Origin of the sequence: Celeribacter sp. HF31, assembly GCF_011806455.1 — a bacterium.
In the GTDB taxonomy this organism is placed as follows: domain Bacteria; phylum Pseudomonadota; class Alphaproteobacteria; order Rhodobacterales; family Rhodobacteraceae; genus Celeribacter.
The window spans coordinates 1-113,404 of sequence record NZ_JAATOT010000001.1; the positions used below are offsets into that span (position 1 = coordinate 1).

107 protein-coding genes and 1 riboswitch (1 of these 108 cut by a window edge) are annotated in these 113,404 nt (G+C 60.2%); of the genes, 62 read left to right on the plus strand and 45 right to left on the minus strand.

Going from position 1 to position 113,404, the window contains the following annotated elements; genetic code table 11:
- Positions 1 to 109: 109 nt before the first annotated feature.
- Positions 110 to 775 (minus strand): FCD domain-containing protein, encoded by a 666-nt coding sequence (locus HCZ23_RS00005; RefSeq protein ID WP_217703091.1) that lies wholly within the window; start codon positions 773 to 775, stop codon positions 110 to 112.
- Positions 776 to 1,057: 282 nt separating this feature from the next.
- Between HCZ23_RS00005 and HCZ23_RS00010 the strand changes: the two genes are divergently transcribed.
- The 13 genes from HCZ23_RS00010 to HCZ23_RS00070 all read left to right on the plus strand — a co-directional run bounded on the left by HCZ23_RS00010 (position 1,058) and on the right by HCZ23_RS00070 (position 17,464).
- Positions 1,058 to 2,065, plus strand: coding sequence for an ABC transporter permease (locus HCZ23_RS00010; RefSeq protein ID WP_167599653.1), 1,008 nt, complete (start codon positions 1,058 to 1,060; stop codon positions 2,063 to 2,065).
- 49 nt (positions 2,066 to 2,114) lie between these two features.
- Positions 2,115 to 3,134 carry a sugar ABC transporter substrate-binding protein gene (locus HCZ23_RS00015; protein WP_167599654.1) on the plus strand — a complete coding sequence of 340 codons (1,020 nt, stop codon included), beginning with the start codon at positions 2,115 to 2,117 and terminating at the stop codon, positions 3,132 to 3,134.
- Positions 3,135 to 3,220: 86 nt separating this feature from the next.
- On the plus strand, positions 3,221 to 5,341 hold the full coding sequence (locus HCZ23_RS00020) for an SMP-30/gluconolactonase/LRE family protein (RefSeq protein ID WP_167599655.1): 2,121 nt from the start codon (positions 3,221 to 3,223) through the stop codon (positions 5,339 to 5,341).
- Complete coding sequence (locus HCZ23_RS00025) at positions 5,338 to 6,432, plus strand: strictosidine synthase (RefSeq protein ID WP_167599656.1); 1,095 nt, start codon at positions 5,338 to 5,340, stop codon at positions 6,430 to 6,432. The genes HCZ23_RS00020 and HCZ23_RS00025 overlap by 4 nt, the downstream gene beginning before the upstream one ends.
- Positions 6,429 to 7,931, plus strand: coding sequence for a sugar ABC transporter ATP-binding protein (locus HCZ23_RS00030; protein ID WP_167599657.1), 1,503 nt, complete (start codon positions 6,429 to 6,431; stop codon positions 7,929 to 7,931). Before HCZ23_RS00025 ends, HCZ23_RS00030 begins: the two co-directional genes overlap by 4 nt.
- 202 nt (positions 7,932 to 8,133) lie before the next feature.
- Positions 8,134 to 9,573 (plus strand): tetratricopeptide repeat protein, encoded by a 1,440-nt coding sequence (locus HCZ23_RS00035; protein ID WP_167599658.1) that lies wholly within the window; start codon positions 8,134 to 8,136, stop codon positions 9,571 to 9,573.
- Between the two features lie 449 nt (positions 9,574 to 10,022).
- On the plus strand, positions 10,023 to 11,063 hold the full coding sequence (locus HCZ23_RS00040; protein ID WP_167599659.1) for a UDP-glucuronic acid decarboxylase family protein: 1,041 nt from the start codon (positions 10,023 to 10,025) through the stop codon (positions 11,061 to 11,063).
- Positions 11,063 to 12,094: a UDP-glucose 4-epimerase GalE gene (galE, locus tag HCZ23_RS00045; RefSeq protein WP_167599660.1), complete on the plus strand. Its 1,032-nt coding sequence runs from the start codon at positions 11,063 to 11,065 to the stop codon at positions 12,092 to 12,094. The genes HCZ23_RS00040 and galE overlap by 1 nt, the downstream gene beginning before the upstream one ends.
- Before the next feature lie 68 nt (positions 12,095 to 12,162).
- Positions 12,163 to 13,947, plus strand: coding sequence for a glycosyltransferase family 2 protein (locus HCZ23_RS00050; RefSeq protein WP_254869884.1), 1,785 nt, complete (start codon positions 12,163 to 12,165; stop codon positions 13,945 to 13,947).
- Positions 13,948 to 13,994: 47 nt separating this feature from the next.
- On the plus strand, positions 13,995 to 14,846 hold the full coding sequence (locus HCZ23_RS00055; RefSeq protein ID WP_167600267.1) for a glycoside hydrolase family 26 protein: 852 nt from the start codon (positions 13,995 to 13,997) through the stop codon (positions 14,844 to 14,846).
- A gap of 240 nt (positions 14,847 to 15,086) precedes the next feature.
- The gene (locus HCZ23_RS00060; protein WP_167599662.1) at positions 15,087 to 15,377 is read left to right on the plus strand and encodes a hypothetical protein; all 291 of its coding nucleotides are present in this window, start codon (positions 15,087 to 15,089) and stop codon (positions 15,375 to 15,377) included.
- Between the two features lie 230 nt (positions 15,378 to 15,607).
- On the plus strand, positions 15,608 to 15,964 hold the full coding sequence (locus HCZ23_RS00065; RefSeq protein ID WP_167599663.1) for a DUF3817 domain-containing protein: 357 nt from the start codon (positions 15,608 to 15,610) through the stop codon (positions 15,962 to 15,964).
- Between the two features lie 96 nt (positions 15,965 to 16,060).
- The gene (locus HCZ23_RS00070) at positions 16,061 to 17,464 is read left to right on the plus strand and encodes a dihydrolipoyl dehydrogenase (RefSeq protein WP_167599664.1); all 1,404 of its coding nucleotides are present in this window, start codon (positions 16,061 to 16,063) and stop codon (positions 17,462 to 17,464) included.
- 9 nt (positions 17,465 to 17,473) lie between these two features.
- On the opposite strand, the gene HCZ23_RS00075 is transcribed toward HCZ23_RS00070, so the two are convergent.
- From HCZ23_RS00075 to HCZ23_RS00120, 10 genes are all read right to left on the minus strand, one after another.
- Positions 17,474 to 18,307: a metal ABC transporter permease gene (locus tag HCZ23_RS00075; protein ID WP_167599665.1), complete on the minus strand. Its 834-nt coding sequence runs from the start codon at positions 18,305 to 18,307 to the stop codon at positions 17,474 to 17,476.
- Positions 18,304 to 19,161, minus strand: a complete 858-nt coding sequence (locus tag HCZ23_RS00080) for a metal ABC transporter permease (protein WP_167599666.1) — start codon at positions 19,159 to 19,161, stop codon at positions 18,304 to 18,306. The genes HCZ23_RS00075 and HCZ23_RS00080 overlap by 4 nt, the downstream gene beginning before the upstream one ends.
- Positions 19,158 to 20,057, minus strand: coding sequence for a manganese/iron ABC transporter ATP-binding protein (locus tag HCZ23_RS00085; RefSeq protein WP_167599667.1), 900 nt, complete (start codon positions 20,055 to 20,057; stop codon positions 19,158 to 19,160). The genes HCZ23_RS00080 and HCZ23_RS00085 overlap by 4 nt, the downstream gene beginning before the upstream one ends.
- Before the next feature lie 35 nt (positions 20,058 to 20,092).
- Positions 20,093 to 20,992 carry a metal ABC transporter substrate-binding protein gene (locus HCZ23_RS00090; RefSeq protein WP_167599668.1) on the minus strand — a complete coding sequence of 300 codons (900 nt, stop codon included), beginning with the start codon at positions 20,990 to 20,992 and terminating at the stop codon, positions 20,093 to 20,095.
- A 162-nt stretch (positions 20,993 to 21,154) separates the two neighbouring features.
- Positions 21,155 to 21,829: an adenosylcobinamide amidohydrolase gene (locus tag HCZ23_RS00095; RefSeq protein WP_167599669.1), complete on the minus strand. Its 675-nt coding sequence runs from the start codon at positions 21,827 to 21,829 to the stop codon at positions 21,155 to 21,157.
- Positions 21,823 to 22,569 (minus strand): ABC transporter ATP-binding protein, encoded by a 747-nt coding sequence (locus HCZ23_RS00100; RefSeq protein WP_167599670.1) that lies wholly within the window; start codon positions 22,567 to 22,569, stop codon positions 21,823 to 21,825. Before HCZ23_RS00100 ends, HCZ23_RS00095 begins: the two co-directional genes overlap by 7 nt.
- A complete protein-coding gene (locus HCZ23_RS00105) occupies positions 22,566 to 23,549 on the minus strand; it encodes an iron ABC transporter permease (protein ID WP_167599671.1) in 984 nt (327 codons plus the stop codon). The genes HCZ23_RS00100 and HCZ23_RS00105 overlap by 4 nt, the downstream gene beginning before the upstream one ends.
- On the minus strand, positions 23,546 to 24,361 hold the full coding sequence (locus tag HCZ23_RS00110; RefSeq protein WP_254869829.1) for an ABC transporter substrate-binding protein: 816 nt from the start codon (positions 24,359 to 24,361) through the stop codon (positions 23,546 to 23,548). Before HCZ23_RS00110 ends, HCZ23_RS00105 begins: the two co-directional genes overlap by 4 nt.
- 24 nt (positions 24,362 to 24,385) lie before the next feature.
- Positions 24,386 to 26,239 carry a TonB-dependent siderophore receptor gene (locus HCZ23_RS00115; protein ID WP_167599672.1) on the minus strand — a complete coding sequence of 618 codons (1,854 nt, stop codon included), beginning with the start codon at positions 26,237 to 26,239 and terminating at the stop codon, positions 24,386 to 24,388.
- Between the two features lie 126 nt (positions 26,240 to 26,365).
- Positions 26,366 to 26,575, minus strand: a riboswitch (cobalamin riboswitch).
- A gap of 74 nt (positions 26,576 to 26,649) precedes the next feature.
- The gene (locus HCZ23_RS00120; protein WP_254869830.1) at positions 26,650 to 29,010 is read right to left on the minus strand and encodes a Tex family protein; all 2,361 of its coding nucleotides are present in this window, start codon (positions 29,008 to 29,010) and stop codon (positions 26,650 to 26,652) included.
- Between the two features lie 126 nt (positions 29,011 to 29,136).
- Between HCZ23_RS00120 and HCZ23_RS00125 the strand changes: the two genes are divergently transcribed.
- The 6 genes from HCZ23_RS00125 (at position 29,137) to HCZ23_RS00150 (ending at position 35,987) form a co-directional block, all read left to right on the plus strand.
- Positions 29,137 to 30,024 (plus strand): LysR family transcriptional regulator, encoded by an 888-nt coding sequence (locus tag HCZ23_RS00125; RefSeq protein WP_167599673.1) that lies wholly within the window; start codon positions 29,137 to 29,139, stop codon positions 30,022 to 30,024.
- A 102-nt stretch (positions 30,025 to 30,126) separates the two neighbouring features.
- On the plus strand, positions 30,127 to 30,615 hold the full coding sequence (locus tag HCZ23_RS00130; protein ID WP_167599674.1) for a formate dehydrogenase subunit gamma: 489 nt from the start codon (positions 30,127 to 30,129) through the stop codon (positions 30,613 to 30,615).
- Positions 30,612 to 32,138 carry an NADH-quinone oxidoreductase subunit NuoF gene (locus HCZ23_RS00135; RefSeq protein WP_167599675.1) on the plus strand — a complete coding sequence of 509 codons (1,527 nt, stop codon included), beginning with the start codon at positions 30,612 to 30,614 and terminating at the stop codon, positions 32,136 to 32,138. The genes HCZ23_RS00130 and HCZ23_RS00135 overlap by 4 nt, the downstream gene beginning before the upstream one ends.
- A complete protein-coding gene (gene fdhF, locus HCZ23_RS00140) occupies positions 32,135 to 35,059 on the plus strand; it encodes a formate dehydrogenase subunit alpha (RefSeq protein ID WP_167599676.1) in 2,925 nt (974 codons plus the stop codon). Before HCZ23_RS00135 ends, fdhF begins: the two co-directional genes overlap by 4 nt.
- A complete protein-coding gene (fdhD, locus tag HCZ23_RS00145; protein WP_167599677.1) occupies positions 35,056 to 35,787 on the plus strand; it encodes a formate dehydrogenase accessory sulfurtransferase FdhD in 732 nt (243 codons plus the stop codon). Before fdhF ends, fdhD begins: the two co-directional genes overlap by 4 nt.
- A complete protein-coding gene (locus HCZ23_RS00150) occupies positions 35,784 to 35,987 on the plus strand; it encodes a formate dehydrogenase subunit delta (protein ID WP_167599678.1) in 204 nt (67 codons plus the stop codon). Before fdhD ends, HCZ23_RS00150 begins: the two co-directional genes overlap by 4 nt.
- Positions 35,988 to 36,045: 58 nt before the next feature.
- On the opposite strand, the gene HCZ23_RS00155 is transcribed toward HCZ23_RS00150, so the two are convergent.
- Positions 36,046 to 38,430 carry a DUF1989 domain-containing protein gene (locus HCZ23_RS00155; RefSeq protein WP_167599679.1) on the minus strand — a complete coding sequence of 795 codons (2,385 nt, stop codon included), beginning with the start codon at positions 38,428 to 38,430 and terminating at the stop codon, positions 36,046 to 36,048.
- Positions 38,431 to 38,601: 171 nt separating this feature from the next.
- The gene (locus HCZ23_RS00160) at positions 38,602 to 39,942 is read right to left on the minus strand and encodes an NAD(P)-binding domain-containing protein (RefSeq protein WP_167599680.1); all 1,341 of its coding nucleotides are present in this window, start codon (positions 39,940 to 39,942) and stop codon (positions 38,602 to 38,604) included.
- 181 nt (positions 39,943 to 40,123) lie between these two features.
- Between HCZ23_RS00160 and HCZ23_RS00165 the strand changes: the two genes are divergently transcribed.
- The 6 genes from HCZ23_RS00165 (at position 40,124) to glnT (ending at position 46,640) form a co-directional block, all read left to right on the plus strand.
- The gene (locus HCZ23_RS00165; RefSeq protein ID WP_167599681.1) at positions 40,124 to 41,410 is read left to right on the plus strand and encodes an ABC transporter substrate-binding protein; all 1,287 of its coding nucleotides are present in this window, start codon (positions 40,124 to 40,126) and stop codon (positions 41,408 to 41,410) included.
- A 51-nt stretch (positions 41,411 to 41,461) separates the two neighbouring features.
- Complete coding sequence (locus HCZ23_RS00170) at positions 41,462 to 42,103, plus strand: XRE family transcriptional regulator (protein ID WP_167599682.1); 642 nt, start codon at positions 41,462 to 41,464, stop codon at positions 42,101 to 42,103.
- A 239-nt stretch (positions 42,104 to 42,342) separates the two neighbouring features.
- Positions 42,343 to 43,233: a glutamine amidotransferase family protein gene (locus tag HCZ23_RS00175; RefSeq protein WP_167599683.1), complete on the plus strand. Its 891-nt coding sequence runs from the start codon at positions 42,343 to 42,345 to the stop codon at positions 43,231 to 43,233.
- A gap of 4 nt (positions 43,234 to 43,237) precedes the next feature.
- Positions 43,238 to 43,924 (plus strand): GXGXG domain-containing protein, encoded by a 687-nt coding sequence (locus HCZ23_RS00180; RefSeq protein WP_167599684.1) that lies wholly within the window; start codon positions 43,238 to 43,240, stop codon positions 43,922 to 43,924.
- A gap of 10 nt (positions 43,925 to 43,934) precedes the next feature.
- A complete protein-coding gene (locus tag HCZ23_RS00185; RefSeq protein WP_167599685.1) occupies positions 43,935 to 45,260 on the plus strand; it encodes an FMN-binding glutamate synthase family protein in 1,326 nt (441 codons plus the stop codon).
- A gap of 63 nt (positions 45,261 to 45,323) precedes the next feature.
- On the plus strand, positions 45,324 to 46,640 hold the full coding sequence (gene glnT, locus HCZ23_RS00190) for a type III glutamate--ammonia ligase (RefSeq protein WP_167599686.1): 1,317 nt from the start codon (positions 45,324 to 45,326) through the stop codon (positions 46,638 to 46,640).
- Between the two features lie 60 nt (positions 46,641 to 46,700).
- On the opposite strand, the gene HCZ23_RS00195 is transcribed toward glnT, so the two are convergent.
- Complete coding sequence (locus HCZ23_RS00195; protein WP_167599687.1) at positions 46,701 to 47,648, minus strand: GlxA family transcriptional regulator; 948 nt, start codon at positions 47,646 to 47,648, stop codon at positions 46,701 to 46,703.
- Positions 47,649 to 47,767: 119 nt separating this feature from the next.
- On the opposite strand from HCZ23_RS00195, the gene HCZ23_RS00200 reads away from it, so the two are divergent.
- The 14 genes from HCZ23_RS00200 to HCZ23_RS00265 all read left to right on the plus strand — a co-directional run bounded on the left by HCZ23_RS00200 (position 47,768) and on the right by HCZ23_RS00265 (position 61,933).
- Complete coding sequence (locus HCZ23_RS00200) at positions 47,768 to 49,018, plus strand: sarcosine oxidase subunit beta family protein (RefSeq protein WP_167599688.1); 1,251 nt, start codon at positions 47,768 to 47,770, stop codon at positions 49,016 to 49,018.
- 12 nt (positions 49,019 to 49,030) lie between these two features.
- Positions 49,031 to 49,309, plus strand: coding sequence for a sarcosine oxidase subunit delta (locus HCZ23_RS00205; RefSeq protein ID WP_167599689.1), 279 nt, complete (start codon positions 49,031 to 49,033; stop codon positions 49,307 to 49,309).
- Positions 49,306 to 52,266 (plus strand): sarcosine oxidase subunit alpha family protein, encoded by a 2,961-nt coding sequence (locus HCZ23_RS00210; protein ID WP_167599690.1) that lies wholly within the window; start codon positions 49,306 to 49,308, stop codon positions 52,264 to 52,266. The genes HCZ23_RS00205 and HCZ23_RS00210 overlap by 4 nt, the downstream gene beginning before the upstream one ends.
- Positions 52,259 to 52,828, plus strand: coding sequence for a sarcosine oxidase subunit gamma (locus HCZ23_RS00215; protein ID WP_368487262.1), 570 nt, complete (start codon positions 52,259 to 52,261; stop codon positions 52,826 to 52,828). Before HCZ23_RS00210 ends, HCZ23_RS00215 begins: the two co-directional genes overlap by 8 nt.
- Positions 52,829 to 52,842: 14 nt before the next feature.
- The gene (gene folD, locus HCZ23_RS00220; RefSeq protein ID WP_167599691.1) at positions 52,843 to 53,760 is read left to right on the plus strand and encodes a bifunctional methylenetetrahydrofolate dehydrogenase/methenyltetrahydrofolate cyclohydrolase FolD; all 918 of its coding nucleotides are present in this window, start codon (positions 52,843 to 52,845) and stop codon (positions 53,758 to 53,760) included.
- A 102-nt stretch (positions 53,761 to 53,862) separates the two neighbouring features.
- Positions 53,863 to 54,747 (plus strand): formyltetrahydrofolate deformylase, encoded by an 885-nt coding sequence (gene purU / locus HCZ23_RS00225; protein ID WP_167599692.1) that lies wholly within the window; start codon positions 53,863 to 53,865, stop codon positions 54,745 to 54,747.
- 227 nt (positions 54,748 to 54,974) lie between these two features.
- The gene (locus tag HCZ23_RS00230) at positions 54,975 to 55,682 is read left to right on the plus strand and encodes a FadR/GntR family transcriptional regulator (RefSeq protein ID WP_167599693.1); all 708 of its coding nucleotides are present in this window, start codon (positions 54,975 to 54,977) and stop codon (positions 55,680 to 55,682) included.
- 413 nt (positions 55,683 to 56,095) lie between these two features.
- Positions 56,096 to 57,475, plus strand: a complete 1,380-nt coding sequence (locus HCZ23_RS00235; RefSeq protein WP_167599694.1) for an ammonium transporter — start codon at positions 56,096 to 56,098, stop codon at positions 57,473 to 57,475.
- 27 nt (positions 57,476 to 57,502) lie between these two features.
- Positions 57,503 to 57,679 carry a hypothetical protein gene (locus HCZ23_RS00240; RefSeq protein WP_167599695.1) on the plus strand — a complete coding sequence of 59 codons (177 nt, stop codon included), beginning with the start codon at positions 57,503 to 57,505 and terminating at the stop codon, positions 57,677 to 57,679.
- A gap of 109 nt (positions 57,680 to 57,788) precedes the next feature.
- Positions 57,789 to 58,922 carry an aminomethyltransferase family protein gene (locus HCZ23_RS00245; protein WP_167599696.1) on the plus strand — a complete coding sequence of 378 codons (1,134 nt, stop codon included), beginning with the start codon at positions 57,789 to 57,791 and terminating at the stop codon, positions 58,920 to 58,922.
- An 80-nt stretch (positions 58,923 to 59,002) separates the two neighbouring features.
- Positions 59,003 to 59,596, plus strand: a complete 594-nt coding sequence (locus HCZ23_RS00250) for a dimethylamine monooxygenase subunit DmmA family protein (RefSeq protein WP_167599697.1) — start codon at positions 59,003 to 59,005, stop codon at positions 59,594 to 59,596.
- Positions 59,593 to 60,540, plus strand: a complete 948-nt coding sequence (locus HCZ23_RS00255) for a PDR/VanB family oxidoreductase (RefSeq protein ID WP_167599698.1) — start codon at positions 59,593 to 59,595, stop codon at positions 60,538 to 60,540. The genes HCZ23_RS00250 and HCZ23_RS00255 overlap by 4 nt, the downstream gene beginning before the upstream one ends.
- Before the next feature lie 12 nt (positions 60,541 to 60,552).
- Positions 60,553 to 61,593, plus strand: a complete 1,041-nt coding sequence (locus HCZ23_RS00260; protein WP_167599699.1) for a DUF3445 domain-containing protein — start codon at positions 60,553 to 60,555, stop codon at positions 61,591 to 61,593.
- A gap of 25 nt (positions 61,594 to 61,618) precedes the next feature.
- Complete coding sequence (locus tag HCZ23_RS00265; protein WP_167599700.1) at positions 61,619 to 61,933, plus strand: multidrug efflux SMR transporter; 315 nt, start codon at positions 61,619 to 61,621, stop codon at positions 61,931 to 61,933.
- Here the strand turns inward: HCZ23_RS00265 and HCZ23_RS00270 are convergent.
- From HCZ23_RS00270 to truA, 4 genes are all read right to left on the minus strand, one after another.
- Positions 61,930 to 62,583 carry a TetR/AcrR family transcriptional regulator gene (locus HCZ23_RS00270; protein WP_167599701.1) on the minus strand — a complete coding sequence of 218 codons (654 nt, stop codon included), beginning with the start codon at positions 62,581 to 62,583 and terminating at the stop codon, positions 61,930 to 61,932. The two genes, HCZ23_RS00265 and HCZ23_RS00270, sit on opposite strands and share 4 nt — an antisense overlap.
- Positions 62,584 to 62,708: 125 nt before the next feature.
- On the minus strand, positions 62,709 to 64,457 hold the full coding sequence (locus tag HCZ23_RS00275; RefSeq protein WP_167599702.1) for a sugar phosphorylase: 1,749 nt from the start codon (positions 64,455 to 64,457) through the stop codon (positions 62,709 to 62,711).
- A gap of 201 nt (positions 64,458 to 64,658) precedes the next feature.
- Entirely contained in the window at positions 64,659 to 64,808 is a 150-nt protein-coding gene (locus HCZ23_RS00280) for a hypothetical protein (RefSeq protein WP_167599703.1), read from the minus strand.
- Between the two features lie 111 nt (positions 64,809 to 64,919).
- Complete coding sequence (truA, locus tag HCZ23_RS00285; RefSeq protein ID WP_167599704.1) at positions 64,920 to 65,690, minus strand: tRNA pseudouridine(38-40) synthase TruA; 771 nt, start codon at positions 65,688 to 65,690, stop codon at positions 64,920 to 64,922.
- Positions 65,691 to 65,798: 108 nt separating this feature from the next.
- On the opposite strand from truA, the gene HCZ23_RS00290 reads away from it, so the two are divergent.
- Positions 65,799 to 67,202, plus strand: coding sequence for a YcjX family protein (locus tag HCZ23_RS00290; RefSeq protein ID WP_167600271.1), 1,404 nt, complete (start codon positions 65,799 to 65,801; stop codon positions 67,200 to 67,202).
- A complete protein-coding gene (locus tag HCZ23_RS00295; RefSeq protein ID WP_167599705.1) occupies positions 67,199 to 68,206 on the plus strand; it encodes a YcjF family protein in 1,008 nt (335 codons plus the stop codon). Before HCZ23_RS00290 ends, HCZ23_RS00295 begins: the two co-directional genes overlap by 4 nt.
- Positions 68,207 to 68,378: 172 nt before the next feature.
- Here HCZ23_RS00295 and HCZ23_RS00300 read toward each other — a convergent pair whose 3' ends face one another.
- Positions 68,379 to 68,798: a group III truncated hemoglobin gene (locus tag HCZ23_RS00300; RefSeq protein WP_167599706.1), complete on the minus strand. Its 420-nt coding sequence runs from the start codon at positions 68,796 to 68,798 to the stop codon at positions 68,379 to 68,381.
- Positions 68,749 to 69,051, minus strand: a complete 303-nt coding sequence (locus HCZ23_RS00305) for a hypothetical protein (protein WP_167599707.1) — start codon at positions 69,049 to 69,051, stop codon at positions 68,749 to 68,751. Before HCZ23_RS00305 ends, HCZ23_RS00300 begins: the two co-directional genes overlap by 50 nt.
- A gap of 39 nt (positions 69,052 to 69,090) precedes the next feature.
- Here HCZ23_RS00305 and HCZ23_RS00310 point away from each other — a divergent pair, with 39 nt between their 5' ends.
- Positions 69,091 to 69,270, plus strand: a complete 180-nt coding sequence (locus HCZ23_RS00310) for a hypothetical protein (RefSeq protein WP_167599708.1) — start codon at positions 69,091 to 69,093, stop codon at positions 69,268 to 69,270.
- A 337-nt stretch (positions 69,271 to 69,607) separates the two neighbouring features.
- On the plus strand, positions 69,608 to 72,565 hold the full coding sequence (ileS, locus tag HCZ23_RS00315) for an isoleucine--tRNA ligase (RefSeq protein WP_167599709.1): 2,958 nt from the start codon (positions 69,608 to 69,610) through the stop codon (positions 72,563 to 72,565).
- A gap of 52 nt (positions 72,566 to 72,617) precedes the next feature.
- Here the strand turns inward: ileS and HCZ23_RS00320 are convergent, their stop codons facing one another.
- From HCZ23_RS00320 to fsa, 6 genes are all read right to left on the minus strand, one after another.
- On the minus strand, positions 72,618 to 73,139 hold the full coding sequence (locus HCZ23_RS00320; RefSeq protein WP_167599710.1) for a hypothetical protein: 522 nt from the start codon (positions 73,137 to 73,139) through the stop codon (positions 72,618 to 72,620).
- Positions 73,140 to 73,283: 144 nt separating this feature from the next.
- On the minus strand, positions 73,284 to 73,469 hold the full coding sequence (locus HCZ23_RS00325) for a hypothetical protein (RefSeq protein WP_167599711.1): 186 nt from the start codon (positions 73,467 to 73,469) through the stop codon (positions 73,284 to 73,286).
- A gap of 78 nt (positions 73,470 to 73,547) precedes the next feature.
- A complete protein-coding gene (locus tag HCZ23_RS00330) occupies positions 73,548 to 74,480 on the minus strand; it encodes a tyrosine recombinase XerC (protein WP_167599712.1) in 933 nt (310 codons plus the stop codon).
- Positions 74,477 to 75,199 (minus strand): DUF484 family protein, encoded by a 723-nt coding sequence (locus HCZ23_RS00335; protein WP_167599713.1) that lies wholly within the window; start codon positions 75,197 to 75,199, stop codon positions 74,477 to 74,479. The genes HCZ23_RS00330 and HCZ23_RS00335 overlap by 4 nt, the downstream gene beginning before the upstream one ends.
- Before the next feature lie 73 nt (positions 75,200 to 75,272).
- Positions 75,273 to 77,066 (minus strand): glycosyltransferase family 2 protein, encoded by a 1,794-nt coding sequence (locus tag HCZ23_RS00340; protein ID WP_167599714.1) that lies wholly within the window; start codon positions 77,064 to 77,066, stop codon positions 75,273 to 75,275.
- Positions 77,067 to 77,229: 163 nt separating this feature from the next.
- Complete coding sequence (fsa, locus tag HCZ23_RS00345) at positions 77,230 to 77,883, minus strand: fructose-6-phosphate aldolase (protein WP_167599715.1); 654 nt, start codon at positions 77,881 to 77,883, stop codon at positions 77,230 to 77,232.
- 114 nt (positions 77,884 to 77,997) lie between these two features.
- On the opposite strand from fsa, the gene HCZ23_RS00350 reads away from it, so the two are divergent.
- Entirely contained in the window at positions 77,998 to 80,193 is a 2,196-nt protein-coding gene (locus tag HCZ23_RS00350) for a primosomal protein N' (RefSeq protein ID WP_167599716.1), read from the plus strand.
- A 9-nt stretch (positions 80,194 to 80,202) separates the two neighbouring features.
- On the opposite strand, the gene HCZ23_RS00355 is transcribed toward HCZ23_RS00350, so the two are convergent.
- The 4 genes from HCZ23_RS00355 to HCZ23_RS00370 all read right to left on the minus strand — a co-directional run bounded on the left by HCZ23_RS00355 (position 80,203) and on the right by HCZ23_RS00370 (position 82,828).
- Positions 80,203 to 80,679, minus strand: coding sequence for a GNAT family N-acetyltransferase (locus HCZ23_RS00355; RefSeq protein WP_167599717.1), 477 nt, complete (start codon positions 80,677 to 80,679; stop codon positions 80,203 to 80,205).
- On the minus strand, positions 80,672 to 81,040 hold the full coding sequence (locus HCZ23_RS00360) for a hypothetical protein (protein ID WP_167599718.1): 369 nt from the start codon (positions 81,038 to 81,040) through the stop codon (positions 80,672 to 80,674). The genes HCZ23_RS00355 and HCZ23_RS00360 overlap by 8 nt, the downstream gene beginning before the upstream one ends.
- A 69-nt stretch (positions 81,041 to 81,109) precedes the next feature.
- Positions 81,110 to 81,787, minus strand: coding sequence for a hypothetical protein (locus tag HCZ23_RS00365; protein ID WP_167599719.1), 678 nt, complete (start codon positions 81,785 to 81,787; stop codon positions 81,110 to 81,112).
- A gap of 120 nt (positions 81,788 to 81,907) precedes the next feature.
- A complete protein-coding gene (locus HCZ23_RS00370) occupies positions 81,908 to 82,828 on the minus strand; it encodes a manganese-dependent inorganic pyrophosphatase (RefSeq protein WP_167599720.1) in 921 nt (306 codons plus the stop codon).
- A gap of 106 nt (positions 82,829 to 82,934) precedes the next feature.
- On the opposite strand from HCZ23_RS00370, the gene HCZ23_RS00375 reads away from it, so the two are divergent.
- Positions 82,935 to 83,585, plus strand: a complete 651-nt coding sequence (locus HCZ23_RS00375; protein ID WP_175580854.1) for a DUF2161 domain-containing phosphodiesterase — start codon at positions 82,935 to 82,937, stop codon at positions 83,583 to 83,585.
- Here the strand turns inward: HCZ23_RS00375 and HCZ23_RS00380 are convergent.
- Complete coding sequence (locus tag HCZ23_RS00380) at positions 83,582 to 84,118, minus strand: HNH endonuclease (RefSeq protein ID WP_167599721.1); 537 nt, start codon at positions 84,116 to 84,118, stop codon at positions 83,582 to 83,584. The two genes, HCZ23_RS00375 and HCZ23_RS00380, sit on opposite strands and share 4 nt — an antisense overlap.
- A 228-nt stretch (positions 84,119 to 84,346) precedes the next feature.
- Here HCZ23_RS00380 and groES point away from each other — a divergent pair, with 228 nt between their 5' ends.
- From groES to HCZ23_RS00400, 4 genes are all read left to right on the plus strand, one after another.
- On the plus strand, positions 84,347 to 84,634 hold the full coding sequence (groES, locus tag HCZ23_RS00385; RefSeq protein ID WP_167599722.1) for a co-chaperone GroES: 288 nt from the start codon (positions 84,347 to 84,349) through the stop codon (positions 84,632 to 84,634).
- Positions 84,635 to 84,682: 48 nt separating this feature from the next.
- Positions 84,683 to 86,329 (plus strand): chaperonin GroEL, encoded by a 1,647-nt coding sequence (gene groL / locus HCZ23_RS00390; protein ID WP_167599723.1) that lies wholly within the window; start codon positions 84,683 to 84,685, stop codon positions 86,327 to 86,329.
- A 242-nt stretch (positions 86,330 to 86,571) separates the two neighbouring features.
- On the plus strand, positions 86,572 to 87,084 hold the full coding sequence (locus tag HCZ23_RS00395; RefSeq protein WP_167599724.1) for a GNAT family N-acetyltransferase: 513 nt from the start codon (positions 86,572 to 86,574) through the stop codon (positions 87,082 to 87,084).
- A gap of 320 nt (positions 87,085 to 87,404) precedes the next feature.
- A complete protein-coding gene (locus HCZ23_RS00400) occupies positions 87,405 to 87,821 on the plus strand; it encodes a GNAT family N-acetyltransferase (RefSeq protein WP_167599725.1) in 417 nt (138 codons plus the stop codon).
- A 5-nt stretch (positions 87,822 to 87,826) separates the two neighbouring features.
- Here the strand turns inward: HCZ23_RS00400 and HCZ23_RS00405 are convergent, their stop codons facing one another.
- The 3 genes from HCZ23_RS00405 to HCZ23_RS00415 all read right to left on the minus strand — a co-directional run bounded on the left by HCZ23_RS00405 (position 87,827) and on the right by HCZ23_RS00415 (position 89,807).
- Complete coding sequence (locus HCZ23_RS00405; protein WP_167599726.1) at positions 87,827 to 88,906, minus strand: 5-(carboxyamino)imidazole ribonucleotide synthase; 1,080 nt, start codon at positions 88,904 to 88,906, stop codon at positions 87,827 to 87,829.
- Between the two features lie 4 nt (positions 88,907 to 88,910).
- Positions 88,911 to 89,396, minus strand: coding sequence for a 5-(carboxyamino)imidazole ribonucleotide mutase (gene purE / locus HCZ23_RS00410; RefSeq protein ID WP_167599727.1), 486 nt, complete (start codon positions 89,394 to 89,396; stop codon positions 88,911 to 88,913).
- 192 nt (positions 89,397 to 89,588) lie between these two features.
- Positions 89,589 to 89,807: a YdcH family protein gene (locus tag HCZ23_RS00415; protein WP_167599728.1), complete on the minus strand. Its 219-nt coding sequence runs from the start codon at positions 89,805 to 89,807 to the stop codon at positions 89,589 to 89,591.
- Positions 89,808 to 90,041: 234 nt separating this feature from the next.
- Here HCZ23_RS00415 and HCZ23_RS00420 point away from each other — a divergent pair, with 234 nt between their 5' ends.
- From HCZ23_RS00420 to HCZ23_RS00430, 3 genes are all read left to right on the plus strand, one after another.
- Positions 90,042 to 90,455 carry an Hsp20 family protein gene (locus HCZ23_RS00420; protein WP_167599729.1) on the plus strand — a complete coding sequence of 138 codons (414 nt, stop codon included), beginning with the start codon at positions 90,042 to 90,044 and terminating at the stop codon, positions 90,453 to 90,455.
- Positions 90,456 to 90,458: 3 nt separating this feature from the next.
- On the plus strand, positions 90,459 to 90,698 hold the full coding sequence (locus HCZ23_RS00425) for a DUF1150 family protein (RefSeq protein WP_167599730.1): 240 nt from the start codon (positions 90,459 to 90,461) through the stop codon (positions 90,696 to 90,698).
- Between the two features lie 276 nt (positions 90,699 to 90,974).
- Positions 90,975 to 91,457: a cytochrome b/b6 domain-containing protein gene (locus tag HCZ23_RS00430; protein ID WP_167599731.1), complete on the plus strand. Its 483-nt coding sequence runs from the start codon at positions 90,975 to 90,977 to the stop codon at positions 91,455 to 91,457.
- Positions 91,458 to 91,532: 75 nt separating this feature from the next.
- Here HCZ23_RS00430 and HCZ23_RS00435 read toward each other — a convergent pair whose 3' ends face one another.
- Together HCZ23_RS00435 and trxB are read right to left on the minus strand one after the other, a co-directional pair.
- A complete protein-coding gene (locus HCZ23_RS00435) occupies positions 91,533 to 93,245 on the minus strand; it encodes a bifunctional sulfate adenylyltransferase/adenylylsulfate kinase (RefSeq protein WP_167599732.1) in 1,713 nt (570 codons plus the stop codon).
- 220 nt (positions 93,246 to 93,465) lie between these two features.
- Positions 93,466 to 94,410 carry a thioredoxin-disulfide reductase gene (trxB, locus tag HCZ23_RS00440; RefSeq protein ID WP_167599733.1) on the minus strand — a complete coding sequence of 315 codons (945 nt, stop codon included), beginning with the start codon at positions 94,408 to 94,410 and terminating at the stop codon, positions 93,466 to 93,468.
- A gap of 248 nt (positions 94,411 to 94,658) precedes the next feature.
- Here trxB and HCZ23_RS00445 point away from each other — a divergent pair, with 248 nt between their 5' ends.
- Entirely contained in the window at positions 94,659 to 95,159 is a 501-nt protein-coding gene (locus HCZ23_RS00445) for an Lrp/AsnC family transcriptional regulator (protein WP_167599734.1), read from the plus strand.
- 121 nt (positions 95,160 to 95,280) lie between these two features.
- On the opposite strand, the gene HCZ23_RS00450 is transcribed toward HCZ23_RS00445, so the two are convergent.
- The 5 genes from HCZ23_RS00450 to lgt form a co-directional block, all read right to left on the minus strand.
- Positions 95,281 to 96,159 (minus strand): Hint domain-containing protein, encoded by an 879-nt coding sequence (locus HCZ23_RS00450; RefSeq protein WP_167599735.1) that lies wholly within the window; start codon positions 96,157 to 96,159, stop codon positions 95,281 to 95,283.
- A 206-nt stretch (positions 96,160 to 96,365) separates the two neighbouring features.
- Positions 96,366 to 96,497, minus strand: a complete 132-nt coding sequence (locus HCZ23_RS18185; RefSeq protein ID WP_303048515.1) for a hypothetical protein — start codon at positions 96,495 to 96,497, stop codon at positions 96,366 to 96,368.
- A 323-nt stretch (positions 96,498 to 96,820) separates the two neighbouring features.
- Positions 96,821 to 97,579 (minus strand): peptidoglycan editing factor PgeF, encoded by a 759-nt coding sequence (gene pgeF, locus HCZ23_RS00455; RefSeq protein WP_167599736.1) that lies wholly within the window; start codon positions 97,577 to 97,579, stop codon positions 96,821 to 96,823.
- Positions 97,580 to 97,584: 5 nt separating this feature from the next.
- Positions 97,585 to 98,658 (minus strand): class I SAM-dependent methyltransferase, encoded by a 1,074-nt coding sequence (locus tag HCZ23_RS00460; RefSeq protein WP_167599737.1) that lies wholly within the window; start codon positions 98,656 to 98,658, stop codon positions 97,585 to 97,587.
- Entirely contained in the window at positions 98,655 to 99,536 is an 882-nt protein-coding gene (gene lgt, locus HCZ23_RS00465) for a prolipoprotein diacylglyceryl transferase (RefSeq protein ID WP_167599738.1), read from the minus strand. The genes HCZ23_RS00460 and lgt overlap by 4 nt, the downstream gene beginning before the upstream one ends.
- A 101-nt stretch (positions 99,537 to 99,637) precedes the next feature.
- Between lgt and HCZ23_RS00470 the strand changes: the two genes are divergently transcribed.
- From HCZ23_RS00470 to HCZ23_RS00485, 4 genes are all read left to right on the plus strand, one after another.
- Positions 99,638 to 99,886 carry an accessory factor UbiK family protein gene (locus HCZ23_RS00470; protein WP_167599739.1) on the plus strand — a complete coding sequence of 83 codons (249 nt, stop codon included), beginning with the start codon at positions 99,638 to 99,640 and terminating at the stop codon, positions 99,884 to 99,886.
- Between the two features lie 304 nt (positions 99,887 to 100,190).
- Positions 100,191 to 100,691, plus strand: a complete 501-nt coding sequence (locus HCZ23_RS00475) for a YbjN domain-containing protein (protein ID WP_167599740.1) — start codon at positions 100,191 to 100,193, stop codon at positions 100,689 to 100,691.
- Positions 100,692 to 100,800: 109 nt separating this feature from the next.
- Positions 100,801 to 101,604, plus strand: a complete 804-nt coding sequence (gene proC, locus HCZ23_RS00480) for a pyrroline-5-carboxylate reductase (RefSeq protein ID WP_167599741.1) — start codon at positions 100,801 to 100,803, stop codon at positions 101,602 to 101,604.
- Positions 101,601 to 101,954, plus strand: a complete 354-nt coding sequence (locus tag HCZ23_RS00485; protein ID WP_167599742.1) for a tRNA-binding protein — start codon at positions 101,601 to 101,603, stop codon at positions 101,952 to 101,954. Before proC ends, HCZ23_RS00485 begins: the two co-directional genes overlap by 4 nt.
- A 133-nt stretch (positions 101,955 to 102,087) precedes the next feature.
- Here HCZ23_RS00485 and HCZ23_RS00490 read toward each other — a convergent pair whose 3' ends face one another.
- On the minus strand, positions 102,088 to 102,687 hold the full coding sequence (locus HCZ23_RS00490) for a thymidine kinase (protein ID WP_167599743.1): 600 nt from the start codon (positions 102,685 to 102,687) through the stop codon (positions 102,088 to 102,090).
- Positions 102,688 to 103,060: 373 nt separating this feature from the next.
- On the opposite strand from HCZ23_RS00490, the gene HCZ23_RS00495 reads away from it, so the two are divergent.
- Positions 103,061 to 103,519, plus strand: coding sequence for a hypothetical protein (locus HCZ23_RS00495; RefSeq protein ID WP_167599744.1), 459 nt, complete (start codon positions 103,061 to 103,063; stop codon positions 103,517 to 103,519).
- A gap of 62 nt (positions 103,520 to 103,581) precedes the next feature.
- On the opposite strand, the gene HCZ23_RS00500 is transcribed toward HCZ23_RS00495, so the two are convergent.
- The gene (locus HCZ23_RS00500; RefSeq protein WP_167599745.1) at positions 103,582 to 104,886 is read right to left on the minus strand and encodes a DEAD/DEAH box helicase; all 1,305 of its coding nucleotides are present in this window, start codon (positions 104,884 to 104,886) and stop codon (positions 103,582 to 103,584) included.
- A 490-nt stretch (positions 104,887 to 105,376) separates the two neighbouring features.
- Between HCZ23_RS00500 and HCZ23_RS00505 the strand changes: the two genes are divergently transcribed.
- Together HCZ23_RS00505 and HCZ23_RS00510 are read left to right on the plus strand one after the other, a co-directional pair.
- A complete protein-coding gene (locus HCZ23_RS00505) occupies positions 105,377 to 105,568 on the plus strand; it encodes a hypothetical protein (RefSeq protein ID WP_167599746.1) in 192 nt (63 codons plus the stop codon).
- A gap of 72 nt (positions 105,569 to 105,640) precedes the next feature.
- The gene (locus HCZ23_RS00510) at positions 105,641 to 106,228 is read left to right on the plus strand and encodes a hypothetical protein (RefSeq protein ID WP_167599747.1); all 588 of its coding nucleotides are present in this window, start codon (positions 105,641 to 105,643) and stop codon (positions 106,226 to 106,228) included.
- 38 nt (positions 106,229 to 106,266) lie between these two features.
- Here the strand turns inward: HCZ23_RS00510 and carB are convergent, their stop codons facing one another.
- On the minus strand, positions 106,267 to 109,626 hold the full coding sequence (gene carB / locus HCZ23_RS00515; protein ID WP_167599748.1) for a carbamoyl-phosphate synthase large subunit: 3,360 nt from the start codon (positions 109,624 to 109,626) through the stop codon (positions 106,267 to 106,269).
- Between the two features lie 290 nt (positions 109,627 to 109,916).
- Between carB and HCZ23_RS00520 the strand changes: the two genes are divergently transcribed.
- Both HCZ23_RS00520 and aspS read left to right on the plus strand, forming a co-directional pair.
- Positions 109,917 to 111,005, plus strand: coding sequence for a phosphatase PAP2 family protein (locus HCZ23_RS00520; protein ID WP_217703092.1), 1,089 nt, complete (start codon positions 109,917 to 109,919; stop codon positions 111,003 to 111,005).
- Positions 111,006 to 111,133: 128 nt separating this feature from the next.
- Entirely contained in the window at positions 111,134 to 112,927 is a 1,794-nt protein-coding gene (gene aspS, locus HCZ23_RS00525; RefSeq protein WP_167599750.1) for an aspartate--tRNA ligase, read from the plus strand.
- 84 nt (positions 112,928 to 113,011) lie between these two features.
- On the opposite strand, the gene HCZ23_RS00530 is transcribed toward aspS, so the two are convergent.
- On the minus strand, positions 113,012 to 113,404 hold the 3' portion of the coding sequence (locus HCZ23_RS00530) for a response regulator (RefSeq protein WP_167599751.1). The gene runs 327 nt beyond the window's last position; 393 of the gene's 720 nt are visible here — the last part of the coding sequence; the start codon falls outside the window, past its right edge; it ends in the stop codon at positions 113,012 to 113,014.

The following is a 113,404-nucleotide window of genomic DNA, read 5'->3' on the forward strand; positions in this document are numbered from 1 at the left end:
GAAGAGCTGATGAACACGGTCTTCCCGCACCCGACGATGTCGGAAATGATGCATGAATCCGTGCTCGCCGCCTATGGTCGGGCGCTGCATATTTGAGGGGATGAGGGTGTCAGGCGTCTTGCATGTAAAGCGTCAGACGCTTGGCCGCGTTCTTGAGATGGGACGCCGCCGCCTCACGCGCGCGCTCGGCATCTCCGGCCTCGATGGCCGCGAAAATGGCGCGGTGTTCGTCCTGCACAAGCTCGGTCAGACCCTTGCGCGAGCTGTTGGTGCGGGCCTGTCGGATCAGGTGTCGGACGCGATTTTCCAGAAACGCGCCGAAAGAGATGAACAGGTGATTGCCGGTCGCCTTCAGAATTTCGGAGTGAAAGGCCATGTCCTGTTCGATGCCGTTTTCGCCGCGCGCGATGGCGGCGTCGATGGCGCTAAGAGCGTCGCCGATGGCGTCGAGATCCGCCGAGCTGCGCCGTTGCGCGGCCAATGCGGCGGCGGAGGCCTCATGGGCGAGGAGGAATTCGAAGACGCGTTCGATTTCTTCCTTGTCGTCCAATTCGGTGCGGGCAAGGCAGAACGAAGCTTCGGGCAATTCGTCGACCACGAAAATGCCGCGGCCTTGGTAGCTTTGGACGATGCCGTCCTGTTTGAGGGCAAAGATCGCTTCGCGGATCACCGCGCGGCTGACCCCGAAGGTTTCGCCCAAAACGGCCTCGGTCGGCAGGCGTTCGCCCGGTCGAAAGACATTCTGTTCAATCTCGCGGCGCAAAATATCGGCCACTTTGCTGGCGTAACTGCGCGGTGGGGAAAGCTTATGCTTTGGGCCAGAGGTTTGGCGGGCAGAATTTTGGGGTCCAGAAGATTTCTGGCCTGTCGGAGGAGGCATCGGACATCCGTTGGTTCGCTGCGGGTCTGTGCAATTTAGGGTGGAGCGACATCGGAAGGCAAGTTGGTTGTAAGTTTTTCAACTTATCAGCTTGTCAGACAAATTTGCGTTTTGTAACGTTACGTCATGCGAAGCCGCCATTGGGAGATTGGCAGCACGCATAAGGGAGGACATATCATGACTGAGACCGCCGCGCGCAAAGCGACGGGGCCCGCGTGGCCGCGCCTTGGGTTGACCCAGGAAACCATCGTATTTTTCATCGCCATTGCGTTCTTCGCCGTCTTCGCCGTGACGCTGCCGGGCTTTCTGGCCTCGGACAACCTGTTGTCTTTGCTGCAGAATGTCTCTGTCTTGGGTATTCTGGGCGTGGCGATGGGGATTGTCGTGATTGGGCGGGGGATCGACCTTGCCATGGTCGCCACAATGGCGATGTCCACCGCCTGGACGATTTCGCTGATGAACGCCGGTACAGATGCCGTGAGCGCCGTGCTTTTGGGGCTGGGTTTTGCCGCCGTGATCGGCATCGTCATGGGCATTCTGATCGCTTACGTGGAAATCCCGGCGATCTTTGCCACGCTCGCGATGTCGACGGTGATCTACGGCTTTGGCCGCCTCGCGCTTGTCGATCTCGATGTGATCTACGTGCCTGAAGACGCCGACTGGCTGCGCGCACTCTCCGGCTCTGTGGGCGGCGTGCCGCTTCCGGTGATCTGGTTCGGGCTTGTGGCGCTTTTGGCCTATGCCTTTCTGCGGTTCACCCGGCGTGGGCGCTACATCTACGCCATGGGCGACAACTATGAAGCCGCGCGCATCACCGGCATTCCGGCGCGTCCGATGACGGTGCTGCAATATCTGCTGTCCTCCGTGATTGCCTTTGGCGCCGGGATCATCACCGCGTCTCTTCTGGCGACCGTGAACATCCGCGTTGCGCAATCGACCATGGTCTATGACGTGATCCTTGTGGTCGTGCTGGGCGGGATTGGTCTGAGCGGGGGCAAGGGCGGCGTGCGCAATGTCATCGTCGGCACGGTTCTGATCGGCATTCTGCTCAACGGCATGACCATCATGGACCTGTCCTTCACGCTTCAGAATCTTGTGAAGGGGGCTGTGCTTTTGGTGGCGATCATCGTCGACAGTTTCGTGAACCCGCGCGACGAACAGACCGCGCAGCAAGGGGACATCTGACCAAACATCAAAGACTTAAATGACGCTCTAGGACACGAGGGAGGAACTCATGAAGGGCATTTTGAAAGGCGCGCTGATGGCGCTGACACTGGCGGGGGGAGCCGCACAGATCGCGCAGGCCGAACAATTCGACGACGGTCTCGCGCCGCACTATTACAACTCGCTCAAGGATAAGAAGGTGGTCTTCCTGCCGCTCGCCATGAGCTTTGATCTGCCGCAGGTCTGGGCCGAGGGCATGCAGACCCAGGCCGACCGTCTCGGTTATGAGCTGTCGATCCGCGATCCGAATTGGTCCAGCGATGTGGGCGCGCAGGCACTGACAACGCTGATCAGCGAAAAGCCCGATCTCATGGTCGTGCACAACCCCGACATGCAGGTCTATGCCCGCCTTCTGGCGCGTGCGCAAAAGGCCGGGATCAAGGTCATTCAAATCAACCTGAAATCGGTCGCCACCACGGACGCCTATGTCGGTGTGAATTGGTACGAGGTGGGCGAGCATCAGGCGACGATGGCGATCAACGCCTGTGCGCCCGAGGCGGGTGGCAGCGGCAAGATCGCGATCATGCAGGGCACGCCGACGAACCCCAACAACGCCATCACAATGAGCGCCATCGAGGACGTTCTGGCCAAGCACCCGGAGATCGAAGTGGTCTCCAGCCAGTCCGCCGACTGGGACGCGACCAAGGCGCATTCCGTCGCCTCGACGGTGATCAAACAGAACCCCGATCTCTGTGGCTATATCGGCCTGTGGGAGGTCATGGACGCCGGTGTCTCCGCCGCGATCCGCGAGGCGGACAAGGTGGGCGAGATCAAGTTGTTCACCAATGGCGGCGGTCAGAAACCGGCCTGTGACAGCCTCGCCAATGGCGCTTTCACCGGCTACGTCAGCTACGACGCCTTCGGTCAGGCCCGCGATCTCACCAATGCGATTGCGCAGGTCATGCAGTCCGATCTCGCACCGGGCGAGGCGCCCTATGCGCTCTACACCCCGATCCGCGATCTGACCAAAGACACGATGCGCGACGATTCCTGCTGGACCATGGACGACGTCGCCAAGGCGCCGTTCTAATCCACGACTTTCCACTCACATGACGTCTGACGTGCGGCCCTACGGGGCCGCGCAAGGGCGCACCTCATTTCGAGAGGGTTTCCGATATGTCCGTCTCCGACACCTATGCAAAGTGGCGTTATCGCTCCGTGCCGGATCACCTCCTGGGCGAGGTGCTGTCCAAGAACTGGATCGACAATGCGATCCCCTTTGCCTTCCTTTTGATTGTCGTGGCCCTCTTTGGCTCGCTGATCCCCGGCTTTCTCAGCCCCGCAGGCTTTTCCGATCTCGCCCGCCAGCTGGGCGAAGTGGCGCTGATTTCCATCGGGCTGGGGCTTGTGATGCTTGCCGGCGGGATTGATCTCAGCGTGGGCTCGACCTTTGCCATGGCGAATTTCGTCTCTCTGGCGCTGATCAATTCTCTCGGCTGGCCGGTCTGGGCCGTGGTGCCCGCCGTGCTCTGCGTCGGCGCCCTTATCGGTCTGATGAACGGCATCCTGATCGGCTATTTGCGCCTTCGCGCCTTTCTGACCACGCTCGCGACGCTGATCATCGTGCGCGCCATGGTCGATCTTTTGATCCTGAGCTATGCCCGCGAAGTGGCGATGAGCATGACCATGTCGGAGGCCTGGTTTTACCTCGGCGAAGGCTTCATCCTCGGCATTCCGGTCAACTTCCTGTTGCTGGTGGCGGTGGCCATTCTCGTCCACCTCGTGCTGTCACGCATGCGCTTTGGCTGGCACATCCTCGCCGTCGGCGGCTCGCGCCGTTCGGCTTACAATGCCGGGATTTCGGTGCGCCGCACGGTCTGTGCAACCTATGTGATCTCCGGCGTCATGGCCGCGATGGCGGGGATTTTCTACGCCGCCCGTCTGGGCAGCGTCGGGCCGGACACCGGCATCGGCCTCGAAGTCACCGTGCTGACCGCCTGCGTCTTGGGCGGGATCAGCCTCGGCGGCGGGCGCGGTTCGGTGTTCAAGGCCTTCATTGGCACCGTCATCGTGCTCATGGTCACCAACAGCCTCATCCGCCTCAACATGCCCTCCGGCTCGACGCCTCTGGTGCTTGGCATGCTTCTCTTGCTCGCCGTGGCCGTCGATATCCGCTGGGTCAAGAACCGACACAAACTTCTGTCGCGGGTCTATGTCTCGCCGACCTATTTCGACCTGCCCGAAGACCCCTCTGCCAATGTCGACGCCACCTCGTCTTATGCGCTCAACGACAAGTTCCGCGATGTGACGGCGATCGGTCTGGGCGATCTCGACGGGCCGGAAGATATGATCTTCGACTCGAACGACAACCTCTACACCGGCGGGCGTCAGGGCGACATCATGCGCTTCTTTGCCCCCGATTACACCCGTTCCGAGGTCTTCGTGCATTTGGGCGGCTTCCCCTTGGGCCTCGCGATGGACAAGGACGACAATCTGCACGCCTGTGTTGCGGGGATGGGCCTCTACATGGTCACGCCCGAGCGCGAGATCAAATGTCTCTCGGATGAGACCAACCGCAGCCTGTTCTCGATCATCGACGATTCACGCATCCGAATGGCCGACGATCTCGACATCGCCGCCGATGGCCGGGTCTATTTTTCCGAGGCCACCATTCGTTATGGCGTCAGCGACTGGGCTGTGGACGCTTTGGAGGCACGCGGCAACGGGCGCATTCTGGCCTATGATCCGAAAGACGGCTCGACCCGCACGGTGCTTTCGGGCCGCGTGTTCCCGAATGGCATCTGCATGGTCGATGATGGGGAATCTCTGTTGTTCGCCGAAACATGGGCCTGCCGCATCAGCCGGTTCTGGTTCGCGGGCCCCCGCAAAGGTCAGGTCGAACCGGTGATCGAAGACATTCCCGGCTACCCGGACAACATCAACCGCGCCTCTGACGGCACCTATTGGGTCGCGCTCGCGGGCATGCGCTCGCCGGCCTTCGACCTCAGCCTCAAAATGCCGGGCTTTCGCAAACGTATGGCGCAGCGTGTCGCCATGGACGAATGGCTCTACCCGAACCTCAACACCGGCTGCGTGCTCAAGATGACTTTGGACGGCACAGTGACGGAGTCGCTTTGGGACCTGAGCGGCGAGGCGCATCCACAGATCACCTCGATCCGCGAACATAAGGGCGCGCTCTATCTGGGCGGCATCAACAACAACCGGATCGGGCGTTATGAACTGCCCGAGGCGGACCAAACCTGGACCAGCCAGAACGAGTATTGGGGGCGCACATGATCACGGCATTCAAGCGCGTATTCGACCGGGTGACCGGCGCGGGCGAGGCGGCGGTGACCGTGCCGCCGATGGATGGGGCGTTCAAGGCCAACATGGCGCTGGAGAACGCGCCCGTGTGGGCGGAAATCCCGACCCCGGACAATCTCACGCTCTGGCGGGGCGCGGTGTATCTGTCGAGCGGGCCGGTTCTGTACCGCAGCGACACGGGAGGCCAGTTGACCGAAGTGGCCCGCTATGAGGCCGCGATCACGGCGCTGGCGGCGGGGGATACACTGGCCGTGGCCGTCGCAGGGCGGGGCGTGATGCTGCGCTCTGAGAGGGGCGAGACGGAACTGGTTTCTCCGCGTGCCTTCAGTGGCGCCGGATGCCTCACCGCGATGAGCTTTGCCAAAGACGGCACGCTTGTTCTGGCCAGCGGCTCGACGCGTCATACGCCCGAAGACTGGGCGCGCAACCTGATGGAACGCCGCATGGACGGCGCCGTCTGGGCGGTCAAACCCGGTGAGCCACCGCGCCGTTTGGCGGAAGGTCTCGCCTGGCCTTCCGGGCTGATGTGTCAAGAGGACAAGGGCCGCGTGATCGTGTCCGAGGCCTGGCGCAATCGCCTCATCGCGCTGCCGATGGTCGGCGGGGGGCCCGATGTGGTGCTCGACAACCTTCCGGCCTATCCGGGGCGTCTCATGCCGTCCGAGACTGGCGCTTACCTCTGTTGCTTTGCGCCGCGCAGCCAGCTGATTGAATTCGTGTTGCGCGAACCGGCCTATCGCACGCGGATGATGGCGGAGGTGCCGCCGCAATTCTGGGTCGCGCCCGCGCTGCGCTCCGGCGACAGCTACCGTGAACCGCTTCAGGGCGGGGCGGTCAAACAGTTGGGCATCCTGAAACCCTGGGCACCGACGCGCTCCTACGGGCTTTTGGTCGCGCTCGATCAAAGCTTTTTGCCGCGCCGCAGTTTCCACAGCCGCGCCGATGGCACCCGCCACGGCATCACCAGCGCCTGCGCCACGCCTGAGGGCCTGCGCGTCACCTCTTACGGCGGCGACGTGGTGTTGACCCTGCCGGATGAAGTCCAAAAAGGAGAGCAATCATGAGCGCCCCTTTGATTGAAATGCAGAATGTCTCGAAGGACTATCGGGGCGTCTTTGCCGTGCGCAATGTCGATTTCAACCTGCACGCCGGTGAAATCCACGCCCTTCTGGGCGAGAACGGCGCGGGCAAGTCGACCCTGACCAAAATGATCGCGGGGGTGACCCGACGCTCCGAGGGCGAGATCCTTTTGGACGGCACCTCGATCAACTTTGCGACCCCCGCCGAGGCCTTGGACAACGGCATCGCCATGGTGTTTCAGGAGACCAGCCTCGTGCCCTCGATGACCGTGGCGCAGAACCTTTACTTGGGCGAAGAGAAACTCTTCAACCGCCTGCGCGGGCTCTACATTGCTGCGCAGCAATTCCTGTCGTCTCTGAACTTCAACGTCGACCCTTGGGCCAATGTCTCGATGCTGGGCGCGGCGCAAAAGCAATTGGTCGAGATCGCCCGCGCGGTGCGCCTCAACGCCCGTGTCATCATCTTCGACGAACCCACCGCGACGCTCACGCCGGAGGAGAAACACTATTTCTTCTCGCTCATCGAACGGCTGCGCCAGCGCGGTGTGTCCATCGTTTTCATCAGCCACGCACTGGAGGAGGCTCTGGCGATTTCCGACCGGATCACCATCCTGCGTGACGGCGAATTGGTGGCCTCCGACACCACCGACACCTTTGATCGCGACAGCATCATTGGCCATATGGTCGGGCGCAGCCTCTCAGAAGAGCTGTTCTATCACAAACACTCCGAAGACGGCGCGCGGCAGCCTGGCAAAAAGGTGCTGAGCGTCGAGAACCTGTCGATGGGGTCCATGGTGCGCAACACCTCCTTCTCGCTGTACGAAGGGCAGGTGACGGGGCTTTTCGGGCTGATCGGTTCGGGGCGGACCGAGACGGCGAAGATCATCTCCGGCGTGCTCAAACGCAATTTCTTTCACGGTGGTGAGCTGCGCTATATGGGCAAATCCGTGCGCTATCGCCAGCCGCATAAGGCGGTGATGGATGGCATCGTCTACGTGACGGAGGACCGCAAGGCCGAAGGCTTTTTCGACCAGATGTCCATCGCCGAGAACATCTATATGGGCGACATCGTGACCAACCCGCCGCCCGCGGGCCTGACCACCGCAGGCGCGCAACAGAAGATCACGGAGGAATGGTCGAAGCTTTTGCAAATCCGGGCGATCAATCCGAATGCAAAGATCGTCGAACTGTCGGGGGGCAACCAGCAAAAGGTGGTGATCGCGAAATCCCTGACGCAAAAACCCAAGCTGGTGATCTTTGACGAGCCGACCCGGGGTGTGGATGTGGGCGCGATTGCGGAGATCCACAAGGTGATCCAGACCCTTGCCGACAGCGGCATCGCGGTTCTGGTGATCTCGTCCTACCTGCCGGAAATTCTGGTGATCTCTGACCGGATTCTCGTGAGCCGTCTGGGGCGCGTGGTCGAGGAATTCAGCCCCTCTGATGCCACAGAGGAAAAGATCATGTACGCGGCTGTGCACTGATCTTGCTCATCTAAGTATTTGAAATAAAAAGCCCCATCCCGCCGTTGATATGCGTCATTGCGGGATGGGGCAAAATGGTTAAACTTATTCTATGGGCCTTTGCCATGCGTGGCGGGGCGGTGACAGCATTGTCACGCAGGTCATGGACTGGCCCCGGGAGGGAAAAACCATGTCCATATATCACACAAAAACATCTGTAAAATTGCGCCATTCGCGCGATGAAAACATCTATCGTCGCGCATCGCGCGGCCAAACTTGGACCGCACGTGCGGCGCTTTTGCTGGGCGCCGGGCTGTGTGTGCTCGGGGCCGCCGCAGTGGCGCAGACGCCCGCGTCCTTTGATCTGGACGCGGCGCAGACCGCGCTTTGGTCAGAGCCCGACGCCGATCAAATCGCAACGTTGCAAGCCGATCTCGAGGCCGCAGCCGCCTCAGGCGATGTCGCCGCGCAGCATCTGTTGGGGCAACATCTGCTCAACGGTTGGGTCCTGCCTCAGGACGTGCCGCGTGGGCTGTCGCTGCTTGAAACGCTGGCTGAAACGGGCCATGTCGGCGCCTTGACCGATCTGGGTCAGGCCTATCTTTGGGGCACAGCTTTGCCCGCCGATCCGGATGTCGCCGTGCCCTACCTGGAACGCGCCGCAACGAATGGCGGCACGGAGGCACAGCGCATTCTTGGTGAGCAAATGATCGGCGGCTGGGTGCTTCCGCGTGATGTCACGCGCGGTCAGGCCTATCTCGATCAAGCCATCTCTGGCGGCGATGTCGAGGCACGGATCGCGCTCGGCAAACTCCAGCTTTACGGCATCGGGGTGCCCAAAGACGAGGCCGCAGCACTGGCGCAATTCGAAGCCGCCGCAGAGGCCGGTAACGGCCACGGATTGGCCGCCTATGGCGACGCTCTGATGTGGGAGTTCACCGACCCACCGCGCGCCGAGGCCCTGCTGCAACGTGCGGGCGAAATGGGCGCTTCTGAGGCTTGGGTCTCTCTGGCGCGGGGGGCGATGTATGGCTACCTGGGCGGCGGGTCCGTGTCGCGGGCGAAATTCGACGGCTATGCGGAAAAGGCGCTGAACGCGGGCGAGGAGGACGTCGCGGTGCTTGAGGCCACGCGCCAGATGTGGGGTATCAACATGCGCGCCAGCGGGCCCGAGACGATTGCGATCCTGCGAGAGGCCGCCGAGGGTGGCAATGCCGCTGCCGCGCGGTTCCTGATCGCGCTTTTGCGGGACGGCAACGGCTTGAACCTGCGCCGGGACCGCGCGGAGGCTGCGGCGGCGCTCGACCAGTTCGGCCCGCTTCTGTCCGACAAGGAGCAGGCGCAATATGCGTTGACGCTGCGCGCGGCGACTGCGCGCACGCCCAAGGCCTATGCGCCCGTGGCCGCCGATTACGCGGCGCATCCCGAGCTGCATTCCGGCTGGTTCGCGCAGGAGCTTTTGAAAGCCAATCCCAATGTCGCGGTTTATATCCTGCAAAAGCAATTCGCCGAAGAGGGCCTCTACCGGGGGGCGTTGGATGGCTTTGCGACGCGTCAGACATTGCGCGCGGTCTATAAGGCCTGCCTCGGGTTGGAGCACCCCGAACGCTGCAACGACAGCGTGATGCGGTCGGACATTATGGGCGCGCTTCTGGTGAACTGACGACGCATCGTCGGGTTCCGGACGGGATCAAGTGCCTGCTTCCCTAGATCGGGGGGGCCGGTGTCGGCTGTGGCTGTGCATGTCTCCAAACTATCGTCATTTGATTTTCAGTTTGCCCCTGCCAAGGCATCTTTGGGATCGGGTGCGTCAGCGTCTGTGACTGATTCTTGCGTGCCCACGGGATAAATCTTTTCAAAAATTTTAACCAAGATTCTCGCCGCAACATTGATAGCGCATGACAACCATTGGGATGAAAAGTGAAACATATACATCCTTAAGGTTGTGCATATCAAACGAGAACAACTTAGGGGAGCTAAAATGCCTTAAAAGTTGCTTTGTGTCATGGCGCGCTGATGTAAGTTAACGGATACTTAACCATCCAGCGACCCGTCGATGGACTATCCAAGTTGACCGGCTCGTGTCGCTGAGAGTGACAAGGAGGGAATACTATGGGGGGAACCAGAATATTCCGGCCGAATTTCGAAAAACTCGAAACAGGCGCGACGGCAAAAACGGTCGTCATCGCTGGCGGGGCTGGGTTCATTGGATCTAATTTAAGTCATCGTTTGATCGCAGAGGGCAACAGGGTCATCTGCATCGACAATATGGAAACGGGGCGCCACGAGAATATCGCAGGGCTTCTGACGCATCCGAATTTCGCCTTTTTCCTACATGACATCCTGGACCCGTTCCGCATCAAGGGGCCGGTCGACCGGATTTACAACATGGCGTGCCCGGGCTCGCCGCCGAAATACCAACGCGACCCGATCCACACCTTCAAGACCTCTGTGTTCGGTGGGCTGAACCTCTTGGAAGTGGCCGAGGAAAAAGGCGCGCGCATCCTGCAAAGCTCAACCTCCGAGGTCTACGGTGACCCCGATATTTCTCCCCAGACAGAGACCTATCGCGGCCTCGTCAATACGGTCGGTCCGCGGTCCTGTTACGACGAGGGCAAACGCGGCGTCGAAACCCTGTTTCACGAGATGCATGAACGGCGCGGTGTCGACACGCGGATCGCCCGGATTTTCAACACCTACGGTCCGCGCATGGACCCCGAAGACGGGCGCGTCGTGTCGAATTTCGTGATGCAGGCGCTGATGGGCAAGGACCTGACGGTCTATGGCAACGGCGGGCAAACGCGCTCGTTCTGCTACATCGACGACCTGTTGAACGGGCTCACGGCCTTGATGGAGGGCGACGATCCTTTGGGCACGATTTTCGCCCCGGTCAACCTGGGCAATCCCGGCGAATTCACCATTCTGGAACTGGCAGAAACGGTGTTGCTCATGACCGGATCCCAGTCCGATCTGGTCTACCGCGATCTGCCGATCGACGATCCGCACCAACGCTGCCCGGATATTTCGCGCGCCAAATCCATCCTGGATTGGGAGCCGAAAATCCCGCTGAAAGACGGGCTCATCCCGACCATCGCCTATTTCAAAGGAGAGATCTCGGGGCGTCAGACCTTTGCAGCACGGAGTGTGGCGTGATGACAGAGCTTAAGCCCTCGATCCTCGTGACGGGCGGCGCAGGCTACATCGGCAGCCACGCCTGCAAGGCGCTTGCCCAGGCGGGTTTTCGTCCCGTCGTCTACGACAACCTCTCGCGCGGCCATGCCGATGCGGTCAAATGGGGCCCGCTCGTTGTGGGCGAGCTTCATGACACCGCGCGTCTGCGCGAGACGCTCCGGCGCGAGAACATCCGGGCGGTGATCCATTTCGCGGCGCTGGCCTATGTGGGCGAGAGCACGCAAGAGCCGGGGCGCTATTACGACAACAACGTCGGCGGGATGATTTCCCTTCTGGCGGCGATGCGCGACGAGGGCGTCGACAAGATCGTCTTTTCCTCGAGTTGCGCCACCTATGGCACGCCCGAGGCGCAGCCGATCACCGAAGACATGCCGCAGGTGCCGATCAACCCCTACGGGCGCACCAAGCTGATCTGCGAATGGATGCTGCAAGATGAGGAACAGGCCACCCGCCTGCGCCACGTCGCGCTGCGCTATTTCAATGCGGCAGGCGCCGATCCCGATGGCGAGATCGGCGAGCGGCATGATCCGGAGACCCACCTGTTGCCACTGGCCTTGTTAGCAGCTCAAGGCGGCGGTGAGGGTGCAGTGGAGCTGTCGGTCATGGGGACGGATTATCCCACGCCCGATGGCACCTGCATTCGCGACTATATCCATGTCACCGATCTGGCCCGCGCGCATGTTCTGGCGTTGGGGCATCTCATGGACGGGGGCGAGAGCCTTGCGCTCAATCTCGGCACCGGCGAAGGCCAATCGGTGCGCGATGTGATCGCCTCGGTCGAACGTGTCACGGGGGCCAAGGTGGCCTATCACGACGCCCCGCGCCGGGCGGGCGATCCGCCGGAGCTGCGCGCCGATCCCTCGCGGGCCGAGGCGAAGATCGGTTTTCGCGCCGCTTACCGCGACCTCGACACGATCACCGCCCATGCCGCGCCCTGGTTCGGGTTCGCGGAGTTTGAGCGCGCGCCTTTGGGAGTGAAGGACACAGGCTGATGACACGCCGCAGAGCCCATCCCGCGACCCTGAAACGCCCGATGCTGGCGCCGATGCTGCGCGGGTGGATGGCCGTGAAATATTATCTGATCGCCGGTCTCTGGATCGTCGCGGCGGGGTGGTTCTGGGCCTGGTGGCTGCAACCGCATCACATGGTCGGACCTCTGCGCTATTGGGGGGTGACGGCGGCGATGGTCTGGATCTGGGGGATGCAGCTCTACTTTGTGCTGATCTTCCTTCAGGCCCGCAAATCGGTGGCGCCCGACCCGCAGCCGGGGCAATGGCGCGTCGCGATGATCACCACGAAAACCCCCTCGGAAAGCTTTGCCGTGGTGCGCGAGACGCTGGAGGCGATGCTGGCGCAGGATTGTCCGCATGACACCTGGCTTGCGGATGAGGACCCGGATGAGGAGACGCGGGCATGGTGCGCGGAGCACGGCGTGAAGCTGTCGACGCGCAAAGGCGTGGAGGCCTATCACCAAGCCACATGGCCGCGTCGCACCCGCTGCAAAGAGGGCAATCTGGCCTATTTCTATGACCATTGGGGCTATGAGGATTACGACATCGTCAGCCAGCTCGACTCGGATCACGTGCCACAGCCCGGCTATCTGCGCGAGATGCTGCGGCCCTTCGCGGATGAGGCGGTGGGCTATGTCTCCGCCCCCTCGATCTGTTCGGCCAATGCCGACCGAAGCTGGGCGGCGCGCACGCGGCTGTATTCCGAGGCGGCGTTCCATGGCGTGTTTCAGGCGGGCTATTCGTCCGTCTTGACCCCGATGTGCATCGGCTCGCATTACACCGTGCGCACCAAGGCGCTGCGCGAAGCGGGCGGATTAGGGCCGGAGCTGGCGGAGGATCATTCGACCACCATGCTGATCTCGTCGGCGGGTTGGCGGGGCGTGCACGCGCCCGATGCCATTGCGATCGGGCAGGGCCCGGAAACGCTCGCAGACCTCGTGACGCAAGAATTCCAGTGGTCACGCTCGCTTTTGTCGCTGCTCCTGCGCTACACGCCGCGTTACCTCAAGCCGATGCCCCTGCGGCTCAAGTTGCTTTTTTTGCTGTGCCAAACGTGGTATGTTTTCTTTGCGCTGTCGATGGCGCTTATGTACCTTGTGCCGATCCTGGCGGTGACGTTCGATCTGCGGATCGCGGATGTCACCTATCCGGCCTTCGTCGGCCATGCCTTGCCCGCCATCGCTGTGATGTTCGTCTTTGCCTTGGCGATGAAAGCCGACGGGTTTTTGCGCCCCTTTAAGGCCAAGGTCTTCGCCTGGGAAACCATGCTTTTCGTGATGCTGCAATGGCCCTGGGTGTTCTGGGGCTGTGCCATGGCGGTGCGGGACCGGGTGACCGGGAAATTCGTCGATTTCCGCATCACGCCCAAAGGCGAGACCCAGGGCGCGCCGCTGCCCTCGCGGGTGATTGCCGTCTATGCCGTGTTGGCCATGGGGGCCGCGATCCCGGTGATCACCGTTTCCGATGTCCATGCCGCGCGAGGGTTCTATCTTTTGTCGCTGGTCAATACGGCGGTGTACCTGATCTTGCTGGCCGTGGCATTTCGCTCGGAACTTAAACGCGCGCGCGGAGTCCGGGAACATATTCGAAAAATACTGGCGCGCGATGTCCCCGTGTTGAGCCTGATCATGGCACTTTTGGGCACAGGGACCATACTGAGGGCGGAGGACAGTGCGAATGCGCTGGCCATCGGCCTCGAGGCGGTGGGAGCCGTCAAGGTGGAATACGTGGTATCCGGCGCCGGCATGGGAGGTGACGGCGGCATCCGGGTCCGTTTCACACCGTTTTGGGGCGAGGGGTCTCCACGCTCCACAGTCAGGGAGGGAGAACGATGAGACATGAGTTCATCAAAACCGTGAAAGCAATCCTCTATGGAACCGCGATGGCGACGGCTTTGACCGTCTCCGCCAGCGCGCAATCGGTGCCACCGGGAGAGCTGCCCTTTGGTGTTTATGACCCCGACGGGGACTTCGCCGGGTTGCAGCCCGTGGTGATCGAACACCTGTTCCTGCCTTGGGAGGACGTGTTCCTCGAAACCCTCTATGACGCCGATGACTATGCACAGGAGCGCAACCGCGCGCTTTTGGTGACGCTCGAACCCTGGACCTGGTCGCGCAGTGAACGCAACACCGCGCGTTACCTGCAAAGCGGGATCGAGAGCGGGCGCTATGACCCCAATATGAAAGCGGTTTGTGACATCCTCGGCACGCTGAAAAGCCCGGTCACGCTGCGCTTTGCCCATGAGATGGACGATGACAACGGACAGTTCATCTGGGCGGGCTGGGAGCCGGAGACTTATATCTCAAGCTATCGTCACATGATTGACGTCTGCCGCGCCTCCGCGCCAAATATCTCGGTGATGTGGTCGCCTCTGGGGGACGAAGGGATGGAGGACTACTACCCTGGCGATGACTATGCTGACATCGTGGGCCTGTCGGTCTTTGGACTTCAGGCCTGGGATCAGGCGAAATACGGCGGGGATCGTGGCTTTGACGACATCTTTGGTCCGCGTTACGAACGCGCCACGCAATTTGGCAAACCGATTGCTGTCGCCGAGCTGGGCTATGTCGGCACGGCGGACTATGTCGAGATGTGGAAAGACAGCGTGCGTGTGGTGAAAGAGGACTATCCGCAATTGGTCGGTGTGGTCTATTTCAACTACCCCGAGGTCTACCCCTGGCCCGAGGGCTTTGGGACGCCGGATTGGCGGATGAAGAACCAGATCCTCGAGTAAGGACGATGGCGCAGGCTGTGTGAATTTTCGAGAGATCGCGTGAATTTGTGGCGTGCGGAGTGAATTTCCGCACGCCACTTTTGTGTTTGGGCCGCTCAAATGCCGTATTTTCGCCGATTTCTGGACACGGAAAAGTAAGACTTGACCTCTAGGCTGGTTTGACGTGACACCTATCGGAAACCTCGATCTCGGCGTGCGTCACAGGTTGCGTCGGGCATCATAAAAAAGGCAGAGCAGTCTATGACTATGACGTTCCTACGCAAGGTTCTTGTGTCCATTTCCATGGCTTCCGCATTGGTGAGTGTGTCCGGTCTTCATGCCGAAACCGCGCCGGAGGCCGCTCCCGTGGTCGCCCCGAAATCCGTGAAATCCGCCGCTGGCGTCGGCGCCGCGCGCTTTGACTGGCTGGCGAAACCCGCCTCGCCTGACGTTACTCCGGTGCGTGTTGCCCGCACCCGCATGTTGGGGAGCGGAAGCTGGGTGTGCTCGCCCGCGGGCTTCAATCGCAAATCGCGATGTGTTTCCCGCTGAGACCGCTTTCTCGCTGTCTTGAATGACCTTTCAAAGGTGCGCTCTCGCGCATCTTTCGGGCTTAATTCGTCTCTTGTGATGATCTTCTGTGCACGCAGCCAAGGACGTTTGGACTGCGTCAATCTGTTTGTGGGCGTGCGCGAGCGAACCTGTTAAGCCATGTCCGAATAACTGATGACTCGTTTTTATAGAGCGCTTTTAGAGACAGACTGCACAGAGATACATATTTTATGACCGATTTTCAAAACAGCCCCAATCTCCAATCTGAAAAGACCGTCACAGGCCGGAACCTTTTCGCCCTGTTTCGCGTGATCGCCGTGATCGAGGGCGTGACCACCTTGCTGTTGTTCCTTGTCGCCATGCCGATCAAATACGGCCTCGATGACGCCTCCTGGGTCAAGCTCATGGGGCCGCTGCACGGCTATGCCTTTCTGGTCTATATCGCGCTGATGCTTGTTGTGATGCGGGGGCCGTTTTGGCGGGCGCGCGACCTGACGCGGGCGGCTCTGGCCTCTCTCGTGCCCTTCGGCACCTTCCTCAACGACCCGCATCTCAAACGTCGCGGCCAAGACATCTACTCGGACTGAAACCCGTTTCGGGCGAGGCACCTTGTCCCCTATGCGATGGCGCCCAAGGTGTTATAACGCCTTAGGTTTACATATTCGCATAAGAGGGATGATACCATGACACGCAAGGTTGATGTGGCCATTCTCGGGGCAGGGAGCGCAGGGGTCACCGCGCTGTTCACCTTGCTCAGAGCCGGGAAATCCGTCGTTCTGATCAATTCAGGGCCGGAGGGCACCACCTGCGCGCGCGTAGGCTGCATGCCGTCGAAAGCGCTGATCGAAGTGGCTTCGCTCTACCACGCGAAAACCCGTCAGGCGGCGTTCGGGATTGAGGGCACCGAAGGACTCTCGGTCGATGGCCCCAAGGTCATGGCCCGTGTCCGGGCGATCCGGGATAAACTGGTCAACGGCTTCATCACTCGCACCCACAAACATCTCGACGAGACGCAATTCATCGACGGTCACGCCACGATCACCGGACCCAATACGGTCGCGGTGAACGGCGAAACCATCGAGACGGGCGCGATCATTATTGCCACCGGGTCCAGCCCCGTTCTGCCCGCGCCCTTCCGCGCCTTGGGCGACGCGCTTTGGACCACGGACACGTTCTTTGAACAGCCTGACCTGCCGACATCCGTGGCCATCGTGGGCCTCGGTGTGATCGGTTGCGAGATCGGTCAGGCGCTGGGCCGTCTGGGCGTTGAGGTGCATGGCTTTGACGCCGCAACTGTCATTGCCGGGATCAAGGATCCGGTGGTGGCCGAAGCCGCCGCAGAGGCGCTGGGACAGGATATGTCGCTCACTTTGGGCGCGAGTGTCGAGCCCAGCCTTGAGGCCGATGGCACCGTGACGATCAAGGCGGGCGACAAGACTGTGCGGGTCGAGCGTGTGCTGGCCAGCATCGGGCGGCGTCCGAATGTTGCGGGGCTGGGGCTTGAGACCTTGGGCGTGGAGCTGGATGACAAAGGCATGCCCGCCTACGATCCCGAGACGCTCCAGATCGGCGATTTGCCGGTCTATATGACGGGCGATGTGAACGCCGACCGGCCGCTTTTGCATGAGGCCAAGGACGAGGGCAAAATCGCCGCGCTGAACATCATCGCAGGCACGCGTAAACCTTTCCGCCGCCGCGTGCCTCTGGCCGTGGCCTTCACCAGCCCACAGATCGCCACTGTTGGGGCCGCCTTCGGCACGCTCGACCCGGAGCAGATCGCTGTCGGCACCGCCAAGGCGCAAGACAACGGTCGCTCGAAGGTCAAGGCAGAGACGGCAGGCCTGATCCGCGTCTATGCCGACAAAAGCTCGCTGAAACTTCTGGGCGCGACCTTGGCGATTGGCGATGGCGAACATATGGCGCATTGGCTGGCGCTGGCGATTGAACAGGGGCTGACGGTGGATGTCTGTCTTGAGAGCCCGTTCTACCACCCGGTGCTCGAAGAAACGCTGCAGGACGCCTTGATGAGTTGCCTGTCGAACAGCGGTCAGAAACTGCCGCATCCGCCGGGGCTGACGCCGGCCTGAGGATTGGTGTCAGGCGGTCCGCGCCTGACGTTTGACCTGACGCAGGCGGCGCAGGAAGGCCATGAGAAAGAGCGCGGTTTGCACCAAGACGATGGTCGGGGCGGGCGCGCTGTCGAGCCAGAAGCTGGCATAGACGCCGCCCAGCATCGCGGCAAGGTTGATCGCGATGGCGGTCAGAAGCATCGCTGAGAACCGCCGCACGAGCAGAAAGGCAATCGCACCGGGGGCGATCAAAAGCGCGACGGCGAGGATCAAGCCGGTGGCTGTGAGCGTCGCGACAATGCTCAGAGAAATCGCCGTCAACAACCCGTAGTGCAACAGCTGAACTGGCAGCCCCGAGGCGCGGGCCTGCGCCGGGTCGAAGGCATGGAGCATCAGGTCTTTCCACTTGAGCAACAGCCCTGCGGCGACCACGAGCGCGATGAGGCCAGCCGTCCAGAGATCCTCGGCGCCGACGCCCAGCATATTGCCGTAGAGGATGTGATCGAGATGCACATCCGAGGGTGTCGCGACATACATCACAATGCCGAGGCCAAACATGCCAGAGAACACGACGCCCATCACAGTGTCCTGTTTGACGCGGCTGTTCTGCGCCAGATAGCCGGTCGAGAGCGCCGTCACCATGCCCGCGGCAAAGGCACCGACGATCAGGGGCAGGCCGAGGATATAGGCCAGAACGACGCCCGGCAGGATCGCATGGCTGATCGCATCGCCCATAAGGGCCCAGCCTTTGAGCACCAGAAAGCACGACAACAGTGCGGTGGGGATCGCGACGAGGATCGAGATCAGAAAGGCGTTCTGCATGAAACCGAACTGGAAGGGCATGAGAAGCGCGTCGATCATTGAACGTGGTCCTCGAGCGCGGCGCGGGCCTTGGCCTTCGCGGCCAAAAGCCCGTGTTTCGGGGCAAAGAGGAAGGCCGCGAGGAAGATCAATGTTTGCAGGCAGACGATGACCCCGCCGGTCGCGCCGTCGAGGAAATAACTGATATAGGCGCCTGCGAAACTGGTGAGCGTGCCGATCAGAACCGAGGTCACGATGAGGCGGGGAAAACGGTCGCAAAGCAGGTATGCGGTTGCCCCCGGCGTCACCACCATGGCCACGACGAGAAAGGCCCCGACCGTTTGCATCGCGGCGACAACGGAGGCCGACAAGAGCACAAAGAACACGGCTTTCAACAGGCCGGGGCGAAGGCCGATGGAGCGTGCGTGGTTTTCATCGAAAAACACCACCATGAGGTCTTTCCACTTCGCCAATAGCACGGCGAGCGAGACACATCCGATGAGCGCCAATTGCAGCGTGTCCTCGGGCGTGATCGCCAGAATGTTGCCCATGGTGATCGTATCCACCGAGATGGCCATGGGATTGAGTGAGACCATGAACAACCCGAGGCCAAAGAAGGAGGTAAAGATCATCCCGATCACCACGTCGATCTTGAGGCCCGAGCGGTCCGAGAGAAACAGCATCGCGGCGGCGGCCAGCCCGCCCGACAGAAACGCGCCCAAGGCAAAGGGCAGGCCCAGCATGTAAGCGCCCGCCACGCCGGGGACGACGGAATGCGACAGCGCATCGCCAATCAGGGACCAGCCCTTGAGCATCAGATAGGCCGACAAAAAGGCGCAGACACCGCCGACCAAGGCCGACACCCACATCGCATTGGTCATATAGCCGTAGGTGAAGGGCTCAAGGAGGGTCATCTGTCTGACCCTTCGGAGGATTTGGCCTGCACCCGCGTCTGACTGCCGTAGCGCACCAGAGGGCGTTCGTCGTCCGACAGTATAGTCACACGCCGCGGATCGTCATCGTCATGCAGCTCGGCCCCGCTAAGGGTGAACTGCCGCAGCACACCGCCAAAGGCGCGCTCCAAATTCTCGCGGGTAAACGTCGTTTCCGTCGGCCCATAGCCCAGCACCGTGCCCTTGACCAAAACGGTGCGGTCGCAAAACTCCGGCACCGAACCGAGGTTGTGGGTCGACACCAACATCACCCGCCCCTCGTCACGCAGCTCGCGCAAAAGCGCGATGATTTGTTCCTCGGTTTTGACATCGACGCCGGTGAAAGGTTCGTCCAAGAGGATCACCTGACCCTCCTGCGCCAGGGCGCGGGCGAGGAACACGCGCTTCTTCTGTCCGCCGGACAGCTCGCCGATCTGGCGCTTACGAAAGTCCGACATATTGACCCGCGCGAGTGCCGCCTCCACCGCCGCGTGATCCGTCTTCGACGGACGGCGCAGGAAGCCCATGTGGCCATAACGCCCCATCATCACCACGTCCTCGACCAGCACCGGAAAGGACCAATCGACCTCCTCGGATTGCGGCACATAGGCGACGAGGTTTTGGCGCAGCGCCTCTTTGACGCTCAGGCCCAACAGCCGAATGTCGCCCTGCGCCACCGGGACAAAGCCCATGATCGCCTTGAACAGCGTCGATTTCCCCGCGCCATTGACGCCGACCAATGCGGTCACCGTGCCGCGCGGGATCTCGAACGTGGCCTGCCGCAGTGCGGTGTGGCCGTTGCGATAGGTCACCGTCACGTCGCGTACCGAAATCCCGTTTCCCGTCTCAACACTTTGAGCGGGGCTGCCGTTTTGCATCATTTTGCCTTTCTGCTCTCCGACGCAGCCTGCGCTCAGTTCGATCCGGCTGCAAGCCCATCCGCCACGGTCTGAGCCGTCACCCGCAACAAATCGAGGTAGCTCGGCACCGGGCCGCCCGGTTTCGACAGGCTGTCGACGTAAAGCTCGCCGCCATAGCGCGCGCCGGTCTCGCGGGCGACCTGTTTGGCGGGGGCGGTGTTGACCGTGCTCTCACAAAACACCACTGGGATGTTGTTCTCCTTCACGCCGTCAATCACCGCGCGCACCTGCTGCGGTGTGCCCATCTGATCGGCGTTCATTGGCCAGAGGTAAAGCTCTTTCATGCCGAAATCGCGCGCCAGATAGGAAAACGCCCCCTCGCAGGTCACCAGCCAGCGTTGATCCTCCGGCACCTCGGCCACGCGGGCGCGCAGAGGCTCCAAAGTGGCGCGCAGCTCGGTCTTATAGGCGGCTGCGTTCTCCGCATAAGTGGCGGCATGGTCGGGGTCCTGTGTGCTCAGGGCGGTCTCAATATTGTCAATATAGATCAGAGCATTATCCAATCCCATCCAAGCGTGGGGATTGGGTTTGCCCTCATAACTTCCGCCCGCAATCGAGATCGGGTCGATGCCGTCGCTGAGCGTCACGGAGGGCACATCCTTGAGATGCGACAGGAATTGTTCGAACCAGAGCTCAAGGTTCATGCCGTTCCACAGGATCAGGTCCGCGTCCTGCGCCCGCACGATGTCGCGGGGCGTCGGTTGGTAGCCGTGAATTTCCGCGCCGGGTTTGGTGATCGACACAACTTCGGCGGCGTCGCCCGCGACGTGGCTGGCCATGTCGGCCAAGACGGTGAAGGTGGTGACGACCTTCATCCGGTCTTCGGCCTGTGCGCTCGAGGCCAAGGCGAGCGCGGCGACGGAGCCGAACACGGATATTCTTTTGAGGCTCATGGTCTGTCCTTTGAGGGCTTTTTCCTGTTGTAGGCATGTAAGTGATAATCATTCGCAACTGTCAAACAGATATTGCGAACCATTCTCAACTAGAGGCCTCCAGTTGCGAATGCCCGAAATATAGGCTCAGAATTTGCTCAACACAGGCGCGGGGTCGAAGGCTTACCCGCCAAACACCTTGCGCATCATCTCTGGATTTTCGGCGACCCAGACGGCGGCGCCATGGGCCACAGTTGTGTAAACCACCGCGCCAATCGCCTCGCCCAAAGCCGTATGAAGCCCCGCATACTCCTGCGCCCCATCGGGGGCGGCCAGCGCCAGACAATCCGTGCCGGTGCCGGTCACGGGACCGTGGGGCAACCTGAGACCCGCCTCCATCACGGCGGCTGTGCGGGCCTGGGCTGCGATGGTAAGCGCTTCGATCTGCGCCGTCTCGGTGACCGCTTCGGAGAGCTGCACGGCGATGTTGATCGTGCCGAATTGCTCGACGCCCCAATCGCGGGGCGTGCGCGAGCCGATACGCTCGGCATTGCCCAAGCCCACGGTGGCAATCGCGGCGACGCGGGTGCCGTCGACCTCTGCCTCGGCGCGTTGAAATTTCGTCACGTTGCGCGAGGTCAGCATACCGACCGCCTCCGCGTGACCGGCCTTTGCCATCTCGGATGAAATCCAGTCGGAGACGCAAACTTCAGGCGGCAGATCGGCGTTTCTCAATTCGCGCCAGACGATGTGCTGTGCTGTGACGAACCCCGGTCGATAGGGCGCGAAACTCAACACCCGCATCGGAGCGCCGAGATCGGCGACGAGCCAAGGGCGGGTGAGGGTCGGGGTCAACATCGTCTCTCCCTCGCGACCTGCGACAGCGGGTGCAGCACCATGCCCTCGGGCGTCTCCGCAATGTGGCAGCGGATGGCAAAGACCTCGGCCAAAAGCGCTTCGGTCAACACGTCGCGCGGCGGGCCGTCGGCGACGATCCGACCTTCGGAAAGCACTACAATGCGGGTGCAATGCCGCGCAGCGAGACCCAGATCATGGAGCGAGACGACCACGCTGCGGCCTTCGCGCGCGAGGGCGGCAAAGGTCTCCATGCAGCCGATCTGATGCGCCGGATCGAGGCCCGCGGTGGGTTCATCGGCCAGCAACAAGGGCGTGTCCTGCGCCAGCGCGCGGGCGATCAACACGCGCGCCTGTTCGCCGCCCGACAGCCCCGTGGCCTTGCGGTCGGCGAAGTTCAACAGGTCCATCCGTTTCAAAGCCGCCAGCACTTCGGGCGCATCCTCGCATTCGTTTTGCGCCAGAGACACCAGATGCGCGACGCTGACCGGCCAGGCGATCTCGCGGGCTTGCGGCAACCAGGCGGCGGCTTTGGCGCGGGCGGCTGGGGACATCTTGGCCAATGTGCTGTCGCCCTCTGCTGCGATCAACCCGAGAGCTGCGCGCAAAAGCGTGGATTTGCCCGCGCCATTGGGGCCGATGAGGCCAATCATCTCGCCGGGTTCTACGGAAAGCGAGGCGTGATCGAGCGTCACGCGGGCCCCGCGCCGGACGGTGAGGTCTCGTGTCGTCAAAAGGCTCATGACCGCCCCCGCATCCGCCAGATCAGATGGAAAAACACCGGCGCGCCGACGAGCGCCATCAAGACGCCGAGTTTCAGGTCGCGCCCCGGCAGGATGAGCCGCACGGCGACATCTGCAGTCAGGACGAGAACGGCGCCGCCCAAAGCAGAGGCGAGCAAAAGCCGCGCCGGACGTGCGCCCACGAGAGGACGCAGAATATGCGGCACAACAAGGCCGACAAACCCCACGGCACCTGCGACTGCCGTGGCTGCGCCGACCGAGGCTGCGACACCGCCCACGAGGATCAGGCGCAGATGTCTGAGGTTGACACCCATGGAGGCGGCGGCCTCTTCGCCCAGTGTGAGCCGGTCGATGCCGCGCCCCGTGAGAGCCAATAGGACCCAGCCCACAGCCATGATCGGCAAGGCCATCCAGACATGCAGAAAGGAGCGATCCGCGAGCGAGCCCATCATCCAGAAAATGATTTCATTGGCCGCGAAGGGGTTGGGCGAAAGGTTGAGCACCAGCGCGGTGAGCGCCGAGGACAGGGCCGAGACGGCGATGCCCGCGAGGATCAAGGACAGCGTGCCGCCGGAGCCCGCGAGCAGGAGAATGAGCAGGACGCAGATCGCAGCGCCGACGAGGGCTGCAAGCGGCAGGGCGAGGGCGAAGAGCGCGGCAAATCCGCTTTGAAGCGCGATCACGGCGCCCAAGGCGGCGGAGGCGGAAATGCCGATGACGCTGGGTTCGGCGAGAGGGTTGCGCAGGTAGCCTTGCAGCGCGGCGCCCGAGAGGCCGAGGCTGACCCCCACCATCACGCCCAAAAGCGCACGCGGCAGGCGGATCTCGCGCATCACCATCGGCAGGGGACCTTCGCCGCCGCCAAAGAGGGCGCTGAGACTGTCGGAGATGGGCATATCGGCAACGCCCACGAGGAGTGAGGCGATGAAGAGCGCGACGAGGGCGAGGGTCAAAAGGACCAAAAGCCGGGGGTAGGTCATTGAGGCATCTCCAGCGTGTCCCGCTCGTCTCGCAGCCGCTCGATCGCGCCCAACACGGACGGCAGGCCGCAAATCCAGTCCTTGTCCTGCATCGGCATATGTCCGCCCGTTAGTTGGGTCAATGCGGGATGGGACAGGACTTCTTCGGCGCGGGCCGTTCCTGGGTAATCGGCGCCGAAAATCACCAGATCGGGGTCGGCCATGATCAGGGCTTCGAGCGGCACAAAGCCGCCCATCGGCAGGCCTAACTCGGAGGCCAGCGTGGTGAAGCCTGCGGTTTCGATGATCTCGCCCGAAAGGCTCTGCGCGCCGGTGCTATAGCCGTTGGCGGCATAGGTGGCGGCGGTGGGGCGGGGGCCTGTCGGGGGGGCGATCTCGGCGAGACGGCGGGTGAAATCGTCGGCCATGCTCTGGGCCACATCTTCGCGCCCCAAAGCTTCGCCCATTTTCACCATATTGGCGGCGACATCGTCCAAAGAGCGCGCGGGGGAGAATTCGACGACCTCGACGCCAAGGCGGCGCATCATCGACACGGTCGCCCGCGCGGTGAATTGGCCTGCGAGGACGAGATCGGGTTTCAAAAGGTAAATTTCTTCGGCCAGCCCGTTGTTGGTTGGATAGGCTTTCGCCGCGTCGACCATGACGGAAGCACGCGGGTCCTGCGCCATGGCGGTGATCGAGGACAGCTGACCGGGGGCTGCGATCATCATGGCGAGCTGATCGGTGCAGAGGTTGATCGAGACGACATGTTGAGGCGCGGTGGAGGTGTCCCCCGCCAAAGCCGCCGCCCCCGAGAAGAGGGCGGTGGCCAATGTTATGATCTCAGGAAAGCGCACTCAGAAGGATGCTTTGAGGCCGAGATAGGCGGACCGACCGGGCGTGTTGTAGCCACCCGCGGTCTCGTAATCCTCATCGGTGAGGTTTTCGATCCGCAAGGACAGCGCCGTCGCATCATTGAGCTGATAGGACAGCCCGGCGTTGACCAGCGTATAATCTCCGACTTTGTGATCGGCGGGGGCATAGGCGCTCGGCACGACATCGGCCACATGTTGCACGGTAAGCTGGGTGCTGATGCGATCGTTCAACAGGGCATCGACGCCGATGACCAGATCGTGCCGCGGGACGCGTTCGGCGCGGGCTCCAGCGGTTTTCGCATCGGTGTAGGTGTAATTGCCGAAAAGGGAAATGCGATCTGAGATGGCATATTGACCGGAAAGCTCGATACCCTTGGAGGTCGTGGTACCATTGACCTGATTGTAGGAGTAGGTTGCGAAGTCGTAGTCTATACGGTCCTCGATTTCTGTGTAGAACAAGGTTCCCTTGAGGAAGTTCGTGTCACTGAAACGGCGTTCGAGACCGACTTCGGCGCTTTGGCTGGTTTCCTCTTTCAGATCTTCCTTTCCGTAGGAGCTGTAGCGTTCATAGAGCGAGGGGGCGCGGAAACCGGTGCCGAGTACGGCGCGCAGGGTCCAGTCGGGCGCGACTTCCCAGGCGGCGGCGAGACGACCGGAGATGTGATCGCCGAAATCGGAGTGATCGTCATAGCGCAACGCCACGGAGAGATCGAGTGTGTCCATCGGCGCAAAGAGCCATTCGGCCTTGGCGGAGAAGGTGTCGTCCCCTCCCTTGGTTTCCGTGAGCGAGCCGCCGGCTTGCAGGTCGTTCAGGGTGAAGTCCTCTTCGGTGTATTCGAGACCGAAGGACAGGGTGGAGGCGGCGGACAGTTCGGCACTGCCAAGATAGTCGACGGAGCGCCGTTTGCCGGAGAAGTCCCGGGTGTAATAGACCGGGGCGAGCGGGTCGGAGCGGTCGATATCGAACAGGGAGACGCCGATTTCGTGCTGAACCATACCGGTGTCAAAACGGGTGTAGGCGCGCAGCCCCTTGCTGTCGTTGGTGGTGTAGCCGCTGGGGTCCGTTGCTGAGCGGTCAAAATCCGACTCGGAGGTCATGTAGAGACCGGTCAGGCCCACCGTCACGACATCGCTGAGATCTTGTTCCAGACCGAAGGTGAGGTTGGTGCCTTCGAACCCGTCCTTCTCGTCATTGCCCGGCCGGTTGGTGAACCCGTCGGTTTTCATATGCGACAAGTTGAAATAGAGCATGCCGTTGTCGCTTTCCATTTTGGTGGAAAGGCCCGCGGCATATGTGTTGTCGCTGCCTGCGGTAAGTTCGACGGTGGTGTTATAACCCGGAGCGACGGCATCGTCGGTGCGGATGTCGATGAGGCCCGCGACGGCCTCGGAGCCGTAAAGCGCCGATTGCGAGCCTTTGACCACCTCGATGGAGGAGATGCCGAACCCGGTCAGCCCGCCGAAGTCGTAGGCGATCTTGTTGCCGGTCATGTCGGTGACATCAATGCCGTTGATGCGCGTGGCAACATAGGCGGAGGGCAGGCCGCGGATGCGTAGCGAGGACGAAGCTCCGATACCGCCATTGCTAGAGTAGGAGAGGCCGGGCAGTCTGTCGAGCAGGGTGAGTGCCGGCACTGCTGCGTCCGCGATAGCTTCTGCATCCACCGTCTCCACCGTCGCGCCGGTTTCGCTTTTGGCGACGGGCGTCAGGCTTCCGGAGACGACGATTTCGTCCAGTGTGTAAATCTCGCCCGCGTCTTGGGCGAGGGCGGCGAGCGGTAGGGTAAATGCGGCAGAGGCCAGCAATGAAAAACGCAGGCTGGTAAGGGCGTGCATGGAGTATCCTCCTGAAAAGAAGCGCGAGGCTTCCCGTGATCCGTTTGGGCCTGTGGAGGAGATCTCCGCAGACAGTGAGGGTGTCACCGCTGCGGACAGCCGCTTCCGTGACGCACCCCGCGTCCGGGAAAGGGTGATCATCCAAGCAGGTCTCCTGGCTCACGGATCACAGCGGTCGCCAACCTTCCCGGGATCGTCCCAGTGGTGTTTTGGCGTCGCTCACCGTTCACAGTTGCGGGGGCAGCCACGGCTTTGATCCTTGGCACCTCTGCCCGATCATCCCGTGTTCCCTTTTCATCCGACGTCTCCGCCGGAACTTGAACGGGTGCAGAAAAGCGAAATGGCCGGAGATGTCAAGATTTTCCGGCCACTCCTTTGGTCGCATCACGTCGCGGAAGGCCGCGTTTCTGTCATGTTTTCTTCTTCATGGCATCCAGAAGCGCCGCGCCAAACGCGCCTTGGTTCTCGGAGGCGCGGGGTTTGGGGGTGTTGGTGCCACGGGGTTTGCCGCCGTATCCGCCCTTGCCGCCTGCATTCCCACGCGGCTGTTGCGCGTTGCGGTCCTGTTTTCCCCGCTCCTGTGTGGCGCCACCGTCCTTGCGCATCGACAACCCGATGCGTTTGCGCGGGATGTCCACTTCGGTGACACGCACCGAGACAATATCCCCGGCTTTCACCACCTCATGCGGGTCTTTGACAAAGCGATCTGCAAGCTGGCTGACATGCACCAACCCGTCCTGATGCACACCGATGTCCACAAAAGCGCCAAAGGCCGCGACATTGGTCACCGTGCCCTCAAGCCGCATGCCGGGTTTCAGATCCTTGATGTCCTCGACCCCGTCGGTAAATGTCGCGGTCTTGAACTCAGGACGCGGGTCACGGCCCGGCTTTTCCAACTCGGTGAAAATGTCGCGCACGGTCGGCAGGCCGAAGTCTCCGGTGACGAATTGCTCGGCTTTGAGGCCCTTAAGCGCCGTCGGATTGCCCATGATCTCGCGCATGTCACGGCCACAGGCTTTGACGATTTCACGCGCCACGTCATAGGCCTCGGGGTGCACGGAGGAGGCGTCGAGCGGCTCGTCGCCCTCTCGGATGCGCAAGAACCCCGCGCATTGTTCAAAGGCTTTCGGACCAAGACCGGACACTTTCATAAGCGCCTTGCGTGACGGGAATGCGCCATGAATGTCGCGATGGGTGACGATGCTCTGCGCCAGCGACGGGCCGAGGCCCGCGACCTGTGCGAGCAAAGGCGCGGAGGCCATGTTCAAATCCACACCCACGGCGTTCACCGCATCCTCAACCACCGCTTCGAGCGCCTGCGACAGGCGGCGTTGGTCGACGTCGTGCTGATACTGGCCGACGCCGATGCTTTCGGGCGTGATCTTCACCAGTTCCGCCAGAGGGTCCTGCAAGCGACGTGCAATCGACACCGCACCTCGCAAGGAGACGTCGAGATCGGGGAATTCCTGTGCCGCCAGTTCAGAGGCGGAATAGACCGAAGCACCCGCCTCGGATACGACAACCTTGGTCGGGGTTTTGACGCCCGGCGGCAGGAGTTTGAGCGTCTCGCCCACAAGTTTTTCGGTCTCGCGGCTGGCTGTGCCGTTGCCGATGGCGATGAGGCCGACGCCGTGGCGGGTCACCAAGTCGATGATCTTCGCCTCCGCCCCGCGCACGTCCATTTTCGGCTGGAACGGATAGAGCGTGGCGGTGTCCAACAGCTTGCCCGTGGCGTCCACCACGGCGGCTTTGACGCCTGTACGGATGCCCGGATCGAGGCCAAGCGTGGCTTTCGCGCCCGCAGGGGCTGCCAAGAGCAAGTCCTTGAGGTTGCGCGAAAACACGGTGATTGCATCCTCATGCGCGCGCTGGCGCAGCTCGCCCAACAGGTCGATATGCAGGGAAATCGCGAATTTCACCCGCCAGGCCCAACGGGCCACGGTGCGCAGCCATAGGTCTCCGGGCTGCTCTGTTGCGGTACCCAGATAAGAGGCGACCATGGCAATGGCGCGCGCCGCGCCTTCTTCCGGCTCAGGCGCGATGTCCATCGTGACAATCTCTTCCTTCGCCGCGCGCAGGATCGCCAGCGCCCGATGCGAAGCGATGTCAGACCATTTTTCGGAATGGTCGAAATAGTCGGAAAACTTCGCGCCCTCCTGTTCCTTGCCCGCGATGACCTTCGCGGTCACAAGCGCCTCGCGCCGCATGAAATCGCGCAGTTTACCCAAGAGCTCGGCGCTTTCCGACAGCTCTTCAGTGGCAATGTCGCGCGCACCGTTGAGGGCGTCTTTCACGGTCGGCACGGCCTCAGAGATGAAACCTTCGGCAAGCTTTTCAGGATCGGCGGAACGGTCGGCTTTGATCGCCTCAAGGAGTGGTTCCAACCCGTTCTCACGCGCGATCATCGCTTTGGTGCGGCGCTTCGGTTTGTAGGGCAGGTAGATGTCTTCGAGCGTCGATTTGCTCTCCGCGCCTGCGATGGCGCGTTTCAGATCGTCGGTCAGTTTGCCCTGATCCTCGATGGATTTGAGGATCGTCCCCCGCCGCGCTTCCAATTCGCGCAAATACGACAGGCGGTCGTTCAAGAGGCGCAACTGCGTGTCGTCGAGGCCCCCCGTCACCTCTTTGCGGTAGCGCGCGATGAAGGGCACGGTCGCGCCCTCGTCCAAAAGCCCGATGGCGGCGGTGACCTGCGCCGTGGAGGCGGCGATGTCGGTGGCGATGGTGCGCGAAATGCGCGCAGATGTTTGCGGATCGGTGGGCGTGCTCAAATCTGGTCCTCCTGTCGGGAGGTCAGTCTTAGCGGTCCTGAAACGTCGCGCCAAGAGGGGAGATGACCTCTCCGCAGTCGATATGATATGCCTATCGTAATGCATCGTCTCGATCAGGTTTTCGCCATGCTCAACAAGCTCGAAATGTTCATCGCTGTCGCCAAGGAGGGCCATTTCGGTCGTGCGGCACAGGCCCTCGGCATCACCCAGCCCAGCCTCTCGGCAGGGATCAAGCAGCTTGAGGATCAATTGGGGGTTCAGCTCATCTTTCGTGGCTCGCGCTTCGGCGGATTGACGCCGGAGGGGCAGCGGGCGCTGGTTTGGGCGCGCAAGATCGTTGCCGACAGCCGCCAGCTTCGCGATGAAATGCGGGCGACGCGGCATGGGCTTTCGGGCCAGCTGCGCCTTGCGGCGATCCCAACGGCGCTCACCTGGGCGGCGCGGATTTCGACGGTGTTCAGCGCGGCGCATCCCAATGTGAAACTGACCATTCTGTCGCGACCTTCGTCGCAAATCCTCACCATGCTGGACGATCTCGATGCCGATGCCGGGCTCACCTATCTCGACAACGAACCTCTGGGCCGGGTCAGCGCCGTGCCGCTTTATGAAGAGCGCTATATGGTGGTGAGTGCCGAGGGCGGCGTCTTTGCGGGGCGCAGTTCGGTGGACTGGAGCGATCTGGACGGGGTGCCGATGTGTCTCTTGTCGCCGGAGATGCAAAACCGGCGGATCATAGATCGCAACTTGGGCGCCTCTGGCGTGGTGCCGCAGGTGGGCGTCGAATCGAATTCCACCGTGGTGCTGATCGCCCATGTGCAGAGCGGCGGCTGGGTCACTGTGCTGCCCGAAGGCATCGCGCGGTTCCTGACGGAAGGCAAGCCTCTGGACCTCATTCCGCTCACCGGCGGTGAGGTCGGGCACCGTGTCGGCCTGATCGCGCCGCACCGCGATCCGAACACCCCGGTTCTGGCCGCTTTGCTGGCCGAAGCGGGGCGCGTGTCGGACCTCGTTTGATAGGTTTTGGCTATCGTTTGACGGTTTATCGATATTGATTTCGCGATGTATGCCGTGCTCTCATGGGGAAAATGTATACGGTCGTATCCGAAGAGGTCAGCCATGACGCCAGCCAGCTCCCCGCAAGATGACGGGGCTATTGCGGAGATCATCTCTGCCCACGCCCATCTCGAAGGTCCGCTTTTGCCCATGTTGCATGCGTTGCAGGAGGAGTTCGGAGTGATTCCCGAGGCGGCGCATGCGCCCCTTTGCAAGGCGCTGACGATCACACGCGCTGAACTGAAGGGCGTGATTTCCTTCTATCACGATTTCCGCGAAAAGCCCGCTGGCAAACATGTGCTGAAAATCTGCCGGGCGGAGGCCTGTCAGTCGATGGGTGGCACGGCTTTGGCGGAACGGCTTTTGGCGAAACTCGGCCTCGATTGGCATGGCACCACGCCGGACGGCAAAGTGACGGTGGAGCCGGTCTATTGTTTGGGCCTCTGCGCCTGCGCGCCAGCGGCGATGCTGGACGAAAAACTGATCGCGCGCGCCGATGATGCGCGTGTGGAAAAAGCGCTGTCGGCCAAGAACATTGGAGTTTCGGCATGAAGATTTACGTCCCCATGGACAGCGCCGCCAAGGCGCTCGGCGCCGATGAGGTGGCCGCAAAACTGACGCAAGAGATCGCCGCGCGTGGCCTCGAAGCGGAAATCGTGCGCAATGGCACCCGTGGCATGATCTGGCTGGAGCCTCTGGTCGAGATCGAAAAAGACGGTGAACGTCTGGCCTATGGCCCGATCTCCGAGGATGATGTCACCGCACTTCTCGACGGTCAGATCGACACACTGGGCAAGGTCGAGGACATTCCGTTCTTCGCCCGCCAGACCCGCCTGACCTTTGAGCGCTGTGGCGTGATCGATCCGCTGTCTTTGGCCGATTACGAGGCGCACGGCGGTCTCGAAGGTCTCAAACGCGCGATCGGCATGTCGCAGGACGCGATCATCGATGAGGTCAAAACCTCTGGCCTGCGCGGTCGTGGCGGCGCGGGTTTCCCGACCGGCATCAAATGGGACACCGTTCGGCTTGCCCATGCGCCGCAGAAATACATCGTCTGTAACGCCGACGAGGGCGACAGCGGCACCTTTGCCGACCGGATGATCATGGAGGGTGACCCCTTCACCTTGATCGAAGGTATGACCATTGCGGGCCTCGGCTGTGGTGCCACGAAGGGCTACGTTTACACCCGGTCTGAGTACCCGGATGCCGTTGCCGTGATGCAGCAAGCGATTGAAATTGCACGGGCCGCGGGTGTGCTGGGCCCCAATGTTCTGGGCTGTGGTCGCGCCTTTGACATGGAGGTCCGCGTCGGTGCGGGCGCCTATGTCTGCGGTGAAGAAACTTCGCTCTTGAACTCGCTCGAAGGCAAACGCGGCGTGGTCCGCGCCAAGCCGCCGCTTCCGGCGCTTGAGGGCTTTCTGGGCCGTCCGACCGTGGTGAACAACGTGATCTCTCTGGCGACCGTTCCGGTGATTTTCGCCAAGGGCGCGGAGCATTACGCCAATTTCGGCCTCGGTCGCTCGAAAGGCACCATGCCGATCCAGATCGCGGGCAATGTGAAATTCGGCGGGCTGTTTGAGACCGCGTTCGGCATGCCGCTTGGCACGTTGGTCAACGAGGTCGCAGGTGGCACCGCCTCCGGGCGTCCGGTCAAAGCCGTGCAAGTCGGCGGACCTTTGGGCGCTTATCTGCATACCGATCAATTCGACACGCCCTTCGGCTACGAAGAGTTCGATGGCCAAAAGGCGCTCATCGGTCACGCGGGCATCGTCGTGTTTGACGACACGGCGGATATGCTGTCGATGGCGCGGTTCGCGATGGAATTCTGCGCGGTGGAAAGCTGTGGCAAATGTACCCCCTGTCGCATCGGCGCGGTGCGGGGCGTCGAGACGCTCGATCGCATCAAAGAGGGTGATGCCAGCGCAATCCCTCTGCTCGAAGATCTCTGCGAAGTCATGACTGACGGCTCGCTCTGTGCGCTGGGCGGCTTTACGCCCTATCCGGTGCTCTCTGCACTGCGCCATTTCCCCGAAGAATTCGCGCCCAACACCGCTCAGAAGGAGGCCGCAGAATGAAAGATTTCGTGATTCCCTGGGAGAATGGGACCGGCATTCAGGACGACATCGACCGCGGAACCCCCGCAAAATCGGGCAAGCCGGTGACGCTGACCATCGACGGGATGGAGATCACCGTGCCGGAGGGGACCTCCGTGATGCGTGCGGCAAGTGATCTCGGCATTCAAGTGCCGAAGCTCTGTGCCACCGACAGCCTTGAGGCCTTTGGCTCCTGCCGTCTCTGCGCCGTCGAAATCGAAGGTCGTCGTGGCACGCCCGCGTCCTGTACGACGCCCGTGCATGCCGGGATGAAAGTCCACACCCAGACCGACAAACTGCGCCGCATTCGCAAGGGCGTGATGGAGCTTTATATCTCCGATCACCCGCTCGATTGCCTGACCTGTTCGGCCAATGGCGATTGCGAATTGCAGGATATGGCGGGCGCGGTCGGCCTGCGCGATGTGCGCTATGAGGCGCCGAAAAACGCGCCGCTTGCGAACCATTTCGAGGCGCGCAATACCTCTGGCGAGGCCAATCCCGAATGGCTTCCGAAAGACGACAGCAACCCGTATTTCTCCTACGATCCGTCGAAATGCATCGTCTGTAACCGCTGTGTGCGGGCCTGCGAAGAGGTGCAGGGGACCTTTGCTTTGACCATCGAGGGCCGTGGCTTTGACAGCCGCGTGGCCGTGGGCGCGGAGAATTTCCTCGCCTCCGATTGTGTGTCCTGTGGCGCCTGTGTGCAAGCCTGCCCGACCGCAACGCTGCAAGAGAAATCCGTGATCGAAATGGGCACGCCGGACCGTTCCGTCGTGACCACCTGCGCCTATTGCGGTGTCGGCTGTTCGTTCAAAGCGGAGATGCAGGGCGATCAATTGGTGCGCATGGTGCCCTATAAACACGGCAAGGCGAACCGGGGGCATTCCTGTGTTAAAGGCAGGTTTGCCTATGGGTATGCCACCCATAAGGATCGTATTTTGAGCCCGATGGTGCGCGACAGCGTCGATCAGCCGTGGCGCGAAGTGTCCTGGGGCGAGGCGCTGTCTTTCGCGGCGAAAAAGCTTGTGGGTCTTCAGGAAAAATACGGCCAGAAGAGCATCGGCGTGATCACGTCGTCGCGCTGCACCAATGAGGAAACCTACCTCGTTCAGAAACTCACCCGCGCTGTCTTTGGCAACAACAACACCGACACTTGCGCGCGCGTGTGCCATTCGCCGACCGGTTATGGCCTTGGCCAGACCTTTGGCACCTCGGCGGGCACGCAGGATTTCGACTCGGTTGAACACTCCGACGTCGTGGTGGTGATCGGCGCGAACCCGACCGACGGGCACCCGGTCTTTGCCTCGCGCCTGCGCAAACGTCTGCGTGAAGGCGCCAAGCTGATCGTGGTCGATCCGCGTCGGATTGATTTGCTGGAAACCCCGCACCTGAACGAGTCGCATCACTTGCCGCTCAAGCCCGGCACCAACGTCGCCGTGGTCTCTGCGCTGGGGCATGTGATCGTGACCGAAGGCCTCTATGATCAGGACTTTATCGCGGAACGCTGTGACGTCGACGCCTGGGAAGATTACAAGGCTTTCATCTCCGACGAGCGTCATTCGCCGGAGGCGACCGAAGCGCTCACTGGCGTGCCTGCCGCTAAACTCCGCGAAGCCGCGCGCGCCTATGCGCAGGGCGGCAACGGTGCGATCTATTACGGCCTCGGCGTGACCGAACATTCGCAAGGCTCGACGACCGTCATGGCCATCGCGAACCTCGCGATGATGACCGGCAACATCGGACGCAAAGGGGTCGGTGTGAACCCGCTGCGCGGTCAGAACAACGTTCAGGGCTCCTGTGATATGGGCTCTTTCCCGCACGAACTGCCGGGCTACCGCCATGTGAAACTGCCGGAAGTGCGCAAAATCTTTGCCGACACCTGGGGCGTTGAACTGGACGCTGAACCCGGTCTGCGCATCCCGAACATGCTGGACGCGGCGGTCGACGGCACCTTCAAGGGGCTCTATTGTCAGGGCGAAGACATCCTGCAATCCGACCCGGACACCAAACATGTGGCGGCAGGTTTGGCGGCGATGGAATGTGTCATCGTGCATGATCTCTTCCTGAACGAGACCGCAAATTACGCACATGTTTTCCTGCCCGGATCGTCGTTCCTCGAAAAAGAAGGCACATTCACCAACGCTGAGCGCCGCATCAACCGCGTGCGCAAAGTGATGGCGCCGAAGAACGGTTATGAGGACTGGGAAGTCACCCAACTGCTTGCCAATGCCGTTCTGAAAGAGACCGGTGGCAAGCCCTGGTCCTACGCGCACCCGGCGGAAATCATGGCGGAGATCGCCGCGACCACGCCGTCCTTTGCAGGCGTTGATTACACGGTTCTCGAAGAGAAAGGTTCCGTGCAGTGGCCCTGTAACGAGGAGCACCCGGACGGCACGCCTTTGATGCATGTCGACGGTTTCGTACGCGGCAAGGGGCGGTTCATCGTCACCGAATATATTGCCACGGACGAGAAATCCGGGCCGCGCTTCCCGCTCTTGCTGACCACTGGCCGCATTCTCAGCCAGTACAACGTCGGTGCGCAAACGCGGCGGACGGAGAACTCTGTCTGGCACGATCAGGATGTGTTGGAAATCCACCCGCATGACGCCGAAAATCGCGGCCTGCGGGATGGCGATTGGGTGCGGCTGGCGTCGCGTTCCGGCGAGACCTCTCTGCGGGTCAAGATCACCGATCGGGTCAGCCCGGGCGTGGTCTACACCACCTTCCACCATCCGGACACGCAGGCCAATGTCATCACCACGGATTACTCCGACTGGGCGACGAACTGCCCGGAGTACAAGGTGACGGCGGTGCAGGTGTCGCCCTCCAACGGACCAAGCGAATGGCAGGAGCGCTACAATGCGCAGGCCGAGCAATCGCGCCGGATCGAGGCCGCTGAATGAAGCAGGTCGACGCCCTCCCTGAAGAAGCCCCCGTCGCGCTCGTGTATAACGGCTCGACGGCGGCTGTCATGATGGCGTCGCCCTTTGATTTGCCTGAGTTTTTGACCGGGTTTGCGGTGTCGGAGGGCATCGTGTCCGAGGCCTCTGATGTCACCGAAATATCGGCGATCAAACATGCTCACGGCTACGAGGTGCGCGGGCGCATTCCGGAGGACCGTTCGGCGGCAATGGATGCGCGGCGACGGGCGTCGGTGGGACCGATGGGCTGTGGTTTGTGCGGTATTGAGAGTCTCGATGAGGCGACGGCCTTTCCGGGGACTGTGACGCCGATGGTGGCGGGGCTTGAGGACCATGCCCGCGCCGCTTTGGATGGGCTCAACGCCGGGCAAAAGCGCCGCGATCAGGTCGGCGCGATGCATGCCGCCGGGTTCTTCACGGATCAGGGACTTATGGCCCTGCGCGAAGACGTCGGGCGGCACAATGCGCTGGACAAGTTGATTGGCGCGCTGGCCGGAACAGACGTAAGCCAAGGAGCGGTGATCATCACCTCGCGGCTCTCCGTCGATCTGGTGCAAAAATGCGTGCGCGCCGGGATTTCCGGCCTCTTCGCCCTGTCCTCGCCGACACGCGCGGCGGTGGAGCTGGCAAAAGACACAGGACTGACTTTGATGGTGCTGCGCCGCGAGGCGGTGGTGGCCTATACGGATGAAAAGGAACACTGCGCATGACCGATGCGAAAATGGTGCTGATGGCCAATCAGATCGCGAGCTTTTTTGCCACGCAGCCGGGGGGCGATCAGGCCGCCGGTGTGGCCGCGCATCTCAAGGATTTCTGGGAGCCGCGGATGCTCAATCAGCTCAAAACCTATCTGGGGCAGGGGGGCGAAGGCTTGCATGCTCTGGTGGTTGAGGCAGGCCAAACTCTTTGAAATGTCAAAATGGCATTTAAAACCCCCGCCGATGTGGCGGGGTTTTGTTGTTTTAGGCTTAGGAACGGGGGCGTTCCTTTTTCGGATCATAATGCGGGAAGGGTGCGACGCGCGCCGAGTAGCGTTTCAGGTGGCCGTCGAGTTGGCCAACCTCGACCAGCGTGCCCTCTTCGGCATGGGCCACGTCGATGCGGGCGAGCGCGATCCATTGACCCGTGCGCGGGCTGCGCATGGCGGAGCAAATCTCGCCCACCTGCGCGCGCCCGATGCGGATGCAATCGCCATGCGCCACGGCGTTCTGGCCGTCGATTTCGAGTCCCACAAATTTGCGCGAGGGCGTTTCCTTGCGACGCAGCAGAGCATCGCGCCCGACGAAATCCGCAGTCTTGGATTTGAGCGGCACCGTAAAGCCGACACCGGCCTCGAAAGGGTCGGTCTGATCGGAGAAATCGTAACCCGCAAAGACCAACCCGGCCTCGATCCGCACGAGGTCGAGGGCCGCGAGGCCCATAGGCTTCATGCCGACTTTCTGCCCGGCCTCCCAGACCGCTTTGAAAATTTCGGCACCGTGCTTCGGATGACAGAAAATCTCATAGCCCAGCTCGCCGGTGTAACCGGTGCGCGAGATCACGACGGGGATGCCCTCGTGATCGCCGAGACGCGCGGGCGTGAAGCGGAACCAACCCATCTCCATCAAATCAGGATGATGCGGCGCGGTCCAAAACAGCTCATTGATCAAATCTCGCGATTTCGGGCCCTGGACCGCGAGGTTGTGCATCTGATCGGTCGAGGAGCGGATCATGACGTTGAGGCCAAGGCGTTTTGCCTCTTCGCGCATCCAGACACCGCCCTCATCCGAGCCGCCGATCCAGCGGAAATTATGCTCGCCCAGACGGAACAAGGTGCCGTCGTCGATCATGCCGCCGTGCGGGTAGCACATGGCGGAATAGACCACCTGACCAATGGCGAGTTTCTCGACATTGCGAGTCAGAACCCAGTTCATCAGCGCCTCGGCATCGGGGCCGGTGACCTCGAATTTTCTGAGCGCGGAGAGGTCCATGACCACCACGCCTTCGCGGCAGGCCCAGTAGCTCTCCACGGGGTCGCATTCCGGGAAAGAGTTCGGAAGCCAGAACCCGTTGTAGTCGGCAAAGTCGCGGGTCATCGTGGCAAAGGAATCGTAAAAACCGCTTTCACGCGTCATGATCGGGTCCTCGTCAGGGGTCGGGCGCCAGGCGGTGGCGCGGGAGAAACGTTCCTCGGCGCCGTAGGTGCGCACATGGATGTCGGTGAGGTGCCAGCCATTGGCGGCGGAGGTGTCATCGGGGCAGGACGATGAGACACAGACCAGATCGGTCAACGCGCGCAACAGCACATAGTCGCCGGGCCGCGACCAGGGCTCATCCGCCAGCATGACGCCGTGCTCGTCGATTGCGGTGTTGAAAAAGAAATTCGCCGCCATCCAACCGGGACGGGCGGGGATGCCATAGGGGTCGAGAACTGCGTTGAAATTGTCGGAACAGTTGGCGTGACCGGGGTAGCCGATGTCGTCGTAATATTTGGCGTTGCAGGCCAGACCGAAGGCATCGTGGCGACCGCAGGTGTCTTGTACAACCTCGACCAAGGGCGTCAGGTCATGGTCGAAGTACTTCGCGTGCAGCCCGGGCATCGGGTAGGCGTGGCCTTGGATCGTGCGGGTGGTGGTGACGTCGAGCGGATGAAAAATACCCTTGTCGACCTTGCGCGCATCGAAACATTGAAAGTCGGTGCACTGGCGGCCGTCCACGTCCATGATCTGGATGAATTCACCCTTTTTGACCGTGTAGGCCTTGGCAGTTGCGGAGGCGATGCGGATGTCTTGCAGCGTGTCCGCAAGCGGGTCGGGGAGGGCGAATGAGCCCTCATGGCGGGCCTCAGCGCGGGTGATCGTGACCATCAAAGGCGTGGCGGTATTCTGTGCCTCGAAATCTGGCTCGGGGGCTGGGGCGGTGATCAACAGCCAGCCTGCGTTTTGCGCCGTGAAGCTGACGCCTTCGCCCGCCGGGCTGGTCGTGGAAAAGAGGCCGATGGCCCTGGCGCCTGCCAGATCGATCTGACGTTTCGCAAGGCCCAAACGGAGACGCGCCATGCCGGGCAGGGCGCTATTTACCGTGGTGCGCAGATCATCGCCGGAGGCATCGGCGGACCAGCCCAAGACACCCGGATCGACACGCCCGTCCGTGTGCGCCGCGAGCAATTCACAGCGCTGGCCGCCCTCGGTGTTGGTGACGGTGATCCGATCTCCGGGCTTTACCTCAAGCAAAGACGCCCCACCGCCTTGGACGGTGTGGCGTTCCTCGTTGGAGGCGAGTCGGTAGGCACCTGCGCGCCGCGGGAGAGAGGCCGTGGGTGGGCCAGAACGAAAAGGAAGGCCGGAAGGATCGAGGATCAACGGGATCTCCATCGGTCAGAATAAAAAAATCCGGGGGTGCGTGATTGCGGTCCCCCGGATCAGGGGAGAGGGAAGGGGCCCCGTCTCCGGGGCATCCGATTGGTTCTGCCCGATCAGCGTTTGCTGATCAGTTTTGCCCGATCAGCCTTGGCTGACCAGTTTTGCCCGATCAGCCTTGGCTGATCAGTTTTGCAAGTAGGCTTCCATGCTGTCGTCCAGCGCGTCTTTCCAGGGCGTGTGGTGCGCGGGAGCCATGGTGCCGGTGATCGGAGACACATAGGCATTGTTGCGGAAGGTCATGATCCCTTCCTTCTTGTGCTTTTTCCATTGGAAGAAGGCCGTGTTGGCGGCATCGACATCGAAGCTCGGGTAATCCGTATCCGCAATCAGTTCTTTGACATATTCGCCTTGGTAAACGATGCAGTCGTTGTCGGTCTCGTTCTTGGCCTCTGCGGCCACACGCGCCTCGACATCGGCGGCCATTGTGGCCGCATCGGGCAGTTCGATCCGGCCCAGAATGATGTCACGCACATACCATGCCTGAGCGTCGAACATGTTAAACGTATACCACTGGTCCTGCATGCCGAGATAGAACATCTTCGGATTGGGATTATAGACCACGCCTTTGTAGAGATCCGCCGTGGCCAGAACATTGGCGGTTTTCAGACGCAGATCGTCGGGCAGGAAGGGGAAGTAGTGTTTGTAGCCGGTGCACAGGATGATGGCATCGACGTCTTTTGTGGTCCCGTCCTTGAAATAGGCCGTTGCGCCCTCGACTTTTTCGAGCGCCGGTTTTTCTTCCCAGTTCTCCGGCCACTTAAAGCCCATCGGCGCAGAGCGGTAGCAGCTTGTGACCGTTTTGGCGCCGTATTTCCAGCACTGCGATCCGATGTCTTCGGCGGAATAGGAGGCCCCGACGACAAGCACGTCCTTGCCAGCAAATTCGCGGGCATCGCGGAAGTCATGTGCGTGAATGATGCGTCCGTTGAATTGGGCAAAGCCCGGGTATTCCGGCACGTTCGGCGAGGAGAAATGGCCGGAGGCGACGATCACATTGTCGAACCGTTCTTTGTAGACTCGGTCGTTTTCCATGTCGTGCACAGTGATTTCAAAATCACCCTTTTCTTCGTCATACTCGACCCAGCGAATGATAGAGGAAAAGCGGATCCACTTGCGTACGTCGGCTTTTTTGACCCGACCTTCGATATAATCGAACAGAACGGCGCGTGGCGGATAGGACGCGATCTGCTTGCCGAAATGTTCCTCAAAGGAATAGTCGGCAAATTCCAAACCCTCTTTCGGACCATTGGACCAGAGGTAGCGGTACATGGAGCAATGCACTGGCTCGCCATTCTCATCGACGCCGGTGCGCCAGGTGTAGTTCCACAGCCCGCCCCAGTTCGATTGCTTCTCGAAACAGACGACTTCCGGGATCTCGGCACCCTTCTGGGCGGCGGATTGGAAAGCACGCAGTTGAGCGAGGCCGGAGGGGCCAGCACCGATGACGGCGACTCGTTTGGTCATATTGAAAACTCCCGTTGGTTGAGCGTGTGTTGGTATGGACCAATAATCAAGATTGGTTCTTTTGGATTGACTCCGGTTTGGTCCAAAAATTTTCTGCTGGTCAATGAATTTTCCTTAGAGGAATATATGAATCGGGAAATCTCTCGGTCTATTGACCTATTTTTGGGCGTGAGGTGAAAAAATGAGCAGCGCTTCGCTGGCACAGAGACTGGCCGTCGCAGGCAGCCTGCCGCGCTTGAGCGTGCAGGATCGCGCGCCCATTCGTATTGGGGCGCTGGTGCCGATGTCCGGCGCCGAAGAATCCTGGGGCCGACCGGGTATCGAAGGCTGTCAGCTCTGGGTCGATTGGATCAACGCGCATGGCGGTATGATGCTGGGCGGGCGGCGGCACTTGGTCGAGTTGAGCGTCTATGACAGTGGCGACGGGCCGGAGGCGACGCTTGAGGCCGCGCGACAGATGGTCGAGACCCAGCGCGTGCGGCTGGTCCTGACCTTGGGCGGCGGCGACATGGCGCTGGCGCTGCCTTACCTGATGCAACGTCGCATTCTGACCGCGACGCTTTTGCCGTCGGACCTCTCTCCCGATCACCCCTTTCTCATCGCCCCCGCCGAGGTGCACCCTTTCTTTAATGTCACCGGCGTCGACTGGCTGGCCCGGACACGCCCCGAGGCGACGCGTGTGGCGCTCTGTTCGCAACGCGATCTCATGGGCCTGCCGTCTCTGGCGACCTACCGCGCGGCCTTTGATGTCGCCGGGCGCGAGGTGGTGCGCGAAGTGCATTATGAAGCCGAGGCTGGGGACGCGCGCGCCATCGTGGCGGAGATGCTGGCCTCCAATCCCGATGTGCTCTGTTGGTGCTCCTCGGCGCCGCCGATGATCGAGGAGCTGACCGTGGCGGCCTATGAGGCCGGGTTCACGGGCGAAATTCTCGCCTGTACCTGCGACAATTATCAGCGGCTGATCGCCCGCACCTCGCCCGACTTCATGGCGCGCTTCACCTTCCAGTTCCCGGATTTTGATGATGCGGCGCTGGCGGACACGGCGTTCTTCTTTCACCGGCCCAAAGCCTTTTTCGACGCTTATATCGACCGCTTCCCGGATCATTGGTCTGCGGTGAGTTGGGAATACGCCTCCATTCTGGACCTTTGGCACGATGCAGTCGAGACGGCGGACAGCCTCAATGCCTCCTCGGTTCTGGCCGCGCTGAAACGCGGGCGCCGGATGCCGCATGCCTTCGGGTTGGCGACCTGGTGGGGCACGGATGTCTACGGCATCGACAATGCGCTGGTCGGCGATTGGCCGGTGGTGGCGATCCGGGACGGTAAGGCGGAGATTCAGGAATTCGGTTCGGTGCTCGGCTGGCTTGAGGCGCACGGGGCCCGGTTGATGGAAGAGCTGGGTGCACTTGGTCAGCTTTGGCACCAACGCGACAAACCCGATTTGACACGCGCCCTGGCGCAGGACTGACCGTCAAAACGCGGGTCCTATAGATAAGAGAGAAAGAACGTGACAGGAGAGATGACTTTGAAGCCGGAAGAAACCGCCCTGCGTCAAAACCCCCATGCCGTCAAAGAGCAGCGGGAAAAGAACCTCGAGGTCGCCATCGGGCGTCAGGTGCGCGAGCTGCGCAAACGGCAACGGCTGACGGGCGCCGATCTGGCGGCGCAGACCGGGCTGTCCGTGGGGATGCTCTCAAAGATCGAGAATGGCGTGATCTCTCCTTCGCTCAACACGATCTCCGCGCTGGCGCATGCGTTGAAAGTGCCGCTGGTACAACTGTTCTCCGGTTACGAGGAAGAGCGCGGTTGCATGCATGTGAAAGCGGGCGACGGCGTCGAGATCGAGCGCGCAGGCACCCGTGCCGGGCATCAATACAGTCTCTTGGGACATATCGGGTCAAATAATTCGGGCGTCGTAGTCGAGCCTTATCTGATCGAGCTGACCGATGCGTCGGATCGGTTCCCGGCGTTTCAACATGAAGGCATCGAGCTTTTGTACATGTTGGAGGGCCGCGTCGACTATCGTCATGGCGACAAGATTTATGCGCTGGAGCCGGGCGATACGCTTTTGTTCGACTCAGATGCGCCCCATGGCCCCGAGGTCATTGTCGAGCTGCCCGCCCGTTACCTGTCGATCATCACCTACCCGCAGGCGCGCTGAGGGCGGGCTGGATCGGAGCGATTCTGCGCCGGTTATGCTGCCATTTTCACACTTCGCCCATTTTGTAAGCGGTTTTCACCACTCCGCGCCCTTGTTGAGTAAAAAGAAAGCATATTTCCTGTGGATAAGTATTTTTTCCGAGGAGGAGAAAAACTTTCTTGAAGAGAAAATAGATTTCCCGCTAGTGATGTTGGTGACGGCGCAAGACGCCGATAACCTCACCCACTATGGAGGAACCTATGTGTGGCATTGTTGGCCTCTTCCTGAAAAAGGATGAATTGCGCCCCCAACTGGGCGATCTGCTGACCGATATGCTTATCACCATGACCGACCGCGGCCCGGACAGCGCCGGGATCGCGATCTATGGCGATGAGACGGACGGCATGGTGAAAATCACCGTTCAATCGGACACGCCCGCTGAGGCCTTCGCCGATCTCGATGCCGCCGTGTGTGCCGCCGTCGATGCGCCGGTGACGATCAAAGTGGTCGACACCCACGCGGTTCTGACCCTGCCGGAAGCGGCCGAGAAAGACGCGATTGCCTATCTCGAAGAGAAGGGCCTGCGCATCATGGGCTCCGGGGCTTCCATGGAAATCTACAAGGAAACCGGCCTGCCGAAAGACGTCGCGGCGCGTTTCGGTCTGCGCAACATGGGCGGCTCTCACGGCATCGGCCATACCCGCATGGCCACCGAATCCGCCGTGACGACGATGGGCGCGCACCCGTTCTCCACCGCCGACGACCAGTGCCTCGTGCACAACGGCTCGCTGTCGAACCACAACCAGATGCGTCGCAAACTCGCCAAGAAAGGCGTGTTTACCCGCTCTGAAAACGACACCGAAGTGGGCGCGGCCTACATCTCGTCCCGCATCGCCGATGGTGCGTCTCTGGGCGAGGCGCTCGAAGGCACGATTGAGGATCTCGACGGGTTCTTCACCTTTGTGACCGGCACCAAGAACGGCTTTGGCGTCGTGCGCGACCCGATCGCCTGCAAACCCGCCGTGATGGCCGAGACCGAAGACTACGTCGCCTTCGCCTCCGAATATCGCGCCTTCGCAGACCTGCCGGGCATCGAAGCCGCCCGCGTCTGGGAACCGGAACCTGCAACTGTTTACTTCTGGGAGCGCTGATCCAATGACAACCACGCTCGATATGACCGCAACGGAACTCCGTGAGGTCAACACCACGCTTCAAGCCGCCGCCAAGGCACAGGCCAACGAAGCGTTTGAAATCACCAACCCGCGCGGTTCGCACGCCATGGCCTGCGGCCTCGACGGCCCGCTCTCCGTGACGATCAAGGGCTCCACCGGCTACTACTGTGCGGGCATGAACAAGGAAGCCACCGTCACCGTCGAAGGTTCTGCCGGTCCGGGTGTGGCTGAGAACATGATGTCCGGTGTCGTGACCATCGAAGGCGACGCCTCGCAATACGCGGGCGCCACCGGCCACGGCGGGCTTTTGAACATCAAAGGCAATGCCTCCTCGCGCTGCGGCATTTCGATGAAAGGCATCGACATCGTTGTGCATGGCAACATCGGCCACATGTCCGCCTTCATGGCGCAAAAGGGCAACCTCGTTGTTCTGGGCGACGCAGGCGACGCTTTGGGGGATTCGCTCTATGAGGCCCGCCTCTTTGTGCGCGGCAACGTGAAATCTCTCGGCGCCGACTGCATCGAAAAAGAGATGCGCCCAGAGCACATCGAGATCCTCAAAGAGCTTCTCGAAAAAGCCGGCGCCGACGCCAAGCCCGAAGAGTTCAAGCGCTACGGGTCCGCCCGCAAGCTCTACAATTTCAACATCGATCACGCCGACGAATACTGAGGAGCGCGATATGGACAAGACACCTCAAACCGACCCGCGTCAGAGCTGGACCTTCTCCAACTCGATCAACTCGGAAATCCGTCGTGCGGCCGACACCGGCATCTACGACATCCGTGGCGGTGGCGCAAAGCGCCGCGTGCCGCATTTCGATGACCTTCTGTTCCTCGGCGCCTCGATGTCGCGTTATCCGCTCGAAGGCTACCGTGAGAAATGTGACACCTCCGTCACGCTCGGCACGCGCTTTGCGAAAAAGCCGATTGAGCTCAAAATCCCGGTGACCATCGCGGGCATGTCTTTTGGTGCGCTCTCCGGTCCGGCGAAAGAGGCCCTGGGTCGCGGCGCGACCATGGCAGGCACCTCGACCACCACCGGCGACGGCGGCATGACCGAGGAAGAGCGCGGTCACTCCGAGAAACTCGTCTACCAATATCTGCCGTCGCGCTACGGCATGAACCCGGACGATCTGCGTCGTGCGGATGCCATCGAGATCGTGGTGGGTCAGGGTGCGAAACCGGGCGGCGGCGGCATGCTGCTGGGTCAAAAGATCACCGAACGTGTGGCCGGTATGCGTGACCTTCCGGTCGGCATTGACCAGCGTTCCGCCTGTCGTCACCCGGACTGGACCGGGCCGGATGATCTGGAGATCAAAATCCTCGAAATCCGTGAAATCACCAATTGGGAAAAGCCGATTTACATCAAAGTCGGCGGCGCGCGCCCCTACTATGATGTCGCTCTGGCCTGTAAAGCGGGCGCCGATGTGATCGTTCTCGACGGCATGCAGGGTGGCACCGCCGCGACCCAGGACGTGTTCATCGAACACGTTGGTCAACCGACGCTGGCCTGTATCCGTCCGGCTGTTCAGGCGCTCCAAGACCTCGGCCTGCACCGCGAAGTGCAACTCGTGGTCTCCGGCGGCATCCGTACTGGCGCGGATGTGGCAAAGGCTCTGGCTCTGGGCGCAGACGCTGTGGCCATTGGCACCGCCGCTCTAGTGGCTCTGGGCGACAACGACCCGAAATGGGAATCCGAGTACAACAAACTCGGCACCACCACGGGCGCCTATGACGACTGGCACGAAGGCCGCGACCCGGCGGGCATCACCACCCAGGACGCGGAGCTGATGAAGCGCCTCGACCCGGAGGTGGCGGGCCGCAAACTGCGCAACTACCTCAACGTGCTGACGCTGGAATGCCAGACGCTCGCACGGGCCTGTGGTCACAACCACGTCCACAACCTTGAGCCGGAAGACCTCTGTGCGCTGACCATGGAAGCCGCTGCCATGGCGCAAGTGCCGCTGGCCGGGACCAATTGGTACCCGGGCAAGCCCGGCTTCTGATCTCGGCACATAACATATTTGAGGGGCCTCTGGCCCCTCATTCACCAACAGGGAATAGGAAAAATGAGCAAACTTGCCAAATTCGCCGAGGAAAAAGGCGTCAAATATTTCATGATCTCCTACACCGATCTCTTCGGTGGCCAGCGCGCCAAACTTGTGCCGGCCCAAGCGATTGCGGATATGGAGGAAGACGGCGCGGGCTTTGCGGGCTTTGCCACATGGCTCGACCTGACGCCGGCGCACCCCGATATGCTCGCCGTGCCGGACCCGGACGCCGCCATTCAACTGCCGTGGAAACCCGAGGTCGCCTGGGTGCCCGCCGACTGCGTGATGGAAGGCGAGCCGGTCGAACAAGCACCGCGCAACGTGCTGAAGAAACTCGTCAAAGAAGCCGCCGACGAAGGTCTGCGCGTCAAGACCGGGATCGAAGCGGAATTCTTCCTTTTGACGCCCGAGGGCGATCAAATCTCCGATCCGTTCGATACGGCGGAAAAGCCCTGTTACGACCAACAGGCCGTGATGCGCCGCTATGACGTGATCGCGCAGATCTGTGATTACATGCTGGAATTGGGCTGGGGTCCGTATCAGAACGACCACGAGGACGCCAACGGCCAGTTCGAAATGAACTGGGATTTCGACGACGCGCTGATCACCGCAGATCGCCACAGCTTCTTCAAATTCATGGTCAAATCCGTCGCTGAACAGCACGGCTTCCGCGCCACCTTCATGCCGAAACCGATCGAAGGGCTGACCGGCAACGGCTGTCACGCGCATATCTCGGTCTGGGATCTCGATGGCAAGACCAACGCCTTTGCGGGCGACGCCGGGGGGCAAATCGGCGAAGTGGGTCTGTCTGAGCAGGGCGGCTACTTCCTCGGCGGCATCATGAAGCACGCCGAAGCCTTGGCGGCGATCACCAATCCGACGGTGAACTCCTACAAACGCATCAACGCGCCGCGCACCATGTCGGGCGCGACCTGGGCGCCCAATACCGTCACCTGGACCGGCAACAACCGCACGCATATGGTGCGCGTTCCGGGCCCGGGCCGCTTCGAGCTGCGCCTGCCGGACGGGGCGGTGAACCCCTACCTGTTGCAAGCCGTGATCATCGCCGCCGGTCTATCGGGCATCAAGTCCAAGGCCAACCCCGGTCCGCGTTACGACATCGACATGTATGCCGAGGGTCACAAGATCGAAGGCGCGCCGAAACTGCCGCTCAACATGTTGGATGCGATCCGCGCCTATGATGCGGACCCCGAGCTTAAAGCCATGCTCGGCAATGATTTCTCCGCGTCCTACATCAAGATGAAGCATCAGGAATGGAACACCTTCGTGTCGCATTTCTCGCGCTGGGAAAAAGACAACACGCTCGACATCTGAGCCCGAAATATCCCTGAGCGGCGGCCCTGATCGCCACCGCTGTTCCCTGAAAGGCCCGGCTTATGCTGGGCCTTCTTTTTTGCGCAGTTGCGAGGGTGCGATGCCGTAGGATTTTCGGAAAGCGTCAGAGAAATGCGCCTGTGAGGAAAATCCGGTCATCTGGGCAATTTCGGCCAGGGGAATGCGGGTCGTTTCGATCAAATCTTTTCCTGTTTCCAATCGGATACGACGATATTCCTCCATGACGGACCGGCCTATGTTCTCCCGGAACTGGCGTTGCAATTGGCGGGTCGAAAGGCCGGAGAGATCGGCCAATTGGTCCTGATCCAAAGGGTCGGCGATATGCGATTGCATCAACTCCAAAGCGGCCATGACCGCGTCCGGCAAAACGCCATAAAGCGCAGACAAAGACCGGCGCTGAGGCGCTTCGGCCCCCCGTACTTCGGCCTGAATGAACCAGTCCGAAATGCGCCCGGCGAACCCCGTGCCGTGGTCGCGCGCGATGATCGCATGCATCATGTCGAGAGGCGCTGAGCCGCCCGCACAGGTGTAGCGATCCCGGTCGATGACAAAGAGTTTGCGCTCCAAAAGCCAGTCGCCGGGCAATTCGTCGAAGTCGTCGTAATGGTGCCAGTGGACAGTAAACCGGCGGTTCTCCAACAGGCCCGCTTTTGCCAAAATCACCGCACCGCCGGAGATGCCGCCAAGTGCGACGCCATTGCTGTCCGCCTGCCGCAACCACTTGAACAGCGCGGGGTCGGTGATGCGCGCGGGGCTGCCTCCGGCCACGACGAACAGCAGGTCGAAAAGCGGGAAAACGTCTTGGAAAGGCCGGGTCTGAAACGTGGCCCCAACGGAGGATTTCGCCTCCACCCCAGAGCCTGACAAGAGCGTGATGTCATAGTTCAAAGTGGGCGAAAACAGGTTCGCTGCGCGCAAAGGTTCAAGCGCCGAGGCGGTCGACAAAAGCGCATATCCGTCGAGCAAAAGAAAGGCGATTCTCCGCATCTGCGACCCCTGCTGACTTTCTCAAAATTACGTCTTAAAAATGAAAATATACGACCTGAAACAGGAAGAATAGCCCCAAAATCACCGCTAAAACAGTGTTGTGACGAAGGAGCGCATCTATGAAATTTTCAGGTTTCAAAGTCGTGAAAGAGGCCCTGACAGGCCACAAGGGCTGGACGCAACTCTGGCGCAGCCCGGAGCCGAAAAAGGCTTATGACATCGTGATCGTGGGCGGCGGCGGACACGGGCTGGCGACGGCCTATTACCTCGCCAAAGTCTATGGCGAGCTGAGCATTGCGGTGCTGGAAAAGGGCTGGATCGGCTCCGGCAACGCGGGCCGCAACACGACGATCATCCGCTCCAACTACCTGCTGCCGGGCAACCAGCCGTTCTACGAGTTTTCGATGAAACTCTGGGAGAATTTGGAGCAGGACACGAATTTCAACTCGATGGTGTCGCAGCGGTCGATCATCAACCTGATCCACTCGGACGGCCAGCGCGACGCCTATCGTCGGCGCGGCAATGCCATGATGCTCTCGGATGCGGGGGCAAAACTTTTGTCGCGTGACGACATCAAACGCATGGTGCCGTTCCTGAATTTTGACAACGCCCGCTTCCCGATCAAGGGCGGCTTGATGCAGACCCGCGCGGGCACGGCGCGCCATGATGGCGTGGTCTGGGGCTATGCCCGCGGCGCCGATCAGCGCGGCGTCGACATCATCCAAAATTGCGAAGTCACAGGCTTCAAGATCGAGAATGGCAAGGTGTTGGGCGTAGAAACCTCACGGGGCTTTATCGGTGCGAAAAAGGTCGGCGTTTCGGTTGCGGGCTCTTCTGGGCGCGTGATGGAAAAGGCCGGGATGCGCCTGCCGATTGAAAGCTATGCGTTGCAGGCTTTTGTCTCCGAAGGCCTCAAGCCGACCATTCCGGGCGTCATCACCTTTGGCGCCGGGCATTTCTATGTCAGCCAATCCGACAAGGGCGGGCTGGTCTTTGGTGGCGACATCGACGGCTACAATTCCTACGCGCAGCGCGGCAACCTTCCGGTGGTCGAGGATGTGCTCGAAGGCGGCATGGCTCTGATGCCGATGATCGGGCGTGCGCGCCTGTTGCGTGCCTGGGGCGGTCTTGTGGATATGTCGATGGACGGCTCGCCGATCATCGACAAGACCGGCATCGAGGGCCTCTATTTCAACGGCGCCTGGAACTATGGCGGGTTCAAGGCGACGCCGGCGGCGGGCTACACTTTCGCCCATTTGCTGGCGACGGATACCCCGCATGAGACCGCGACGGCCTTCCGGTTCGACCGGTTCAATCGCGGCTATGTCATCGACGAAAAGGGCGTTGGCGCCCAACCGAACCTGCATTGAGGAGCGCGTAACATGTTGATCCCTCACCCACTTCTCGGCCTGCGCGACAGTCAGGAGTTCACCTATCTGGGTGACGCCTCTCTGATGCAGCGGCCCGATGCCTCTCTCGACAACGCTGAGGCGGCATTCTGCGACTACGTCTTTCTGCGCGACAACCCGGCGGGCGTGCACCGCGAGCTGTGGTTCCACGAACAGGGCGACCGCTCGTGGCTGGTCGTCACCCGCGACACCACCACGCATGAAATCCTGGGCGCTGAACTCGCCTCCGATGTGAAAGGAGCGGCGAAATGACCCGTTTGACCGGTGGTCTCATTGACCGAAACGCGCCGCTGAATTTTACGTTTAACGGCAAGACGTATAAAGGCTTCCAAGGCGACACGCTGGCCTCCGCTCTCTTGGCCAATGGCGTTCAGCTTATGGGGCGCAGTTTCAAATACCACCGTCCGCGCGGCGTCTTTGCGGCAGGCTCCGAAGAACCCAACGCCATGGTCGAACTGCGCACCGGCGCGCGGCAGGAGCCCAACACACGGGCGACCGTGACCGAACTGTTCGACGGCTTGATCGCGCGGTCTCAGAACCATGTCGGACCGCTCGAGCGTGATTTTCTGGCGGTGAACGATCTTCTGTCGCCCTTCTTTGCGGCGGGGTTCTATTACAAGACCTTCATGTGGCCGAAGGCGTTCTGGGAGAAACTCTACGAGCCGATGATCCGCAAGGCAGCGGGGCTTGGATCGCTTTCCATGCTGCCCGATCCGGACGACTACGACAAAGGCTTCCTGCATTGCGATCTCTTGGTCGTGGGCGGCGGGGCGGCCGGTCTGGCGGCGGCTTTGACGGCGGGGCGCGCGGGCGCTGAGGTCGTTCTGGCCGATGAAGATTTTGCCCTTGGTGGCCGTCTCACGATGGAGAGCGATCTTTTGGACGAGGCCGCCGCGACCGACTGGATCGCCAGCGCGAAGGCTGAGTTGGAGAGCCTGCCGAATGTCCGCCTCATGACCCGTACCACGGTGTTCGGCGTCTATGATCACGGCATTTACGGCGCGGTTGAACGCGTCTCCGATCACCTCGCGGTGCCGGGCGACAAGGTGCGTCAGACGCTTTGGCGGATCACCGCGAAACGCGCGGTTCTGGCGGCGGGGGCGACCGAACGGCATATGCCCTTTGCCGACAACGACCGTCCGGGCGTGATGCTGGCCGGGGCCATGCGCGCCTATGCCAACCGCTGGGCCGCAAGCCCGGTGAAACAAGACAGCGATGCGATTGCGATTTTCACCAATGGCGACGACGGCCACCGCACCGCGATGGATCTGATCGCGAAAGGCGCGAATGTTTTGGGCGTCATTGATGCCCGTGACGCCGCGCCGCGCTTTGGAGACTACGAAGTTTTTGCTGGATCGACCGTGACGGGGACCAAGGGCCGTCTTGGCCTCACCTCGATCGAGATCACCCGTAACGGCCAGTCGCAATGGCACAACGTCGGCGCGCTCGGTGTCGCGGGCGGTTGGAACCCGAACGTGCATCTGGCCTCGCATCATCGCGGGCGACCGGTCTGGGACGATAGCCTGTTGGCCTTTGTGCCAGGGCCAAACGGTCCGGCGGGGCTGATCCCGGCGGGGGCTGCGGCTGGCAAGGGCGGCACCGAAGAAGCGCTGAGCGATGGCATGCGTGCCGCGATCACGGCGCTCTCCGAGATCGGTGTGACGGCGTCCGAGATTGCTTTGCCGAAGGCGGAAAATATGCCCTCTGAGCAAGTCGCGTTCTGGCATGTGCCGGGCACCAAACGGGCCACGAAAAAAAGGGCATGGGTCGATTTCCAGAACGACGTGACCGTCAAAGACATCGCACTCGCCCACAAAGAAAACATGACGCCGGTCGAGCATCTCAAACGCTGGACCACGCTGGGCATGGCGACCGATCAGGGCAAGACCTCGAACATTTCCGCGCTGGCGGTGATGGCCGAATTGACCGGCAAGTCGATCCCGGAAACCGGCACGACGATCTTCCGTCCGCCGTACACCGGCGTGTCGCTGGGCGTGCTGGGCGGCGGTGACACCGGGCCTTTGTTCCGACCGCGTCGCCTGACGCCGACGCACGCTTGGGCCGAGGCGCAAGGCGCGGAATTCGTCGAGGTAGGCCCCTGGATGCGGGCGCAATATTTCCCGCGTGCGGGGGAGGCGACCTGGCGCGAGACCGTGGATCGCGAGGTTCTGGCGGTGCGCTCTGGCGTGGGGCTTTGTGATGTGACCACGCTCGGCAAGGTCGATGTGCAGGGCGCCGATGCAGGCGAATTTTTGAACCGCATGTATTCCAACATGATGGGCACGCTGAAGGTCGGCATGGTGCGTTACGGTCTGATGCTGCGCGAAGATGGGCACGCCTATGACGACGGCACCTGCGCGCGGATGGCGGAGGATCACTATGTGGTCACGACGACGACCGCCAACGCGGGGCTGGTCTATCGCCAGATGGAATTCGCGCATCAATGCCTCTGGCCGGAGCTGGATGTGCAGCTGATTTCGACCACCGACGCCTGGGCGCAGATCGCCGTGGCGGGGCCGAAATCGCGTGAGTTGCTCACCCGGATCGTCGATGAGTTTGACCTGTCGAATGAGGCGTTTCCCTTCATGGCCTGCTCTGAGCTGACGATCTGCAACGGTCTGCGGGCACGCTTGTTCCGCATCTCTTTCTCCGGCGAATTGGCCTATGAGATCGCGGTGCCGGCACGTTACGGCCATGCTCTGATGCAACGCCTGATGGAGCAGGGCGCGGACCTGAACGCGACGCCTTACGGCACCGAAGCCTTGGCGGTTCTCAGGATCGAAAAAGGTCACGCAGCCGGTGCGGAACTCAACGGCCAGACCACGGCGCAAATGCTGGGGCTGGGCAAGATGGTCTCTGCCAAGAAAGACAGCATCGGCGCGGTGATGTCGCGGCGCGAAGGTCTGGCGGCGGAGAAACGGCGTCTGGTCGGTTTCAAATCCGTCGAGCCGCAAAAACAGGCCATGGCCGGATCGCATCTCTTCACAGAAGGCGCAGTGCAGGATATGAGCACGGACCAAGGCTGGCTCACCTCGTCCTGCTACTCGCCGCACCTGAAGGGCTACATCGCGCTTGGCTTTTTGGAGAATGGCGATACACGGATGGGCGAGATCATCGTCGCGGCCAACCCGGTCGAAGGCCAGACTGTGAAACTCGAAGTGGTCTCTGCCCATTTCGTCGATCCCGAAGGAGGACGTCTCCGTGCTTGATCATGTGACTGATTTGACACCTATCACCGCTTTGGGCGCAGCCTCTCCCCGTACTGAGAGTTTTGGCGCGCTGACCATCTCGGAAAACGCGGGGCTCGGATTGGCCTCTCTGGCGCTCCGCAAGGGGCAAAGCGCACCGCAGCCCTTTGGCCTGCCGCTGCCCTGCGTGGGCAAGGCGGTATCCATGGGCGCGTATGCCGCCTTCTGGACCGGACGCGATCAATGGATGATTGAGGCGACCGGCAAGGCGGAGGTGGACTTCGCCGCCATGTTGAAATCCGAGGCGCCGGAGTGTTCTGTGACGGAGCAGACCGACGGGTTCACCGCCTTTGAAATTGCCTCCTCGCAAGGGGCGGCGCCGATCGAGGCCTTGATGCGCAAGCTTGTCAACATCGACCCGAAAGCGTTCGGGCCGGGGCAGGCGACACGCACGGGGTTGGAACATATGACCGTCTTCCTGATCCGCCGCGCCGATGACCGGCTGGCCGTGATCGGGATGCGCACATTGGCGGGATCGCTGTGGCATGCTTTGGCCGTCGCCGCGCGCCGCCTGGAAGACTGAGTTGGAGAAAGAACATGACTGCACAGATCATTGATGGAAAGGCCTTCGCGGCCACGGTGCGCGAGAAAGTCGCCTCCCAAGTGGCGCGCCTCAAGGAGGTGCATGGCATCACGCCCGGTCTCGCCGTGGTTCTGGTCGGCGAAGATCCCGCGAGCCAGGTTTACGTGCGCAACAAGGGCAAGCAGACCATTGAGTGCGGCATGAACTCTTACGAGCATAAGCTGTCGGAAAACACCTCTGAGGCCGATCTTCTTGCACTTATCGAACAATTGAACGCCGACCCGGCGGTGCATGGCATCCTCGTGCAACTGCCCCTGCCTGACCATCTCGACAGCGATCTGGTGATCAACTCGATTGATCCGGCGAAGGACGTAGACGGGTTCCATATTTCCAACGTGGGTCTCTTGGGGACTGGTCAGAAAAGCATGGTGCCGTGTACGCCTCTGGGCTGTCTCATGATGCTGCGCGATCATCTCGGCAGCCTCTCCGGGCTCAATGCCGTGGTCGTCGGGCGCTCGAACATTGTCGGCAAACCGATGGCGCAACTGCTGCTGCGCGACAGCTGCACCGTGACCATCGCGCATTCGCGCACGAAAGATATCGAAGAGGTCTGTCGCCGTGCGGACATCCTCGTGGCCGCCGTCGGCCGCCCTGAAATGATCAAGGGCGATTGGGTCAAACCCGGTGCGACCGTGATCGACGTGGGCATCAACCGTGTGGACGCGCCCGAAAAGGGTCTTCGCGAAGACGGATCGGTGAAATCGAAACTCGTGGGTGATGTCGAATTTGACAGCGCAGCCGCCGTGGCGGGGGCGATCACGCCGGTGCCGGGTGGCGTCGGTCCGATGACCATCGCCTGCCTTTTGGCCAACACCGTGACGGCCGCTTGCCGCGCCAACGATCTTCCCGAGCCCGAGGGGCTGACGGCCTGAATGAGCCTGCGGGACCAAAGTTAAACCAACGATAAAAAACACAAAACACACCAACATCGGGGCCGCGCACTCAGGGGAGCGCGTCCCATCTGGAGACAAGACATGACGAAATTTTGCCTGACCGTGGCCTGCGAGACCAAACGTGGGATCGTCGCCGCCATTGCCACCTTCCTTGCCGACAACGGCTGTAACATCACCGACAGCTCGCAGTTTGACGACACCGAAACGGGTCAGTTTTTCATGCGCGTGAGCTTTGCCTCTGAAGAAGGCGTAAAGATTGCAGCGCTCGAAGAGGCCTTCGCCGCGATTGGCGAAGAGTTCGGCATGACCTTCGCCTTCCACGACGAGAGCGTGAAGATGAAAGTCGTGATCATGGTGAGCCGTTTCGGTCACTGTCTGAACGATTTGCTCTACCGTGTGCACATCGGTGCGCTGCCGGTGGAAATCGTGGCTGTGATCTCGAATCACATGGATTATCAAAAGGTTGTGGTGAACAACGACATTCCGTTCCACTGCATCAAGGTGACCAAGGAGAACAAGCCGGAGGCCGAAGCGGCGATCATGAAAGTGGTCGAAGATGCCGATGCCGAGCTGATCGTTCTGGCGCGTTACATGCAGATCCTGTCGGACGAGATGTGCACCAAGATGTCGGGTCGGATCATCAACATCCACCACTCCTTCCTGCCGTCGTTCAAAGGCGCGAACCCTTACAAACAGGCCTACGCGCGCGGCGTGAAGCTGATCGGGGCGACGTCTCACTATGTGACCGCCGATCTCGATGAAGGTCCGATCATCGAACAGGACATCGTCCGCATCACCCACGCCCAAAGCGCCGATGATTACGTGTCGCTGGGCCGTGACGTGGAAAGCCAGGTTCTGGCCCGTGCGATCCATGCGCACGCCAACCACCGCGTGTTCCTGAACGGCAATAAAACCGTCGTGTTCCAGGCGTCTCCGGGGTCTTATTCTTCGGAGAGAATGGGGTGAGAACCGGTCCGACTTTGTCGGATTGAAAGGTCCGGTGGACCTTTCAAAGGTTCGAACGCGCCCGAAAGCTTTCGGGCGCCTGGCCAAGTCATTTTGCTCTAAATGTCTCCCAAAGAGGCGCGGAATTTCGCGCCTCTTTGTCATTCAGTCCCATTCCTCCCCCGTCACCCTCTGGACCAATTGCGAAAAATTGGTCTAATAGGCGGTGATTTCAAAGGACTGATCCGTTGCCGAATGCCTCTCTGCCCAACACATCTCTGCCCGGTGCCACCGTCAAATACGTGATCGAGACGCTTTCGACGCGGATTGTGACGCGGGAATATGCCACAGAAGAGAGATTGCCCTCCGAGCGGCAACTGGCGCAAGAACTGGGGGTCGCGCGCAACACGGTGCGCGAGGCGTTGGACCAGTTGGAAACGCGCGGCATGATCCGGCGCCGGGCGGGGTCGGGGTCGTTTGTGACCTACAATCCCGACGGCGCGAGCGAGGCGCTGTCGCCCGTGGCGCGTGAGACCGGGCCGCTGCAATTGCAGGTGATGCGCGGCATTCTTGAGCCTGAAATGGTGCGTCTGGCCATCGTCAACATGTCGCCGAAACAGATCGAGGCGCTCTCCGTGGTGCTGTCGAAAATGGAGGCGGTGCAGGCCGACGCCACCGCCTTTGTCGCACTGGAAGAAGAGTTCCATCGGTTGATCGCCGAGGGTACCGGAAATCCGCTTTTGATCGCCTGCTACAACCTCGTGATCGACGCGCGGCGGCAGTCCTTTCGGGCGGCGATGTATCGGCGCCACCTGACGCCTGCGCGGATCGAGATTTACCAGCGCGGCTACAACGGTCTCTTTAACGCCATCGCTGCGCGTGACATCGAAGAGGCGTCGGAATTCATGAAGCTCGCCTTGATCGAAGATCAACGGCTTTTGCTTCAGGAAGACTGACCCTAGCTTGGTAGGGAATTGGTTGGGCCAATATCGGCCCGCCTATGGCCTGTGATTTTTGCGACATTTGCACCGAAAAATTGCGAATCTCTCTCGCGATTTCCCGCTATGGGCGGATTTTTCCGCTGTTTCAGCGGGGACGGTCGACCTGTCGCTTTTCCAATCAGGCTTGGTCATGTTCTCCGTGCGCTCATAAATTCATCACTCTGACCTGTTGAGATGGTCGTTTGACCTAAAAAGCGGCGCACCTTGGGTGAAAATAAATTCCTGACAGGAAAAAAGTTTGACCCGTGGTGATCCAGCCTGCCTCATGGAAGACACTGAGTAAGCCAGTTCGCACAATTGGTCCAAACCAAAAATCGGACCGAAGCTGGCTTGAGATTAGGTCACGTTCACTGGACAGGGAGAACGACTTGGAACAGGATCTTGCATCCTTGGCTGCCGCGGTTGCGGAGCTACAGGGAAATCACGCCGCGACAAACGGCACGTTTTCCGAGACATTCTACTATCTGACGATCCCGCTCATGGTGCTGATCCATGCCGGGTTCCTCGCATATGAAATGGGCGCATCGCGATCGAAAAACGCGCTGGCCTCGGGCATCAAAAACATCCTCGCCTTCGCGATGATCGTGCCCTTCTTCTACTTCATCGGCTGGTGGATCTACTGGGCCTTCCCGACAGGTCTGACGCTGTCTGAAGGCGCCATGGGCATCTCCGGTCTGGCCTATGCCAACGAGGTCGCTCTGCCTTGGAGCCAATACATGGGGCCGAACCTCGATGACCGGTCCTCCGGTGTGTTCTGGGGTGCTTTCGTCCTCTTCGCGGCCACCACGGCCTCTATCATGTCCGGCGGCGTGATCGAACGGATCAAACTGACGGGCTTTGTCGTCCTTGCCATCGTTTTGGGCGCCTTCGTCTGGATTTTGGCGGGCGCTTGGGGCTGGCACGCGGACGGCTGGCTTGTGACCAAGTTCGGCTATCATGACTTCGGCGCCGCAGGTGTGGTGCATATGATCGCGGGCTTCTTCACGCTGGGTGTTCTGATCAACCTTGGACCGCGGATCGGCAAGTTCAACGCCGATGGCACCGCCAACCATATTGCGGGTCACTCCATGCCGATGACACTCATTGGTCTGATGCTGATCATCGCCGGGTTCTGGGGCTTTTTGATGGGCTGTGTCATCGTTCCGGGCGAAGCCTGGTCCTGGGGCAGTGAGATTGAGGCCACGATCTACGGCACGCCGATGACGATCTCCGGCATGACCTTCAACACGCTGATGGCCTTTGCGGGCGGCATTATCGGGGCCTGGATGGTCACGCGCGATCCGTTCTGGATGATGTCCGGCGCTCTGGGCGGCATCATCTCCGCTGCGGCCGGTCTCGACCTCTGGTATCCGCCCATGGCCTTCGCCATCGGTTTCATCGGTGCCTGCATGATGCCCTTCGTCGCCACCTTCATCGAAAAGCGCGGCATCGACGATGCAGTTGGCGCCTTTGCGGTGCACGGGTTCCTCGGCATGTGGGGTCTGATCGCGGTCGGCATCGCGGCCCAAGGTTACCCGGCCATGTTCGGTGAAGATGTCATCGAAACCTCCTTCATCGGTCAGCTGGTGGGTGCGGTCGTGATGGGTCTCATGGGCTTTGTCCCGGGCTACGTCGTCTCCTTCATCCTCAAGGTCACGGGCCAGCTCCGCGTGCCGGCAGAGGCGGAGATCATGGGCCTCGACAAGGTCAAAGTGCCTGCAGAAGCCTACCCTGAATCGCTTCACCCGTCGGTCAGCCCGGCTGAGTGATCCCCAGACATCTGAAAGGATAATCCAATGGAAGCACCATTTGACGCAACCTCCTGGGACGGCATCACCGGCGCCATCTACGCTGGCTACGGCTCCGTCGAAGGTCTCTGGCTCCTCGCCTGCCTCGCCATGGTCGTGATCGCGATCGTCTTTGGCTGGCGCCACGAAGAGCACGCCTACAAGGCAACAGAGAAAAAGAACTGATCTGAAAGTCTCTGAAAGACAAGGGGTTCACGCCCTTTCCCCGAACCGGCGGCGCGCCCCGTCGCCGGTTCTCAAAACAAAATGAATGACTACCCTAAGGATAAAAACAATGATCGCATCATGGAGATTTTCCGCACTGGCGGACCGGCACCGCGCCCTTGGCTCCGATCTCGAAGACTGGAGCGGCATGGGCACCGCCTGGAGCTATGACAAGGATCAGACGGAGGAGTATCTGGCGATCCGCACCAAGGCGGGCGTCATGGATGTTTCGGGCCTCAAGAAGGTTTACGTTGTGGGCCCCCACGCCCAATACGTGATCGACAAGGCCACGACCCGCAATATCGAAAAACTGAAACCCGGTCGGTCGACCTATGCCACCATGCTCAATGATGCCGGCAAATTCGTCGATGACTGCGTGATCTACCGTCTCGGGCCGCAAAACTTCATGGTCGTGCACGGCTCCGGTGCGGGGCATGAGCAACTGACCATGTATGCCGCTGGCCGCAATGTCGCGGTGCTGTTCGATGACGATCTGCACGACATTTCGCTGCAAGGGCCGATGGCCGTCGATTACCTCGAAAAGCACGTGCCGGGCATCCGCGATGTGGTCTATTTCAGCCACATCCAGACGACGCTCTTCGGTAAGCCTGTGATGATTTCTCGCACGGGCTACACCGGCGAGCGCGGCTATGAGATTTTCTGTCGCCGTCAGGATGCTGTCGAGATCTGGGACACCATCGTGGCCGAAGGCAAGGAGATGGGCATCATCCCGACGCGCTTCACCACGCTCGATTGGCTGCGCGCGGAGAGCTATCTCTTGTTCTTCCCCTATGACAACTCGGAAATGTACCCGTTCGAGAACGACTCCAATGGCGACACGCTTTGGGAGCTGGGTCTCGATTTCACCGTCTCGCCGGGCAAAACCGGCTTCCGTGGCGCCGAAGAGCATTACCGTCTGAAGGGCAAAGAGCGCTTCAAAATCTACGGTGTGAAACTCGAGGGCACCGAACCCGCTGCAGAAGGCGCGCCTTTGCTGAAAGACGGCAAAGAGGTGGGCGTCGTGACCATCGGCATGTACTCGCCGCTCAACGAGCACAACGTCGGCATCGCGCGTATGCCGGTCGATTGCGCCGTCGAAGGCACCGAACTCACGGTCAAAAACCCGGATGGCGAGATCAAAGCCATCGCGCATCCGATGCCCTTCTACGACGTCGACAAGAAACGTCGCACCGCCAAGGGCTAAGCCTCAAATATAAATCAGCACAAAGACTTACGAGGCGGGCGCAATCCCGTGCCCGCCTCCTGAGACCAACAGGACCCGTAATGCCCAAGACTGAATTTTCCCCGTCCATCGACAGCCGACCCACCTATTCCGGGCTTGTCTCGCAAGGTGCCGCCCCCGCGATCATGGTCGCGGATGAGGCGGGCGCTCAGGCGCTCACCGATCTGGCCGCCTCTGACGCCTCCGTCATGGATCACGCCCATGTGGTGTTGGTCGGCTGTGGCGCGGCCGCTCTCGGCGATGTCAAACCCGTCGCCCTGCACGAAGCCCCCGATTTCGACGCCGCCACGCCGCTGGTGACCCAGCTTTTGAACACGGCGCGCATGGGCACGCAGATCTATCTCGCGGGCTCCGAAGGTCTGATCGGCCATGTCTCCGCCCTGGCCTTTGCCGCCGGGATGCCGGTCGACGAGATTCAGATGGAACATCGCGGTTCCATCGCGCGGCGGATGCAATGTGTGCATTGCAAGGGCATCACCGAGGATGTCACCACCGATCCCTTTACCTGCGCGCATTGCGGGCTGACGCTCTTCGTGCGCGATCATTTCTCGCGCCGTTTGGGCGTGTTCCAAGGCGTCTGTGTCGATGCGGAAACCCCGGGCGTTGTGCCCGAAACCGTGGAGATTCAGGCATGAAAAAGCTCACCTTGAAAGTCACTGCGGTCGAACACCTCTCGCCCCTGGTGAAACGCTTCCGTTTCGAGGACCCGACGGGGGCCTCTCTGCCGGTCTTCTCCGGTGGCGCGCATTTGACCGTGGAAATGCCAGAAGGCGACACCATCCGTCGCAATTCCTATTCTCTGATCTCCGATCCTTATGACGGCAGCGGCTATGAGATCGCCGTGCGGCGTGAGGATAAGGGGCGGGGTGGCTCGCTCTATATGCACACGAAAGTGTCCGAAGGCGATGACATCACCGTGTCTCTGCCGTCGAACCTGTTCCAGCTTGATCTGCGCGCGAAGAAGCATGTGCTGATCGGCGGCGGCATCGGCATCACGCCCTTCCTGTCGCAACTGCGTCAGCTCGACATGGAACAGAAACCCTATGAGCTGCATTACGCCGCCCGGTCGCGCGAAGAGGCCGCCGGGATCAAGCTTTTGCCGCAAGCCGCGCATATTCATGTGCATATCTCGGAAGAGGGGTCGCGCATGGACCTTGGCGCCATTCTCGACGGGCAACCTTTGGGTACCCATGTCTACACCTGCGGTCCCGACGGGTTGATCACGGCGGTGGCCGATCAGACCGCACGTTTGGGCTGGCCCAAAGCTGCGGTGCATTCCGAAGCCTTCACCGCACCGCCGCCGGGCGAACCCTTTGATGTGGTCGTGAAATCCTCCGGCAAGACCGTGCATGTGAAAGCCGATCAAAGCCTGTTGGAGGCTTTGGAAGCCGCCAAGGTGGACATTGATTATTCCTGCCGGGGCGGGGGCTGTGGGCGTTGCCAGACCAAGGTCACCGCCTGTGATGGTCGCATTCTTCATAACGATCATTGGCTCTCGGAAGACGAGCGCGCCGCACAAAAAGACATCATGCCCTGCATGTCGCGTTTCAAAGGCACGCGGCTTGAACTGGACCTGTGAGGAGACAGACCCATGACCATGCAATTCAATGACGAGACCTTCCGGGGCGATTACACCTATCACAATTCCCCCGAGGCGATCCGCCGCTTTCCCTTCCCGTTCGATCAGGACACTTACATGTATTCGGTCAACATCGAACAACATCCGGGTGGCCCGAAAGGCACGCCGTTCGAGAAGATGTTCGATGTGGACGAGCATTATGTGGCAGAGATGAAGGACCGCGAAATCACGCTGGCGGAAGACCCGCTGCGCTGTCAGTCCCTGCCGCATATGGAGTTGGCGGGCTGGGATTTGCTCGAACTCATCATGGTGTCGAAGGCCCGGGATTATCCCGATCTCTTTACGCTCCATCGCGATGGCAACGATTGGCACTGGATCAACAAGCCGTTGGGGATTGAGAAGAAATTCACCTTCTTGGATGCCACCACGCTGCCTTGTGGTCCGATGGAATATATCACGCGTCAGACCCAAGGCGATTTTGCCCTCTTGCATGAGCGCGACAACAATCTCTGGATGGACGCAGGCATGATCACGTCCCAGGCCGACTGGTCGCTGGATTTCGACGTGGGCATGAACTTTTTCGAATGGCACGCGCCTGTGCCGAAAGCCCGCAAGATGGGTGTCTTCGACAAGGCGCTGAAATTCCTTTTGGCGGTGGGCCAAGGGCAGCATTACCGCCGCTTGAACTGGACCATGACGGTGAACCCGCGCCTGGATACCAGCCCCGAAAACTACCACAAATGGGGCCCGGAAAAGCGGACGATCACACCGGAAAACGTTGGCCAGAAACAGTTCCTGCGCGTCGAGTTGCAGACGTTTTTCCGCCTGCCGCGCTCCAATGCGCTGGCGTTTCCGATCCGCTGCTACTTGATGAACCTCGAAGACATTGCGACGAAACCGAAATGGGGTCGCCGCCTGCACCGCGTGCTGCGCGACATCGACCCGGATTTGGCGGAGTACAAAGGCTTTGCGGTGAACCAGAAAACCATTGTGGACTACCTGTCGCAGTTCGATGATGGTGCGCCGACCTCGCCGGGGATTTTCCCGGACTGAGACGATGGCAAGGAAAGGAAATTGAATGGCGTGGATACTGGTGGTTGTCGCTGGCCTGTTGGAGGCGATCTGGGCGACGACAATGAAATATTCCAACGGATTCACGCTGTTCTGGCCAAGTGTCGCCACCGTCCTGACGATGCTGGTGTCGTTTTTCATGTTGTCGGTTGCGATGAAAACCCTGCCCCTCGGGCCGTCCTACATGGTCTGGGTCGGCATCGGCGCGCTGGGGGCGTTCATCGCGGGGATCGTGTTGCATGGCGAGGCCTTGAGCCTCACCCGTGTGGCCGCCGCTGGCCTGATCGTTGCGGGCATGGCGCTTATGAAGCTGAGCGCTTAGACGCCAGCGATCTCTGAGGCCTGTGTCAGGATCGCGGCGCGCAGACCTTCGGGCGGGGTGTAACTCTTTCCACAAAGCGGGCCGACTGCGTCGATGAGTCCGGCGATCATCAAGGCCTTATGCGCCACGGTCTCGGGCGGGGTGTCGGGGGAAAGCGCCGTCACCATATCGGCGAGACTGCGAATGTGAAACTGACAGGTGGCGGCAAAATATTCTGCCGGGCCGTCCAGACGTTGCGCCAGATCCTTGAGCCCGGTGGTGATCGCCTGCGCGCGCGGTGCAGCACCGCGGTCCATGCGAAAATCCAGATAGGCGCGAAAGCGTTCGCGCAGATCGGGCAGGGTGAGCGCGCCACGGTCGCGCAGCTCTTCGAGGCGGGAGGCCAAGGCATAACGCGTCACCGCCGTCAAAAGCGCATCCTGCGTGGCAAAGTAATATTGCAGATTGCTGAGCCTCATATCGCAGCGTCGCGCCAAGGCCCGAAAGCTCAGCCCGCTCACCCCCTCGGTGGCGAGGACCTCGACCGCTTCATCAAGCACCTTGACCACCGTCGCCCGGCTTCGGTTTGAGGGCGCCGCGACGCCGTAGACCTCGCTGGCTGTTGCGCCGGTTTTCAACTGGTCGATCAAGGCATCAAGGGAAATGGACATCGTGAAATCTCTGTAAACGTCGTGGGGGGCGCACAGCCCCTACTGCGTCGCACCGGAGAGGTCAATCTCTGCGCGAAAAAGGGCGCCCGCGATGGACGCCCCCTTTCATCATGCTTATGCGGTCCTCAAAGCCGGTTGGAAATCCAGCGGCATTGATAGGGCGCAAAATTGATGTTGGGTTTTGAAAGGTCGATTTTCTCGCCCGTCAACAGATCGTACCAGGCCTCGCCGTCGATCAGGTTGATCGCGATATGCGGCACCTCGACCTCTTTGTCGGTCACATTGTGCAGCGCGAAAATCGACTGGTCCCGCTCCGGCGACTGGCGCCAGATGCCGAACATGTTGTCGTTCAACTGCATGGTGAATTGCGTGGCGTTCGGATGGAACGCCTGTTGGTTGATGCGAATGGCGATCCGGCGTTTCATCTCGGCCAGCACCTGGGCGTTCTGGCTTTCGGGATCGTCCAAAAGCGCGCGCAGTTCCGGGTAATCCCAGCGATGGCGGTTGATCGCGCGTTTCACGCCGGTCTTCTCGACGCCCGCGTGGTCGTTGTGGGTCGCCAAAAGCGAATGGATGTAGAAGGCGGGCACACCTTCGAGCGCCATGACGATGCTTTGCGAACAGAGGAAGCGGTCCACTTGGTGCCCGTCTTCACCCTTGGCAATCGTGCCTTTGAGCGCATCGAAATAGGTGATGTTCAGCTCGTAGGGTTTTTCAGAGCCGTCGGGCAGGGCGCGCATCGACACAAGGCCACCAAAATCGCGCACGCATTGGATCACCTCGCCAAGCTCTTCGGGCGCCAAAAGCCCCTCGGCCCCGCGCACCCCGATGCCGTCGTGAGAGGCGGCAAAGTTCAGATAGGCACAGCCCAACTGCGCCGGCGGCATCCGCATCAGCCATTGGTTGAGATAGGTCGAGGTGCCGGACAGAAGCGCGTGCAGCAACAAAGGCGGCAGCGAGAAGTTGTAGATCATATGCGCTTCGTTGCGGTTGCCGAAATAGCTCAGGTTTTCGGCATTGGGCACGTTGGTCTCGGTCAGGAGCACCACGCGTTCCTCGGCGTAGTCGCAGAGCAACCGCATCAACCGCACGATGGCGTGGGTCTGCGGCAGGTGGATGCAGGTCGTGCCCAACTCTTTCCAGACAAAGGCCACGGCATCGAGCCGGACGATCCGCACGCCATTGTCGACATGCAGCCGCATGATGCGCAGGAATTCGAACAACACCTCAGGGTTCTTGAAATCCACGTCGATCTGGTCGTGGCTAAACGTACACCAAACGTGCTTCGGCCCGTTCACCGTATTGACTTCGCGCAGCAAGGGCGAGGTGCGGGGCCGCGTCACCATGGACAAATCGTCGTCGGGCGAGGCCTCGACAAAGAATTTGTCATAGGGCTCGTGGCCCTGACGATACTCAGAGAACCAGGTCGACATGGACGACACATGGTTCAGCACCAGATCGGACATCAGCCGAAACTCGCTTCCGATGCGCTGAATATCGGCCCAGTCACCAAGCTGGCTGTTCACTTGGCGATAATCGGTCACCGCAAACCCGTCGTCGGAGGTAAACGGAAAGAACGGCAGGATATGCACGCCATGCACCACGCCCTTGAGATAGCGATTGAGGAAATCGCGCAACAAATCGAGCGGCTTGTGCTGGCCGTCGATCAGCGAGTTGCCGTAGGTGATGACCAAAGTGTCGGTCTCATTCCAAAGGCTGTTGCCCGGCGCGCGGGCGCGGCTTCGCGGCTTGGTCCCCTCGGGCCAAAAGGCGTCCATGATCTGGTCGGCAAGCCGTTTGCTGTCCTGATCCGGGTAAATCTGTTCGATCAAGGCGCGCAGGCGCGTTGAGAATTGCGAAGATGGTTTTGCCATTGGGCTTCCCCTGTCTTTTCTTTTTCGTAGATCAGACAGATTTGAGGGGTTCAATGCATGGGCCGGGGAAAGCGGCGCATTCCTGTGCAAATATTCAGGAAAGAGGAGAGGCTGTTCGCAAATTGCTCTATTTTTGAGCAGTCGAAACAGTTTCGGGTTTGCGCGGCCTGAATGAGCGGGTGAAGGACGGGTGTGACAGACTCAGACGTGATCCCCAAGCGCCGTATCGATCAGCCAGCCACCGGGCCCTGCGATCCGATCGGGAAGCGCGACGATCATCACCTCGCGGATCGCGATGGTGGTCATGATGGCCAGAGCCAGTTGATCAAAGCTGATGTTGAACAGGTCCATAGCGATGCTCCCGAGTGTGACGGAACAAGGGCTGACAGCCAAATCGGGCCGAAATACGGCAGGCTTCGGGCGGCTTTGAGTAACTTTGCCAAAATGCGAAGTGACCTTGCGTCAGCTTTCGAAAGGATCATCCGGGTAGCCAACGCCCACCAGATAGAGACCCTCCGGCGGACAAACCGGCCCGCAGGCGGCGCGATCCTTGGCCTCCAGGGCGGCCGTCACATCCTCGGGCGACCAAGCGCCGGAACCGACACGTTCCAACGTGCCGACAAAGCTGCGCACTTGGTTGTGCAGGAAGGACCTCGCCCGGAAATAGAACCGAAATTCCTGCCCATAGGGGATGTCCGCGACCTCGACCCGCGCCTCGTCCAGCGTTTTCACCGGGCTGTCCGCCTGACACATGGTCGAGCGAAAAGTGGTGAAATCATGCAGGCCGATCAGCCGATCCGCCCCCGCCTGCATGGCATCCCGATCTAACTCATGGTTGACCCGCCACGCCAGCCCCGCGTCATGCACCAAAGGCGCGCGGCGCGACACCAGCCGGAACATATAGCGCCGCTCCAGCGCCGAAAACCGCGCGTGCCAATCGTCATCCACGCGGGCCGCTTTCAGGATCGCCACAGGGTTGGGCTTCAGATGGTGGTTCAACGCCTCGCTCAATCGAAACGGATCCCAATCCTTCGCCATATCGCAGTGCGCCACCTGAGCGGTCGCATGCACCCCCGCGTCCGTGCGCCCGGCGGCCCCGATCCCGGGACAATCCGGTTCGAGTTTGCGCAAAGCCTCCTCCACCGCCTGTTGCACGGACGGATGCTCTTTCTGGCGTTGCCAACCGGCAAAAGGCGCGCCGTTATATTCGATCAAAAGGGCGTATCTGGGCATGTCGCGGCTTTAACGTGGCGGGGAGGGGACGTCCAGTCTTTCTCCCTTACAACCACGCGCGTGAGTGCCTATGTTGAACGCGTAAACATCCAAAACGGGGCGGCAGATTTGATCCTCAACACGATTGCAGACCGGATTGTCCGGGGCGTTGAAACCGTTCAGGACGGGGTTCATGAGGCGCTGTTCGAGCCGGTGATCCGGCTGGGCGTCACAGGCCTGTCGCGCGCGGGCAAAACCGTCTTCATCACCTCGCTCGTGGCCAATCTTCTGGACCGGGGCCGGATGCCGCAATTCGGCCCGTCCTCCGCAATCACCGCCGCCTATCTGCAACCGCAGCCGGACGACACCGTGCCGCGGTTCGACTATGAAAGCCACCTCTCCGCACTCACCGCGCCCGAGCCGCATTGGCCCGAGAGCACGCGTGCCGTGTCCGAATTGCGGCTGTCGTTCAAGGTGAGACCTGCGGGGCTTTTGGGCGGTTTGACGGGTCAGAAAACCGTGCATCTCGACATTGTGGACTATCCCGGCGAATGGCTTTTGGATTTGGGCCTGATGGAGAAATCCTATGCCGAATGGTCCGCCGAGGCTTTGCAAGCTGCGCGTGATCGGGCGGGAGGTGAGGCGTTCCTTGCGGCGCTGGACGCCACTGATCCCAGCGCAAAACAGGACGAACCTGCCGCCAAATCCCTGGCGCATAGTTTCTCCGCCTACCTGCAATCCGCCCGTGCGGCGGGCTATTCCGACTGCACGCCGGGGCGGTTCTTGCTTCCGGGGGAATTGGAAGGCTCACCTGTCCTGACCTTTGCCCCTCTGCCCGCGGGCGAGGCCCCGCGCGGCTCGCTGCACCGCGAATTCGAACGTCGTTTCGAGGCCTATAAGCGCGAAGTGGTGAAGCCCTTTTTCCGCGATCATTTCTCTCGCATTGATCGCCAGATCGTTTTGGTCGACGCGCTGGGCGCGATCCATTCCGGGCCGAAAGCCGTCGAAGACCTGCGCCGCACCATGGCCGATATTCTCTCCGCCTTCCGCCCCGGTCGGGTGGGGCGGATCATGTCTTTGCTCGGTCAGCACAAGGTCGAAAAAATCCTCTTTGCCGCCACCAAGGCGGATCATATCCACCACAATCAACACCCGCGTTTGACCGCGATCATGGAGGCCTTGGTGCGCGATGCTCGTGACCGCGCCGATTTTGCTGGCGCGTCGACGCAGGCGATGTCCTTGGCGGCGCTTCGTGCGACGGTCGAGGAAACGATGGAGCATCAGGGCCAAAACCTCGAAGTGGTGCGGGGCATGACCGAAGGCGGCAAACAGGCGGCGTTTTATCCCGGTGAATTGCCCGAGGATCCGGCGCATATCCTGTCGCCCGCGCGCAAAGGGGCTGAGCGCTGGCTGGATGCGCAGTATGAAATCATGAAATTCCGCCCCGCGCGGCTCACACTGCGTCCCGGCGAAGGACCGCCGCATATCCGGTTGGATCGCGCCGCCGAGTTTTTGATCGGAGATAAGCTATGACAGACAATCAGCCCAGTCGTGGTCCCATTCTGATCGAGCTGGACGAGGAGCCGACGATCACCCCCTCCACGGCCGAGCCGGTTCCCGATCTTGCGCCGCTTGCGCGGCCTGCCGCGATGGAGCGGGTGGCGGTGCTGGTTGGGCGCAAGCCCTCGGCTCTGGCGCGCTGGTTCTGGCGGCTCTTCGCGGCGCTTTTTGCCTTTACCGTTTCGATTGTGACCTATGACGCCATCATGGGGCTGATCGCGGCGCATCCCCTGTTGGGCTATGTCGCGCTTGGCCTGACGGGCGCCTTTGTCGTTGTTTTGGCCGCGATTGCGATCAGGGAATTGTCGGCCTTCGCGCGTCTCAAACGCATCGACACGCTGCAAAAGGCGGCAGTGGACGCGATGGGGACCGCCGATCTGAAAGCCGCGAAAGGCGTCGCCGACAAGCTTCTGTCGGTCTACGCCCATCGTTCGGAGCTGAACTGGGGCAAGGACAGGTTTCGCGAACGCGAAGCCGAGGTGTTCGATGCCGACGGGCTTTTGGGGCTGGCGGAAACGGAGCTTCTCGTGCCGCTCGACGCGAGCGCCCGTCGCGAGGTGGAAGCCGCCGCGCGTCAGGTCGCCACGGTCACCGCCCTTGTACCGCTGGCTTTGGCGGATGTGTTCACGGCGCTCACCGCCAACCTGCGCATGATCCGCCGGATTGCGGAGATTTACGGCGGGCGTTCGGGGACGTTGGGCAGTTGGCGGGTGACGAAATCCGTGCTCACCCATCTGGTCGCGACCGGGGCGGTGGCCGTGGGCGATGACCTGATCGGCACCATGGCCGGCGGTGGCGTGATGGCCAAGGTCTCGCGTCGCTTCGGCGAAGGCGTGGTCAATGGCGCCCTGACCGCCCGCGTGGGCGTGGCCGCCATCGAAGTCTGCCGCCCGCTGCCGTTCATGAAGGCCAAGAAGCCGTCTGTCTCGGGCACGGTGAAGCGGGCTTTGACGGGGTTGTTCGACAGAGGTGAGTGAAGCGCGAGCGCATGACCGGGGGCAGGCGTAGGGGCTGTCGACGGCGCATTTTATCTTCGCAAAATCCTGGCGACATGAAGGCGAAACCTGCCGTCTCAAAATCGCCTGACCGAGGGACGGTCATGCGATGGCGCGGCGGACTGCGTCCTTGTTCCGCGCCAAGGCTCGGTACTTAAAACAGCTTCGGCGGCGCGTCTTTCGGTTGGTCGCGTTGCATGATCCCCATGCGAAACGCTCGCCCGATGCGATGCGCCATTTCCGACCATTTGGCCGCCGTCTCCGGGTCCAGCTCGGCATTCAGCGTTTCGTCGAACAGCCCGAGCCACATGGCAAAATGATGCTCTTTCACCTCCGGCGCCATCAGGTGGACGCGCTGCGGAAAGCCGTCATATTGGCGTTCGTGCAGGATCGCGTTGCGCCAGAACCGGCCGATTTTCTCCTCATGCGCGGGCCAATCTTCGACATGGGCGCCGAACACCGGGGCGAGCTCGGGGTGCTGACGTACACCCGCATAGAAACGTGTGAGCACGCGGTCCATGTCCTCATGGCTGATCTCGAATTTCGGGGGCAGGGCGGAACGTGTCTCTGACATCAGGGGCTCCTTTAGAGCGTTTCTCTAAAGATATATTCTCGATGGTCTTTTTCCGCCAGTGCCGGAATGTCGCGCGTATTTCGACTGTTTTACTTTTTATTCCTGAGTGTTTTTGTTGTCGAGTAAATCTGTCAACTAATTGATTTTGTTTAATATTTTTCTTGATCTCTCTGTGCGCCACGCCTATATCAATTTCAGCAAGGACGAAACGCCACCCATCGCAGGCAGCCATTCTCCCAGCCACTTCAGCCAAATAGCCAAAACCTATGAGCCCGAATTGGGGAGTATCACCATGTCTGACACAGCCTGCAAAACCTGCGCTTTCTTTGAAATCAAAGCCGCTGAAACCGACGCCAAGGGCGAATGCCGTTTCAATCCGCCGACCTTCCTGACCGAAGCGGAACACAAGGGCATGTGGCCGGTGGTGAAATCCGACGATTGGTGTGGCCAGTTCGAACAGGACGCCGCCTGAAATTCCGCTATCCAGCCAGACAGCGACCGAAGCCAGGTCAGGCCCTTCACGGACCCCGGCCTGCCACGCGGCCCTCTCGCCAGAAAGCACATAAGAAAGGGACGTCGTTTAGCGTCCCTTTTTCCGTTTCGGTTTTCGCATGTCCCCCCTGTCAAGACGGGTTTACCGCCCGCAAGCCGCGTCCTATAAGGCGCTTATGACATTCATGGTCGCGATCATTATTCGAATTATCAGCCCGGCGCTCTGATCCCAAAGATCCTACGAGCCGCCGGGACAAGGCGTATGGAAACCCGCGCCGCCCTCGAATTTTCCGACCATTCCTCCCAAGGACAAAGACATGTGTTCCGAGACGACCACACCCGAGTATAAAGACACGCTCAATCTGCCGAAAACCGAGTTCCCGATGCGCGCGGGCCTGCCGAAACGCGAACCCGGCTGGCTTGAACGGTGGGCGCAGATCGACGTTTATGAAACGCTGCGCGCCAAGGGCAAGGCCGACGGCCGCCCGTCCTTCGTGCTGCACGATGGCCCTCCCTATGCCAACGGGCATCTGCACATCGGCCACGCGCTGAACAAGACGATCAAGGACATCATCACGCGCTCGCACCAAATGATGGGCTTTGACGCGCGTTATGTGCCGGGCTGGGATTGTCACGGCCTGCCGATCGAATGGAAGATCGAAGAGAAATACCGCGAAAAGGGCAAGAACAAGGACGAGGTTCCCGTGGTGGATTTCCGCCAGGAATGCCGCGCCTTTGCCGATGAATGGGTGAATGTTCAGCGCGAGGAATTCAAACGCTTGGGCGTTTACGGCAAATGGGACGATCCCTACCTGACGATGAATTTTCATGCCGAGGCGGTGATCGCCGAGGAGTTCATGAAATTCCTGATGAACGGGACTTTGTATCAGGGGTCTAAGCCCGTGATGTGGTCGCCGGTCGAAGAGACTGCGCTGGCCGAGGCCGAGGTTGAATATCACGACAAGGAAAGCCCGACGATCTGGGTCAAGTTCAAGGTCTTGGATCCAGTTGCGGGCGAAGGCTCCGAACTGCAAAATCGTGACATCGTTGGAGCATATGTTGTGATCTGGACCACAACTCCGTGGACGATCCCATCCAACAAAGCTGTGGTCTATGGTGCCGACTACGACTACGGCCTCTACGAAGTTACCGCCACTCCAGAAGAATGTTGGCTGAAAGCTGGTGAAAAATATGTGATTGCTGACAAGCTGGCCGCACAGACATTCACAAAAGCTCGGTTGAGCGAAGATCAATGGAAGCGCGTTTGCAGTGTCGATCCAAGCGTTATCTCTCAGGTAGCTCACCCGCTCGCAGGGGTCGAGGGCAGCAATGGCGAATGGGACGCCCCGCGCGACTTCCGCGCCGCGCCCTTTGTCACCGACGACGAAGGCACTGGCTTTGTTCACTGCGCGCCCTCGCACGGGATGGAGGAATTCGAGCTCTACCGTGATCTCGGCATGCTCGAACAGGTCATCACCTATAACGTCATGGACGACGGCAGCTTCCGCGAAGATCTGCCCTTCTTCGGCGGCAAACGCATCCTGCGCGATAAGCCGAAGAAAGGCGATTGGGAAGGCGATGCCAACGCCGCCGTGATCGCCAAACTCACCGAGGTGAGCGGTCTCATGGCGCGTGGCAAGATCAAGCACAGCTATCCGCATTCGTGGCGCTCGAAAGCGCCGGTGATCTTCCGCAACACGCCGCAATGGTTTGCCGCCGTGGACCGCAAGCTGGACGATGGCATGGGCACCTATGGCGACACGATCCGGGCGCGCGCGCTGACCTCCATCGACCAGCTGGTGAAATGGACGCCGCAGACCGGGCGCAATCGTCTGTACTCTATGATCGAGAACCGCCCCGATTGGGTGCTCTCGCGTCAACGCGCCTGGGGCGTGCCGCTGACCTGCTTCACCAAGAAAGGCCTGTTGCCGACCGAAGACGGCTTCTTGCTGCGTAATGATGAGGTCAACGCCCGCATCTCCGCCGCGTTCGAAGCGCAGGGCGCGGATGTCTGGTACGAAGAGGGCTTTAAGGAAAAGGTCTTGGACGGCATCGTCGACCCGGCCGACTACGATCAGGTCTTTGACGTCTTGGACGTCTGGTTCGATTCCGGCTCGACGCATGCTTTCGTGCTGCGCGACCGCGAAGATGGCACGCCGGATGGCATCGCCGATGTCTATCTGGAAGGCACCGACCAACACCGTGGCTGGTTCCACTCGTCTCTCTTGCAGGCTTGCGGCACCAAAGGCCGTGCGCCCTATAAAAACGTTGTGACGCACGGGTTTACGCTGGATGAGAAGGGCATGAAAATGTCCAAATCTCTGGGCAACACCATCGTGCCGGAGCAGATCGTCAAACAATACGGCGCTGACATCCTGCGGCTTTGGGTGGCGCAGACGGATTACACCGCCGATCAGCGGATCGGGCCGGAAATCCTCAAAGGTGTGGCCGACAGCTATCGTCGTCTGCGCAACACCATGCGTTATATCCTCGGCTCGCTCAGCGATTTCACCGAGGCGGATCGCGTGGATGTGGCTGATATGCCGGAACTCGAACGCTGGGTGCTGCATCGTATCGCAGAACTCGACACCACGGTGCGTGAGGGCTACGAGACCTTCGATTTCTCCGGCGTCTGGCAGGCAGTGTTCAATTTCGCGACCGTCGATCTGTCGTCCTTCTACTTCGACGTGCGCAAGGACGCGCTCTATTGCGATGGCGACACCACCCGCCGCCGCGCTGCGCTGACCGTGCTCGACATCCTGTTCCACCGCCTGACCACTTGGCTCGCTCCGATCCTCGTGTTCACCATGGAAGAGGTCTGGCTCGAACGCTTCCCGGGCGACGACAGCTCTGTGCACCTCGTGGACTTCCCCGAGGCCACGCCGGGGTGGCTCGATGGCGATCTCGCCACCAAATGGGCCGGTATCCGCAAAGCCCGCCGGGTCGTGACCGCCGCCCTCGAAGTGCAGCGCCGCGACAAGGTGATCGGTGCCTCTCTGGAGGCTGCGCCGACCGTGCATGTCGAGGACGAAGCCGTGCTGGCCGCGCTCAAGACCGTCGATTTCGACGATCTCTGCATCACCTCCGCGATCACGCTCACCGGTGATCCGGCGCCGTCCGAAGCCTTCCGCCTCGAAGGTGAGGTCGAGGGCATCGGCGTGGTGTTCGAAAAAGCCGAGGGCGAGAAATGCGAGCGCTGCTGGAAAATCCTGCCGGATGTGGGCAGCCACAGCCATGCGGGCGTCTGCGGGCGCTGCGATGAAGCGCTTGGCTAAATGTGTCAGAGGACATGTCAAAGGGCGGCTCTTGAGGGCCGCCCTTAAAATGTCAGAGATCGGACAGGCTCAAGTGCTCATGCATTTTGGAATAAAACCAAGAGGAATCTTTGCCATGTGATGAGGCTATGCGGTCCCGCAGCGTATCGAACAGGTGATGTGCTTCGGGTTTGGATACTTCCGGTTTGGCTTCATTGGTCGGCGCAGTGATTTCCCGGCCTGGTCCGTGATCCGATACTGTCTGCGACACTCTCGTCTCTTCGCTATTGCCGGAGTCTGTCATGAGAAAGCTATCGGTGATTTCGCTATGGATCGCGTCGGTGGTCTCAAGCGTGAAAACTGGCGTGGGCACCGAATTGCTGCCTTCCCTCTCGGTAAAGATCGGAGCCGGAACCGAGGTGCTGTTCTCGCGATCCGTGAAAATCGGCGTTGAGACCGAAGTACTGCCTTCCCGACCTGTAAAAATCGGGGTTTCCGCGGATTTACTCCCTTCCCGGTTTGCGAAGATCGGGGTAGAGGAAGAGGGCGGCGGCGAATTGAATTTCGACGTCAAATTCATCATGGAAATGGTCATTACGTAGTCCTTTCTGGCCTGACGAACATAGTTTCAGGATCGCGCCGAAAGGTTGATAAAACAGAAACCAAATTCGCAATGTCGATGTGGTTCAGTGCTTTACCCGTACGTTTTCTCTAAGATTTTAGGTAAATGGATCTGATGTCAGCCCGCGTCCTTATAGGCGTCCTCGACCCATTTCCATTCTTCCTCGGTCAAAAGCCCGTCACCGTCCTGATCGTAGAGCGCCAGGGCCTGTGCCAATTGCGCCAGGAAATCCTCCTGCGTGATCCGCGTGATCGTGGCGACCTCTCGCAAATTCGGTCCGCTAGGTTGGTTGTCGTCCGTCATCTGTCATCCCCAAAACTGCCCCATACGGGTTCAGTCTAGGACAGAGGAGGTGAAGAAATCGTAAGCTCGAGAAAAAACTTAGCCCCGTTTCGCGCGCGGATGGGCGGCCTCGTAGACCTGCAACAATCGCGCGTTGTCGACGGCGGTGTAGGCCTGGGTTGTTGACAGAGAGGCGTGGCCCAAAAGCTCTTGGATCGCCCGCAAATCACCGCCCGCATTCAACAGATGCGTGGCAAAGGAATGGCGCATAGCGTGCGGCGTCACGGAGGAGGGGAGGCCAAGCTGCATCCTGGCGGCTTCGGTGACTTTCGCAATCAAACGCGGGTTGAGCGCACCGCCACGGGTGCCGCGAAACAGCGGCGCCTCTGGCGTCAGATCATGGGGGCAGAGCCGGGTGTACTCGGCGACCGCACGCCGCGCGGCGGGAAGCACCGGCACGATGCGCTCCTTGTTGCCCTTGCCGGTGATGCGGATCACTTCGCCCAGAGGCACATCCCCGCCTGTCAGAGACAGGGCCTCTGAAATCCGCAAGCCGCAGCCATATAAAAGCGTCACCACCGCCACATTGCGCGCCGCGATCCAGGGCTCGTCATGTTGCAACTCGACCGTCGAGAGCATCTCCTTGGCGGCGTCAGGCGACAAAGGTCGGGGCAGTTTCTTTTGAAACTTCGGCGAGCGGGTGGAGAGCACCGCTGTGGCGTCAAACCCGTCGCGTTCGGCCAGCCAGCGGGTGAAGGTCTTGACCGCCGACAAGGACCGGGCCAGCGAACGCGGCGCCACGCCTCGGCTGCGTTCATGCGCCATCCAGGCCCGCATGTCGGTGATCCTCAGCTTGGCGATCTGGGCGGGGCCAAAGCCGCCGCCCTCATGTTCGGCCAGAAAACTGAGCCAGCCCGAGACGTCGCGGGCATAGGCAGTGATCGTGTTCTCGGAGGCGGATTTCAACGCGCGCTCGTGGTCGAGCCAGCGCGCCAGCGTGTCGCGCATACCCTCTGTGATCTTGAGGCTCATCCCAGCCAACGGCGCATCATTTTCTCGAAAACGCCGGAGAAGAAGGCCAAAAGATCGGTGCCCTGGGTTGGGCGGAACATATGCGGGTCTTCGGAGCCGAAGACCAACAGGCCCGGCAAGCGACCGGGGCCGAAATCAAGGGTCATCAGAGCCTCGGAATGAATGAACCCGGTGTTGTCGCCATAGATCACATCGGTCTCCGGCGCGACCTGGCGCAGGGTGACCGGGCGCACGGGGACATTGCGGCCGTAGGTGATATAGGTCTCGATGAAACCGGGTTCTGCGGTGATGAGCACATCGCCGAGTTTGCGGGTGGCGGGCTCATCGCCTTCGACTTTGGTCTCCAACAAAAGCCGCACGGCATCGAGGCGCAGGGTCTGGGCGATCTCGCCCGACAAGGCCTTGAGAAACGGCGTGAATTCGGTCGGCTCCAAAAGCTGCAAGACAGCGCGGTGGATCTGATTGGTGCCCGCGAGGTTCTCATAAGCGGCGGCGATCACACCGCGATGGGTGTCTTCGAGACGATCAAGCCGGTCCTCAAGCCGCTCCATCGCCAGCCCGCGCAGATCGACGACATTGCTGCCGGTGCTGCGTTCATTCGCGGCGATCAGCGCGCGCATCACGTCTTGGTCTTCCAACACCATATCGGGGTCGGAGATGATTTTCTCGCGCAGCTCTTCAGCCATGGGTGAGATGGCCCGGGGGAGTTGGGTGCTCATGTTGCCTCGTACATTACTCGATCCGCCGGTTTTCCGGTCGTTGCGACAACTATGACCGCAGGGGCGTCCTGTTTCAAGCCTCTTGCGTCTCATCCTCTGTCGCGGCAACGGCATCGCGGTAGGCTTCGGGCACTTCGCTGTGCCAGGCCTCGTTGAAAATCCAACGCTTACGGTCTTCGAACTCCGGCTCGCCCTCGAGCGACGCAATCCGCGCCTCATGGGCGGCACAGGCGGCGTCATGCAGCGCGGCCAGCTCTTTATCTTGCAACAGGCGCTCGTATTCGGCCTTGGCGGCGGCGCGCAGGTGGCTCAGGTCGCTGGTGGTGAAATCATGGTGGTTGCGGGTGCGCCAATAGCGGTTCGAGGCCATTTTATTGGCCACCACCACATCGCCGCGATGCATTTTCACCAGAAAGGATTCGAGCGAGCGCAGCGGGAAATGGTCCAAGGACACCAGATCGTAGGCGCCACGGCAATCATATCCGTTGGCCTCCGGGTCGTCCAAAAACTCGCGCCGCATCCGTCCCGACCCATCGAGCCAGCGCACCGTGCCGAACCCCTCCGACAGATCCGGGCGGTGGTTGCGCACGGCGGTCACGCGCGGGCTCATCCGAGTGATGCTTTTGACGCCACGATGGGCTTTTTTCTCGCCGGGGCCGGGGTTTTGATGGCCCGGGAATTGTTCGGTCAGCCAACCGCGCTCATAGCGCAGCCGGTCGTTCGAGCCATGGTTGATTTCGGACATCGACAGCACGTCAAAGTCGCCCACGGCCTCCAGCAGGTCGGCAAACCGCCCGTCGCCCGCGCGGATGTTGATGAACTCGTCCACATCCATCGAAATCACGTAATCCGCCTCGCGGAATTCGCGGGTGTAGGGCAGGTAGCGCAGCATCACGGGCTGGAAATTCGTCGCCTCCTGACCCAGCGCCGGGTTGGGCAGGTGATGCACCAGCCCCATGTCGTCGAGCCGGTCCAAAAGCTGATCCGTGCCGTCGGTGCAATCATTGGTGAAGATCAGGAAATCCGTGACGCCGACGACCCGATGCCAGGCGAGCCATTCCAAAATGAACGGCCCTTCGTTTTTCATACAGGTCGGCACCAAAACGCGCGGCGGGGTCTGTTCTGCCGCTGCGCGGAATCGCCGCCGCGGCATCATAGCGCCTTCGGGCACCTGACCCGGCAATTTCACCCGCTCGAAACAGATCATCCGCTTGCCGTCCTCGGTGTCGGGGGCGGGCATAAATCCTTTGGTGCCGAGCATATCGACAAACTCGCGCAGCGCGTCCTGGCCGTAGACCGCGGGCGTCACCTCGATGATCAGATGATCCACCCGGCTCAGATCGGCCGCGTCGAACAAAGGCAATTCCAACCCCTGAAGCGTACAGAGGATCACCGTCGGATCCACCTCTTCGATCAGCTTCGGCAGCGCCACGTTGTCAAGTTTGACGGTCTCGCTGGGCCTGTCCGCATCCGGGGCAAGCGAGCTGTCCCAGAGCGGGTCACGCAGGTAAAATTCGGCCTTTTTCACGCCCGCGCGCTCCACCGGCATCCCGATGTAAAGCGTGGCATTTTCGGCCCCGTTTTCGGCCCAGAGCGCGGTGATATAGTCTTTATACGCCGGGTTGACCTCGACAGCGGCGACACGTTCGACGCCTTTGGTCTTGGCGGCAATGGCGGCCACCACGCCGATCTCCGTGCCCAGCTCCAAAAGCCGGGTGCCGGGTCGCAAGACCTTGTCCAAATGTGCGAGTTTCGCTTTGGCGTAATTCTTGCGGCGCAAGCGGCGCGCGATTTTCGGAGAAATCAGCGCGGGGTCGTTCGGGACGATCAGGCCCCCCAGCTCAAAACTCTGTTCCGTGTCGCTCATACTCTTGCCGCTCACCTTTGTCTTAAATCCCGCACATCTTGGCGCGGGAAACCGGGTTTTGAAAGGGGTATCCGTGTGAAGGTTTAAAAATAGAAAAAACGCCCCCATGTGGCCTGAAAGTGTGGCATGGAGGCGTCTTGTCGTTTTGGAAAGAGGGCTCAGATCAGACGATCTTGATGCCAGCCTCTTCGGCGTCTTTCACGAATTGTGCGAGGCCCTTGTCGGTCAGCACATGGCTCGCCATCGCCTTGATCACATTGGCCGGTGCCGTGATCACGTCTGCGCCGATTTTCGCACATTCGGTGATGTGGTTCACGGTACGGATGGAGGCCGCGAGAATCTCGGTCTCATAGCCGTAGTTGTCGTAGATCGTGCGGATGTCTTCGATCAGGTCCACACCATCGAGGTTGATGTCGTCCAGACGCCCGATGAAGGGGGAAATGTAGGTTGCGCCGGCTTTGGCGGCCAAAAGCGCCTGATTGGCGGAGAAACACAGTGTCACGTTGATCTTGTGACCCTCAGAGGCCAGCGTTTTACAGGCCTTCAGGCCATCGAGCGTCAGCGGCAGTTTGATCACGACGTTGTCGGCAATCTTGGCCAGCTTGCGGCCCTCATTGACCATGGCGTCATAGTCCAGCGCCACAACCTCGGCGGAGACCGGACCATCGACGATGTCGCAAATCTCTTTCGTCACTTCGAGAATGTCGCGACCGGATTTCTTGATCAGCGACGGGTTGGTGGTGACCCCGTCGACAAAGCCAAGATCGTTCAACTCGCGGATGGCATCCACATCGGCGGTATCAACAAAGAATTTCATGGGGCGTCTCCTTTCGCCTGACTGTTAGCGGTTACATAGTCGAATGTGGCCTTGATAAAAAGGGGCTTTGAAACGGCTCTGGTCTGCCCCGCGCAAAACCCCTATCACATCTTCATGCGTGATGCCGAATTTTACCCCGAAGGCCATCTGGTCGCCGTTTTGACCTGTGAACCGCTCGATCGGACGCTGGATTACAAGGCGCCCGAGGGCGGTGTCGCCATGGGCGCTTTTGTCGAGGTGCCTCTGGGCCCGCGCAAGGTTCTGGGCTGTGTCTGGGGCGAGGGACTCGGGGGATTTGATCTCTCAAAGGCACGCTCGATCTCGACGGTGCTGGACTTGGCGCCGATGCGCGAGGAGATGCGGCAGTTTCTCGAAAAAGTCGCGGCCTATACGCTCACTCCCATGCCCGCCATGCTGCGCCTCGCCACCCGCGCGCCGGGGCTGATGAACCCGCCGGGAATGCGCAAGGTCTATCGCCGGGGCGAGGGGCGCCCGCCGCGCGAGACCGACGCACGCTCAAAGGTATTGGAGACTTTGGACGAATATGGCGGGCTGTCGTTCACGCTCAAGGAACTCGCTGACACGGCGGGGGTCACGGCCTCTGTCGTCAAAGGGATGTTGCCCTCTGGCGCTGTGATCGAAGAGGACACGCCCCGCGATCTGCCCTTTCGGCGTTTGGATGCCAATGCGCCCGGCAACGAACTGACCGAGGCGCAGGAGGCCGCCGCCACGGCACTTCGCGAAGATGTCGCCGCCGAGCGCTATGCCACCACGCTTTTGAAGGGCGTCACAGGGTCCGGCAAGACAGAGGTCTACCTCGAAGCGGTGGCGCAATGTCTCAAACAGGGGCGGCAGGCCTTGGTGCTTTTGCCCGAGATCGCGCTCACCTCCGCCTTCCTCACCCGGTTTGAGGAACGCTTTGGCGCACGCCCCGCCGAATGGCACTCCGGCGTGACGATGACCGAACGCCGCCGCGTCTGGAAAATGGTCGGCGAAGGCGGTGCGCAGGTGGTGATCGGTGCGCGCTCTGCGCTCTACTTGCCGTTTCAAAACCTCGGGTTGATCGTGGTCGATGAGGAGCACGACGGCTCTTATAAACAAGAGGACGGGGTGCATTACAACGCCCGTGACATGGCCGTGCTGCGTGCGTCTCTGTGTTCTGCGACGGTCGTTCTGGCCTCCGCCACGCCGTCTCTGGAAACCTGGGCCAATGTCGAGGCGGGCAAGTACAAACGCCTCGATCTGGAGAGCCGCTATGGCCCCGCCGTGATGCCTGACATGCATGCGCTCGATATGCGGGGCGAGAAACTGCCCTCGACGCGGTTCATTTCCGACACTTTGGTGGGGGCGGTGAAAAAACGGATGGAACGCGGCGAGCAATCGCTTTTGTTCCTCAACCGTCGCGGCTTTGCCCCGGTCACGATTTGTCGCGCCTGCGGGCATCAGATTGCCTGCGATCATTGCGATGCGCGGATGGTCGAACACCGGTTTTTGAAACGCCTGATGTGCCACCAATGCGGTGAAACCAAACCGATGCCGGAGGCCTGTCCGTCCTGTGGCGTCGAGGGGCGTTTGGCCCCCGTCGGCCCCGGCGTCGAACGTCTGGCCGAAGAGGTCGCCGAGCGCTTCCCCGAGGCAAAATGTGCGGTGCTGTCCTCCGACCTCTTCGCTTCTGCCCGCGCGCTGAAAGAGCAGATTCAACGCATTGCCGAGGGCGACACCGACATCATCGTCGGCACGCAATTGGTGGCGAAAGGGCATAACTTCCCGAATCTCACTCTGGTCGGGGTGATTGACGCCGATCTGGGCCTGCAAGGCTCCGATCTGCGCGCCGCAGAACGCACTTTTCAGCTCATGCGGCAAGTCGCGGGGCGCGCGGGCCGGTCGGAGAAGAAGGGCGTCGCGCTGTTGCAGACCTATCAGCCGGAGCATCCGGTCATTCGCGCGATCCTGTCGGGCGATGAGGAGGGCTTTTGGCGCGCCGAGGCCGCCGAGCGCAAAATGGCGGGCGTGCCGCCCTATGGCCGCATGGCGGGGATCATCCTGTCGGGGCCAGATCTGGCGGTGGTGACCGACGTGGCCAATCATTTGGCGCGCATTGCGGGCCCGTTGCAACGCATCAATGCCCAGCTTTTCGGTCCGGCGCCTGCGCCCATTGCCCGTGTGCGCGGGCGGCATCGCATCCGTTTTCTGGTCAAGGCCGAAAAGAGCGCACCGATCCAGGCGGCTTTGGCGGAGTGGGTGGGGCAGGTGAAGCTGCCCAACAACGTCCGGCTTCAGATCGACATTGATCCGCAGAGTTTTTGGTGAGAAAGCCGCTCAGCCGAAGGCCTTCGGGTAGATCAGCTCTTTGGTTTTCGCCTTGGCCGGACCTGCTGTCAGCGTGTGGTCCAAGGGGTAGGGGGAGGTGAAGCTCTCCGCGATTGGGGTGAACCCGCAGCGGCTGTAGAACGCCGGATCGCCCAAGACGACGAGGGTTTGCCCGGAGAGTTCCGCCCATTGGCTGATCATGCCAACGAGGCGGCGCCCGTAGCCGCGCGTCTGCAGGTCTGGGCGGATTGCGACGGGGGCGAGGCAGAGCCAGCTTTTGGGGGCGGTCATTTTCGACAGAGCGGCATAGCCGATCACCTCGCCCGCCATAGGCAGGACCATTTCGCCCGCGATGGCGCGGGATTTGCGCAGGGCTTCGACCAGTTGCGCTTCGTCCTTTTGGCCGAACGCGGCGGTCAGGAGGTCGGCGACGGCGGGTTCCTCGCCGCGTTTCATGTCGCGCATGAAGTCGGGCGTTTTAAGCATGGCGGAGAGCTTTCAAATAGAGGGCGGCAAAGACGATTTCGGTGATGACGGCCACCAGAATGCCGGGGCCCACCCGACCCAAGGCCCATTCGGTGAGGCCCAGCATCGCGATGGTGATCAAAAAGACGACCCCTGCGGAGAGCAACGCGCGTTGGACTTTTGGGTGATCCATGTCGGCCAGTTGCAGGTAAAGAAGCCCCAGAGGCGCGAACAAAAGCCCGGCGCGGCGGGCCATGACGTCGGCGCCTGTCGAAGGATCAAGGCCGAAGATTGCACCGAAGAGGCCGGGGGCCAAGAGAAGCCCCGCACAGAGCGCGAAAAAGAGAGTGGCGCTGAGGCGAAACAAAAGGGCGTTGGGCATGAGGGTCTCCGAAACAGGTCAGGTCTTTGAACCCTGATCTGTCCTGGCGCGCAAGGTTTGGATGTGCGCTCAGAAAAGATGTTTGCGCAGGAAATGCGGTTCAAGCGGACAGGCGGGGCGGCGCGTTTCGGGGAAAACGGGTTCCGGGATCGGGTCAAAGCGCAGGCGTTTTGCGGACCAATTCCATTCTTGCGTCTCTGTGAGAAGCACGCCGTGGAAGGTCCAAAAGTTGTGGGATTTGAACCCGGTTTCATCGGTGTAGAAGGCGAGGCCGCGCAGATCTGCGATATTGGTGATCGGCTCACCGGAAAGGGCGACGCAATAGGGGGCGCCGTTTGTCAGGCCTGCGATCTGGGTGACGGCGGGGATCATGGCGGAAAGCGACCAGAGCGAGATGAGCGTGACCGCGAGGAGGAGGGCTTTTCCGGCAGCGGTTCTATGCCCCCAGAGCCCCATGAGCGCGGCCCATGTGACGAAGATGTAGAGAAAGATGTGCGTCGTGCCGGGGCCTGACATGATCAGGATCAGAAGGCTCGGCAGCCAGAGGAGCGAGATTACGACGCGGAGCGCCACGGAAGGCATCGGGAGGAGGAGTGCCAGAGGGGCGAAGAGGGGGGCTATGGCCAGTCCGATAAACATCGCGAGGAATAGGCTGTCTGCGCCGCCGCCACTGGTGGTAAGTTTGTCGATCAGCTCGCCCAAAGGGATCGGTGCCGCGCCGAATGTGGCGAGCACGTAAAGGAGCATGATGGCCCAGAGGAGTTTCAGCGGGAGCGGGCGGGACTTTGACGACATGACACAACCAAACAAAAAAAGGAGCGCGGTTTCCCGCACCCCTTTCAAAGCTCATAAAACCGGAAAAGTCGATCAGACTTTGAGGTTCGGGATGATCTGTTTCTTGCGGGACATGATGCCCGGCAGAACGACGCTGTCGCCCTCAACGGTCGCGCCGAAAGATTTCTCGGCCACGGTTTTGCACAGATCGTTCGGGGTGAAGAAGGTGGCTTCTTCGTTCAGGATGTCGACGACGAAGAGGAGAACCTGATCGACACCGTCCTCGGCCTCAACGGCTTTGAAGCTCTCCATGATCGACGCTTTGCGGTCGAGCACGAGTTTCGGCGCGGTGGTTTCCAGAACGGAGACGCGGAATTTGGTGCCGTCGACTTCGTATTCTTTCGAGTCCATACGGATCAGCTCGGCATCCGAGAAGGCGGAAATGTCGGATTTGGCTTCGAACATTTCGGACGCGTATTGGCCGAGATTGATGTTCAGCTCGGAGGCCAGTTTCTCGGCCAGCGCCTTGTCCACGTCGGTGGTGGTCGGGCTGCGGAATTCCAGCGTGTCGGAGAGGATGCAGGACAGCATCGCGCCTTTGATGTTGTCGGGCATCTTGTCGGCATCGTCGCCCATCAGGTCGTACATGATGGTGGCGGTGCAGGCGAGCGGACGGATGGTGATGTCGATCGGACCTTTGGTCTCGAGACCGCCCACGAGTTTGTGGTGGTCGATGATCGCGGTGACATTGGCGTCGTTGATCGCGTCGGGCAGTTCAGCCGGGTTGTTGGTGTCGACGATGACGACGTCCTGGCCTTCTGCGACTTCGGAGATGCTTTCCGGTTTGTCGAAACCCCATTTCTCGATGACGAAAGCGGCTTCGGTGTTCGGCTCGCCCAGCAGGACGGCTTTGGCGTCGACGCCTTTGACTTCGTTCAGATACCACGCCCAGATGAGCGGGGAGCCGGTGGAATCGGTGTCGGGGGATTTGTGGCCGAAAACAAGCGTGGTCATAAGGGGGCTGTCCTTCGTGAATGGTCGTTTTGCGGGCCTTATAGGCAGTGCAGCACGACTTGTCACGCCTTGCGAGCGCTCACGGGATGGCTGTAACACTTATCGCATGGCTACCATCCGCGAAACCGATCTCTACCTTCCCGTGAAAGCGCATTTCGAGGCGCTGGGTTATGTGGTGAAAGCAGAGGTGCGGGACGCGGATGTGGTGGCGGTGAAAGACGGTGTGCCCGTCATCATCGAGCTGAAAACCGGCTTTACCCTCCAGCTTTTGCAACAAGGCACCGCGCGACAGGCGCTGAGCGATCACGTCTACCTCGCCGTGCCGCGATGGAAGGGCAAGGCGGGCTGGCGGATGTTCAAGGGGAACCTTGGGCTGTGCAAACGGCTGGGGCTTGGGGTGATTTCGGTGAATGTGGTGGAAGGTTCGGTGCAGGTGCACCATGACCCGCGCGCTTTTGTTCCGCGCAAGAACAAGGCGAAGACGGAAAAGCTCTTGGCCGAGTTCGCGCGCCGAGAGGGGGACCCCAATCTGGGCGGCTCAAAAGCCGGTGGCCGCGTGACCGCCTACCGTCAGGACGCGGAGAAATGCCGGGCGTATTTGTTGGAGAACGGGCCATCGAAGGGGGCGGAGGTGGCCAAGGCCACAGGCGTCAAACACGCCACCCGGATGATGCGGGATAATCATTATGGGTGGTTTGAGAAGGTTGAGGTGGGGGTTTATGGGGTGCAGCAAAACGAGCGGCTTACGGCCTTTTAGAGCTTTTGACGAATGCTTTTTGCAACGGCGTCGGCCTCTTCAAGCAAGCGAAAAACTTCGGAGCGAATTTCAAGAAAACGGTCCAATTCTGGTTGCGCCGCGTTTCGAATGTCATCCATTGTCGTTGGTCTGGCTTCATCGGCACTCAAAAACTTTTCCATTCTCGCTATACGATTTTCAAGGTTAGGGCGCCCTTCATGAATTATAAAATCACGCCAATTCTTTTTGCCTTTTCGTTCGTTGCAGGTTCGGCATGAAGGAACAAGATTTCGTATGCGATGTCCGTAGCCTGAAAACTCTCCTGCAATCACTCTGTTGAACACATGATCCCACGTCGCAGCAGGAGCGTCGCAATACACACAGGTCAATTCATCTTCGGGATTTTGCCCTAAATCCGTTATACTCGAATTGACTGTGCTTTCGGAGTATTCGTCGAAAGGTGCGAGAGCAGACGCGAAGGCGTTTGAGAAGGTGCTTTTGCGCCCCATAATTCGGGAGCTTTTTAAGTATTTCTTGATGTCATATGCTTTCATTTTTCTTTTTTAAGGCCTCTTTTGTGAAAACCAACATAAATTTATGAGCGACTACTTCGCGCGATGATGCGTGAATTATTTTTCCCCAACTCCCCTGTTGACTCACCACCGTCACCTTCCTAACTATGCGTCGTTGTCACTCTCCCGAGGTGAGTGCTAACGATTGATTTACCCCGCCCCCTCAGAGGGTGGACGAAAACAGAAACTTTGAGCGAAGGAGCCTCGAAGATGGCATTCAAACCGCTGCACGACCGCGTTGTGGTCGAACGTGTTGAGAGCGAAGAAAAGACCGCAGGTGGTCTCATCATCCCCGATAGCGCAAAAGAAAAGCCCGCCGAAGGCAAAGTCGTTGCCGTGGGCGAAGGCGCTCGCAAAGACAGCGGCGAGCTGATCGCTCCCTCCGTCAAAGAAGGCGACATCGTCCTCTTTGGCAAATGGTCCGGCACGGAAATCACCGTGGACGGCAAAGAGCTTCTCATCATGAAAGAGTCGGACATCCTCGGCATCATCGCCTGAGCGAACGCCTGAGACCGACCCACATCAACCCAATTTATGGAGTGAACAATGGCTAAAGAAGTCAAGTTTGACGTCGATGCACGCAACCGCATGCTCAAAGGCGTGAACGTCCTCGCCGATGCTGTGAAAGTGACCCTCGGCCCCAAAGGCCGCAACGTGGTCCTCGACAAATCCTTCGGCGCCCCGCGCATCACCAAAGACGGTGTGTCCGTGGCCAAAGAGATCGAGCTCGAAGACAAGTTCGAAAACATGGGCGCGCAGATGGTGAAGGAAGTCGCTTCCCGCACCAACGACGAAGCCGGCGACGGCACCACCACCGCCACCGTTCTGGCTCAGGCCATCATCAAAGAAGGCCTCAAGCAGGTTGCTGCCGGTCTGAACCCGATGGACCTGAAACGCGGCATCGACCTCGCGACCCTCAAAGTCGTCGAAGCGATCAAAGCGGCTGCCCGTCCGGTGAACGATTCCGCTGAAGTCGCCCAAGTCGGCACGATTTCTGCCAACGGCGAAGCCGAAATCGGTCAGCAAATCGCAGACGCGATGCAGAAAGTCGGCAACGACGGCGTGATCACCGTCGAAGAGAACAAAGGCATGGAAACCGAGACCACCGTGGTCGAAGGCATGCAGTTCGACCGTGGCTACCTGTCGCCGTACTTCGTGACCAACCCGGACAAGATGATTGCCGAGCTGGACGACTGCATCGTGCTCCTGCACGAGAAGAAACTCTCTTCTCTGCAGCCGATGGTGCCGCTCCTCGAGCAGGTCATCCAGTCCCAGAAACCGCTCCTCATCATTGCTGAGGACGTGGAAGGCGAAGCGCTGGCGACCCTCGTGGTCAACAAACTGCGCGGCGGCCTGAAAATTGCGGCTGTCAAAGCACCGGGCTTTGGCGATCGTCGTAAAGCCATGCTGCAAGACATCGCGATCCTCACCGGCGGTCAGGTGATCTCCGAAGATCTCGGCATGAAGCTCGAAAACGTCACCATGGACATGCTCGGCTCCGCCAAGAAAATCTCCATCACCAAAGACGAAACCACCATCGTCGACGGCGCTGGCGAGAAGGCAGAGATCGAAGCCCGCGTGGCTCAGATCCGCACCCAGATCGAAGAAACCACCTCTGATTACGACCGTGAGAAACTGCAAGAACGTGTTGCCAAACTGGCTGGCGGCGTTGCCGTGATCCGCGTTGGCGGTCTGACCGAAGTGGAAGTGAAAGAACGCAAAGACCGTGTGGACGATGCTCTCAACGCAACCCGCGCTGCCGTGCAAGAAGGCATCGTCGTGGGCGGCGGTGTGGCTCTGGTTCAGGCCGGCAAGTCGCTCGAAGGTCTCACCGGTGCGAACGCTGACCAGGACGCAGGCATTCACATCGTGAAGAAAGCCATCGAAGCTCCGCTGCGTCAGATCGCAGAAAACGCAGGCGTCGACGGCGCTGTCGTGGCTGGCAAAGTCCGCGAGTCCGACGATCTGGCCTTCGGCTTCAACGCTCAAACCGAAGAATATGGCGACATGTTCAAATTCGGCGTGATCGACCCGGCCAAAGTGACCCGCACCGCTCTGGAAGACGCAGCCTCCATCGCGGGCCTGCTGATCACCACCGAAGCCATGGTTGCCGACAAACCGTCGAAAGACGGCGGCGCTGGCGCCGGTATGCCCGACATGGGTGGCATGGGTGGCATGGGCGGCATGATGTAATCATCTCGCAAGAGATGTGATCAGCCGACTGGCTCAAAAATCGAAAGGGTCGCCGTTAAGGGCGGCCCTTTTTCGTCTCTGCACCTGAAAATACGTCGGACAGATCGGCAATATCTGTGTGAACCGGTGATTTTGCCCAAAAAAAGGCCGTAAGCCTCTATTTTACAAGGATGTGCAAAATCGGCGCATTTCTGCCTTGCTATCGTTTTTCTGCACCTGCAATGTTTTTAAAAAGCTTGTTGATGAGTGATGGTATGCACCTACGCGCCCTTTCCACTGACGACGATATTGCGGTGTCCGTGCTTTTGGATACGACATTTGGCAATTCGGATATGTACCGTTTGGCACAATGCCTGCGCGAAGAAGGTTCCGTCGCGATGGAGCGGGTCGCCTATGAGAACGAGACCATTCTGGGCTATATCTGCTGCGCGCGCATGACGCTGCCTCAGGACTGGTGGGCCCTGTCTATTCTTGCTGTCTCTCCGATCTATCACAAACGCGGCATGGGCCGGGAATTGGTGGTGCGCGGCATGGAGCACGCGCGCCGCGAAGGCGCCAAGGCGGTGGTCGTTGTCGGAGACCCGAAATATTTTTCCCGCGTCGGCTTTTCCAAACTGGCGGCGAGCAATCTTGAGACGCCTTTTCTCAAGGAGCACACCTCGCTCTATCCGATTGCGCCAGGCACCGGAATGAGTCGCAATGAACTCATCTATCCCACAGCATATGGCAAATTTGTGGACGCGATAAGCGGCTGATACGCTCGGTATTTAGGCATAAAACGCATCTTGCGTGTGTTCTTATTCGCCCTTGACGCGCTAAGGTTGTGTTTTTCGACTTTACCTAGCTTCAGCATTGAGTGTTTACTAAGTATTTTCATATTCAAGTATTGGTGAGGTGACATGCGGCAGTGACTTGGTGCGTTTGCATGTCGGAAACGGTTTTGGAGTTGCTCCGCGTCCCGTTTGTTTGGGGCCGGTGATATTTATGTGAATTGAGTATGAGAATTAGACATTTTGAGTCGGGGGACGATCTCGCTGTGTCTGTGCTTCTGGATGGATATTTCCAAGGTTCGGGCATGTTTCATATGGTGCAGCAGCTGCGCCTGGATCAAGATATCGCGATGGAATGCGTGGCCTGCAAAGGGGACGATCTTTTCGGCTATCTTGCTTTTGCAAAATTGAAATCGCCGGACAACTGGTGGAACCTTGCGATCGTTGCAGTGTCTTCGGCGTGGCGTCAAAAGGATGCCGATGCCTACATGATCCGTAAGTCGCTCGAATTTGCACGCGAGCATGGGGCACAGGCTATCGTCGTTGTCGGCTCTCCGGAGTTTTATACCCCTCTGGGTTTTGCGCCCATTGCGGGACAAAACATCATTCTGCCGTTCGGGCGGGAAAGAACGCAAATCACCTATCTTGATGACAACGCGCCGCAGGATTTGCAGCGCGTCATCTATCCTGATGCTGTGGCGCAGGCCGCAAAGGCCCCATAGGTGGGCTAGGCGGCGCCCGTGATCTTGTTCACATGACCCATCTTGCGGCCCGCTTTGACCTCGGCTTTGCCATAGAGGTGGATCGCGACGGAGCCGTCCTTGGCGAATTCCGGGATGCGGTCGACATCGTCGCCAATGAGGTTCAGCATCTCGACATTGGAATGGCGTTTGCCATCGCCCAAGGGCCAGCCCGCTACGGCGCGAATATGCTGTTCGAACTGGTCGATGACACAGCCGTTCTGTGTCCAATGGCCGGAATTGTGCACGCGGGGCGCGATCTCGTTGACGACCAGACCGCTCGGTGTGACGAACAACTCGACGCCTATGACGCCAACATAATCCAACGCATTCAGGATCTTGGCTGCGAGTAACACCGCATCGGTGCGCTGCGCGGGCGTCAGGCGGGCAGGGACCGTCGTGGTGTGCAGAATGCCGGATTTGTGCACGTTTTCGCCGGGATCAAAGCACGAGATATCCCCCGCCTGACCGCGCGCGGCAATCACCGAGACCTCATGGGAGAAATCGACAAAGCCTTCGAGAATGGCGGGCGCACCGGCCATATCGGCCAGCGCCTGATCGGCCTCGGGCAGATCCATGATCCGAGCCTGACCCTTGCCGTCATAGCCGAAACGACGGGTCTTCAGGATCGCGGGGGCGCCAATCTCCAGCAGAGCTTCGGCGAGATCGACATCGTCGTCCACGGCGGCGAAGGGCGCCACTTGCAGGCCCAGCTCGGAGAGGAAGTTCTTCTCGATCAGACGGTCCTGCGACACGGCCAGCGCCTTGCGGTTCGGGCGGATCGGCACGAGGGATTCGATGAGATCGAGCGCCGAGGTCGGCACGTTTTCGAACTCATAGGTCACCACATCGACGGAGGCGGCGAATTTTTTGAGCGCCTCTTCGTCCTCATAGCTGGCTTGAAAATGGTAATTCGCGACATGAGAGGCGGGGCAGTCACCGCCCGGCTCGAAGATGCAGGTTTTGAACCCGAGGCGAGACGCCGCCACAGAAAGCATCCGGCCAAGCTGACCTCCGCCGAGAATGCCGATGGTTGCATTCGGGGCAAGCGTTTGCACGTCAGTCATGGCGTCACTCATCAATCGGTTCGTCAGGGATAGAGGCGGACAGGGCCTCGCGCCAGGCATCGAGGCGATCTGCCAAAGCGGGATCATGGATCGCCAGAATGCTAGCGGCCATCAGGCCCGCATTTGCAGCGCCCGCCTCGCCAATCGCCATGGTGGCAACCGGGAAACCTTTCGGCATCTGGACGATGGAATAGAGGCTGTCGACACCGGACAGCGCGCGGGTCTGGACCGGCACGCCGATCACCGGCACGCGGGTCTTGGAGGCCATCATGCCCGGCAAATGCGCAGCGCCACCGGCGCCCGCGATGATCACCTTGAGACCGCGCCCGGCGGCCTCTTTGCCATAGGTCCAAAGGCGATCCGGCGTGCGGTGGGCGGAGACGATTTTCGCCTCGTAAGCCACACCCAGCTCATCCAGAATTTCCGCTGCGCGTTTCATGGTGGGCCAGTCCGACTGGCTGCCCATGATGATGCCGACTTCGACGCTCATATGGCTGATCTCCCGGGAAAGTGTCGCTTTCCCGCCTTATAACTGAAGTGCTGCGTGACGCAACGTTTAGGCGTGGGTTTAAAGCGTTTCGATTTTAACTTGATCTATCACATAAAGCCGAAACGCACGCTCTGTTTCGACATTGCACCGCGTTTCTGATCAAACCCGGAAACAGGTTTAAGCAGGAACACTTTAGGCAATGATGTCGGGGGTGATTTGATCTTCGAGCAGGGCGATCCGGTCCTTGAGCGCCAGCTTTTGCTTTTTCATCCGCTGAAGCCGCAGGGCGTCGAGGTGCCCGGTTTCCTGCATCGCATCAATGGCCGCATCGAGATCGCGGTGTTCGCGTTTGAGCATTTCGAGTTTGACCCGAAGCACATCCAGATGATCCATACGGTTGGACACGTTCATCGCGTTGTCTCTGTCATTGTTTGCAATGGACCTGACAGACTCAGCATGCGCGCGGCCCGACAGGTCCCCTGAGCTTAGCCGCAAAGTCGAAAAACTCAAAGCGTTCTGAACGCTCTCGTTTGGCGCAACGTAAGGGCACTTGAACCCCAGGGGTCTGTTGCCCATATCATATAGAAAGGGTTGCCGGTTTCGGGACCCAAGACACAACACAGTCGCTTCGAAAAGGACGTGTAGATGACGAAAGTGAGTTTTGGCGCCCATCCTTTCCTTCTGGGGTTCGATCAGTTGGAACGTCTGGTGGAGCGCACGGCGAAGACCGACGCCGGGGGCTATCCGCCCTATAACATTGAACAATCCTCGGCGAACGAATACCGCATCACGCTGGCCGTCGCGGGGTTTTCCGAGGGCGATCTGGCGATCACGCTCGAAGACCGGCAATTGGTCGTGCGTGGACGGATGCCGGAGGAGACCGGCGAACGCGTCTTTTTGCATCGTGGCATCGCCGGGCGACAATTTCAGCGCTCTTTCGTGCTGGCCGACGGGGTCGAGGTCAGCGGCGCGTCGATGGAAAACGGTTTGTTGCACATCGACCTGACCCGCGCGGAACCCGAAACCGTCGTGCAAACCATCCAGATCAGGAAAGGATAAGACATGAACACGCGCTATCCGAATTTGCCGTTTGGAGAAGAGACTCAGGAGGTCAAAATCGCCTATGTGCGCCCGGTCGCCGTCTCTGAGCTGCCCGAAGAGGTGCAGGATCAGGTCGAAGGGCTGGATCACATCTATTCCGTCAATGACGCGGAGGGCACGCGGTTGGCACTGGTGGCCAATCTGCCTCTGGCCTTTGCGATTGCCCGCGAACATGATTTCGCGCCGGTGAACGTGCATTGATGTGACAATCTCGGGCGTGATCTGCGCCCAAAGAGATGTCTCTTTGTTTGAGAGCGGTTCCGATGGGGCCGCTCTTTTTCTTTGCGGGGTATGGCCGTGTCCCTCAATGGGCCCGTTTTCAGACTAAACTCAGGTTATAGAGCGGTGTTTTCCACCCTGAACGCATTTGCACCGGGGCGGGGGCGGGCCTAGGTCTCGGTCATCGATCCCAAGGGGCCAAAGCCCCGAATGCCAGCCAGAAAGCGAGAGACGATGAATACTTCGGTGAAAACTCCGGTGAAAATCTCCCAATCCTACAGCGGGCTGCAAAAGCTCCTGCACTGGGCGGTGGTGCTGACCTTTGCTTTTAATTACGTGGTCTCCGACGGCATGGGCCGGGCGCTGCGGACATTTCTTGAAACCGGGGCGAACGACAATTTGACCGCCCAACTGCACGTCATCGTCGGTGTCGCGACGCTGGTGCTGATGCTCCTGCGCCTTGTGGTGCGGCTGATCCAGGGGGCGCCTGCGCTGCCGCCCGCACCGCATCCGCTGATGGAAAAGGCCGCCCATGGGGTGCATTGGCTGCTCTATGCCGCGATGATCGCGACGCCTGCGGCAGGGGGCGCGGCCTGGTTCCTTGGGCTCCATGAGGCGGGCGACGTGCATGAGGTGCTGGTGAACCTGACATTGTTCCTCATCTTCGCCCATGTTGCGGCGGCGCTGTATCACCAGTTCATTCTGAAAGATAACCTATTGAAACGTATGGCGCCGCACTGAGATCCCGTGCAGCGCAACGAAAAAGCCCCGACCACATGGCCGGGGCTTTTTTTGAGTCTGGAGGTCTTAACCGGCTTAATGCGCGGCTATCAGGCCCATGCTTTCGAGTTTCAGAATGACCTGATGGGCGCAGTTGTCCACATCATGACCTTCGGTCTCGACACGCAGCTCCGGGTTCTCAGGCACATCGTAAGGATCGGAGATGCCGGTGAATTCCTTAATCTTGCCTTCGCGCGCGAGCTTGTAGAGCCCTTTGCGATCCCGCTTTTCGCATTCCTCGATGGAGGTGGCGACGTGCACTTCGACAAAGGCGCCAAAGTTTTCGACATCCTCACGCACCGCACGACGGGTGGTCGCATAGGGCGCGATCGGCGCACAGATGGCGATGCCGCCGTTCTTGGTGATCTCGGACGCCACGTAACCGATGCGGCGGATGTTGAGATCGCGGTGCTCTTTCGAAAAGCCCAGCTCGGAGGACAGGTTTTTACGCACGATGTCACCATCGAGGAGCGTCACCGGACGGCCACCCATCTCCATCAGTTTGACCATCAGAGCGTTCGCAATGGTGGATTTGCCGGAGCCGGAGAAACCGGTGAAGAACACGGTGAACCCCTGTTTGGAGCGCGGCGGTTTGGTGCGGCGCAGCTCTTTCACCACCTCGGGGAAGGAGAACCACTCGGGGATCTCAAGACCTTCGGCCAGACGGCGACGCAGTTCGGTGCCGGAAATGTTGAGGATGGTGATCTTATCCTTGTCCTCGATCTCGTCGATGGCTTCGTATTGCGCCCGTTCCTGAACCCAAACCATGTGTTTGAAGTCCACCATCTCGATGCCCATTTCTTCCTGGTGCTTGCGGAACAGGTCCTGTGCATCATAGGGGCCGTAGAAATCTTCGCCCTTGGAGTTGGACCCCGGACCGGCGTGGTCGCGGCCGACGATGAAGTGGGAGCAGCCGTAGTTTTTACGGATCAGACCATGCCACACGGCCTCACGCGGGCCCGCCATACGCATGGCGAGCGGCAGGAGGCTCATGGTGGTGGTGGACTGCGGGTATTTGTCGAGCACGGCCTCGTAGCAGCGCACGCGGGTGAAGTGGTCCACATCGCCCGGCTTGGTCATGCCGACGACCGGATGGATCAAAAGGTTGGCCTGCGCTTCTTTCGCGGCGCGGAAGGTCAGTTCCTGGTGCGCGCGGTGCAGCGGGTTGCGGGTCTGGAAGGCCACGACGCGGCGCCAGCCCAGTTTGCGGAAATAGGCGCGCAGCTCGTTGGGCGTGTCGCGACGGGCGCGGAAATCGTAATGCACCGGCTGTTGGATGCCGGTGATCGGACCGCCGAGGTAGACCTTGCCCGCCGTGTTGTGCAGGTAGTTGACCGCCGGGTGTTTGTCGTCATCGGCGCCAAAAACTTTCTCGGCTTCGAGCGATTTGTTCGGCACCCAATTGTCGGTGACAGTCATGGTGGCGAGGATCACACCCTCTTGGTCACGCAGTGCGATGTCCTGACCCTCTTTGAGGGAGGCGGCGAAGTCTTCGGACACATCGAGCGTGATCGGCATCGGCCAGAGCGAGCCGTCCGCGAGGCGCATGTCATTGACGACGCCATTGTAATCCTCTTCCGAGAGGAAGCCTTTGAGCGGGTTGAACCCGCCGTTCATCAGCAATTCGAGATCGCAAATCTGACGCGGGGAGAGGTCCCAGCTGACGAGGTCCGCTGCCTCGACCTTGAGTTTCTGTGCGCTTTCGTAAGAGACGTAAAGCTCGGGGATCGGGGCAAGATTTTCGGCCATGCAAATCGCCTTTTTGTGGCAGGAACGGTTCAACGATGTAAACACGATGCTGCAAAGCGGCATCGCACTCCTGTCGGAGTAGCCTTTTTTAACGAGTCAATTCAACACTGGTGGCGCTGCCGAAACAAAAATGAGGCCCGTGGGCCTCACTTTTTTCAGCTATCAAGAACTCTGTTCGTCCAATTGCGACAAAACTGGTCCTTTGTTTCGCCATAGGGGCTTATTCTTGTGCAGCCAGCCAATGTTCCGCGTCCAAAGCCGCCATACAGCCCATGCCCGCCGAGGTCACAGCCTGACGATATTTGTGATCCGTCAGATCGCCCGCGGCAAAAATGCCTGGGATGGAGGTCTCGGTGGTGCCGGGATTGACCTTGACGTAGCCGCCGTGGTGCATCTCGACCTTGTCCTTCACCAGCTCGGTCGCGGGCGCGTGGCCGATGGCGATGAACACGCCTTTGGCGGCAATGTCGGTGATCTCGCCGGTCTTGACGTTTTTCACTTTCACGCCGTTCACGCCCTTCATCGGCGCCTCGTCACCGTAGACCTCGACCAGTTCGCTGTCCCAGAGCGGATGAATCTTTTCGTTCTTCATCAAACGGTCGATCAGGATCTTCTCGGCCCGCAATTCATCGCGGCGGTGGATCAGCGTCACTTTCGAGGCAAAGTTGGTCAGGAACAAAGCTTCTTCGACCGCCGTGTTGCCGCCGCCGACCACAACGATTTCCATATTGCGGTAAAAGAACCCGTCACAGGTCGCACAGGCCGAAACGCCATAGCCCTTGAAGGCTTCCTCGGTCGGCAGGTTCAGCCATTTCGCCCGCGCACCGGTGGCAAGGATCACCGCATCCGCCGTGTAGATCGTGCCGCTGTCGCCTTTGGCCACAAAGGGCCGACTGTCGGTGTCCAACTCGACGATCAGGTCAGAGATGATCTCGGTGCCCATCGCGCGGGCGTGCTCTTCCATCTTCACCATCAACTCTGGGCCCTGCACCTCGGTGAAGCCCGGAAAGTTTTCGACCTCGGTCGTGGTGGTCAATTGCCCGCCCGGCTCCATGCCCTGCACAAGGATCGGAGACAGCATCGCGCGCGCCGCATAGACGCCCGCCGTGTAGCCCGCAGGACCCGAGCCTATGATCAGAACTTTGGTATGTTTCGTGTCCGCCATGATCCGGGACCCTTTTCATGTTGTCTTTTATGTCGGCACCGATATAGACACGCGGCTCCCGCTTATCAAACCCCCCTGTGCTGCACAGCGGTGGTGAAAAAATAAGCGCGGATTGGCGCAAGGCGCTGCGCGTATGCGAAATGCTCTTGAAACTTTCTTGCCAAAATGAGAAAGAATGTTGCGCGCAGAGACCGCTTTGCGCATTTGTTGGAATTTACGCCGCTTTGGCCAAGGCTTCGGGAAAACAGATGCCCTCTCATAAACTCGACGAGATCGATCGCAAAATTTTGGCCGAACTGCAGGCAGACGGCCGCATGACCAACGTGGAACTGGCGAAACGCGTCGGCATTTCCGCGCCGCCGTGCCTGCGTCGGGTGCGCACTTTGGAAGAGAGCGGCTATATCAAGGGCTATCACGCCGTGGTCGATGCCCGCGCGCTGAACTTTGAGGTGCAGGTCTTTGCCATGGTCGGTCTGCAAAGCCAGGCCGAGGTCGATCTGTCGAAATTCGAAGCGAAATGTCAGGACTGGCCGCTGGTGCGCGAATGCCACATGCTGAACGGCGAGGTTGATTTCATCCTCAAATGCGTGGCGCCGGACCTCTCGACCTTCCAGAGCTTTCTGACCGGCGAGTTGCTGTCGACGGAGAATGTCGCAAGCGTGAAGACATCGCTGGTGATCCGGGGCGCGAAAGACGAGCCGGGAGTGCCCTTTGAAGTGCTCGAAGCGCGCTTGGCCCAGAATGCTTGAGGTCTACGCCTAAAGTGAAGGCCTAACATCAGGTTTCAAATATAAAAAACGGCCCGCCTTCTGGCTGGGCCGTTTTTCGTGGAAGACCGATGGAGGGACAGGTCATCGGTCGGCTGAAATCCTACCGGAACGTCAGTTCCAGCATATCCGTGGGCGTCAAGCGCAGCTGTGCCATCGCGCCGAAATCGCCCAAGCCGTCGAGATGCGGGAACAGCGCCATGAATCGCCCACGCAGATCGCCCTGCAACTGACCGGCGGCCGCGGTGCCCGGATGATAGCTCTCAAGCTCGACACCGTTGACGCGCAAGAGGCTATGGCGGGCAAGACCGATGTGATAGCTGCGCACCGAGGAGATCGGCGTCACCTCGATCACGGACATGCCATCGACGAGGCTTGGCACCGGGGCCATCGCCTGCGAGGTGCCATAGGTGGCTTTCAACGCATCCGCGCGCAGCAGCGACCGCGCACCGGCGCCCAACATCAGATCGGGGGCAGGACGGCCCAGTCCGAAAGCATCCGCCATGACGCGATAGAGCCTCTCGGGCTTGGCCTCCGGGCTGCGTGTGCCTTTCGGGTCCAACATCATTGCGCCGATCCAGTCGACGCGTTGCACCCCATTGTCCACGGTTTCGATCAGATCGCCCGGCAAGAGATCCTCAATGGCGACGGGGCCCTGCGGCGTCGGGATCAAGGCGCCACGGGCAAAGGCGTTGAACGCCGCCTCGAAAAGCGGCAGGGCCGGGGCGCTGAGCGTGTCGTCGCGGATGTCACCATTGGGCGCACGCCAGAGGATTTCATAGCGGCGCAGCGTGTAGGCGGGGCGTGCAGTGGGACGGTCCGGCTGATGATCTGCCAGCCGATCCATCGGACGCATCCGACGCACGGTCCAGGCGGTTTGCACCTGCGGGCTGGCCGGAACATAGGCGCGCGCCGCACCGTTCCGGCGAAGAGACTCGGGGCTCTGAGTGAGTGCTTGCGGGCCGGAATGGGGCTGCGACATGAAACGCCTCGTGACTGTGTCGGCCCCCACCGAGAACAGTGGGTCTTTGATCACAGAAAACGAGGTGGATTGTCAAAAATTTTATCGAATTACGGTTAAGGGCGGAACCAGTCTGCGGCTCTGCTCCGGCTTTGTTTCCGCATTTCGGCGAAGTCCGCCGCTTTTGTGGCGCGCTCGCGGGGCGAGAGGCGCGTGTCTCGAATCGTTCAGGCAGAGGCGCGCAGGGAAAGCTTGGTCGCCGGGGCAGATTTCTTGGCGATGAAAGCGTCACGTCGTGCGCCACGGCTCCAGGGCATCTCCACCTCGGTCTTTTTTGCCTCAGCGATCATGGATGTCATCCAACGGCGGTTTTTCATGGCTGCTTTCATGGGACTGCTCTCACATTTCCTGCACTGTTTCGGTGCCTGTTTCTGACTTGAGAACAACATGCCCCGGGCCTTCGGCGAAAATACGGCGACTGGGGTGAAAAACTGACGGGGTCTGGGGCCGATTTTTTTGGGAATTTTGGGGAGGGCGCTCAGGGGCATTAACCTTAAGAAAATTAAGGTTAATTCTGGTTTCTGAAAAACAATGAGGCGGAAGGTGCAGGATTGTTTCTGGCGAAAATGGGGCAGCGTGGTGCCGCATTCCTGCCCAAAACAGCACGTGCTGCAAACAGGTTTCAGAGGCGGATCAGAGAAATGAGTCGCCCGTAATCGGCCTCTTTGCGATGCACCGAACGGCGATAGGAATAGAACCGCTCCGGGTCGGAATAGGTGCAATGCCGGGTCCATTCGGCCTGACCGACCCCGGCCTCCCGCAAGCGGTGCAGACCGTAAGCAGGCAGGTCGAACTGATAGCGATCCCCCTCGCCGTTGGCAAAGAACCGGGCGTTGTCTGGCGCCTCAGCGATGAAATCCTCAAGGAATTCAGGACCCACCTCATAGGCGCGTTGCGAAATCGTCGGGCCGATGATGGCGGTGATATCCTCGCGATGGGCGCCTAAGGCCTCCATCTCGTCGATCGTCGCCTCCAGAACCCCGCCAATCGCGCCTTTCCATCCGGCATGCGCCGCGCCGATGACGCCGGCTTTCGGATCGGCAAAAAGCACCGGCTGGCAATCGGCGGTCAGGATCACAAGCGCCAGACCAGGCTGATCGGTCACCAGCGCATCGCATTTCGGCGCCGCTCCGTCTTGCGGTCCGGTGACACGGGCGACATCGGCAGAGTGCACCTGATGCGCAGCGCAAAGATCGTCATAACTCAGCCCAAGCGCGCCCGCCGCCCGGCTGCGGTTGATCTTGACGATATCGGCCTGATCCGTCGATCCCAGCCCGCAATTGAGCCCGCCAAACACCCCCGACGAGGCCCCGCCCTTGCGGGTGAAGAACCCGTGCTGAATGCCGTCCAGCGCGTCAGAGGTGATGATTTCGAGGTTCATATGTCTTATCCCGCGTCGAATCCTGGGGGCATTTTATCCGGGCTGGGGGCGAGGGCCAGCGCTTTGAAAAGGGTTCCCATTTCTGTGGGCGAGGTCAACCGGTCAAATGCGCGGGTGTGGCTTTCCAAGGCCTCGCCGCTCAGTTTTGCGGCAAGTGCTTGCGCGCGTTCTGAGATGCCCAAGCGCGCCAAAAGCAGCCCTTGTGGGATCATCTGAGACGGGACGACGCCTGACCGTTGTGCCGCCTGAGCCAGCGCCTCGAAATCCACATGTGCGGTCAGATCGGCCTGACCGGGGCGGGCGAGGGGATCGACCATCTCGTGGGCTTCAAGCGCTTGGAACGTATCGCCCAAAGAGTGCCAGTCACCATAATCGACAAAGATCGCAGCGCCGCCATGGTCGGCGATCCGCTGGGCGATCTCTGTGACGACGGGCGCAGCACTGGGACAGGTTTCGACCACATCGCCGTCTGTCGTATCACCAAGCCGAGGCGCCAGTTCGGCCAGCGGCGTGGGCGCCGAGAGGCCCAGCGTTAGCGCACCGTCTTTCAGTCCGACCTGCGTCTCGGCCCAGCCCTCAGCCTTGCGGGTGAATTGCCGGATCGGCAGAGCGTCGAAAAATTCGTTGGCGATCAGCCACAAAGGCGCGTCCGGCAGCTCCGCCACATGATCGCACCAAGTAACCTCGTAGCCCGCAAGACGGTCCCTTTGCGCGGCGCGCAGCGTGGGAGAGGCCTCAATCAAATGCACCCGCATCGCATCATGCATCCCCGGCACGCCTTTGGTGGCGCGCAAGATGTCGGCCATCAAAGTCCCACGTCCGGGGCCGATCTCGGCGAGCGTAAAGGGCGCGCGCGCGCCTTGGCTCAGCCAGCTTTGCGCCAGACACAGCCCCAGAAGCTCGCCGAACATCTGACTGATTTCGGGCGCGGTGGTGAAGTCGCCCGCCGCGCCCAAAGGATCGCGCGTGGTGTAATAGCCATGCTCCGGGTGCAGCAGGCATTCCGACATATAATCGGCCAGTGAGATCGGCCCGGTGTGCGCGATCCGGCGGGTGAGACTGTCTTTGAGGGCGGTCATGCTTTCTTGGCTCTGAGCATGAAGAACAGCCCCAGGAGGATCATCGGCAGAGACAGGATTTGCCCCATCTGCATCCCGAGGAAGACGGCGCCGGTGGGGTTCTCTGCCGTAATGAATTGTGCGTCGGCCTGACGGAAGAACTCAACGATGAAACGTGACAGACCGTAGCCCGCAAAGAACAGCCCCATGATAAAGCCCGGACGTTTCAAGGCGCCGGTGAACCAGACGAGGGCCAGGATCAGCGTGCCGAGAATCAGCCCCTCCATCCCCGCTTCATAAAGCTGCGAGGGGTGGCGGGCACACAAGGGACCGACGTTGGCGCAGGCCTGCGCCTCCATGCCGGGGAATATCACCGCCCAAGGCCCATCCCAAGGCTTGCCCCAAAGCTCGGCATTGACGAAATTCGCGAGCCGCCCAAGCAAAAGCCCCGGAGGCGTGGCCATCGCCAAGAGATCGCCCAGCGACAACAAGGGCTTACTGTGCTTGCGGCCCCAGATGAACGCCGCGACGACAACACCCAGAAATCCGCCATGAAAGGCCATGCCGCCCTTCCACACCATCGGGATTTCCCAAGGGTGGCTGAGGTAATAGCCGGGATTGTAAATCAGCACGGAACCAAGCCGCCCGCCGACGATGACACCCAGAATAAGCCATGTGAGCAGGTCTTCGAACTCTTCCTTGCTCATCGGCGCGGTGCCATCGGCCCAAAGTCGCGTGGTTTTCAGCGCGCGCAGGATGAGAAACCATCCGATCAGGAAACCGCCAATATAGGCCAGCGCATACCAATGCAGCGCAAAGTGGATCGGTCCCAGATTGATCTCGAAGATCACCGGGGAGAGGTCGGGAAAATTCAGAACGGCAGGGGTCAAATTCAACATGCGCGCAACTGTCGTCAGAGGCGCGCGGAAGTCAACCTTGCGATTTGTGCATTCGCGCCCCATATAGATCACAGACATTCACGACTGCGCCGGAGGCCGCCATGCAGACTCGCAACAAGATCCTTGATGACTTCTCGCAACTCATGACCAACGCCATGGGTGTGGCCCAAGGCGCCAAGGATGAGGCGGAAACCGCGATGAAAAGCCTTGTCGACCGTTGGTTGGCGGATCGCGATTTCGTCACCCGCGAAGAATTCGACGCCGTGCGCGGCATGGCGCAAAAGGCCCGCGAAGAGAACGAAGAGCTGAAAAAGCGTCTCGAGGCTCTTGAGGCCGAGACAAAAGCCTGATCCGGCCGACCCGTCTCAAATGCGCGCGAAAAGCTCCCGTTCAGGGGGCTTTTTTTCTGTCCACAGCGGGCTTTGAGAGGATGTGGAAAAAACAGGCATCCTGTGGATGGCTGTCGATTGATGGGGATAACATAAATATTTCGCTTTACAGATTTGGTGCTTTCGTCACACCATATCTAGTAAGGGAGGTGCTGCATACGCCGACCCTTAGAGCAGGCACCAAGTCTTAGTGGAAGCCACCGTGATGTCACAAAGGGGGGATGTCGCTGCGCCACGACAGACGCAAAACAGACGAGGCCCGTGTATGTCGCTTATTGAGCAGAGCTTTTCTACCGAAATTCACCCGATCGATCTGTGTGAGCATCTTTGCGAGCACAATGACTGGGAATTCGACCGTGTCGCCGACGACCAGATCGCCATGGCGGTCGAGGGGCAGTGGCGCACCTATTCGATCACGCTGGCCTGGTCCGATTTCGACGAGACCCTGCGGCTGATCTGCACCTTTGAAATGGAACCGCCCGCGGAGAAGCTGCCGCAGATCTACGAAATTCTCAATCGCGCCAACGACCAGATCTGGACCGGCGCCTTCACCTTCTGGCCCGAACAACAGCTCATGGTCTATCGCTACGGCCTCGTTCTGTCGGGCGGTCAGGTCGCGGGCGCAGAACAGGTGGATCGCCTGATCGGTTCCGCCGTGGGGGCCGCCGAGCGGTTCTACCCGGCCTTTCAACTCGCCGCTTGGTCTGACCGTTCGCCTGAAGAGGCGATGGATGTTGCGATCCGTGAGGCTTACGGCCGCGCGTAACTGCGCAGAAATGTAGAGGGCGGGGTGCGTTGCGCTCCGCCTCTCGCTTGATAGAGTGCCCCCTGACGCCCTCAGGGGGCTTTTTATTGTGCTAGAGAGGGACGAGATTATGGACGATCTGAAAACGCGCGGTTTGGTGCTTTTGGGCTGCGGAAAAATGGGCTCGGCGATGCTCAAAGGCTGGCTTGATGGTGGTTTGCCGCCCAGCTCCGTCACTGTGCTCGACCCGCATCCCTCTGATTGGCTGCAAGGCACCGGTGTAAACCTCAATACGGATTTGCCGAAGGATCCAGCCATCGTTCTGGTGGCTGTGAAGCCGCAGATGATGGGCGACGCGCTTCCGAAACTTCAGGCGCTGGGCAATGGCACAACGGTGTTCCTCTCTGTGGCCGCAGGGATCACCTTGACGACATACGAAGAGATGCTGGGTGACAAAACCCCTATCGTGCGCGCTATGCCCAACACACCGGCCGCCATCGGGCGCGGCATCACCGGAATCGTCGGCAATGCTGTGGCGACGGCCAAAGATGTCGACCTGGCCGAAAGCCTGTTGCAAGCGGTGGGGCAGGTGGTGCGTCTTGAGACCGAGGCGCAGATTCGCCCGCTGACCGCGATTTCCGGCTGTGGCCCGGCCTATGTGTTCCATCTGATCGAGGTGATGGCTGCGGCAGGTGAAAAGGCCGGTCTCTCTGCGGAGATGGCGATGCAATTGGCCAAGGCCACCGTGGGCGGGGCCGGGCAACTTGCTGAAATGTCGGACGAAAACCCGGCGCAGCTGCGCATCAATGTAACCTCGCCGGGCGGCGTGACCGCCGAGGCGCTGCGCGTGTTGATGGATGAGGAAACCGGCTTCCCCGCGTTGCTGGAGCGCGCCGTCGAGGCCGCGATCAAGCGCGACGAGGAATTGGCATGAGCGAAGATAAAGCCGCTGAGATCAGCTTTGACGACTTTCTGAAGGTGGATATTCGCGCGGGCACGGTGGTCCGCGCGGAACCCTACCCGGAGGCCCGCAAACCGGCGATCAAGCTCTGGATCGATTTTGGCCCGGAGATCGGCGAAAAGAAATCCTCCGCGCAGATCACCGTGCATTACACGCCCGAAACCTTGGTCGGGAAACAGGTCATGGCCGTGGTGAATTTCCCGCCGCGTCAAATTGGGCGGTTCATGTCTGAGGTGCTGGTTTTGGGCTTCCCGGACGCGGAGGGGGCGATTGTTTTGGCCCAGCCGGGGCTGTCTGTGCCGAATGGCGGACGGCTGCACTAAGGACTTTTGAGTTGCGGCGAGGCCCTCTCGCCGCATTCTTTTACGAGAACCTGAACGGGTTAACGCCCTGTCATAAACGGCACCGACATCCTTAACGCCCTGTCACAATTCCCGCGAAGGCCTGTCACAGTCTTTAAGAGACCGTAAACGAAGGATGATCGCCCGTCGCCTCGCGCCAGTGCTTGCGGCAAAGCGAGACATAGCGTTCGTTGCCGCCAATATCGACCTGCGCCCCCTCGGTCAGCACCATGCCGTTCTCAGACATGCGCACCACCATGGTCGCCTTTTTTCCGCAATGACAGATCGTGCGCACTTCGCGCATCTCATCGGCCAGCGCCAAAAGCGCCGCCGAGCCGGGAAACAGATTGCCCTGAAAATCGACGCGCAGCCCATAGGCCATCACCGGCACTTTCAGATCGTCGACCACGCGCGCCAGCTGCCAAACCTGTTCCTCGGTCAGAAACTGCGCCTCGTCGATAAAGATACAGGCCAGCGGCCCCTCTTTCAGACGCGTCTCGATCTTGGCGAACATATTCTCGTTTTCCTCGAAGGTGTCCGCCTCATCGCCAATGCCGATCCGGCTTGCGATGCGCCCCGCGCCCGCCCGGTCGTCGAGTTTCGCGGTGATGAGATAGGTGTCCATTCCGCGTTCGCGGTAGTTGTAGGAGGCCTGAAGCAGCAGGGTCGACTTGCCTGCGTTCATGGTCGAGTATTGAAAATAGAGCTTTGCCATGCGCCGTTCTGTGCCAGATCACACAGGTCGGGATCAAGCGGGCAATGCGTGCAAAACTCCAGGAATATGAAAAACTTGCCGTTCAACGGCTCTGTTGCGGGAAACTAACGGGTGGAAGCCTGAGAAAAACTCGTGACCATGTCCGGCGTTTGCCTGACGGCAAAGGGGATGAGGGTGCCGGGACCAAAACTATAAAACCTGTTTTCTCGAAAAACACTCCCACCCGATCCGATGCGTGTTTGCATCGAATACTCTCTAACGCCCGCAACAACAGGTATATGCTTGTATGTCATGCGAAAATCGGGAATTTAATGGGAAATGGTTTATGGAATTCCCCATGGGATGGACGACGTAAGGGGTTGGGACACGCATAATGGATGCTGCTGGGAACTATCTGAAAAAACACACCGAAGCGCTGGTCAAGGACGTCGGTTTGGAGGCTGCATGTGCGCTGACTGGGAAGTCGAAGGCGACTCTCGGGCGCTATTACTCCACTGCGGATGAGCATTCGGACCGGTTCATTCCGGTCGATGCCGTGGCGCAGCTTGAATCGGCGGCGGGCTATCCGCATGTGACCTCCGCTTTGGCGGAGTTGAAAGGCATCGCGCTGTCTTATGATGCGGCACGTAATGAACACCCCAAAGAGGGCGGTGTGAACACCGATGTGGTTGCCCTTTCGCAGCGGTTCGCCATGCTGATGGCCGAATACACGGATGCGATCGAGGACGGGATCATCACCATCAATGAGGCCAAGCGCCTGCTGCGTGAGACGCTTGAACTGCAACAGGTGCTGATCAACATGAAGCTGCACCTTGAGCAGGAAGCCACTTGATAAGCCGTTGATCCAAAAATAAAAAAGGCGGCCTTTGGAGCCGCCTTTTTCATGTCTTCACCTTAACCGCGGCGCCTTTGCCGAGAGGGGCGGCCTTTCGCGCCGCCCGGTTTGCCAGCGGGGTTTCCGCCCTGTTTGGCGCGCGGTTTGCCGCCTGAGTTGGCGCCACGCGGACCACCACCACCACGACGACCGCCTTGCTGTTTTGGCTTCGGCTCCGCCTTCATCCCATCGGCGGCCCAGGACGCAGAGGTGGCCACCGGAATCCGGATTTTCATCACTTTCTCGATGGCACGAAAATCGTCAAGCTCGGTCGGCGAACAGAAGGCCACGGCCTTGCCGTCACGCCCCGCACGCGCTGTCCGCCCGATGCGGTGCACGAAGTTTTCCGGCACATTCGGCAGCTCGTAGTTGTAGACGTGGCGCACCGCCGGGATGTCGATCCCGCGCGCGGCCACATCGGTCGCGACCAACACCTTGAGCTTGCCGGATTTCGCTGCGGCCAGGGTGCGCTCACGCTGGCCCTGAGATTTATTGCCGTGAATCGCGCCCGCTTCGAATCCGTCACGCACGAGGTTCTTCGCCATCCGCTCCGCGCCGTGTTTGGTGCGGGAAAACACCAGCGCCAATTCGTCGGAGTGATCGCAAAGCAGCTCTTTCAGCAGCTCGTATTTGTCCGGCTGCGGGATGAAGTGCACCTCCTGGTCGATCTTGTCGGCGGCTTTGCCCGGAGGCGACACCTCGATGCGGATCGGCGAGGTCAGGTAGCTTTTCGCGATCTCGTTCATGTCTTTCGACATGGTGGCGGAGAACAGCATGGTCTGGCGTTCTTTCGCCAGCATCGGCACCAGTTTACGGAGCGCATGGATGAAGCCCATGTCGAGCATCTGGTCGGCCTCGTCCAAGACAAGGAAGGTCGTCTCGTCCAGACGCACCGCCTTGCGATCAATGAGGTCCATCAAACGGCCCGGCGTGGCGACGAGAATATCGGTCCCACGCTCCAGACGGTTGATCTGCGCATTGATCGAGACGCCGCCCACGACGCGGTTGAGTTTGAGATGCGAGCCCTTGATGAAAGGGAACAGCCCGTCGGCGATCTGGTTCACCAGCTCGCGGGTCGGCGCCAGGATCAGCGCGCGGACGGTTTTGGGCGCGGGTTTCGAGCCATCACTGTAACACATGTGCAAGAGCGGCAGGCCAAAGGCGAGCGTCTTGCCCGTCCCGGTTTGTGCGAGGCCCATCACATCGCGGCCCTGCATCACTTCGGGAATGGCGCGGGCTTGAATGGGGGTCGGGGTCTCGATGCCGATCTCTTTCAAGACATCGAGCAGCTTCGGCTTGAGGCCGAGCATGGAAAAATCAGTCATATCTGTCCTTTGGTGGGAGGCCCACACGCTAGACGCACCCGCATCTCGCGGGCACTTGGTTGGTCGCGGAAAAGGTCTCCGGAGCGCGCCATATGCCCACCCCGTCTTTCCGCCGGACCCCTTGCGTGATGTTGGGAACCTGTGGGCACACTCTGTCAAAGAGACCGCCCGATATTCCACCCGGCGCGTCAAACGCGGCTGCTCACGCGGCAGCACGGGGTAGGAATGTCGCTCAAATGGGGCAGAGCGGGGGAGAAGTCAAGAGCGGGGGTGATTCTCATAAATCATGAGCACTAGTGTTTTTGTGCTTGAAGCCGTCATAGAACACGTCTCGTTCACGGTGTGTTCATGATATTTTAGGGATTTTTGCTTTTTTTTGTGTGTAACTGTTACTAAGTTGCGCTAAAGTTTTTGTGTTGACTTATAGCGGTGCCGCCGGTAATTGCCGCTGCAACTTTTATGGGGAGTGCGAGAAATCGTATCTTAGATAATGACTGAGAGAGCTTTTGATGATCTGGCGAAAACGCTGTTCGCTGGTGAGAACACGGTAACTGACGTTAAATTAATGCCAGGAACGAAAAAAGACGTTTCTGTAGAAGAACTCTCTGGCGCATTGTGGCAATCCATGGAGCGTATGGGCTTGATTAAAGATGGTGTTTTGATTAATAAAAACGCTCAATAAAGATCGAGCCAGAATAAGCAATATTTGATAGGTTCGAACGTTAAGTTCGAGCCTTTTTTATTGGATACAGCAATGACGCAGACCAAACGCGGATTTATCGAAAGTCTTCAAGTCAAAGATACGCTTTTGAGCCCCTATGAAATTTCCCAAGAAATGCGTTTGGCGATTGGTTGTGTTTCTGTGTGTTCGTTTGATGAGCAGCTTCAAATTGAACATTTTCGTGGGTACATGATCCGACATAAGAAACGAGACCGATCTCCAGAGAACCCTGAACTCTATGACTGTGTTGTATCGACTAATCAGAGTCGAGCGTGGCAACACATTGTTTGGATTAAGGAAATCTTGCATATTTTTGACCAAGAAAAACAAAGAACTCAAAGAGCTGATGCTCTCAAAGAAATGCTTTTAAGCCGTGATACAGGTACGCCTAGTAACGGTTCCACTGGGTTAAATGTTATCGCAGACAAAGAGGGACTGGTTCTCGCACTAGGTAGCGCTGTTCCCCGACGATACCGCACAGTATTGCGCGATCAAGAGTTTTTACAGCGTTACACACCCGAACAATTAGAAGTCATGCTGACAGTACCAAAAGAAAAAATGGCTTTTCTTTTGGATGCTGAATTTGAAGTTAAATTCAATAGTGCTCTTGAAAATTGTTAGATTAGGTTTTGGCGGAACAATTTGTTCCGCCAATTTCTTTACACGTCCTGCAAGCTCAACACCTCAATATCCCCTTCCAACCGCGCCTTGATCGCCATCGCGGCGGCGTGGCTGGCGGCGGCGGTGGTGAAATACGGGATCTTGTCGTAGAGCGCGACGGAGCGGATTTCGCGCGAGTCATCCAAGGCTTGCTGGCCTTCCGTGGTGTTCAGCACCAAAGCGATCTCGCCGTTTTTCATCATGTCGACGATGTTCGGACGGCCCTCGTAAACCTTGTTCACGATCTGGCTCTCGATGCCATTTTCCTTGAGGAATTTGGCCGTGCCGCGGGTCGCGACGATTTCGAAACCCAGATCCACAAGCGTTTGCATCGCTTCGACCATCTTCGGTTTCTTGTCGTAGTTTTTCACCGACAGGAAGACCTTGCCCGAGCGCGGCAGATCGGTGCCTGCGCCCATTTGCGCCTTGAGGAAAGCCCGCGCAAAGCTCTTGTCCGCGCCCATGACCTCGCCCGTGGAGCGCATTTCCGGGCCGAGAATGGTGTCCACGCCGGGGAACCGGGCAAAGGGCAGGACGGCCTCTTTCACAGCAAAGCGACCCGTCCCTTCGGGCGCGACCAGATCGAATGTGTCGAGCTTCTCGCCCGCCATAACGCGCGCGGCGATGGAGGCGATGGGGCTGTTCACGGCCTTCGCGACAAAGGGCACGGTGCGGGACGCACGCGGGTTCACCTCGATGAGGTAGATCACGTCGTCTTTCACGGCGAATTGCACGTTCATCAGACCCACGACGTTGAGCTCAAGCGCCAGCGCTTCGGTCTGACGTTTCAGCTCTTCGATGATCTCGGGTTTGAGAGAGTAGGGCGGCAGCGAACAGGCGCTGTCACCGGAGTGGACGCCCGCTTCCTCGATGTGCTGCATGATGCCCGCGACGTGGACCTTTTCGCCATCGCAAAGCGCATCGACGTCGATCTCGGTCGCACCTGACAGGTAGTGGTCCAACAGAACCGGGCTGTCGCCGGAGACGACCACGGCCGACGAGATGTAGCGCTTGAGCTGCTCCATATCGCGGACGATTTCCATCGCGCGCCCCCCCAGTACGTAGGACGGGCGGATGACCAGCGGGAAGCCGATACCAGCCGCAATTTCAATGGCTTCCGCGTCGGTGGAGGCGATGCCGTTGGTCGGTTGCTTTAGCTCCAGACGGTTGACGAGGTCCTGGAACCGCTCGCGGTCTTCGGCCAGGTCAATCGCGTCCGGCGAGGTGCCGAGGATCGGAATGCCTTCGGCCTCCAAAGCGTTGGCGAGTTTCAACGGCGTCTGACCGCCGAACTGAACGATGACGCCGTGGAGCGTGCCGTTTTCCTGTTCGACACGCAGGATTTCCATCACGTGTTCAAAGGTCAGCGGCTCGAAATAGAGTCGATCGGAGGTGTCATAGTCGGTCGACACGGTCTCCGGGTTACAGTTGATCATGATCGTCTCGTAACCCTGTTCGGTCAGCGAGAAACAGGCATGACAGCAGCAATAATCGAACTCGATACCCTGGCCGATCCGGTTCGGACCACCGCCCAGAATGACGACTTTCTTGCGATCCGACGGCCGTGCCTCGCATTCCACCTCACCCATCATCGGGGCCTCGTAGGTGGAATACATATAGGGCGTTTGCGCCTCGAATTCGGCGGCACAGGTGTCGATGCGTTTGAACACGGCGGTGACACCGAGGTTGCGACGCGCACGGCGCACATTGGCCTCGTCGCGGCCCGTCAGTTTCGCCAGACGCGCGTCGGTGAAGCCCATCATCTTGAGCTTGCGCAGGCCCTCTTCGGTGACCGGAAGGCCATCGCGTTTGACCTCGGCTTCGGCCACGAGAATCTCGCGAATACGGGCGAGGAACCAGGGATCAAAGCTGTTGATCTCCTGAATTTCCTCGTCGGAGAAGCCAAAGCGCATGGCTTGGGCAATCACACGCAGACGATCCGGCGTGGCTTTTGCCAGCTCGCGGGTGACGGATTTGTCGATCTTTTGCTGTGCGGCCTCATCGGCGCCCAGAAGGATACGCGGAAGCGTGGTCGCGGCGCCGTCGGCCTCGACAATGTCGGCGGCTTTCGGCATTTCCGGCAGTTCGATCTCGTCAAAGCCGGTTAGACCCGATTCCATTGAGGACAGCGCTTTTTGCATCGACTCGTGGAAGGTCCGGCCAATCGCCATGACCTCGCCCACGGATTTCATCGCGGTGGTGAGGTTCGGTTCGGAGCCCGGGAATTTCTCGAAGGCGAATTTCGGAATCTTTGTGACGACATAGTCGATGGTCGGCTCAAAGGACGCGGGCGTCACCTTGGTGATGTCGTTGTCCAACTCGTCGAGCGTATAACCCACGGCCAGTTTCGCGGCGATTTTCGCAATCGGGAAACCCGTGGCTTTCGACGCCAGAGCGGAAGAGCGCGACACGCGCGGGTTCATTTCGATCACAACCATGCGGCCGTCGACCGGATTCACAGCCCATTGCACGTTGGAGCCGCCGGTTTCGACGCCGATCTCGCGCAGCACGTTGATCGAATGCGTCCGCATGATCTGATATTCTTTGTCGGTGAGCGTCAGCGCAGGGGCCACGGTGACCGAGTCGCCGGTGTGCACACCCATCGGATCGACGTTCTCGATGGAACAGACGATGATGGCGTTGTCAGCGGTGTCGCGCACCACCTCCATCTCATATTCTTTCCAGCCCAGAAGCGACTCATCGACGAGAATCTGCGCCACCGGAGAGGCCTCGAGACCCGAGCGACAGATTTTCTCGTAGTCGTCGCGGTTGTAGGCCACGCCACCGCCGGTGCCGCCGAGCGTAAAGGCGGGGCGGATGATGGCCGGAAGGCCGATGTGCTCAAGCGCATCCATGGCGATCTTCATGCCCGCACCGATGTCGTATTTGCCGCTCTCAAGCTTCGGCGCGGCGACGATGTCGGCTTTCGGATTCTCGATGCCGAGACGGTCCATCGCCTCGCGGAACAGCTTGCGATCCTCTGCCATTTCAATGGCTTCGCGTTTCGCGCCGATCAGCTCGACGTTGAATTTCTCCAACACGCCCATGTCGGCGAGCGCCAGAGAGGTGTTGAGGCCGGTCTGACCGCCCATGGTGGGCAAAAGCGCATCAGGGCGCTCTTTCTCGATGATCTTGGCGACGACTTCCGGCGTGATCGGCTCGATATAGGTCGCATCGGCCATGTCTGGATCGGTCATGATCGTCGCGGGGTTGGAGTTCACCAGAATGACCCGGTAGCCCTCTTCCTTGAGCGCCTTACAGGCCTGCGCACCGGAATAGTCGAATTCACAGGCTTGCCCGATGATGATCGGCCCCGCACCAATGATCATGATGGAGGAAATATCGGTTCTCTTCGGCATGGCAGACCCCGGACTATGTTTGAGCAGCTTCGACACGTGCCGAGCAGGGCGCGCGCAAATTGTCGTGGGTTATAGTCATGACGGGCGAGGGTGCAAGGGCGGATTTCCCGGAATCTGCATGAGATACCATTCAGTAGCGGTGACAAGGATCGAAGCTGTCGAGAATTTGCCATAACAACGATCCCAAAAAGGCCTTAATTCGTCGCGATGAAGGTCTTTGATCAAGACGTGGTGTGCCACATCGCGGGCGAGAATCGCCTTGGTGGATCGCAGATTTTAAATAGTAGTCATTGGGGCGTTTGACGATGCAGACTATGCTAAAACCTTTTGAGCCGCTCTCCGGGCCGGCCTTCTTAGGTCTTTTGACGCTGATGTATGCTTTCATCGGTGCCTTGTTTCTCGTCTTGCTTGGAGCCAACCCGCTTGCTTTGATACAAGGACTGGTGCTTGCTCTGCCGGGGTTTGTGCGCCTTGCGTCGGTTTTCGCGCCCACTTGGGCCTATATCGTTCTGGCGATTGCATTGGTCCTTTGGGGCAAGGCCCGCGAGTTCAATCTGACGAAAATTCTCCAGATTGTCGCCGCGATTATGTACTGTTCTATCTTCACTCTGATGTTCAGTCTTGTGAAAAACAAACTGACAATGGTTGTGCCTTTCTGGGCAGATGACATGTTCACGCAATTGGACCTGTTTTTGCATTTCGGACATAACCCAAGGGATTTCCTGGCGGGTCTGTCACGGTATAACACCCATAAGCTTTACGCTTTTTACATGAACTCCTGGGTTTTCGTGGCGACTTTTCTGCCCGTTCTCCTGATCGCCTTTGACAGGAACGAGACCCGTGTGCGCCAGTTTATCGGGCTCTGGGCAATTTGCTGGATCGGTCTAGGTAACATCATGGCGCTGATCTTCATGTCCGCCGGGCCGATTTTCGCGGGACTGGCGACGGGGGTTGATGTAGAGGTACATCGGTCGGTGGTGGCGCTTTTGGAGCGCCCAGACGCCAAAGCGCTCCTTGCTGTGCGCGACGATCTCTGGGGGGCTTATGCCGAGAGTATGCATATGGTGGGGTCGGGCATCTCAGCTTTTCCGTCAGTTCACGTCGGAATGGCAACTGTTTGCGGCCTCTATCTTTTGCGCCTTGGCCGTGATCATCAAAATGCATTTGTTGCGCCAATGTATGGTCAGGCCTTTGGTCATGCCATGCGACTGGCGGCTTTGGGACTGATCGGGGCCTTCCTCGTGCTCTCCGTTTATCTTGGCTGGCATTATGCGGTTGATGGTTATGCCTCACTCTTTGTGATCTCGGTTTGCAATTGGATGATGCTGCGCCGCGAGGTTCGGGTTCCGGTCGCCTGCGCGCCAATCCCTGCTGAATGAAACCTACATTAATTGGATCGAAGCCCGTGCTGCTTTCCCCCTGAGGCTTGACTTTCCGCGCTGGGCCTTGTGTATCAGCGCGAGCGTTTTCGAAACGATTGCCCACATCTCCTAAAGGGATCCGATCCATGCATGTCTACCGCAGCCATACCTGCGCCGAATTGAACAACTCCAACGTGGGCGACAGCGTGCGCCTCTCCGGCTGGGTGCATCGCATCCGGGATCATGGCGGCATTCTTTTCGTCGATCTGCGCGACCATTACGGTATGACGCAGGTGCTTTGCGACCCGGACAGCCCGGTGTTTTCCGAGATGGAAAAAGTCCGCTCCGAATGGTGTATCCGCATCGATGGCACGGTGAAGGCGCGTGATGCGGAGCTGGTGAACCCGAAACTCCCGACCGGCGAGATCGAGGTTTTCGTGCGCGATCTCGAGGTGCTGGGCGCCTCCGCCGAGCTGCCGCTCATGGTCTTCGGCGATCAGGAATACCCGGAAGAGACTCGTCTCAAATACCGTTACCTCGATCTGCGCCGTGAGCAGATGCAGAAGAACATGGTGATGCGCTCTCAGGTTGTCCAAGACCTGCGTCAGCGCATGTGGGGCAACGGGTTCAACGAATTCCAGACGCCGATCATCACGGCGTCCTCGCCGGAAGGCGCGCGTGACTTTTTGGTGCCCTCCCGTTTGCACCCGGGCAAATTCTACGCCCTGCCGCAGGCGCCGCAGCAGTTCAAACAGCTTCTGATGGTCTCGGGCTTTGACAAATATTTCCAGATCGCGCCGTGCTTCCGTGACGAAGACCCGCGTGCGGATCGTTCGCCGACGGATTTCTACCAGCTCGACATGGAAATGTCCTTTGTCACGCAACAGGACATCTTTGATGTGATGGAGCCGGTGATCGCCGACATGTTCGACAAATTCGGCAAGGGCCGGAAATCGAACCGCGATTGGCCGCAGATTTCGTACAAAGACGCGGCGCTTTGGTACGGCACCGACAAGCCGGACCTCCGGAACCCGATCAAGATGCAGGATGTCTCCGAGCACTTCCGTGGCTCTGGTTTTGCGATCTTCGCCAAGCTCCTCGAACAAGAGGGCAATGAAGTCCGCGCCATTCCGGCGCCGAAAGGCGGTTCGCGCAAATTCTGCGACCGGATGAACAAATTCGCCCAACAAGAGGGCCTGCCGGGGATGGGCTATATCTTCTGGCGCGATCAGGGCGACGGTATGGAAGCCGCCGGACCGCTCGCGAAAAACATCGGCCCGGAACGCACCGAGGCGATCCGTCAGCAGTTGGGTCTGGAAGTGGGCGATGCGGCCTTCTTCCTCGGCGGCAAGCCGAAGAGCTTTGAGCGTGTGGCGGGCAAGGCCCGCACCGTGATCTGGGAAGAGACGCCGAAAGCGCCCGAGGACGAGAACTGGCGCGATGCGTTCAAATTCGCCTGGATCGTCGATTTCCCGATCTACGAGCAGGACGAAGAGACCGGCAAGATCGACTTTGAACACAACCCCTTCTCCATGCCGCAGGGCGGGATGGACGCGCTTTTGGGCGATCCGCTCAAGGTGCTGGGCAACCAATATGACCTGGCCTGTAACGGCTACGAGCTGGTGTCGGGCGCGATCCGGAACCACAAACCGGAGATCATGTTCAAAGCCTTCGAGATCGCGGGCTATGGCAAGGATGAGGTCGAGAAACGCTTTGGTGGCATGGTCAACGCCTTCCAATACGGCGCGCCGCCGCACGGGGGCTGTGCTTTGGGCATCGACCGCGCGGTGATGATCCTCGCCGATCAGGACAACATCCGCGAAGTCATGCTCTTCCCGATGAACCAACGTGCCGAAGACCTGATGATGGGCGCACCGTCGGAGCCGACAAATGAACAGCTCCGCGAGTTGAACCTGCGGGTCATTCCGCAGGAAGACTAAGCCGCTCGGTTCGGTTTAAAACAGACATCAAAAAAAGGGCGCGGAACATTCCGGCGCCCTTTTTCTATGGATGGACCGAAGCTGTTATACGACTTTGCGTGGCTCGATCCGGGATTGCACAAGCCCCGCGATCCGCGCCACGTCGGAGCCGTAGGGCATGCCTTTTTCGCGATGATAGACCAGTGCCTGTGCCGCCACTTCCATCTCCGCATCCCCCGCCGTGCGCGCGACACCAGAGAGAAATTGCGCGATGTAATCCAAAAGATCTTCGCCGCCGTCGGTGGTCAGAAGATCGGCGATATGGACGAAATCATCCTGAAGCGCGATGGGGTCGGGGTTGATCATATCGTCGCTGACGGCATGAAGCCCCTCGGGGCGCACGTCCTCGGGCAGACAGGAGAGAACGCATTCCTGAAAGGCACCCAGAGACGAAATCGGTTTTTCGATGAACCCGTCGGCACCGGCCGCAATCGCCAG

Bases quoted from the DNA above. Each gene is read 5' to 3' on its own strand.
- HCZ23_RS00010 (WP_167599653.1), top strand. From the start codon at position 1,058: ATGACTGAGACCGCCGCGCGCAAAGCGACGGGGCCCGCGTGGCCGCGC.
- HCZ23_RS00015 (WP_167599654.1), top strand. From the start codon at position 2,115: ATGAAGGGCATTTTGAAAGGCGCGCTGATGGCGCTGACACTGGCGGGG.
- HCZ23_RS00020 (WP_167599655.1), top strand. From the start codon at position 3,221: ATGTCCGTCTCCGACACCTATGCAAAGTGGCGTTATCGCTCCGTGCCG.
- HCZ23_RS00025 (WP_167599656.1), top strand. From the start codon at position 5,338: ATGATCACGGCATTCAAGCGCGTATTCGACCGGGTGACCGGCGCGGGC.
- HCZ23_RS00030 (WP_167599657.1), top strand. From the start codon at position 6,429: ATGAGCGCCCCTTTGATTGAAATGCAGAATGTCTCGAAGGACTATCGG.
- HCZ23_RS00040 (WP_167599659.1), top strand. From the start codon at position 10,023: ATGGGGGGAACCAGAATATTCCGGCCGAATTTCGAAAAACTCGAAACA.
- galE (WP_167599660.1), top strand. From the start codon at position 11,063: ATGACAGAGCTTAAGCCCTCGATCCTCGTGACGGGCGGCGCAGGCTAC.
- HCZ23_RS00050 (WP_254869884.1), top strand. From the start codon at position 12,163: ATGGCCGTGAAATATTATCTGATCGCCGGTCTCTGGATCGTCGCGGCG.
- HCZ23_RS00055 (WP_167600267.1), top strand. From the start codon at position 13,995: ATGGCGACGGCTTTGACCGTCTCCGCCAGCGCGCAATCGGTGCCACCG.
- HCZ23_RS00060 (WP_167599662.1), top strand. From the start codon at position 15,087: ATGACTATGACGTTCCTACGCAAGGTTCTTGTGTCCATTTCCATGGCT.
- HCZ23_RS00065 (WP_167599663.1), top strand. From the start codon at position 15,608: ATGACCGATTTTCAAAACAGCCCCAATCTCCAATCTGAAAAGACCGTC.
- HCZ23_RS00070 (WP_167599664.1), top strand. From the start codon at position 16,061: ATGACACGCAAGGTTGATGTGGCCATTCTCGGGGCAGGGAGCGCAGGG.
- HCZ23_RS00075 (WP_167599665.1), bottom strand. From the start codon at position 18,307: ATGATCGACGCGCTTCTCATGCCCTTCCAGTTCGGTTTCATGCAGAAC.
- HCZ23_RS00080 (WP_167599666.1), bottom strand. From the start codon at position 19,161: ATGACCCTCCTTGAGCCCTTCACCTACGGCTATATGACCAATGCGATG.
- HCZ23_RS00085 (WP_167599667.1), bottom strand. From the start codon at position 20,057: ATGCAAAACGGCAGCCCCGCTCAAAGTGTTGAGACGGGAAACGGGATT.
- HCZ23_RS00090 (WP_167599668.1), bottom strand. From the start codon at position 20,992: ATGAGCCTCAAAAGAATATCCGTGTTCGGCTCCGTCGCCGCGCTCGCC.
- HCZ23_RS00095 (WP_167599669.1), bottom strand. From the start codon at position 21,829: ATGTTGACCCCGACCCTCACCCGCCCTTGGCTCGTCGCCGATCTCGGC.
- HCZ23_RS00100 (WP_167599670.1), bottom strand. From the start codon at position 22,569: ATGAGCCTTTTGACGACACGAGACCTCACCGTCCGGCGCGGGGCCCGC.
- HCZ23_RS00105 (WP_167599671.1), bottom strand. From the start codon at position 23,549: ATGACCTACCCCCGGCTTTTGGTCCTTTTGACCCTCGCCCTCGTCGCG.
- HCZ23_RS00115 (WP_167599672.1), bottom strand. From the start codon at position 26,239: ATGCACGCCCTTACCAGCCTGCGTTTTTCATTGCTGGCCTCTGCCGCA.
- HCZ23_RS00125 (WP_167599673.1), top strand. From the start codon at position 29,137: ATGCTCAACAAGCTCGAAATGTTCATCGCTGTCGCCAAGGAGGGCCAT.
- HCZ23_RS00130 (WP_167599674.1), top strand. From the start codon at position 30,127: ATGACGCCAGCCAGCTCCCCGCAAGATGACGGGGCTATTGCGGAGATC.
- HCZ23_RS00135 (WP_167599675.1), top strand. From the start codon at position 30,612: ATGAAGATTTACGTCCCCATGGACAGCGCCGCCAAGGCGCTCGGCGCC.
- fdhF (WP_167599676.1), top strand. From the start codon at position 32,135: ATGAAAGATTTCGTGATTCCCTGGGAGAATGGGACCGGCATTCAGGAC.
- fdhD (WP_167599677.1), top strand. From the start codon at position 35,056: ATGAAGCAGGTCGACGCCCTCCCTGAAGAAGCCCCCGTCGCGCTCGTG.
- HCZ23_RS00150 (WP_167599678.1), top strand. From the start codon at position 35,784: ATGACCGATGCGAAAATGGTGCTGATGGCCAATCAGATCGCGAGCTTT.
- HCZ23_RS00155 (WP_167599679.1), bottom strand. From the start codon at position 38,430: ATGGAGATCCCGTTGATCCTCGATCCTTCCGGCCTTCCTTTTCGTTCT.
- HCZ23_RS00160 (WP_167599680.1), bottom strand. From the start codon at position 39,942: ATGACCAAACGAGTCGCCGTCATCGGTGCTGGCCCCTCCGGCCTCGCT.
- HCZ23_RS00165 (WP_167599681.1), top strand. From the start codon at position 40,124: ATGAGCAGCGCTTCGCTGGCACAGAGACTGGCCGTCGCAGGCAGCCTG.
- HCZ23_RS00170 (WP_167599682.1), top strand. From the start codon at position 41,462: ATGACTTTGAAGCCGGAAGAAACCGCCCTGCGTCAAAACCCCCATGCC.
- HCZ23_RS00175 (WP_167599683.1), top strand. From the start codon at position 42,343: ATGTGTGGCATTGTTGGCCTCTTCCTGAAAAAGGATGAATTGCGCCCC.
- HCZ23_RS00180 (WP_167599684.1), top strand. From the start codon at position 43,238: ATGACAACCACGCTCGATATGACCGCAACGGAACTCCGTGAGGTCAAC.
- HCZ23_RS00185 (WP_167599685.1), top strand. From the start codon at position 43,935: ATGGACAAGACACCTCAAACCGACCCGCGTCAGAGCTGGACCTTCTCC.
- glnT (WP_167599686.1), top strand. From the start codon at position 45,324: ATGAGCAAACTTGCCAAATTCGCCGAGGAAAAAGGCGTCAAATATTTC.
- HCZ23_RS00195 (WP_167599687.1), bottom strand. From the start codon at position 47,648: ATGCGGAGAATCGCCTTTCTTTTGCTCGACGGATATGCGCTTTTGTCG.
- HCZ23_RS00200 (WP_167599688.1), top strand. From the start codon at position 47,768: ATGAAATTTTCAGGTTTCAAAGTCGTGAAAGAGGCCCTGACAGGCCAC.
- HCZ23_RS00205 (WP_167599689.1), top strand. From the start codon at position 49,031: ATGTTGATCCCTCACCCACTTCTCGGCCTGCGCGACAGTCAGGAGTTC.
- HCZ23_RS00210 (WP_167599690.1), top strand. From the start codon at position 49,306: ATGACCCGTTTGACCGGTGGTCTCATTGACCGAAACGCGCCGCTGAAT.
- folD (WP_167599691.1), top strand. From the start codon at position 52,843: ATGACTGCACAGATCATTGATGGAAAGGCCTTCGCGGCCACGGTGCGC.
- purU (WP_167599692.1), top strand. From the start codon at position 53,863: ATGACGAAATTTTGCCTGACCGTGGCCTGCGAGACCAAACGTGGGATC.
- HCZ23_RS00240 (WP_167599695.1), top strand. From the start codon at position 57,503: ATGGAAGCACCATTTGACGCAACCTCCTGGGACGGCATCACCGGCGCC.
- HCZ23_RS00245 (WP_167599696.1), top strand. From the start codon at position 57,789: ATGATCGCATCATGGAGATTTTCCGCACTGGCGGACCGGCACCGCGCC.
- HCZ23_RS00250 (WP_167599697.1), top strand. From the start codon at position 59,003: ATGCCCAAGACTGAATTTTCCCCGTCCATCGACAGCCGACCCACCTAT.
- HCZ23_RS00255 (WP_167599698.1), top strand. From the start codon at position 59,593: ATGAAAAAGCTCACCTTGAAAGTCACTGCGGTCGAACACCTCTCGCCC.
- HCZ23_RS00260 (WP_167599699.1), top strand. From the start codon at position 60,553: ATGACCATGCAATTCAATGACGAGACCTTCCGGGGCGATTACACCTAT.
- HCZ23_RS00265 (WP_167599700.1), top strand. From the start codon at position 61,619: ATGGCGTGGATACTGGTGGTTGTCGCTGGCCTGTTGGAGGCGATCTGG.
- HCZ23_RS00270 (WP_167599701.1), bottom strand. From the start codon at position 62,583: ATGTCCATTTCCCTTGATGCCTTGATCGACCAGTTGAAAACCGGCGCA.
- HCZ23_RS00275 (WP_167599702.1), bottom strand. From the start codon at position 64,457: ATGGCAAAACCATCTTCGCAATTCTCAACGCGCCTGCGCGCCTTGATC.
- HCZ23_RS00280 (WP_167599703.1), bottom strand. From the start codon at position 64,808: ATGGACCTGTTCAACATCAGCTTTGATCAACTGGCTCTGGCCATCATG.
- truA (WP_167599704.1), bottom strand. From the start codon at position 65,690: ATGCCCAGATACGCCCTTTTGATCGAATATAACGGCGCGCCTTTTGCC.
- HCZ23_RS00295 (WP_167599705.1), top strand. From the start codon at position 67,199: ATGACAGACAATCAGCCCAGTCGTGGTCCCATTCTGATCGAGCTGGAC.
- HCZ23_RS00300 (WP_167599706.1), bottom strand. From the start codon at position 68,798: ATGTCAGAGACACGTTCCGCCCTGCCCCCGAAATTCGAGATCAGCCAT.
- HCZ23_RS00310 (WP_167599708.1), top strand. From the start codon at position 69,091: ATGTCTGACACAGCCTGCAAAACCTGCGCTTTCTTTGAAATCAAAGCC.
- ileS (WP_167599709.1), top strand. From the start codon at position 69,608: ATGTGTTCCGAGACGACCACACCCGAGTATAAAGACACGCTCAATCTG.
- HCZ23_RS00320 (WP_167599710.1), bottom strand. From the start codon at position 73,139: ATGACCATTTCCATGATGAATTTGACGTCGAAATTCAATTCGCCGCCG.
- HCZ23_RS00325 (WP_167599711.1), bottom strand. From the start codon at position 73,469: ATGACGGACGACAACCAACCTAGCGGACCGAATTTGCGAGAGGTCGCC.
- HCZ23_RS00330 (WP_167599712.1), bottom strand. From the start codon at position 74,480: ATGAGCCTCAAGATCACAGAGGGTATGCGCGACACGCTGGCGCGCTGG.
- HCZ23_RS00335 (WP_167599713.1), bottom strand. From the start codon at position 75,199: ATGAGCACCCAACTCCCCCGGGCCATCTCACCCATGGCTGAAGAGCTG.
- HCZ23_RS00340 (WP_167599714.1), bottom strand. From the start codon at position 77,066: ATGAGCGACACGGAACAGAGTTTTGAGCTGGGGGGCCTGATCGTCCCG.
- fsa (WP_167599715.1), bottom strand. From the start codon at position 77,883: ATGAAATTCTTTGTTGATACCGCCGATGTGGATGCCATCCGCGAGTTG.
- HCZ23_RS00350 (WP_167599716.1), top strand. From the start codon at position 77,998: ATGCGTGATGCCGAATTTTACCCCGAAGGCCATCTGGTCGCCGTTTTG.
- HCZ23_RS00355 (WP_167599717.1), bottom strand. From the start codon at position 80,679: ATGCTTAAAACGCCCGACTTCATGCGCGACATGAAACGCGGCGAGGAA.
- HCZ23_RS00360 (WP_167599718.1), bottom strand. From the start codon at position 81,040: ATGCCCAACGCCCTTTTGTTTCGCCTCAGCGCCACTCTCTTTTTCGCG.
- HCZ23_RS00365 (WP_167599719.1), bottom strand. From the start codon at position 81,787: ATGCTCCTTTACGTGCTCGCCACATTCGGCGCGGCACCGATCCCTTTG.
- HCZ23_RS00370 (WP_167599720.1), bottom strand. From the start codon at position 82,828: ATGACCACGCTTGTTTTCGGCCACAAATCCCCCGACACCGATTCCACC.
- HCZ23_RS00375 (WP_175580854.1), top strand. From the start codon at position 82,935: ATGGCTACCATCCGCGAAACCGATCTCTACCTTCCCGTGAAAGCGCAT.
- HCZ23_RS00380 (WP_167599721.1), bottom strand. From the start codon at position 84,118: ATGAAAGCATATGACATCAAGAAATACTTAAAAAGCTCCCGAATTATG.
- groES (WP_167599722.1), top strand. From the start codon at position 84,347: ATGGCATTCAAACCGCTGCACGACCGCGTTGTGGTCGAACGTGTTGAG.
- groL (WP_167599723.1), top strand. From the start codon at position 84,683: ATGGCTAAAGAAGTCAAGTTTGACGTCGATGCACGCAACCGCATGCTC.
- HCZ23_RS00395 (WP_167599724.1), top strand. From the start codon at position 86,572: ATGAGTGATGGTATGCACCTACGCGCCCTTTCCACTGACGACGATATT.
- HCZ23_RS00400 (WP_167599725.1), top strand. From the start codon at position 87,405: ATGTTTCATATGGTGCAGCAGCTGCGCCTGGATCAAGATATCGCGATG.
- HCZ23_RS00405 (WP_167599726.1), bottom strand. From the start codon at position 88,906: ATGACTGACGTGCAAACGCTTGCCCCGAATGCAACCATCGGCATTCTC.
- purE (WP_167599727.1), bottom strand. From the start codon at position 89,396: ATGAGCGTCGAAGTCGGCATCATCATGGGCAGCCAGTCGGACTGGCCC.
- HCZ23_RS00415 (WP_167599728.1), bottom strand. From the start codon at position 89,807: ATGAACGTGTCCAACCGTATGGATCATCTGGATGTGCTTCGGGTCAAA.
- HCZ23_RS00420 (WP_167599729.1), top strand. From the start codon at position 90,042: ATGACGAAAGTGAGTTTTGGCGCCCATCCTTTCCTTCTGGGGTTCGAT.
- HCZ23_RS00425 (WP_167599730.1), top strand. From the start codon at position 90,459: ATGAACACGCGCTATCCGAATTTGCCGTTTGGAGAAGAGACTCAGGAG.
- HCZ23_RS00435 (WP_167599732.1), bottom strand. From the start codon at position 93,245: ATGGCCGAAAATCTTGCCCCGATCCCCGAGCTTTACGTCTCTTACGAA.
- trxB (WP_167599733.1), bottom strand. From the start codon at position 94,410: ATGGCGGACACGAAACATACCAAAGTTCTGATCATAGGCTCGGGTCCT.
- HCZ23_RS00445 (WP_167599734.1), top strand. From the start codon at position 94,659: ATGCCCTCTCATAAACTCGACGAGATCGATCGCAAAATTTTGGCCGAA.
- HCZ23_RS00450 (WP_167599735.1), bottom strand. From the start codon at position 96,159: ATGTCGCAGCCCCATTCCGGCCCGCAAGCACTCACTCAGAGCCCCGAG.
- HCZ23_RS18185 (WP_303048515.1), bottom strand. From the start codon at position 96,497: ATGACATCCATGATCGCTGAGGCAAAAAAGACCGAGGTGGAGATGCCC.
- pgeF (WP_167599736.1), bottom strand. From the start codon at position 97,579: ATGAACCTCGAAATCATCACCTCTGACGCGCTGGACGGCATTCAGCAC.
- HCZ23_RS00460 (WP_167599737.1), bottom strand. From the start codon at position 98,658: ATGACCGCCCTCAAAGACAGTCTCACCCGCCGGATCGCGCACACCGGG.
- lgt (WP_167599738.1), bottom strand. From the start codon at position 99,536: ATGTTGAATTTGACCCCTGCCGTTCTGAATTTTCCCGACCTCTCCCCG.
- HCZ23_RS00470 (WP_167599739.1), top strand. From the start codon at position 99,638: ATGCAGACTCGCAACAAGATCCTTGATGACTTCTCGCAACTCATGACC.
- HCZ23_RS00475 (WP_167599740.1), top strand. From the start codon at position 100,191: ATGTCGCTTATTGAGCAGAGCTTTTCTACCGAAATTCACCCGATCGAT.
- proC (WP_167599741.1), top strand. From the start codon at position 100,801: ATGGACGATCTGAAAACGCGCGGTTTGGTGCTTTTGGGCTGCGGAAAA.
- HCZ23_RS00485 (WP_167599742.1), top strand. From the start codon at position 101,601: ATGAGCGAAGATAAAGCCGCTGAGATCAGCTTTGACGACTTTCTGAAG.
- HCZ23_RS00490 (WP_167599743.1), bottom strand. From the start codon at position 102,687: ATGGCAAAGCTCTATTTTCAATACTCGACCATGAACGCAGGCAAGTCG.
- HCZ23_RS00495 (WP_167599744.1), top strand. From the start codon at position 103,061: ATGGATGCTGCTGGGAACTATCTGAAAAAACACACCGAAGCGCTGGTC.
- HCZ23_RS00500 (WP_167599745.1), bottom strand. From the start codon at position 104,886: ATGACTGATTTTTCCATGCTCGGCCTCAAGCCGAAGCTGCTCGATGTC.
- HCZ23_RS00505 (WP_167599746.1), top strand. From the start codon at position 105,377: ATGACTGAGAGAGCTTTTGATGATCTGGCGAAAACGCTGTTCGCTGGT.
- HCZ23_RS00510 (WP_167599747.1), top strand. From the start codon at position 105,641: ATGACGCAGACCAAACGCGGATTTATCGAAAGTCTTCAAGTCAAAGAT.
- carB (WP_167599748.1), bottom strand. From the start codon at position 109,626: ATGCCGAAGAGAACCGATATTTCCTCCATCATGATCATTGGTGCGGGG.
- aspS (WP_167599750.1), top strand. From the start codon at position 111,134: ATGCATGTCTACCGCAGCCATACCTGCGCCGAATTGAACAACTCCAAC.